Origin of the sequence: Rheinheimera sp. MM224 (assembly GCF_947090785.1) — a bacterium.
GTDB lineage: Bacteria > Pseudomonadota > Gammaproteobacteria > Enterobacterales > Alteromonadaceae > Pararheinheimera.
Genome location: NZ_OX352320.1, coordinates 4,557,941 through 4,642,311 on the forward strand (window position 1 = coordinate 4,557,941; position 84,371 = coordinate 4,642,311).

The window sequence follows — 84,371 nt, forward strand, 5'->3', positions numbered from 1 at the left end:
CTGTGACAGTGGCGCTGTAGACCAGACCACAAGTCACCAGCATCACAGCAGCTAAACCCAAAGCCGGACGCCAGACAGCGTGTTGTGTAGAAACTGCGGCATCAGAACCAGCACGGACAGCTCCAGAACGAGAAACCCCAGCACGAGAAATCGAAGTAGTGTTCATAGTTAAAACATCCAGTTCAGTAAAACATCAATCAATTTGATCGCGGCAAAAGGCAATAACACTCCGCCTAAGCCGAAGATCAACATATTGTTGCGTAACAGTTTTTCAGCACTGATGGCGCGGATTTTTACGCCTTTTAATGCCAGCGGAATTAAAGCCGGAATAATCAGCGCATTAAAAATCAGCGCAGATAACACCGCCATTTTTGGGTCCGGCAGCTGCATAAAATTCAAAGCTGCAATACCAGGCATAGCGGCCGCAAAAACGGCTGGCACTATGACAAAGTACTTAGCGACGTCATTGGCTAAAGAGAAGGTGGTTAAAGCGCCACGGGTGATCAGCAACTGTTTGCCTACTTCCACCACGGCCAGCAGCTTGGTTGGGTCTGAATCCAGATCCACCATATTGCCCGCTTCTTTGGCGGCCTGAGTACCTGAGTTCATGGCTAAGCCGACGTCGGCCTGAGCTAAAGCAGGCGCGTCGTTGGTACCATCACCGACCATAGCCACTAAACGACCTAACGCCTGCTCGCGACGAATAAGCGCCAGTTTGTCTTCAGGCCGGGCTTCAGCCACAAAGTCATCCACACCAGCAGCAGCGGCAATAGCGCCAGCCGTAATAGGGTTGTCACCTGTGACCATAATGGTGCGCACACCTAAAGCACGCAGCTCGGCAAAACGCTCAGCCACACCAGGTTTAATCACATCAGATAACTGGATCACACCCAAAATACGTTGCTGATTAGCAACCACTAATGGCGTTGCACCTTGTTGCGCCACTTTGGTGACTATAGGGTCCAGATTGTTGGGTACAGCCAGACCGCGGCTTTGTGCCCATTTTTTTACTGCATCGGCAGCGCCCTTTACCCAATGTTCACCACTATCCAGTTGCACACCGGATAAACGGGTTTGCGCGCTGAATGGAATAAATTGGGCATTGTCTGGCAGAGTTTCAGCGGCGGCACCTTGTTCCTGCGCCAGGCGCACCACAGACTTACCTTCAGGCGTTGGATCCTGTACTGAGCAAAGCACAGCACCACGCACCAGTTCAGATTGAGCCACACCAGGCAGCGCAAAAAACGCAGTCGCCTGACGGTCACCAAAAGTGATGGTGCCGGTTTTATCCAGTAATAAAGTATCGATATCACCCGCTACTTCAACAGCTTTACCCGACTTGGCAATCACATTGGCAGCCAAAGCACGGTTCATACCGGCAATACCTATGGCAGGCAATAAACCGGCAATAGTAGTTGGAATTAAACAAACCACCAAAGCTATCAGCATCAACAGGTCCAGTTCGATCCCAACAAAAGCGGCCATTGCAGGTAAGGTCGCCACAGCTATTAAGAACACTAAAGTTAAAGCAGCTAACAGCACGGTCAGCGCCAGCTCGTTGGGTGTTTTTTGTCTGTTGGTGCCTTCAACCAGGCTGATCATTTTATCAAGGAAACTATGACCAGCTTCTGCCGTCACCATCACAGTAATAGTACCGTTTAATACCTTGGTACCGGCAATAACACCTGAGTGGTCGGTACCGGCTTCACGCAGCACCGGTGCTGATTCGCCCGTTAAGGCCGATTCATTGATGGTGGCAACACCCAGGATAATTTCACCGTCTGCAGGCACAAACTGGCCAGCTTCAACCAGCACTTTGTCACCGGCTTTTAACTGACTGGCGGAAACTGCTATAGGTTCTTCGGATTCACGCAGCAACTGGGCTGTTAAATCACGACGGGTTGCTTTTAAGCTGGCAGCCTGACCACGGCCACGGGCTTCGGCTATAGCTTCGGCAAAGTTAGCAAACCATAAGGTGAAAAACAGGATCAGGCTGCTGGCCAGCTCAAAGCCGTAGTCTTTGCCATTTATTACACTATTGGCTGTCATACCAAGCGCCAGCACTGTACCCACCCATACCACCAGCATCACAGGGCTTTTAACCGCCAGTTTTGGGTGTAACTTTACAAAAGCCGCGCGACTTGCCTGAGTTAAGGTATTACTCATTTTAAATCACCTGCAATAGAGGTTAATTCCAGTGCTTCGCCAATTGGGCCCAGCACCATAGAAGGTAAAAAGGACAGGAAATTCAGGATTAAAATCACTGTGACCAAAGTGACACCAAAGGTCAGGTTATGCAGAGGTAAGGTACCGTTGCTGACTGGGATCTGACGTTTTTTCGCCAATAAACCTGCAATCACCAGCGGGATCACCAGCGGTAAATAACGACCCAGTAACAGCACAATCACACAGCTGATATTCCACCACGGCGTGTTATCACCTAAACCTTCAAAACCAGAACCGTTGTTGGCAAAAGCTGAAGTGTATTCATAAAACACCTGGGCAATACCGTGCAAACCAGGGTTGCTGTTGCCGGTAATGGCTGGGATAGCTACGGTAATAGCGGTAAAAGTTAAAATCACAGCGCTAGGTAATACCAGCAATACACCCAGCCAGCTGATTTCGGTTTTTTCCAGCTTACGGCCAAAGATTTCCGGTGTGCGGCCTATCATCAGACCGGCTATAAACACCGCTATCCAGACGTAGACAATAAAGTTCACAAAACCACAACCAATACCGCCCCAGATGGCATTGATCAGCATGCCAGAACGGGTCACCAAACCTGCCACAGGATTGAGTGAGTCGTGCATCGCATTGACTGAACCATTGGAGGTTTGAGTGGTAAGAGTTGCCCAGAGCGCTGACAGGTCAGTACCCAAACGTACTTCCTTACCTTCCATATTGCCCGCCTGCTCTGCTAAGCCACTAAAGGCGGCATTCGGCTGCTGTTCGCTGTAAATGGCTGCACCTACACAAAACAGACTTAAAAAGCCCATCACAGCCAAAGACATTCTGGCAAAACCACGTTGACGTAACAGACCACCGGCCATAAAGACGATAGCGATAGGGATCAGCACCAGCGCTATGGTTTCAATGGCATTAGCAACAGGAGTAGGGTTTTCCAGTGGGTTAGCACTATTTGGACCATACCAGCCACCACCATTGGTACCCAGTTGTTTAATAGCCACCATAGCGGCAACAGGACCTAATGGGATTTTTTGCTCAGTCAGGCTCTGACCTTGCTCAACTACTGGTACTGTTGGACTGGCCTGATAAGTCGAAGGCACGCCCTGACTGGCCAATAACAGCGCGACTAGTGCGGCTAAAGGCAACATCAAACGCAGCACCGCACGCACAGTGTCCTGATAGTAGTTACCTAAATCACGCTCTTCACCCTCATCAGCATCTTTATGCTCTTCACTAAGTTGGCGACCGCCAATCAAACCACGTAATACCGCCAGACAAACCGCCAGGCCCATAGCTGGGGTGACAAACTGCAAAGTGACAATGACAAAACCCTGGCTTAAATAACTCAGTTGAGCCTGACCAGAATAGTGTTGCTGGTTGGTGTTCGTTAAAAAGGATACGGCAGTATGCAGCGCTAAATCCCAACTTAATGGCCCAATTCCATCCGGATTCATCGGCAATACATGCTGAAACATCAACAGCAAAAAGGCGATTACGCCCAGCACCAGGTTGCTGATTAAAAAAGCTATACCATAGCTTTTCCAGTTCATGCCTTCACTGGCCTTTACGCCCAGAATTTTAAAGATCCCGTTTTCAACAGGACCAAATACCTTGTCACTCCAATGCTTCTGACCGGAAAAAATCCCGGTCATATAAGCGCCCAATGGCCATGCCAACAGCAAAGCCAAAGTTAAAATCAGCATAATTTCCATCAGTGGCTCCTCAGAACTTTTCCGGTGCCAACATGGCGTAAATCAACAAAGCGCTTAAGGCGCCAATCAACATCAATAACAACCAGCCCATCTCGGCATCCTCAGTGGTGTAAATCCGGTGCAAAGCTTAGGTGCCAGAGGCGTAAAGTCTCCAGATGGATAAAATTGAAGGGCGTAAAGAGATCGTAAAGATTGGGGGATTAGAAAATAACTAAGGGGTACACAGAAACAAGAAAGGGTAAATGCGCTTATCCCTTATCCCAACTCACATTATTGCCCCCAGCCACAGCGCTGTTAAGCAGTGCCATTAAAGGCAAAGCGCGGTGATGCAGACTAACGGAGGAGTCCGGGCTGTGGCCTGTTTTGGCCATAATGCTTTCTTCGGGCCAGTACTGCATTTTTTCCTGCAAACTAGCCAAATGTTTAGCGACATCTTCAGCATACAAAGCACCAGGCACTTTGCCGCTGTGCCCCATCATATGCAGCAGTTGCACTGCGACCTGACCAAATAAGGTAACAGGGGCTGAATCTTTGGAATGGAAAGTCACTAACATAAGCTAACTCCTGACTACGGCAACCTGACTTAAGTATATGCAACGACGTAGAAATTGCCTGTACATAAAGGCTAAGGTTTCCCCTAAGTAATTGGAGTTGCAGCGCGGCGGCAAGCGAAAGAGTCCCCTGAGCATAGATTCACTATGCGACTGGGGCGAAAGAGTCTGGCCAACAAAGCTGCGGCTTCAAGTACGACGGGGAAAGGGTTACTCCCAGCTGACACCTTTTTGTTCGCGCACTGCCGCCTGCATTAATTGAATAAGTGGCAAGGCTCTGTTACGCAGCGGAATGGCTGCCGGATTGTCTCCCTGCAGATCGGCAGAGGCCGCTATTTGTTCTGTGGATTGCGACTCCAAACCCTGTTGCAGTTGGGCCAAAGCCGCTGCTACATCTTCGGCATAAAAGGCGCCCGGAGCTTTAGGCTGACGGCCCATCAACTCTAATAACTGCAAAGCGACATGACCAAACATCTGTACTGGCGCGCTGGCGGTGGATTTAAATGTAATTAACATAACAATCTGATCTTCCGGAGAAATGAAGCCTCAGCATGCGCTGTTAAGCCTGAAACTACAAGCAAATGCCGCTGAGCTAAAGTGAGCCTATACAAAAGCCCCGTACCTCTTTAGAATTCAGTAAAATCTGCAAATTTTTACATAAGCTAACGATCTGATTACAAGGATGATGTATGACAGTGTTGCCGCGCTTTTTGACTGGTCTGTTTTTTGTTTTGCCCCTTTTACTTTTAACCGCCTGTGGTGGCTCCAATAAAACTGAAGATGCCACTGCTGTGACAGTAGGCGCCAGCACGGCCAGTCTGGATATTGGTTTTCCAGAGCGTTTTACTACTATTTCGGCCACTGTCAGAGACGCTGACGGAGCTTTGTTACCTAATGCGACAGTGCAATTCAGCACCAGCTTAGGCAGCTTTAATTCGGCAGAAGTAGTGACCCGCACAACAGCTGAAACTGGCCGTGGCGGTTCTAATGATGCAGGTAATGGTGTGGCTGCAGTGCGTTTGTATCCAGGCCAAAGTGCCGGCTCAGCCACTGTGACTGTTTATGTAAATGGAGTACAGACCACTACCTCTGTCACTATCGCTGGTACTGCTGTGGAACCTGAACGGCCTGTACCTGCAAGCATCAGTATTGCTGCCAGTGAGCGCGCCATTTATGTTGCTGGTGTAGGCCAAATGGAAAGCAGCACTATTACGGTGCGTTTACTCACTTCCACAGGGGGCGCAGCTAAAGATGCTCCTGCCGGAATAAACAATGTACGGGTTAGTTTTGTTACTCAACCCAATGGTGGTGAGTTGTTGCTGGGAACTCAGGCCTCTGGTCAGTTGGTTCAAAACACTAAAACTCTGGATGTAGCCACTTCAAATGGCGTTGCTACTTTAACCCTGAATTCAGGCCAGTTACCCGGAGTGGTAGAACTAACAGCTGAAGCTTTGGACAACACAGGAGCAAGTTATAGCCCTGCGATCCAGACAACAGCTTCAATACTGAGTATAGCCTCAGGCCCGGCTCACTCTATTGTATTTAGTTATCCGATAGAAGCTGGTATTCAGAATATGGGCAATGGCAGCTACAGACGTGAAGGTGGTTTGCTGGTCACAGATAGATACGGTAACCCTGTTGCTGATGGTACTGTTATTAATCTGGGTGTGATCGACAGCGTCTTGTTATCTAACCGCGTCCCGCAGATTAACTACGGTTTTGGCAGTAGCGTAATTGATGGCAATGCGTCCACCAATGCGAATTCGGCCGTATTTACCGACCAAAGCAACGCCTTATTCCAAAGTGCTGTGATTACCCGTAATAACACCAGCCGTTTTATCGAAGCACAGGACAGGGTGTTGATTTTTAACGCCCAGGCTGAAGATAAAAGTCGTTTTGTCGCCGCCTTACCTAATCAGGCAAATAGTGTGACAGTGAATAAAAACTATCTGAACACAGAAACTGGGCTGGAATATCTGATTGGAGCTTCACTTTTAGGTATGCAGGTTGCTGGTGTGGATCCGACAAAAGAAGGTCTGGTCAGTGGTCAGGCTGTTACACAAGACGGTGCGGCCAGCTTCTACCTGACTTATCCGGCCAATCAGGACACCATTTTAACCAGTTGTATTTCGTCCAGCTTAGATACCCGCCATTCACCTCAAGGCTCAGCTCAGGTCTTTGTTGTTGCAGAAGCCAGTGGCAGCAGCGCTACTACTATTGATGACAGAGCTTGTTTTACTTATATAGGCCCGGCTGTGATTAACTCTGGTATCACCAGCATTAGTGGTGACACTATTCTGAGCCTGGAGATACAGGATCAAGGTTCAGTGCGTTTACCCTTCCTTAGTTTTGAAGCGGGCATTAGCTATGGTGCGACAAACGGAGGAAATCTGCAGGTTGATGTTGGTGATTGTCTGGCAACGGCCAGCTTGCGCACAGATTTGTATGGCCAGTGTGAGCTGCAAATCAGCACCAGCGGAGGTATTTCGGGTGATACTGCCACTGTCACTTTAGGGGTTTCAGGCGGCACTCCATTAGCTATCAGTGTCACAGTACCTTAAACGTTCGAATCCAGCGGTAAGCTAATCACCGCCTGAAAACCACAGACTATACCTGACGCTGCATAAAGGTTATGCAGCTTCATTTCTCCGCCACAACTTTCCACTGCTCTTTTGGCAATACTTAAGCCTAAGCCGACACCGTCTTTTTTGCTTTGACCACGAAAAAAGGGCGTAAAAAGTTTGGCTAAATCAGCATGAGCTACACCAGGGCCCTGATCGGAAATACGGATTTGTACCTGCTGCGCTTGCTGCTGTAATTCAACTGCCACTACTGTGTTTGCCGGAGTAAATTTGATGGCATTGCGGATCAGGTTTTCCAGCGCACGGTAGAGTAAATCAGGGTCAGCCAGCACACGCACCTTTGCATCTGCTTTTACCAGCAGTTGTTTTTGCTGTGACAGCGCCTCGAGTCGACCGTCTTCAGCGACGGATTCCAATAACTCCAGCAGGTCCACTTGCTGCAACTTCACAGCAGCTGCACCACTTTCCAGCCGTGAATAAGTCAGAATTTCTTCGACCAGCGCATTCAGTTTCTGGGTTTCTGCTTCAACTTTATCCAACACCATAGCGCTTTCAGAAGGTGTTTGCCGTGCCAGCCCCACCAGTATTTGTAAACGGGCTAAGGGTGAGCGGAATTCGTGAGAGACATCATGTAATAAACGGCGCTGCCCACTGATAGCTTGCTCGACACTTTTGGCCATGTCGTTAAAACTGCGGGCTACTGCACCAAACTCATCGCGCCGCCCTGTGACTTTAGGACCGAGTTGAGTCAGCCAGTGATCGGACGCCAGTGACTGCAAAGCTCGTTTTAATTGCCGTACCGGTGAAGCAAAGTACCAGGCCAGCCACAAACTGACAGATAAGCTGGTGACCAGAATGGCTGCCAGTAAAAATGCCGGATGAAACCAGACCGGTGGCATAGCCATGGTGGCTCTTACCGCTATGCCACGCATTTCAGGAGGTGGGCCTTTGTCACCAAGACCAGTGGGGCCAAAAGGCTGCACAGCCTCACCAGGAGGAGGACCATGGGGTCTTGCAGCTTGTGGATGCTGAACATCAATACGTTGCGCTGGCATGGATGCAGTCGCCATCAAGCCTCTGCCACTTCGCAACCATTCCAGTAAAAACTCGTGGCGTGGCACCGCCAATAAAAACCAGCTTTGGCCAGATTTATCCTGCACCTTGTATTCAGGTTGGTCTTTCAGTAATTGTGCCCAGTCACCCGGCACATCTCGCTGTAAATAATCTTCGCCCTGGTTATTCAGCAGCAGAATTTTGTCGCGGGACATCGGATCTTCTTCCCAGCGCTGCAATACATCACCGAGCAACTTTATACCACCAGAGTCCATCATCAGTTGAGCTGAACCTAACACCAATCTGAGCTGCGGGCCTATCCAGACAGGTTTGGGTTCACCGTCCGTAGAGCGACTGACTTCGTTGACAGCCCAGACTAAAGTGCCGGCCAGAATCAACGCGCCCCAAAAGGCTAATAAGAACTTCCAGAACACCTGACCCATAATTAAGACTGTTGCATCAGTTGATAACCCTTGCCGCGCACAGCTTCAATCCAGGCTTGTTGGTCTGCTCTTTTGCCAAGCTTTTGACGGATATTGCTGATATGCACATCCAGACTGCGGTCATATTGAGTTAAGGTTTTGCCTAAAGCCTGTAGCGATAATTCTGCTTTACTGACCAATCGGCCGGCCTGACAGGCCAGCACCCAAAGCACACTGAATTCAGCCCCAGTCAGTTGAATTTGTTGGCCATTAACCCAGGCCTTACGTGAGCCGGGTTCGAGCGTTAAAGGCCCGACTTTGACTTCGGTGGGTTCGTCTTGCTGCTGTTGCACACGACGTAAGATAGCCCTGATACGCGCCACCAATTCGCGGGGTAAACAAGGCTTGGCGACATAGTCGTCCGCACCTAATTCCAGGCCCAGCACTTTATCTATGTCGTCGCCTTTAGCTGTGAGCATAATGACCGGGACTTTAGAGTGCTGACGAATTTGCCGTAACAGCGATATGCCATCTAAACCCGGCATCATCACATCCAGCACCAGGAGTTCGTAATGACCGGAAATGGCTTGCCGTAAGCCTAACTGACTATCATTGGCTACCTGCACCACAAAACCCTCGCGTTGTAAGTAAGTACTTAACATCGAGGTGAGTTCCTGGTCATCATCAATTAGCAATAAAGGGTTCAAGGGCTGGTACTCCGGATTCAATAGTCCGCAGTTTAACCTTAAGCTGCTCCATTTATGAGCAGCTTTACATTTCTATACACTGGCCTTTGCTCAGGCTGCGGTTTTTAGCTTAATCCGCAATAAATAGCTGGAAGCCGTGATATACAAATACTCTTTATTCAGACTTAAAGCTGCATTAGCCGCTGCAACTCCGGTTTGAATAGTGCCCAGATGTTCGCCTTTGGCATTAAACACCAACACACCACCTGGGCCTGTCGCCAGCAAATGGCCTGAAGGTAATACTTTTAAACCATCTGGTAACCCAGGTTTGCTGTTCACCCAAGCCGTTGCGTCAAAAAATAGCTGACCTTCGCCTACAGTGCCATCTGCAGCCAGAGCATACTTCCACCACTGCGCTGCTTGTGGGTCTGAGTTAGCAACATACAACCACTTTTCATCCGGTGATAAAGCCAAACCATTTGGGCGGGTCAGTTGATCGGTAACCAGTGTGACATCGCTACCTTTGAGCCAATATACGCCATTAAAAGCCAGCTGCTTTTGTTTCGAGTCATCGGCATCTTTTAAACCATAAGGTGGATCGGTAAATAAATAGCTGCCATTGCTGTGCTGCACTACATCATTAGGACTATTAAACAATTTGCCCTGATAGCTGGTCGTCAGGCTTTGATATTCCGGGCCTTTTGCACTGACTGACTTCAATACAGCTAAACGCCTGTCGCCATGCTGCGCCAGTACCAGTTGATCTTTTTGGTTAAAAATCAAACCATTGGAGCCTTCTTTGATGGAAGGTTCGTCGACAAAACCTGTATGGCCAGAAGGGCTTAGATACAAAGTTAAACCGTCTTTTGCATTCCAGCGCCAGATTTTATTTTTCGGCACATCGGAGAACAAAATATCTCCGGTTTTGGGTTCAGCCACAGGGCCTTCAGCCCAACGAAAACCTTCAGCCAGTATTTCCAGTTGAGCATCCGTAGCAATCACCTGACTGAGCTCAGGTTTAAGTTGTTGTACCGGATTGGCCGGAATTGGGGATGGATTGGCAAAAGCCAGAGAAGACGTTAAAAAAAGCAGCGCTACACTATGTCGCATCCTTGTCACCTTTGTTTTGTTGGAATGGCAACAATCTAGCATTGTTAGCGCAACCAAAGCACTGCCTGAGTCAGATAAACTTAGTTTCAGATTTACTTTTTTTCAAAGAGACTGCGGACATCGTCGAAAATATGCTCCGGCCATCGCCACAAGCGAAGGCGTGATATCGGCGAAATGCCAAACTGTTGGCATTTCGAAAGACCGCCATCACCCTGCATTTTCGACATACCGTCCTTCCATGGACATCGTCGAAAATATGCTCCTGCATTTTCGACATACAGTCCTTCCATGGACATAAAAAAACCGCAGAATCATCTGCGGTTTCTTTAACGCCTTGCCTTACAACAAGTTTAGAAACTCACGTTCACACTCATCCATAAGTTACGGGCTTTGTCTTTGTTATTAAAGTGGTCGACATAACTGGCCTGATAGCCATTTGCGCCATTCGCATCCAGAATACAGCTGGTGCCGCTATCACACTCGACGAAAGCTAAATCGTAAGTCGTAAAGTCCTGATCAAATAAGTTGTTGATCCGCGCAGTAAAAGTGACTGAATCGCTGGCAGCGAAGCTGGCACCTAAGTGATACACGTCGTAGGCTTTGTAGTTCAGCGGTGCATTGTTAACAGTGTCCCATGCGCGGAAACGTTTTGTGCGGATTTCTGACGTCAGGAATACTTTTAACTCATCAGTCGCATTCCAGTCTATCGTCAGGTTCGCCATATGTTTGGCTGTGTTGGTCAGAGGTTGTCCCTTGTTGGCACCACTTTTCTGTTCGCTGTCTGTATAAGTGTAGTTAGCACGGAAAGCGATAGTGTCGATAATCTGCCAGCGCCCGGCTACTTCGGCACCTTTAATAGTGACGTTATCAATATTGACGGTTTTTGTACTGGTGGCATAACCCAGATCGGCGTATTCACCCGTGCTGCTGCACACCAGTGCAGTGGCGGCACCACATGGCTGAGAAGCAATTTTATCGTCAAATTCATTATTGAAAATGGTGATATTGAAGTTGTGGTTGTCAGGGTGTTCCCAATAAGCCGCAATTTCGGTGGAGGTGCTGGTTTCAGGTTCCAGATCCGGGTTACCAAACATAGGAGAGGTACCCTGACCACCAAAGCCTACGACACCATCATACAACTGAGTTGTTTTTGGTGTTTTAAAGCCGGTACTGACACCACCTTTGATAGTCCACTGTTCTGTTAATGTATAAACACCATACAGACGTGGGCTCATTTCACTGCCAAATATTTCATGATCGTCACGACGTAAACCTGCAGTGATGGAAAATTCCTGAGTGGCGTCCCAGGTGTCTTCTGCAAATACGGACCACATATTGTGCTCCTGCACGCCACCAGGTGTGCCACTTTCCATACCAAAGACACCATCTTCCAGCTCACCACGGATCACCTGAGTACCAAACACGGCTTTGTGTTGGCCTGCCAGTTCAAATGGCATATCCATTTTGGCATCCAGAGTATATTGGTTACTGGCCATTTTACGGGCAGATCGTGGCAGGAAAGTATCTTTAGCTATGGCCTTACGCTCGTCGACGCTCAAACCAGCATAAGCTCCTGTAGCATCGATCATTGTCAGTAACTGTGCACGTTCTGCCAGAGTAAAGGGCAAAGTACGGCCATGGTTTTGTGTATCGACATAAGATAAAGACACAAAACTGTTGCCCAGATCCCATTTGCCTTCGTGACTTAATGACCAGGTATCACGGGTAAATTCCTGAGTTGGGCTATAGCCAACCTGCGGGTTAGCACGGCGTGCCCAGGTACCACCACCTGCAGTACATTTTTGCTGTTGGTTGCCACCAGTGGTTGGCACAAAGCCTTTACAGAAATTACCTGCGGCCCAGATACTGTCAATATTGTCGACTGTACCTACAGGGTATTCTCGGCTGCCATCATCATTAATTACAGGGCTGTTATCGTATTCCTGGGTCGAGGTGTCGATATCAAACCAAATGGCCTGGTTCTCAGCAGGAGTCCAGCTCAGACGAGCACCTAACACTGTGCTGTCGTTATCTACTGTTTTACCGCCAGCGCCAAAACCTAATGAACGGCTACGCACTTCACCATTTGGATACACTACATCAGCATATTCTGGAGTAGATGCCATACGGTTGTATTCGCTACCACGAATGGACATACCCAATACGCCAGGGATCAGAGGCCCCATCACGTTGAAGTCAGTGGTGATCTCTTCCCCAAAACTGTCATCCGTTTGCGCTGTGCGGCTATGGCTGACTGAGCCAGCCCACTCGTTAGTGACTTTTTTGGTGATGATATTGATCACACCACCTAAAGCGTCGGCACCATACAAAGTAGAAGCAGGGCCACGTATCACTTCGATACGTTCTATGGTATCCAGAGGTGGCATATGACCAAACTGATTACCGCCAAAGTTATTTGGGTAAATATCACCATGGTTATTCTGACGTTTACCGTCGACCAGGATCAAAGTGTAATCCGACCCCATGCCACGCATACTGATAGTACCCTGACCTGTTTTGTCACGGGTTTCACCAATATCGACGCCTTCCAGATCACGTACTGCATCGAGCAAGGTAGTGTAAGGGCGGGTACGCAATTCTTCTGCTGTAATAACGGAAATACTGGCAGGAGCGTCCACCAGCTTTTGTTCAAAACCTGAAGCCGTAACCACGATGCGCTCAATAGGCTCATCTTTAACAGCTACTGCATCTTCTGCCTGAACTGTAGCTATCAGACCTAAAGCGAGCTGGGTGGCTAACACCAGTTTGGCCGGGCGGGACTTGAACATAAACACTCCTGTTGTTCGAACAGATCATCGCAAAGCGGATAAAATCTGACCTCGATTTGTAAAGATAAGTTAATAAATTTGCATGGCCGACAATGATAGTGATTCTCATTAGAAGATCAATAGCTATTGCGAACTATTTGCACTAGCAATTGTCACGTTGCGGGCCTGAACACAAAGGCGATCAATAAACAACTAAATCAGCCAGTTGCGAAAACCTTGCAAATAAGAACAATTCTCAGTAGCATGGCAGCTGATTTTTAGGGGGTACTGTGAAGAGTTCAGCTTTAGCTCGTTGGATGCGTTGGTTACATACCTACAGCGCTATGTTGGTGTTGTTGCTGTTGTTATTTTTTGCCATCACGGGCATCACCTTAAACCACCCTGAAATCAGCAGTAGCATGGGTAAAACCAGTCAGCAGTTGCAGTTGGAACTGCCGGAACAATTGCCGGATTTATTAAACCTGCCTGATGATCAGCAACAAGCCGCTCTGGTTTTGTATGTCGACTGGTTAAAGCAGGAACATCAGTTACAGGGTGGTTACAACCTGAATTTTTCGCCTGAAGACGAACTGCTGGAAATCGATTTTAAACGCCCTGCCGGTTATGCCGCTGTGGTGATTGATTTAGCAGAGCGCACTGCAGAGTTAGATGCTGAATTTGGTGGTTATCTGGCCTTGGCCAACGACTTACATAAAGGCCGTTACGCTGGCAGCAGCTGGAAATGGTTAATCGATATTACCGCTGTATTTTGTGTGTTGTTTGCCTTGTCGGGCTTTTATTTATTGTGGCGTCAGCCGAACAGAAGAGATTTTGGCAATGCCACAGCTATAGCTGGTGTGGTGTTGGCTCTATTAGCTTATATAGCGTCGTTTCACTAATTTAGAGTCGTTTCACTAAGAGGGAATTGTATGTACAAGTATTTAGTCGCTGCATTGCTGTTTTGTTGCGGCTCTGCCATGGCACAACAGGAACTGGAAATTCAGGTCGAACTGCCAAAAATTGATACCGGCACTTATCACAGACCTTATGTGGCGGTATGGATTGAAAACGAACAACAACAACCAGTGCGTTTAGTCGAAGCCTGGTTGGAAAAACCGGATTGGATAAAAGACTTACGTCGCTTCTGGCGCAAACTGGGCCGCAGTGAACCTCAATTAGTAGATGCAAAAACAGGTGCCACCAAAGGGCCAGGCAGCTACAAAGTGCGTTGGGATGGCAAAGACGAACAAGGCAAAGCTGTTGCTGCTGGTAACTATGTGCTTTTTGTTGAAGCAGCCCGTGAACAAGGCGGCCGTAATCTGGCTAAACAAGCATTCACATGGGACGGCAGTGCCGTTCAAATAGAAATAAAGGCCAGCAAAGAGCTGGGCAAAATTCAACTTACTTCTGTACAGGGAAAATAGTCCAATGAAAAAATCTATTCTGGCTTCATTATTGGTTGCAACAGCAGTGAGCGCTCCGGTTTTGGCTCACACTTTATGGGTAGTTCCAAGTCACTTTGTTTTATCTAAAACAGGCAGCTGGGTGTCGGCTGATGTCAGCGCCGCGAACATGACCTTTGTTGCTGACAAAGGTATTCCGGTAGATAACGTGGCTTTGTATACGCCTGACGGTAAAAAGCAGGCTATTGAGCATAAATACCAGGGTAAACGTAAATCTCAGGTCGATGCACAGTTAAATGCTGAAGGTACGTACAAACTGGAATTAGGCGGTCCTGTACGTTTCGGCACTATGTACAAAGTAGGTGATGAGCGCAAGCGCCTGATGGCTGACAAAAAGACCCGGGCTAAAGAGTTACCGGCTAATGCAACTGATGTAGTGACCAGCCAAAGCCGCAGTCGTTCAGTTGCGTTTATCACAGTCAACAAACCAACGTCTGAAGTACTGGCACTGAAAAACGAAGGTTTAGAGTTTAAAAGCTCTGTGCATCCAGCTGACATAGTAGCGGGTGAGCCTGTTACTTTTACCTTTTTAGTCAATGGTAAGGCGCAAGCTGGTGTGGAGCTGGAAGTGTCATACGAAGGCGAACGTTACCGCGACGAAGCAGGCCGTATTCAACATAAAACCGATGCAACTGGCCAGTTTACTTATACGCCTGTTGAAGCTGGTGTATTCCTGATTGAAGCATCCTATTCAGCCAAAGCTGAATCTGAGTTAGCCGACCAAGTCCGTGAAGGCTTAACTTTAACTTTAGAAGCTGCTTTACCTTAAATCTCAGCCTCTGTGTTTTTAGCACAGAGGCTTTCCTTTCGAAAAACTACAGCCTGATAGCAGAGTTACGCACCACCAGTTCTGGTTCAAATACGTTTTCCACTTCAAGATCATGCTTATACAAGTTTTTCAGTAGCCACAGGGCCGCCATCTTTCCCATTTCATGAATAGGGTTATTCACTGTGGTCAGCTTAGGTGAGACATAACGGGCAAAAGGAATATTGTCGTAACCAACAAAAGATAAATCCTGTGGGATTTTCATGCCACGTTCCAGGCACACCGAAATAGCGCCGGATACCATCTGATCGTTAGCGCAAACCACAGCAGTAAATTTTTTGTGTTGGCCGAACAGGTAGTTCATACCATCCACGCCGCTGTCTTCTTTGTAATCACCTTCAAAACACAGGGCAGGATCAAAGGAAACGCCTACTTCTGCCAAAGCTCGTTTATGGCCTTCAAGACGCTCTATTGCATCGTGTTTTTTCGAAGGTCCGGAAATATAGGCAATATCCCTATGGCCTAAATCAATCAGATGCCGGGTAGCCATATATCCACCTAACTCATTGTTCAGGTAAATACAGCAGTCGCTGATTTCGGCTATGTATCTGTTGATCAGCACTATAGGAGTTGAGCTTTGGCTAAGCTTAATCAGGTAGTCATCGGAGATAGCTTCTACATCCAGGATCAGTGCGTCACAGCCTTTGCTCAACAAAAACTCAACACTGTCTATTTCCTGAGCCGCATCACTGTGACCCACGGCAATAATGACATGGCGGTTATCAGCCCGCAGCGCGGCTTCAATTTCAGCCATCATAGGACCGTAATACGGGCCATCCAACTGTGAAACCAACACACCGACACTATTGGAGCAATTCGACGCCAAAGACTGCGCAAAAGTGTTAGGCCTGTAGCCTAATTCAGCCATAGCGGCTAATACCTTTTGTTTGGTCTTTTCGCTGACATTGGTGTTTTTATTCATCACTCTGGATACCGTAGCCAGAGATACACCTGCAAGCAGTGAAACGTCGTAAATGGTCGCCATATAGTGCTGTCACTTATTGTTAAGTCTAAGAGAATCGGGAACTACAGAGTAATTCAGCAAAGACTGAAGTGCTCTGTAGTCCGTCATATTATCAGCTTTTACATCCGTCATCCTTGAAAATGCAGCTTTGTTGACTGCGCTCCCTCGCCCCAGTCACATAGTGTGTCTATGTTCCTGGGGTCTCCCTTGCTTGTCGCCTCCCTGCAACTTTCAATGCTTTTGGATTTATTCTGCGACTCTCTTCAATTCCAACGTGATTTCATCAACTTTTTGTGTGTTGAGTTTATAAGCACCCATTACAAAAGCGACAATTAAAGAACCAATGGCTGGATACAAACTAAAAGCAAGCAATAAACCTGCCTTGGTTTCTTCGGTTTGAGTAACGTCTGCCTGATAACCTATACCAGCCAATAGCCAGCCACCCAAAGCTCCACCTACAGCTATGCCCATTTTGATAAAGAAAATAATAGAGGAATACACCATGCCTGTAGTGCGGATACCTGTGCGCCATTGGCCATAGTCTACGGTATCAGCCATCTTGGCCCACAGCAACGGCGTGCCGGTGTTAAATACCAGATTCCACAGCACATACAAAGCAATGGCGAGAGTGACATTATCAGCAGCGACAAAATAGCTGCTGGCACAAAGGGCCGCAGCCAAAATCTGGATACCGATATAGAGTTTTACTTTGCAGTAACGTTTTGCCAAAGGCTGAGCAACAATGCAACCGACCATACTGCCAAGCATACCCAAAGTGATAAATAAGGTGATACTGTCCGGCATTTCCAGATAATACTTCACGTAGTAAATAGCCAGTGTAGTACGTAAAACGTAACCACTCATCAGGCATAAAGCCACCAGCGCCAGTACACGCCACTGATCGTTTTTCCACAACTGACGGAAGTTATCCATATAGCTGCGGCTAACCGCTTCTTTAGGTGGATTGATACGCTCTTTAGTACCGTAAAAACAGGCCAAAAACATCAACACACCTAATGCACTCATCGCCATAATAGTCAGCTGATAGCCTTTAGCTCTGTCGCCCTGACCAAAAAACTCAACCAGAGGCAAAGTTAAAGCAGTCACCATCAGACCACCGAGCATGGCAAAGACAAAACGGTACGACTGCACCGACACCCGCTCTTTTGGATCAGCAGTGAGTACAGCACCTAAAGCACAATACGGAATATTGATAGCGGTATACACCAGCATCAGCAGGGTATAAGTGACAAAGGCATAGATCATTTTGCCTTCTTCACCAAAGTCTGGCGTAGTAAAAGCCAGCACGCTGATCAGGCCAAATGGCAAAGCAAACCAAAGCAAATAAGGACGGAATTTGCCGTATTTGCTTTCAGTGCGGTCGGCAATAGCCCCCATAATAGGATCTGTCACTGCGTCGATAATACGCACAGCCAGGAACATGGTGCCGACAAAAGCAGGCGAAATGCCATAAATATCGGTATAAAAAAACGTCAGAAACAACATGACGGTCTGGAATACTATATTGCTTGCCGTATCCCCCAGGCCATAAGCAATTTTTTCCTTAACACTAACCATGGTGAGCGCACCCTATATAAATTGTTGATTTGAAATTATTATTTTTTATAAATTAACGATTACTAATTAAGCGCTTATAAGCCAGACCGCTGTTTTTCACAGTTCTTTGTTGGCTGTTGTAGTCGACATACACTATACCAAACCGCTTTAAGTAGCCTTCAGCCCACTCAAAGTTATCCATTAAACTCCAGGCAAAATAACCCTGAATATCTACACCTTGCTCGACCGCCTGATGTACTGCATTCAGATGCGACTGGTAGTATGACAAACGCAGTTGGTCGTCGACTTCACTATTGTGCAGTTGATCGGCTGCTGCTGCACCATTTTCGGTAATGTAAACAGGAGGCAGTTTATATTTCTGATGCAAAGACACTAACAGATCGGTAAAGGCCTGTGGATAAATTTCCCAGCCAATATCTGTTTTAGGAGCATCAACCATATCGACTTCAATAAAGTCACGGCCTTCAGCGGCTTTATAGACAGTGCGGGTGTAGAAATTGACGCCTAAAAAGTCCAGCGGCGCTTTGATAATGTCGAAGTCACCTTCTTCAATCACTGGCTTGTCTTCATCCGCCAGCAAGGCGAAAGAATCAGGATAAGCACCATCAAATACTGGTTTGATATACCACTGGTTGAAGTATTCGTCGGCCAGCTGTGCCGCTCTTTGATCGGCAACACTGTCGGTTAGCGGATAAGCAGGTGTGAAGTTCAACACTATACCATTCATGCTGTTTGGGCTGTTTTTCTGCAGTACCTGCATTGCCAGACCATGAGCTAACAATAAGTGGTGCGCTGACTGACGGCCATAGGCTTTTTTAGTCAAGCCAGGAGCGTGAATACCGGCCTCATAACCTAAATACGAACTGCAAAACGGCTCATTTAAGGTCGCGTACGAATAAACTCTGTCACCAAAGGCTTTACTTAACTTGTCGGCATAATCCTGAAATAAGTAGGCCGTATTGCGATTCAACCAGCCGCCCTGGTCTTCAATATGTTGAGGTAAATCCCAATGATACAGAGTGACAAAAGACTTAATATTTTTTGCCTTTAGCTCATCTAAAATGCCAATGTAAAAATCCACACCTTGCTGATTCAGACTGCCGTCTTTATTCATCACCCTTGCCCAGGCAATAGATAAACGATAAGCATCGACCCCTAAAGAGCTTATCAGCGCGATATCGTCACGCCATAAGTTGTAATGATCACAAGCCAAATCGCCGTTTGAGCCATCTTTTACTTTGCCCGGTGTAGCGCAAAAGGTATCCCAGATACAAGGCAGGCGATCGTCAACTCCACCTTCAATCTGGAAAGATGAAGTGGCCACACCATAAGTAAATTCTTTCTTCAGCAGTCTTGAGCCTTTTGGCAATTCATAGTTCATCGTTATCTTCTTTTCATCTTTAAAATTGGAGGGTAAAAGTGGTCTGATTAACACAACACTGGCAATGTAATCGCTTTCATTTTTAGTGCTGTCGTGACCATATTCAGTTCCTTTGTGTTATGAGTTCAGGTGGTTTGGGTTATACGAAATCTATAAATATATTGGCGGTTAAACGCCCACTGACCGGCGAACCGTCTATATCAGTAGCGACATCCACCAGTGAAGAGTGCAGCAGATTACCAGGGTAAATAATAAGTCTGTTCGCCTGATAGGGGATCTGATAGTACAGCTCATAATGCTCATTGCTTTGCACCTGATAACGCTGAGGTGGCGCACCATGAGTATCAATAAAGTTTTGTGCTGACTGGAAATAGTCCTGCCGCCTTTGATCGGCCACCCGCTCAAAACCTGTAGGTTTATGCCGGAAAAAACCTGTGCTGCCATGAGGGCCGTCATTCAGGTAATGCAACAGCGCAAAATAATAAGGCGCGCTGGTATCAAAATGTGGCATACATTGCAGCGGATGCAGGCTGTTTTCTGCTTGAGTGATCAGCGCATAAAACAGCATTTGTGGCTTTAATCTGAGCTTTTCCGGCACCTGATAGACTTTATAAATCAGCTGATACAAAGCATTTAAGCTGGCGGCCACATAATCTTTTGGCAATACTGCACGCTGGCCTGGGTAATAAGTTTGGTTCTCGCGCATAAAATCGCTGTGCTGAGCCTGCTGGCGTAAACCAGACAAGTCCAGAGCAAAGTTATCAATCATAATCAATGGCGTTTTTTCCAGCCCGAGATAGATAATTTCGGGCCGGATGGCGGTATTGACCTGATAATTCAGCGCTTCCATCCTGGTCAACTCAGACTAAAGACGACTTACAATAATGCTGAATAAACTCATGGTGAGTCGGAAACTGACTCACAGTGCGTTTCACATTCTGTTTAATGCTCATCAGGAAATCATTCAGCTCGGAGTCCGGCATTAAATCGACAATAGGATGATACTGTTCTGGCATCAAACCCTGGCCAATCAGCACCTGCAACCAGGAGCTTTCGCCAAACAATTCCTGAGCAAACTTATACACCTTGCCGGATTGTTTAAACAATTCCATCCGGTGGGCCAGCGTGTCCGGGATCTGCATATCTTTGCAGTAACGCCAGAACTTGGTATCAGTACGCTCCGTGGCTTTGTAATGCAGGATGATAAAGTCGCGGATATTATCCATTTCGATTTTAGTCTGGCGGTTAAACTCAGCTACATCCGCAGGCACAATGCCGTGGGACGGAAACATCTGCAGCAAACGAATAATACTGCGATGGATCAAATGAATACTGGTCGACTCTAAAGGCTCGAGAAAACCACTGGATAAACCAATGGCCACACAGTTTTTATTCCAATGCTGACGGCGGGTGCCGGTTTTAAACTTAATTAAGCGTGGCTCAAACATCATCTCACCTTCGACATTCTCGATCAGTGTTTGTTTGGCTTCTGCTTCTGTCATAAATTTGCTGCAGAACACCAGGCCATTACCCACCCGGCTTTGCAGTGGGATTTTCCATTGCCAGCCAGCATCCCGGGCTATAGCGCGAGTGTACGCCACTGGCTCTTGTGTGGTTTTGGTTTGCACTGCATAAGCGCTGTCACAAGGTAACCAGTGACTCCAGTCTTCAAAACCTGTATTGAGTGTTTGTTCAATCAACAAAGCTCTGAAGCCGGTGCAATCGATAAATAAATCGCCTTCAATCAGCTCGCCGGATTCCAGCAATAAAGCACTGATATTACCGTCCATATGCTGCTGAACTTCACGAATTTTACCTTCAATACGTTTAATACCATGCTGCTCAGACATGCGACGCAAAAACTTGGCATACAAGGACGCATCCATATGGTAAGCGTGGTTCAGATCCTGATTTGGCAACACTGCAAAGCGGCCCTGACGAGCGCCTAAATGCTCGACACAGTAGTCACCGATTTCAGTCGCTATGCCTTTTTGTCTGCCTTTTACCCAAAAGTGCTGAAAGCCACAGGCCCAGCAGTCTTTGCCTAAAAATCCAAAGGAGTGAATATAGTCTTCGCCTACTGTTTTCCAGTTTTCAAACTGAATACCCAGCTTAAAAGTAGCATTGGTGGCTGCCATCACTTCAGATTCTTTGATATTCAGTAAGCGATGGAAGATATGCATAGTGGGGATAGTGGCTTCGCCGACTCCCACAGTGCCAATATCGTCAGACTCCACTAAAACCACTTCAAGGTTTTTGCCCAGCAATTTGGTCAGGCCCGCTGCTGTCATCCAGCCAGCTGTGCCACCACCTGCTATCACTACTTTTTTAATTCTGTTCTGTTCGTTGTTCATCTGTTCACCCTGTTGATTGGTGTCTTTATATTTTTAGTTGGTTGTCAGCGTTTTAATTTATTTAATAAATCAGCCCGGATCTGGCGCGCATTCAGCTCATCCAGTGGCTTAGTTAACATCTTTAAGGCATCTGGTTGAATATGATCTTGTGATATTTCATCGTGCTCAAAAATGTAGTAGTCAAAAATAGCTTTCCAGGCCTGACGCTGCGCCTTAGGCAAACTGCGTAAGCTCAGCACCGCCATAGACAAAGCATTATTGGGTCGGCCTAAATAGGCTGGCGTATCGCGCCACCAGTGGCTGATCAGCACATTAAAAGCGTCCAACGCCTGCACGTGGTGCCACCACATGCTCGGAATAAATAACACATCGCCAGGTTCCAGCTCTGCCAGTTGTACATGCTGCAGAGCTTCGGCAAATTTAGGGAAACGCTCAAAATCAGGCGCGGCAAAATCCACCATGCTGACATCCTGACCGCCTGGCGCAAACTCCATAGGTCCCGGATACAAATTGGCAATTTGATCAGGTGGAAATAAGGTAAAAGTGCGATGTCCGACTGCATTACAGGCCAAATTCTGCGGAAAATCATAATGAGCAGCAATGCGGGACTGATTACCAAGCCAGACACTGGTCAGCGGGCTGATACCTTCCATTGGTAAGGTATTGTGCTCTGCCAAACCCGGAAACCAATGGTTGATCTCCGTGGAGCCCATGTAATAGGTCGGTACTTGAGTTTGGCTGTTTAACGCAAAAAGGCGGTCCAATAACTGATTAAAGTCTATTTTACCGCCCTGATAATTAAAGCCATTTTGCTCTGGGTTATAAAACACCCTGCCTTGCTGATCGGGATCAAGGTAACAGGCACTGACCGGAAGCCCCTGATAAAATTGACGAATATAATCTGCGGCAGACGAGGCTGACACAAGACCCGCTTTGACCAGCGGCCAGTCTTTACACAAGGCTTTGAATATCAAAGGTTGATGGGCATTAGCTATTAAACTCAACGCATCAGCTAAGTCGCATCCTTCCAGAGTTTTTACTTGTGCTAATGGCGTTGTGCTGTGCATGGCTATCCAGACCTTACTCAAACTGCTTATTTTTTAACTGCAGCAAATGGCGAATATTGGACTGAGATGCGATGGCCATATAAATTGCCTGCAGATAACCTTTCTGGTGCAGTTGAGCTAAAAGCTCTGGAGCTAAAGCGGCGAGGTTTTCTTCATGAATAATGTAGAAACCTGCCAGTTGCTGCTTCTGGCCATTGCTGAAGGTTAAATCCAGGGTAAAGGATTCCAGCAGTTGATGCTCAAGCAACAGATCGATAAAAGTTTTGCTGTCGAGCATGCCATGATGAATAGTTTCCAGCATCGAAGCGACTTCATCCAGATAAGGGCTGCTGCCACCAAAAGGTAAAAACAGAGCTTCGCCTTCAGTACTGCTGACACGCGGATTATTTAAGTCGATATGAATAACCCGTTGCGGCGTTTCAATACCGTCTTCACGCACCAGTTGCTGACCAATCAAAAACGGCTGACGTCTTAGCATCAGCGGCACATAACAACCACGCCAGTTATCCTGTTGTAAAAACAGGTTTTCCTGATCCTGGAAACCAAACAGGGTGACAGAAAAAAACTGATTGCTGTTGTTGTCTTTATGAAAAAAAATTGGGTAGTGGGCCTGAACTGTACGGAATTCTTTAGGAAAAGTGACAGCAAACCAGACTGCATCACCATATTGTGCGCCTCTGGTCGTAATGACTTTCAGGTCTCTGTGTTCAACGCTGTTTAATAAAACATTCTTACTCATGCTATATCCCGACCGTTACAGTGTATTTTTTAGTTATAGTTTGATTAAACCTGTCGCTTAACGCGAATGCTACTGGTTTTTTGTTTAAGTACGAAGCTATAGAAAAAATCAAGATATAGCATCTTCAGCCAGGGCTGAAGATGCTGCTTCAAAAAATGGAAACAGAGTGGGCCATATCCTTATGGCCCTTTACAGCTTAGAAGCTGTAACGAGCACCCAGACTATAACGGGCACCTGATTCAACCAGACTTAACACCTGCTCTTTGGCACGACCGTGCACACGGATATGCTCATCAGTCACGTTTAAGGCTTCAATAAAAATGGTTAAACCTTCAACTTGTGGCAGGTCATAACTGGCTGACATATCAATCTGGTGATACGCCTCAGTGTATTTAGGATGGGCGCCTGTATCCTGACCTTTAGAGTTCAGGAACTCGTCACGCCAGTTATAGGCAACACGAGCCTGGAAACCATCCATTTCATAAAACAGAATGGCGTTGGCAGTGTCACTTAAACCAATCAGAGCAGCCTGATCCTGCAACAGGAAATTGTTGTAGGACGTTTCGCTGTCGACCATGGTGTAGTTGGCAATAGTACCAAAACCAGTTTCTCCAAAGGCATGCTGTACCGCAAATTCCCAGCCATCAATCACTTCTGAGTTTGCGCCATTAGATGGTGTATTGATGTCGAAGACCAACGCATTGTCTTCACCTGTTACACCATCAATAGTGCCGGCAGCAACGTCAACACCAGGGGCATTTGGATAATTTGCAAAAATCCAGTCGCGGATATCACCAGCATCGTTGCCTACAGCAGCAACAGCTTCAGCATATTTATCACCGTCAACTGGGTTTGGAATATTGTAGATAGTCGATTCCACAATAGAGTTGCTAATAAAATTACTGGTGTCTTTACGGAAGTAACCTAAAGAAACGTAACTTGCCGGAGAGTAGTACCATTCAGCCGATAAATCGATGTTTTTAGACTCTAAAGGCAACAGACTTGGGTTACCAGCATTACCACCACCGCCAGCCCGGTTAGCTATAGTGTTCACTACTGTTCCACCCTGAATAGAAATATAGTCAGGACGACCTATAGTTTCACTATAAGCAGCACGTAACATTACATCGTCAACCACTTCAATATTGAAATTCAGGTTAGGTAATACGTAGTCGTAATCACCTGTTTTCGTCTGGAACTCACGCTCACCACTGGCTTGTAATACGATTTCAGTGTCAGCCACCCAACTGGCGCCATTGTATGCAGCGACAGCTGAAGTTGAAGTCACATCTGTTGTTTCATAACGTACACCTACATGAACATCGTACGGCATGCCGGACAGTTCATTTTCGTAGTTGTACTGCACATAAGCAGATTGTGATTCTTCTTTCGTATAGCGGTTGACGTCACTATCGTAATCGGTAGAAGGACAGAAGTTGGTACCACAATCACCGGCGCCAACAAAACCGTCCGGCGTGTATAACTCTTCAGCTCGGGCGCGTACTGTATTGAAATCCCAGAAGAAAATGGTATCAAGGATTTCAAAATCACGGTCTGGCATTAAAGAGAAATTACCTTTACCAGCGTTGAATTTGTCATGGATAGTGCCAGCTGGGAAATAGGAATCGTCGAAATCACCTGCCTGACCCACACCACCCCAGTCGTTACGCTGTACGTTGACTGATTTTGAATGGTTGTCCACGTCAGTCAGAGCAATACCGAAGTCGATGCTGCTGCCGTTTTCGAACACATATTCGCCATCAAACTGGTACTGGTCAATTTCAGACTTGTTGGTCGAGTTACCAAATACGCTACCCGTTACAATCATGTCTGAAGGTTTAACCGAGTTACCGCCACCCACTGACAATAAAGGCATTTCACCGGTAAAATCGGTCGCAGCACTGTTACGGATAAAAGCAGCAGTACTTAAGGTATTGCTTGAACCCAATACATGGTTTGGTTTGAATTCAGCGTCAGATTGGTGAGCATCAAAACTCAGTTTTAAGTTATCAGTGGCTTGCCATTCCAGGTTCAGACCTAATGAACCACTTTCGTTACGTACGCCAGAATCACCAGCGCCCATAGACAAGTCGGCTGGAGAACTGTATTCCTCAGAATAAATCAGCGGAGAAGATACCGGACCATCAGTCCAGATGCTTTGTGAAGGTACATAGGTATACCAGGCAGACACATCATTGTACTGAGTGTCGATATCATTGCGCATGTAGGTATAGTCAACGCTGGCCGTCAGATTATCAGTAGGAGCATACTGCAGCACTAACTGGCCATTGGTACGGGCACGTTGTTGTTCTTCAAATTTGTAGATGGTTGTTTGTGGCACAGAGTACACATCATCAGCGCCAGGGCGGTTCACCTGATTATCGACAGGGATACTGCCCCACTGGCCAGAAGTATTATCTACAGAACCAGCAAAACTGCGCCAGCCTGTACCTACGTTAGCCTGCTGGCTACCGCTTTCACGTTCCTGATAGCTGGCGGACACTAACACACCAAACTTATCGTCGCTAAAAGTCGTGGAATATAAACCTGCTAACTCAGGAGTAGCACTACCTTCTTCAGTCGATTTATCATCGACCATAGCAGCACTGAATACAGCTTTTTCGCCGCCAGCACTTAAAGGTTTTAAGGTTTGCACGTCAATAACCGAACCTATACCACCGGTAGGATTTTTAGCAAAACTGGTTTTATTGACTTCAACACCGCTAATGGTATCGGCAGAAATATTGGCGAAATCAAAAGAACGTGAACCTGTAGTCACAGGCATTTGACGGCCGTTCAACGTAACTAAGTTAAAGTCCGGACCAAAACCACGGACAGATACTTTACTACCTTCACCGTTTACACGGTCAATAGATACACCGCTGATACGCTGCAGCGATTCTGCCAGATTAGTATCAGGGAATTTACCTATATCTTCAGCGGAGATTGCATCCACAATACCTGTGGATGAACGTTTGGTGTCCATAGATTTAATCAGACTACCGCGAATACCGGTGACGCTGATCACTTCAATTTTTTCTTCGGCTTTTTTGGTGTTTTGCTCCTGCGCGTCATCCGCGAAGGCAGGCATAACAACGCCCACGCCAAGCACTAACGACAGACTGGTGGCGAGTCTGGTCTTTTTGAACGTTTTGGATTTCATGTGTAGTTCCCTGTCGACTGTTTTTGGTTTTTTACTTGCAACGAAATTCGATAACGCCGGACAGGTAGTTTATTTACTCCCCAAAACTAACTGTAAGCGCTTTCACAAACTTAGGTGATTTTTTTTAACTCGTCAATACAGAAAAACTAAATCTTACATTTTGGTTAAAAAACAGTTGGCAATAATCAGTTTATCAGCTAAAAATGAAACCGCTTACAATTGCATTATTGCTGAAGAAATTGCGCAATTTCAGTTTTAATGACAGAGAAAATGCAAAGTAACTAAAAACAATAATAAGCAAATCAAAGATTTGCATGCCGGAACTTGATGATAAGTCCGGAGGACACGGGGACAGAATACCAAGCATCCATCAGAGCTTTTGTATGCATTTGATCATACAAACCGCTGATTTGCCTGCCAGCCCCGCCGATAAAAACTCTGCTGACACAGTGAAAAGACCCGGCTTTCAGAAAGAAGCGGACACAAAAACAGACAGAGCTCAACAGGATACCCATTATGTTTCGATACACCCCATTGGCGTTGTTGTGCAGTGCTGCCCTTGTGACGACTTTATCTGGTTGCGGCCAACAAAATACGGCCACTGAGAAAACGACAGAAGTCAAAGCAGCTCCAGCTGAAAGTCTGAATCTGTGGCCAGAATTAAAAAGCCCTTTAGCCAACAAGGATACAGAACAAAAAGTGCAGCAACTGCTGTCCGCTATGACCATTGAGCAAAAAGTGGCTCAGTTGATCCAGCCGGATATCCGTTGGATGACAGTGGAAGATATGCGCCAGTATGGTTTTGGTTCTTATTTAAATGGCGGTGGTGCTTATCCAAATGATAATAAAAACTCTACAGCAGCAGACTGGGTGGCTTTAGCTCAGGCGTATTACGATGCCGGTGTGGATTCAACTAAAGATGGCAGCAGCATTCCACCTATTTGGGGCACTGATGCAGTGCACGGTCACAACAATGTAATTGGCGCGACAGTGTTTCCACATAATATTGGTTTGGGTGCAGCCAACAATGCACAGTTGGTGGAAGCCATAGGTAAAGCCACGGCAGCGGAAGTAGCAGCTACTGGCATTAACTGGATCTTTGCGCCTACTGTTGCAGTAGCCCGTGATGATCGCTGGGGCCGCAGTTACGAAAGTTATTCGGAAGACCCTACTGTGGTAAAAGAACTCGGTGCAGCATTAGTCAAAGGTATTCAGGGCAATGTTGGTTCTGACTTTATGCAAAGCGGCCGTTTAATTGCCACAGCCAAACATTATCTGGGTGATGGTGGCACTGAAAACGGCAAAGATCAGGGCAATACATTAACCAATGAAGCCGATTTAGTGCGCCTGCATGCTCAGGGTTATATCAGTAGCCTGGATGCTGGTGTGCAAACTGTGATGGCGTCTTTTAACAGCTGGCACGGTGAAAAAATGCATGGTAATCATTACCTGCTGACCACTGTTTTAAAAGAACGTATGGGTTTTGATGGTTTAGTGGTTGGCGACTGGAACGGTCATGGCCAGCTTCCGGGTTGTACCAACAATAGCTGTGCCGCCGCTATCAACGCTGGTGTTGATATATTAATGGCACCGGAAGATGGTAAAGCGCTCTATACCAACACTCTGGCTCAGGCCAAAGCAGGTGAAATATCAGCAGCTCGTTTAGATGACGCCGTCAGCCGCATTTTACGAGTCAAAATTCGTGCTGGTTTATTTGAACACGGCAACCCTGCTCAATCAGCACTGGCGGGTAAAGCAGAATTGATTGGTCATGCCGATCATCAGGCTATTGCAGCTCAAGCCGTGCGTGAATCTTTAGTGTTGCTGAAAAATAATGCTCAATTATTGCCATTGGCTCCAAAACAAAAAGTACTAGTGACAGGTGATGGTGCTGACAATATTGGCAAACAAAGTGGTGGCTGGACTTTAACCTGGCAAGGCACGGGCAACGTCAATGCAGACTTCCCGAATGGTCGTTCCATTTATTCAGGCATACAACAGCAAGTCGAAGCGGCCCAAGGCACAGTCGAGCTGAGTGCTGATGGCTCTTATCAGCAAAAACCTGATGTGGCTATTGTGGTGATAGGTGAAAATCCATACGCCGAATTTGATGGTGACATTCGCACTCTGGATTATCAGGCTGGTAAAAATACCGATCTGGAATTACTGAAAAAACTTAAGGCCGAGGGTATTCCGGTGGTGACAGTGTTTTTAAAGGGCCGGCCTTTATGGGTAAACCCTGAGCTGAATCAGTCCGATGCTTTTGTAGCGGCCTGGTTACCTGGTACCGCAGGTCAGGCTGTGGCAGAAGTGTTATTCAAAACTGCCGCTGGGGAAATCCAACATGACTTTAAAGGCAAACTGCCATTCTCCTGGCCAAAAACAGCAGATCAAACACCGTTAAATCAAGATGACACTAACTATGCTCCACTTTTCGCTTTGGGTTATGGCCTGACTTATCAGGACAAAACCACTGTTGCCAATGACTTATCCGAGCAAATCAACAGTGCGCAAAGTACCAACAATGACAGCTTAAGTTTATTTGAGCGCCGCCCGGCCTCAGGCTACAGCCTGATTTTGCAGGACGAGGCAGGAGTAGTCACAGTCACAGGTAACAAAGCCAAAAGTGCCGACCAAAGCCTGAATTTAGCCGCAGTGAACTGGCAAAAACAGGAAGACGCTTTACTGTTGGACTGGGCTGCAAATTCTAAAGCCAAACTGGTACTGCAAGCTGCTGTGCCGCTGGATGCCAGCGGTTATAGTCAGTTGGTGGTCGATATGAAATGGAATGCGGCACCAACAGCAGCTGTCACTTTAGCTCAGTCTTGTGGTTCGGGCTGTGGTGGTACTTTGAATTTAGCTGAACTGATCGGCAGTAAAGCTGCAGGCCAATGGCACAAAGTGGTGATTGATTTAAGTTGTTTTGCCAGCAAAGGCGCGGCGCTAAATCATCTGCAGCAACCTTTTGTGTTGCATAGTGAGGCGGCATACCAACTAAGTATTTCGAATATCCGTTTAACACCAGCCACAGCAACAGCTGATCTGAGTTGTGCGACACATTAATACATAACAATAATGGCCGTCACCAGGCGGCCTGATGGGGAATAGAATGCAAAGTGTTCAAAGCGCCGAAGTGCAGAGTTCCAGCACACCAATCAGTAGCTGGGCTTTACCTGCTCTTACTTTTTTATTTTTTATCTGGGGTTTTATTACTTGTCTGAACGACATTTTAATTCCGCATTTAAAAGCCGTGTTCGACCTGACTTACACTCAGGCTATGTTGATCCAATTCTGCTTTTTTGGTGCTTATTTTGTGGTGTCTTTACCTGCGGGTGCGCTGATCAATAAGCTGGGTTACCAGAAAGGTATAGTGATAGGTTTAGCTATTGCAGGTTTTGGCACACTGAACTTCATTCCGGCCGCCAGCTTTCATAGTTACCCATGGTTTTTGGCCGCTTTATTTGTGCTGGCCTCCGGTATTACCATTTTGCAGGTTGCGGCTAACCCTTATGTCACAGTATTGGGCAATCCAAAAACTGCCTCCAGTCGCCTGACCATGACCCAAGCCTTTAACTCTTTGGGTACCACAGTTGCCCCGCTTATTGGTGCGGCTTTGATCCTGAGTCAGCTCGACAGCACTGAAGGTGCTGATGCAGTACAACTGCCTTATCTGATACTGACAGTGGCTTTATTTGCTGTAGCTTTTGTGTTTTCGCGTCTGAAGTTACCAGAAGTTCAAAACACTACAGCAGCGGAAAAAATATCCATTAAGTCTCTATTGCCTTACACCCATTTATGGCTCGGTGCCTTGGGCATTTTTATGTATGTAGGCGCTGAAGTAGCCATAGGTTCAGTGATGGTCAACTTTATTGCTTTGCCTGAAATTACAGGACTAGCAGAAGCTGAAGCTGCGCATTACGTCGCCTGGTACTGGGGTGGCGCTATGGTGGGTCGTTTTGTGGGTGCTTTACTGATGCAACGCATAAACGCTGGCTTATTACTGGCCATTCACGCTGCTGCCGCCATGTTATTGCTGGTACTGGTGATTACAGGTCAGGGCCAACTGGCGTTATTTGCGCTACTGACCATTGGTATCGCCAACTCCATTATGTTCCCGACCATTTTTAGTCTGGCGTTACATGGTTTAGGCAAATACACCAGTCAGGGCGCGGGTTTATTGTGTTTGGCGATTGTAGGCGGCGCTTTAGTGCCTGTAGCTCAGGGCATGCTGGCCGACTCTTTTGGCCTGGCCTTGTCTTTTGTGTTGCCGGTGTTTTGTTACATCTATATCTGCTACTTCGGTTTACGCAGTCGCAAAGTGACAAGTTAAGGCGAAAGCCGGGGCAAGGCGCGTATTCCCGGTTGGCCTTGCTCATTTTATTCGCGCCATCCGTGGCCTCAACCGGCCAGTGGACAGAGCCACTGGCGCTCATCCGGACATTGCCAAACTGTTGGCAATGCTTCATCCGGCTTCGCCCTGACGGGCCAGCTAAAGCTGTTCAAAAACATTCCTGGTACTGGATGAGTATTCATCCCTTAAGGCTGAGTTAAACCTCAGCCTTTTTTTCAGCTGCCGCGCCCGATACCAACAGCTCTGCCGATCTGGTACTGCGGAATTTACTTAACACCAGATAGACGGCTGGCGTACTGTATAAAGTTAACAACTGACTGACCAACAAACCTCCCACTATGGTGATACCCAAAGGCTGGCGCAGCTCTGAGCCTTCGCCCATACCAAACAGCAATGGCACGGCACCTAACAAAGCAGCAAAGTTGGTCATTAAAATAGGACGCAAACGTTGTGCCGCCGCCAAAGCGACCGCTTCTTTCGGTGATAAACCCAGATCTCGTTCAGCATGCAAGGCAAAATCGACCAGCAAGATGGCGTTTTTCATCACTATGCCTATCAGCAAAAACAGCCCCAGCAGAGCTATCAGGTTAAAGTCGGTATTGCTGACATAAAGCGCCAGCAAAGCTCCTAAACCAGCACAAGGCAAGGTCGATAAAATGGTAATCGGCTGAATAGTGCTTTCATACAACACGCCGAGCAGCAGATACACAGTTAAAATCACACCAATAATCAGCCAGAGCTGATCGCCGCTTTTAAACATGGCATTACGCTGATCTTCACCATTGATGGTATGAATGCCAGTTGGCACCATCAGACGCGCCAGCACGTTTTCTATGGCCGCAGAGGCTTGCTGTAAAGTCACACCAGGCGCTAAACCATAACCAATACCAACGGAAGCAAACTGGTTGTCGTGGCGGATACGGTCATTCGCCAGACTGTACTGGTAGCTGGCAATGCTGGATAAAGGCACCCTATTGCCATCTGCTGTCACCAGTTGCAGTTGCTTTAATACTTCAGGCTGAGCTGTATAACCTGGTGTCAGTTCCATCACCACACGGTATTGATTCATCTCATCGTACAAAGTAGCAACCTGCCGTTGTGAGAAAGAGTTATTCAGCAAGGTAGCAATGGTGCGCATATCCACACCTAAACGCTGTGCCGCTTCCCTGTCTATGGTTAAAGAAATTTGCTGTGCATCTTCGCCGCTGGGCGTATCCACATCCACCAGCTCCGGCAATTCCTGCATTTTTTCCGCGACTTGTTTGCTCCATTTGCGCAGCAGTTGCAAATCACCGGATAACATCAGCAGCTCGTAGTCACTGCGGCCAAAAGGCGATGACAAACGGATGTCCTGATCCACATTCATAAACACCATGCCACCCGGTACTTTAGGGGCTGTAGCGCGAATACGATCCACCACCTGCTGGGCTGATATTTTACGCTCAGCCAGAGGTTTTAACCGCACACGCATCCAGCTGTTGCTGATGCCCATATCACCGCCGCTGGAGCCTGTCACATCAGCAATAGCGGGGTCTTTTAACAAATGCTGACGGAAAGCTTCAATTTTTGGCTGCATGATCTGAAAGGAGAAACCATCATCACCACGAACAAAACCATTGAGCTGGCCTGTGTCCTGATCCGGCAATAAACCTGTTGGCACTTGAGTGTACAACCAGGCATTGGCAGCAAATAGCAGCACTAATCCGGCCAAAAACCAGCGGTAATGATCTAAGCTCCAGGCCACGCTCTGATGATACTTCTGCTGAAACTTCTGAAAAGCTCCGGCTTCAGTGTCACCCGGCTTTTTGGCCTTCAGCAGTAACGCCGATAAGCTTGGCGTTAAGGTCAGCGAAATCACCAGACTGATCATCATGGCGGCAGCCAGCGTGATAGAAAACTCGCGGAATAAACGCTCGACCAAACCGCCCATAAATAAAATCGACAGGAAAATTACGACTAAAGCCAGGTTCATTGCCAGCAAGGTAAAACCAACTTCAGACGCACCTTGCCGCGCAGCTTGCAAAGGAGTTAAACCACGTTCTATATGGCGTTTAATATTTTCGACTACGACAATGGCATCATCCACCACTAAACCTGTAGCGACAATCAGCGCCATCACCGACAAGTTATTCAGCGAAAAATCACAGAGATACATCACGGTAAAAGAGCCAATCAAAGACACAGGAATAGCCAGACTTGGGATCAGCGCACTGCGCAGGCTGCCTAAAAAGGCCCAGACCACCAGCACAACCAAGACCACAGCAATCAATAAACTGATTTGCGCTTCAGTTAAGGTAGCGCGGATCACGGGGCTGCGATCCATCACCACAGCTAAATCAGCATCTGCTGGTATCAGTGCCCGCAACAACGGCATCTGTTGATAAATAGCATCTATGGTTTCAACAATATTGGCACCAGTACGACGGCTGACCAATAAAATCACCGCGTTTTTATCGTTATGAAAACCAGCGCTGTAGCGGTTTTCAGTGGAGTCTGTCACTAAAGCTACATCTGATAAACGGATAGGCGCACCGTTGACATACTTCACCACTAACGACTGATAATCTGAGGCCTGACGTAAGGTCTGACTGGTCGCTAATTGCCAACGTTGATCGCTGCTTTCCAGCACACCCAAAGGCACTGAGGCATTAGCACCACTGATCGCGCTGCGTACTTCATCCAAAGCCACACCATATTGAGTCAGCATGCCCGGATTCAGTTGCACCCGCACAGCAGGCAAGGAAGCTCCAGCCACTTCCACTTCGCCCACACCAGTGATAGCCGCCAGTTTCTGTGCTAATACAGTAGAGGCGGCATCGTATAAAGCACTGGAGGCTAAATGTTCAGAGCTTAGCGCCAGCGCCATCACAGGGGCCTGTGACGGGTTAAATTTGCGGTAACTTGGATTGCCCGGCATACCGGATGGCAACTGGCTGCGGGCGGCATTAATAGCAGCCTGTACTTCACGGGCCGCTTCATCCACATTGCGGTCCAAATCAAACTCCAGCCGTATTTGCGCTGAACCCTGATTACTGCTGGAGCTGATGCGGTTAATACCAGCAATACTACCTAAAGCCCGTTCCAGTGGCGTGGCAACAGTAGCGGCCATACTTTCAGGGCTGGCACCAGGCAAACTGGCGGTGACCACTATCATTGGAAAATCGACAGCAGGCAAAGGTGATACTGGCAATAAGCGCCAGCACAACATGCCCAGCAGCAAAATAGCAGTGGCAATTAAGCCACTGGCCACAGGGCGCTGAATAAAGGGCTGAGCTAAATTCATAGCACTTTCGCCTCAACTTCAGCTACCGCCTCTTTGCTGCTTTCTTTGCCACTGAAGTGGCGATCAAACCATAAATACACCACAGGCGTGGTAAAGAGCGTCAACACCTGACTGACTAACAAACCGCCGACCATCACTAAACCTAAAGGCTGACGCAACTCCGCACCTGAACCGCTGGCCAGTAACAATGGAATGGCACCAAAGAGCGCAGCTAAAGTCGTCATTAGAATGGGCCGGAACCGCATTAAGGCCGCCTGATAGATAGCTTCGGTTGGCGATAAGCCCTGATGCCGCTGCGCTTCCAACGCAAAGTCGACCATCATAATGCCGTTTTTCTTCACCAAACCTATTAGCAGCACTATGCCGATCACGGCAATCAGATCCAGCGGCTGGCCTGTGATGAGCAGCGCCAACAAAGCCCCCACTGTAGCTGAAGGTAAAGTCGACAATATGGTGACCGGGTGAATTAAGCTTTCATACAAAATACCCAGCACTATGTACATGGTGACTACAGCAGCCAGCACCAGCCAGAGCGTATTACTCAAGGACGCGCGGAAGGCTTCAGCTGCGCCCTGAAAGGTCAGCTCCACTTCGGCAGGCATTTGTAATTGTTGCTGCACTTCTTCAATAGCAGCCACAGCTTCACCCAAGGAATAACCGGCAGCCAGGTTAAAAGACAAAGTAACAGAAGGGAATTGGCCCTGATGGTTAATCAATAACTTGGCAGGTCGTTGTGTCACTTTAGCTACTGCAGATAAAGGCACAGGAGTACCAGAAGCCGAGCTGATATAGAGCTTATTCAGCGCATCAACACCGTTAATCTGATCAGGGTCCACTTCCAAAATCACCCGGTACTGATTGGCCTGAGTAAATAAGGTCGTGACCTGACGCTGACTATAGGCGCTTTGCAGCACAGTACTGATTTGCGACACATTAATGCCTAAACGTGCAGCTGCAGTGCGGTCGATGTCGATATAAGCCTGTAAACCCTGCTGCTGTAAATCATGCGCCACTTCGGATAATTCAGGTCGTTGTTGCAAGGCTTCAACCAAATCAGGTAACCACTGATTCAGCACCTCCTGATCGGGCGTGGTTAAGCTGAATTGATACTGAGTACGGCTGACTCTGTCTTCAATACTCAATTCCTGCACCGGCTGGAACCAGCCTTTTATACCAGGCACGGCCTGCACTTGCTGCTCCAGCTCACGGATCACCTCAACTGCAGACAAATCGCGTTCGCCATGTTGTTTCAGATTGATCTGAATACGGCCACTGTTAATGCTGGTATTGCTGCCATCCACCCCAATAAAAGACGACAAACTGCTGACATCCGGGTGCTGCAGAATATTTTCAGCCAGTTCCTGTTGGCGTGACGCCATAGCCTGAAAAGAAATATCCTGCGGTGCTTCAGTCACCACCTGAATCACACCACTGTCCTGCACAGGGAAAAAGCCTTTAGGCACAGCCAGATACAACAGAGCAGTTAATGCCACAGTCGCCAACATACTGAACATAGCTAAGGTTTGATGACGTAACACCCACTGCAAACCACGGCCATAAGCAGCAATAATGCGGTCCATTAAACCATTTTGATCATGATGCTCGGGCAGAGTTTTTAATAGACGCGCACAGAGCATAGGGGTCAGAGTTAAAGACACCACCAGGGAGATCAGAATAGCCACAGCCAAAGTGACGGCAAATTCAAAAAACAGCCGGCCGACCACATCTGCCATAAAGAGCAGAGGGATAAGCACAGCGATCAGCGAAAAGGTCAGGGATATCAGCGTAAAACCAATTTCTTTGGCGCCTTTCAGTGCAGCTTCCATTGGGGATGCACCTTGTTCACGGTGCCGCGCTACGTTTTCCAGCATGACGATGGCGTCATCCACCACAAAACCTGTGGCTATGGTCAAGGCCATTAAGGTCAGGTTGTTAACAGAGAAATCCAGCAACACCATCACAGCAAAAGTACCAATCAAGGACAAAGGCACGGCCAGACTAGGGATAATAGTGGCCGGAATACTGCGTAAAAATGCGAAGGTGACTAATACCACCAGCACTATGGCGAAGATCAGCTCTTTTTGCACATCACGCACTGAAGCACGAATACTGTGAGTCCGGTCTGTTAAGACTTCCACTTTCACAGCAGCAGGCATAGTGGCCGTCAGTTGCGGCAATAACTCCTGCACTCTGTCTGCGACATCAATCACATTGGCACCGGGCTGGCGCTGAATATTGACCAGCACAGCAGCTTTTTGGTTGGCCCAGGCCGCAAGAAAACGGTCTTCAGCGCCATTTTCAATTTTAGCCACATCTTTTAAGCGGATAGGCGCGCCTTCGCGATACGCAATAATCAGCTCTTTGTATTCGTCTGTGCTGCGAATTTGATCATTGGCTTCAAGCATGGTGGAGCGAAAAGCACCATCAAAACTGCCTTTTGGTTGATTGGTATTGGCTGCGGCTATCGCAGTACGCAGGCTTTCAACACTTAGATCCAGACTGGCTAAAGCGGCAGGATTAGCTTTGACCCGAATGGCAGGGCGTTGACCACCAGCCAGACTGACCATACCCACGCCCGTCAACTGAGCTAACTTCTGTGCCATACGGGTATCGACTAAATCATAGACTGCAGGCAATGGCAAAGTATCAGAGCTGACGGCTAAGGTCAGAATAGGCGCGTCGGCCGGATTCACTTTGCGATACACAGGTGGTGTAGGTAAATCATTAGGTAATAACGAGGAAGCCGTATTAATAGCAGCCTGCACTTCCTGTTCGGCCACACCCATATCGACCACTAAGGCAAATTGCAGCGTAATCACCGATGCACCGGCCGAGCTATTGGACGACATTTGTTTCAGGCCTGGTATCTGGCCTAAACGCCGTTCTAAGGGCGCTGTAACTGTGCGCGCCATAATGTCAGGGCTGGCACCAGGGTTAAAGCTAAACACCTGAATAATAGGGTAATCGACCTGAGGCAAGGCAGCCACAGGCAATAAACGCCAGCTCAAAATACCGGCGATTAGAATCGCCAGCATCAATAACGACGTCGCTACAGGGCGTAAAATAAAAGGCTTGGACAGGTTCATCATTTACCCCTTAGGCACGTCCTGGATCACCTCAACCTCACGGTCCGGTCTTAGACGATCCAACCCTTCAAGAACCACTTTATCACCCGCTTTTAAGCCTTCTTCGACAGCCACTAAACCGTTGTCCACAGCACCTAATTTCAACTGACGGATTTGAGCTTTGTTGTTGTCATCAACCATATAAACATAAGTGCCCTGAGCACCATATTGCACAGCGTCTTGCGGAATAGTCACAGCGCCACTTTGCACGGCCACATTTAAACGCACATTAACAAACTGGTTGGGGAATAACTCTTCGTTCTGATTGGCAAACTCGGCTTTGAGCTTCAAAGTGCCTGTGGCTATATCAATCTGGTTGTCCAGGGTGGTTAAAGTACCGCTGGTCAGCGGCATTTGTTCCGCTCTGTCCCATGCTTCCACTGACAAAGCTGCTCCGGCACGAAATGCCGTACGCACTTGCTGCAACTGAGTCTCAGGAATAGTAAAAACCACAGCTATAGGTGAACTTTGGGTAATAGTCACTAAACCTTCAGCGCTGTTGGCCTGAATTAAATTGCCAGGGTCGACAGCACGTAAGCCCAAACGACCACTGATAGGCGCTTTGATTTGGGTATAAGACAACTGCAAAGCAGCAGCATCAATAGCGGCCTGATTCGACTTAATAGCACCTTTGAGCTGGCTGACTAAAGCCTGCTGCGCATTCATTTGCTGTGCCGCTATCGTATTTTGCTCTTTGAGTTTGGCAAAACGCTCTAAATCCTGCTCTGCACTTTTCAGCAGCGCTATATTTTGCTCTTTCTGACCCTGAGCCTGCGCCAACTCTACTTTATAATCGGCCGGATCAATCTGCGCTAATAATTGGCCCGCTTCAACTTTTTGGCCTTCTTCGAAAAACACTTGCTGCAAGGGGCCAGCCACACGGCTTTGCACCAGCACAGTATTCAAAGGCGTCACTGTGCCTATGGCTTTAATCTGCACTTTTAAATCAGTAGAACCCGCTTCAATCACCCGCACTGGTACAGGCATAGCCCAGGGATTCGCAGCTGCACCAGCGCCGGCAGGTCGTGGGCCTCCGGGTCTTTGCCCAGCCGGTTTTTGTCCGGCTCCAGCTTTGCCTGCAGCAGCTTGTCCTGCTCCAGCGGCAGGTTCAGCACTTGGCCAGAACCAATACAGAGCAGCAATGGCAACAGCCAGACCAGCAGCTAACACAACAGGCTTTTTCAGCAAAGACATAACATAAATCCCTATAACAAAACTATAAATGAGTAAAACGGGCCTACTCTAATTCAGCCTGTAAAGCGCTGCAATGAAGCGAATGTCAAGATTGAGTAAAGATGGTCTGACATTCGGTCAGATAGCTTTTTACAGCGACAAAAATCGAAGTGCCGGACAAAATACAGCCATAAAAGACAAAAGGATCAGTTGAACAGGTTTCGTCTTGCTACTGACATCAGGCTTTTAGCTCACAACAGCTAATACTTTATCTGCGAACAGATTTTTCTGGATTAAAACTTCAGGCTACTGACATAAGGTTGTCAGTCTGAGTTGCTAATCTGGCAGGGTCAAGTAAAAGGAGCGCATCATGACTTTGTTAGATACTGCTATTGATCGTTATTTTTCAGCCACTAATGCCAGAAATAACCAACTGGCGGCCGAGTGTTTTGACCCGGACGCGTCAGTCTTTGATGAAGGTCAGCAACTGACAGGACTGGAGTCGATCCAGCTTTGGCTGCAGCAAAGCCAACAAAAGTACCAGCCTCTGGTTCAGGTACTGACGGCACAGCACAATTATGGCGAAGTCTGGGTGAAAGCCAAAGTATCAGGCCAGTTTCAGGGTAGCCCCATTCAGCTGAACTATGTATTTGCCTTGCAGGATGGCAAAATCAGTCGTCTGATGATCCGTTAACTGCGTCAATAACAAGAGAAGCTGATGAATCGTATTGATCGACTGCTGGCGCTGATTTTGTATTTACAAAGTCGTCGCACTTGCACAGCCGAAGCCATGGCAGAACACTTTGGTTTAAGTGTGCGCACTATTTACCGTGATATTGCGGCTTTAGGCGAGGCTGGTGTGCCTATTCTGGCCGAAGCAGGCATAGGCTATAGCCTGATGAAAGGCTATTTATTACCCCCTGTTAATTTCTCCGAACAGGAAGCTTATGCACTGTCGACCGGCGTAATGCTGGCGCAGCGCATGACCACCCACAGCTATAACGAAAAAATGCAGTCGGCTTTAGATAAAATCAAAGCTGTATTGCCCAATGAGGCCAAACACCGGCTGGAACTGCTCGCCAGAGGCATGGCCACTCCACAGACTGAACATCCACAGCAGGCGGATTTGTCGGTATTACAACAAGCCATAGCACGACAACAGCTACTGACTTTCGACTATAAGAATGCCAATCAAACTCATAGCCAACGTGAAGTAGAAGCTGCTGGTTTAGTGTTTTATCTGGGGCGCTGGCATTTGATTGCCTGGTGCAGACTGCGACAAGACTACCGTGATTTTCGCACCGACCGCATCCACAACTTACAGCTTCAGGCTGAACAGTTTCAGGCCAGAAGCGACTTTAACGCTAAAGACTTTTTGCAAAGCGGTACTCCACCAGCACAACTGACAGCACAGATCCTGTTTGCACATACAGCAGCAGACAGAGCCAGACGGGAATGGTGGCAAGGGATCACCGATGAACAACAACATGCCACAGGTGTGATGATGACGCTGAACTGCAGCGACTGGACTTCGTTGGCCTGCTGGGTATTATCGCTTGGCACTGCAGCAAAAGTGCTGGCTCCTGAAGAGTTAAAGCAAGAAATGCGCAGCCAAAGCAGCGCTGTTTTAGCGCTCTATTCCTGATGGGCTTAAGCTTTCAATTCAGCCTTTCTGCTGCTGTAATAAGTCCTGCATCTGCGTTAGTTTGAGCTGGGTTTTGATCCTGTGTTTTAAAGTGACTGCATGCACAGGTTTGATCACAAAATCAGCTCCTCCAGCTTCCCAACATAAAGCTTCATCTTCCTGACTTTGCATACCACTAACAAAGATCACCGGAATGTTGGCCAGCTCAGGTTGTTGTTTAAGTAAACGGCAGGTCGCTAATCCATCCAGTTCAGGCATTACCACATCCAGCAGGATCAAATCAGGCGGGTTGTTTTGGCACAACGTAATAGCCTGAGCGCCGGAGGTGGCCATAAAAATCTGATACTCGGCATTCAGCATCTGGTGAATGATTTGAATATTCACTGGCTGGTCGTCCACCACCAGTATTTTTATTTTGTCCGCGTTATGTAACGGGGTGACACTCATCAATAACTACCTTTTCAGTAATGTCTGGTACTGCTCTGTATACTGCAGAGCCTGAATAAAATTCAATTGGTCTAAAGCGCTTTCCAGTTTACTAACCCACTCTGGGTTCAGGCTATGTAGTGCACCTTTAAGTTCAGTAAACTGATCCAAAGCATTCATATTAAAACTTTGCAAAGAAGACTGCAGCTGGCCAAGCAGCTCTGACAGTTCAGTGTCACTGGGCATCAGAGCTATAGGCTCTTCTGCAGGTGCGGTTTCGGCCAATAATACAGGTGCAAAACTGGCAAAAGCTTCTGCATCGGCAACAAATTTAGCTAGAGCTTTAGGCAAATCTAAGGCCGTTTTTTGTTTGATCGATTGTTCAATAGCGGCGGCTGGCTCTGATAAACGCACTATGCCCAGAGAACTGGCCGATCCCTTCAATGAATGCGCCAGCAAATATAGCTCTTTTTCTGTGAAGGCCCCAGGGCCGGCTTTTAGTTTAATCAGAGCAGCATCCAGCTCAGTGACAAAAGACTTCAGGGTTTTGTGATACACAGTAACCGAGTTGCCCAGACGGTTTAATGCTGAATTCAGTTGTACACCTTGCAGTAAAGCCGCATCCACCAACGCCGGACTAAGCAATGGTTGTTGAATTACAGCAACAGGCAAACTAGGGTCAACCGGCGTTTTCGACCATTTCAATATGGTTTGCACCAGGGTGTCTATCGCAAAAGGTTTGGCTACATGGTCATTCATGCCAGAGTCCAGGCAAGCCTGCTTGTCTGACTGCATCGCATTGGCGGTCATGGCGACTATAGGCAAGGTCAACATAGCGGCTTTGCTACGAATACGTCTGGTGGTTTCATAGCCGTCCATATCCGGCATTTGAATATCCATCAGCACCAAATCGTATTTATCCGGTTCCTGCTCCAGCATGGCCAGAGCAAAAGTGCCGCCAGGCGCTATATCCACTAAAGCGCCTTCGTTACCTAATAACTCCGAAGCAACGATTTGGTTGGTTGGATTGTCTTCCACCAATAACAGCTGCAAACCGTTCAGGCGACTTTGACGTGGTGCCGCGTCTTGAAGTGCATTGGAAAACATCTGTTTACCTGCCAGCGCATCCAGTACTGCATCCAGCAACCGGCTCGGAGTGACAGGTTTGACAATAAAACCATTCAATAAATGCTGACTTTGTTCTTCCTGCTGTTTTTGCGCCAGACATTCACGACCATGAGCTGTGACCATAATCACCAGTGGCATATCAGGGCCTTGCACTAACTGACGGATTTTTTCCGCCGTCTGCCAGCCGTCCATGCCAGGCATCAGCCAGTCGAGCAAAACCAGCTTATAGCCGTTTTGTTGCTGCAACAGTTGTAGAGCTTGTTCACCACTGCTGGCTAAATCCACCTGACAACCATAATGCCGCATCACTTCAGATAAAATTTGTCTGGATTGCTGGTTATCGTCCACCACCAGCACTCTTAAATCCTGTAACAAAGACAGGTCGGCTTGAGCTGCATTCAGGCTTAAACAGTTAAACCAGAGTTCAAACTCAAAACTGCTACCAGATCCCAACTGACTATCCACAGACAATTGACCGCCCATCAGCTCGACCAAACCTTTACTAATGGCCAGACCTAAACCTGTACCGCCATAACGACGACTAATAGAAGACTCCGCCTGACTGAAACTCTGGAAAATCACTGCCAGTTGTTGCTCTGTCATGCCTATGCCAGTGTCTGTGACTTTAAACTTAATTTTGGCGGCTTCTGCAGTGCGCTCTGTCACCTCCAGGCTCAGTACTATTTCACCTTTTTCGGTGAACTTGATGGCATTACCAGTCAGGTTTAACAGTACCTGTTTTAGTCGTAAACTGTCACCCACCACCAGCTGCGGTAAATCTTCAGCAAACTGATACAGTACTTCTACATCTTTGCTGCCCAGATTGGCCGATAAAATAGTGCCCAAATCCTCCATCAGCGATGCCAGTTCAAAGCTATGACTATCCATCTCCAGTTTGCCGGCCTCTACTTTAGAGAAATCCAGAATGTCGTTCAGAATAGCCAATAAGGACTTAGCAGCCATTTCGGTCTGACGGATATAATCTTCTTGCCTGCTGGTTAAACTGGTTTGCTGCACCAGTTGTAACATGCCGAGAATAGCGTTCATTGGCGTGCGGATTTCATGGCTCATATTGGCCAAAAAGGACGACTTTGCATCATTGGCTGCGTCAGCCAGTCGCCGCGCATAGGCCAGTTCCTGCTCTCTTTTGTGTTGCTCAGAGCGATCACGGGCCACCAGATAAAAATAATCCTGCTGTTCAAAACGGATCCAGGACAAGTTCACCGACAAAGGTATAACAGCGCCTTCTGAGTCCTCAAACTGGGTTTCAAACTGCACACTGCGTTTTCTCTCTGTGCTCAGAACAAGTTGCTGTAACCTATCGCCTACTAAATGCAATGCCAGATCAGCTGGGCTTAAACTTGCAGTGCAGCAGGCCAAAGCGGCAGGATTGGCTTTAATAACATCAGCAGTGCCGTTTAACCAAAAGACTAAATCCGGGCTTTGCTCTGTGGACACTTTGGCCAGCGCCAACTCAAATTCCAGCTCTTTTTGCAGCGTTAAATCCCGGGCAATGCCTAAATAACCCACCACTTGTTTTTGCTGATCCAATAAAGCTGTGACCGCAACCTGTACAGGAAAGCGACTGCCATCTTTACGAATATAAGTCCACTCTCTGTTATCGGTTTGGCCTTGTTTGGTTTTTTCAACCAACACAGTGATATCGGCGTCAACCTGATGACCCAACTGTGTGGTCAGTTGCTGTGAGTATTCTGCCATTTCATCCGGATCATGAATGATATCAGGGCCATAACGACCAATAACTTCAGCTTCCTTATACTGCAACATAGCTTCAGCTGCAGGGTTAAAAGACGTAATCATGCCGTTTAAATCAGTGGTAATAATGGCGTAGTTGGCGTTGCGCAAAATACTACGCTGTAAGGTGGAGACTCGTTCAATCTCAACGGTACGGAGTTCAACCTGATGCTCCAGCTCTTCATTCGCTTGCTGCAGCCTTTGCTCAGCTTGTTTGATATGGCTGATATCGTTCACTGTCAGCGCAGAACCGATAAACTGGCCTTTTTCATCCAGAATAGGTGACAGATTTAACGACACCGGATACTGTTGCCCGGATTGATGCTGACGCACGCTTTGTCTGTAACGTACTTTTTGACCAGCCCGAACCTCTTGTTCCAGTTGCAGTTGTTCCGCTTGATGTGTAGCAGGCACAATCAGTTCGCTAATGGTTTTACCTATGGCCTCTGCTTCACTGTAACCAAACATTTGTACAGCAGCCGGGTTCCAGCTGTTGATCAGTCCTTGCTTGTCAGAACCAATCACCGCCTCGTTGGCATTTTCCACTATCGCAGCCAATACCGACCTATGTCTGGATAACTGCAAACGGCGTGAGAAGGTCAATTGCATAAAAACAAAAATCACGATCAGTAAGGCAATGATACTCAAGCTGATGTAAAAAACATTTGCAGGTCTTTGCAAATTCAATGCTGCAACAAAATGCTCTGTCGCCTCCAGCCTCACTTGCCAGTTGCGGCCAAAAATGGACAGCTGATGATCAGCCTTATGCCCGGTTAACGCCGAGTTTGTCACTGCTCTTTTAAAAAATGCCTGCTGTGGATTAAAGGCCATATCTATGACCTCCAATTGCACTTCTGCATCCGCAGTTTTGATACTGGATAAGATTTCATCAATGGTTAAGGGCGCATAAGCCAAGCCATAGAGTTGCTGATGACGTTCTGATTCTGATTCAGGAGCTTTGCCTTGCTGATAAATAGGCATTAACAATAAAAAACCCTGCGATTTTTTGCTTTGGGCTTGCACCAGTGTAACGGGTTCTGTCAGTACAGCTCTGTTTTCCCGCACAGCTTTTAATGCAGTCTGGTATCTGATTTGCTCTGAGGCAATATCAAAACCTATAGCTTCTTCATTGTCGGCTATGGGCTCAATATACTGGATCACAAACAAATCATGTGAATGCGTGTTCTGCTGACGAAAACTAAAGCCATCGGCATTTTCGGCTTTAGCCTTTAATAAAAATTCAGACAGATCGGCAGGAGCAACGTTGCGGATAATGCCAAAACCACGGGCGCCAGGGAATTCAGTAGTCAGGTCACGGCTTTGACTATAAGACAGCATATTCGAATGATCAAAATTCTCTGGACCAGCACTCAATACAGCCCCACGGACACCACGCAAACCATATTGATAAATAGTCAGTTTTTCGGTAATAGCATCAGCCAGCTGATCCGCTTTTGCATCTAAACTTTGTTGAATACGCTGCTGATTTTGCTCATGCTGGCGTTGCTCCAAATGAGCAGATAGATAGAACCCTACAGCCGCAAGTAGCAGCGTTGGAATCAAAATTGCCGCCATATCCTGCAGGTTACGTTTAAGCCATGCCATTAGTCTGATCCCTTTCCTTATTTACCAATACGCTGCTTTAAGCGCTCAGCCACTGCTATAAAGTTTAACGTCATGACGTCCTGCTCCATCAGCACAAAATCATCAGGCCCAAGATAAGCTATCCAGCCTGCTCTTTGTACCTGAAATAAGCTATAGGCCTGCATATCATTATTTTCAAGGTATCGAATATACAGCTGAACATCAGGCAAGGCACTGTCTGAGCTGTAGTTAAACTGACTCAACCATAGATCCAGAGCAGCTGAAGTCTGCTGCAGACATTCCAGATAACTTGCAATTTCCGTGGCTGAAGGCAATTGGCCTTGCTGCAACAGCAATTCCAGAGAACGCGACAACTCGGGTAAAGCCGTTGCTCCTAAAGTGGCATAACTGCCACGCAACTTATGCAAAGAATGCTCAAGGGCTTTATGATTTTTTTGCTGATATGACTGAGTGAGCTGCTTTATTTCATCCGGAGTGGATGCAACCAGCTGAGCTATAGCAGGAGATAGATGCAAAAACGCATCCTGAGAAAAGCCAATTAATTGCTCGAGCACACTAAAATTAAACAACATAGAAAGCTACCCGGATGATTTCTCACAGCATAATGGGCTTTAGCTGAAAAATCCCGTGCTTTGTCCAGTAAATTTTATCTGGTTAACTTTTCCGTCTACACTAAAAAGTGGGCAAAAAACAGGGAAGTACCAGATGCAGATCACTCCATCCGCCGTATCGACAGCAAAAATCTTATTGGTTGATGACCAGGCATCCTCTTTGTTGTTATTACGTGAATTACTGCAGGACTTGGCTACTTTGTATTTTGCCACCGGCGGTAACCAAGCACTGGATTTAGCACGTAAACATCACCCAGAGCTGATTGTGCTGGATATTGAAATGCCAGAAATGGACGGTTTAGCTGTATGCAGAGCATTAAAAGCAGACCCGGCCACCCGCGATATAGCTATTGTATTTATTACCTCTCATATCGATACAGAACACGAGTTGTCCTCATTATCTGAAGGTGGCATCGACTTTTTACGTAAACCTTTACATGCAGCAACCTGTCGTATCCGTATCAAAAACTTACTGGATTTAAGCCGCTATAGCCGGCAAGTGGAAGCAGAAAAAGAATGGCTGCGGGTGACACTGTGCTCTATAGGTGACGCTGTTATAGCCACAGATCTGGATGGAAAAATCAGCTTTATGAACCCTATAGCTGAACGTATGACAGGCTGGCTGGCGAAAGATGCGTTGCATCGTCCTATTGAAGAAGTGATGCAACTAAGGGATGCTCATACCTTAGAGCCACACTGGAACCCTATTTATTTCGCGTTAAAAGAACAACGTGTAGTGGCTATGGCTTTAAATTGCCAGTTGGTGTCGCGCACAGGCCAGTTGTTTCAGGTGGAGGATTCTGCCGCCCCTATTATTGATCAGTCTGGCCAGTGCCTTGGCAGCATAGTGGTGTTTCATGATGTTAGTGAAAGTATGGCTCTGGCGCTGAAGATGAGTCATCTGGCCAATCACGACCCTCTAACCAATTTACCCAACAGGGTACTGCTGTACGATCGTATCGAACAAGCCATCAAAAGAGCAGAGCAGTTGCATCATAAATCGGCTTTATTGCTGATTGATCTCGACCACTTTAAATACGTCAATGACTCCATTGGCCATAACTTCGGCGATTTATTAATCAAACAGGCTTCAGAGCGGCTGAGCACCATTTGTGATGCCGGCACAACACTGGCTCGTTTAGGCGGTGATGAGTTTGTGCTGGTGCTGCCAGAGCTGTGGTCTATTGAAGAAGTGGGCTTATTCACCAGTCAGGTGCATAGTCAGTTTCAGCAACCTTTTGTGCTGGAGAACAAAAAGTATCAAATGGCCGTCAGTATTGGCGTCAGTATTTATCCGGACGACGCCCAAACCATAGAAATGTTTATGCGCCATGCCGATGTGGCTATGTTTAAAGCCAAATCTGAAGGCCGCAACAGAACCAGTTTTTTCTCCAACGAACTGGAACAACAAATCATTCATCGCCATCAACTGGAATTGCTGTTGCGTGACACCTTAACCAATCAGCAACTACAAGTGTATTACCAGCCAAAGCTCTGTTTAGAAACAGGCAAGTTATTGGGTGCCGAAGCTTTGGCCCGAATGCAGAATCATCAGGGCCAGTGGGTCTCTCCTATGGAATTTATTCCGCTGGCAGAAGAAACAGGTTTAATTGGCGAACTGGGGCAGCAAGTGTTGCGTCAGGCCTGTATAGAATGTCTGAGCTGGCAACAATTGGGTTATCAGGTACCGGTATCTGTCAATATTGCCGCAGCTCAGTTTGCCGATCCACTGCTGGTGAAACACATCAGCAGCCTGATGACAGAGTTACAGATGCCTGCCCGGTTGTTAGAGCTGGAAGTGACTGAAAGTGCGTTAATGCTGGATGTCAGTAAAACCCAAAGCATGTTGAGTCAACTCAAAGCGGCCGGTATTTGTATTTCGATAGATGACTTTGGCACTGGCTACTCCAGCTTGTCTTATTTGAAAAAATTCCAGGTCGACGTGCTGAAAATAGATAAATCCTTTGTCCACGAAATGCTGACCGACAGAGGCGATATGGAAATAGTCAAAGCCGTGATTTCCCTGGCTCAGTCTATGAATTTGCAGTTAATAGCCGAAGGCATTGAACTAGAAGCGCAAAAAGACAAGCTACTGGAATTGGGCTGCCAGATGGGCCAAGGCTATTTTTTTAGCAAACCTTTGTCGGCCGCGGATTTTAAAGCCTACTTGCAGCAAAAGACCACATCATAGGCTTTCTAACAAGCAGATTATCTCTGATATTTTAACACCCTGAGCACTTGTCTGGTTAAAGTGAACACCAGCAAGGCTGCTAAAGTTGCAATAGGAGTCAGCCAAGCGCCAAGCAGCTCCTGATCGGTGGGATAAGGCGCAGCCAAAAAGCCTATAGCCAGACTGTTACCATTACCAGCAGACCAGGCACCAACCGAATCCGGCATAAACACTTCGGCTCCAGCAACAAAAAACAGCGCAAAAGCAATGCTGAAACCAAAGGCCGCCATGGCGTAATACAACGTAGCGGTCACCCCTTGTTTTACCTTTTGAATAGCTTTAAAACCAACAGGAGGCGGCGCACCTGTAGTGATATGAGCTATGTAGGCTAGAGCCAGCTCACGCGGCTCACCAAAGCCCTGCAAAATGGCCTTAGCATCCTCTACCAGACCTGAACCTTGTTGCTGGTCCATCGCATCAAAAATATGACTTTCAATTTCCTTTAGTACTTCCTGCGCTTCTACCTTCTCCAACCTTGCCAGATAACGCTCCAGCTCTTTCAGATACTGATGAATCACGTCACGTTGTTCCATTTTATTCTCCTTGAACTAGTAAAGCGTCAGGGCCCGGATGAGCCAATAAAAATTCAATATCAGCAACAGACTGGCGCCATAAAGTGATCAAATCGGCCAGCTTATGATGACCAGTGGCGGTCAGGCTGTAATACTTACGCGGCCTGACATCGCCTTCCTGCACCCACTGCGCATCTACAATACCTTCACGTTTCAGCCTGTCTAACAGCGGATACAAAGTGCCTTCGGTAATGGCAGCACTTTTGAAACTTTGCAGCAGCTTTAACAGCTCCAGCCCATACAAAGTACGGTGTTGCAGCGCTGCCAAAATCACCAGCTCAAGCGTGCCTTTACGCAACTGCACTTCCCACTTTTCCTGAGTTTTTTCTTCTTTCTCTTCTATTGTCATAAAGTAACCATGCGATGAACAATACCTTGCACTACATAGTAATATGTATAGCATATCACATTCTGGGTTAGCAAGCGGAATTTTTGAGCAATGTTTGATGATGTGTTAGAAAATCATCTGATGGAAACAATAGAAGCCGCATCATTGCAGCTTCTATTTATTGGGTTGGGTGGGGTGTTAAAAAGGCGATGTTAAAAATGAAATGAATGTTTAGCTTTGTCTGGCGTGAAAGTAATCAACCAGCCGAATACCCACCAGCATAAATACAATAAAAATAAGCCCTTCAACAGAACCAGTGCCCGCCAATACCAAGGCAGGGCCCGGGCATAATCCGACTAAACCCCAACCTAAGCCAAACAAAGCGCTACCTGCTAATAATGGGCGGGTAATAGCAGTGGCTTCAGGCCAGCTGAATTTGGTGTTTAACAGGCTGTGCGGCATTTTTTTGCTATACCAGAAGGCAATAAAAGCAACAGCTATAGCGCCCAGCATCACCAAAGCCAAAGACGGATCCCAAAGGCCTGTTATATCTAAAAACCCCAGTACTTTGGCCGGGTTCGCCATTCCTGCCATTAATAAACCCAAACCAAAGAGCAAGCCACAGATAAAAGCACTTAAGGATAAAAGCCGGTGTTGTTGCATTGGGAAGTCCTTACAGCAGATGACGGACGATAAAAACAGTGACCACAGCCACGCCCATAAAAGTCAGGGTGGCGACCAGAGAACGCACAGATAAACGAGCCAAACCACACACACCATGCCCGCTGGTGCAACCCGAACCTAAGCGAGCACCAATACCCACCAGCAAACCCGCAGCAGCCAATAAGCCATAGTTGCTGGTGACTTCAGCGACAGGCAAAGGCGCCAACATCAGCCAGAGCCAGGGCGAAAACAGCAAACCCAGAATAAAAGCCAGCCGCCACTGCCGCTCAGTAGTTAAGGAGGTAAAAGTTCCGGCGGTAATGCCGATCACACCAGCGATACGACCGTTGAATAACCACAACAAAGCACAAGCAAGCCCAATCATCAGCCCACCCGTTAAAGCCGACTGCGGCGTAAATTGAGTCCAGTCAATCATAAATACCCTCTATTTCTGATAAAGCTGAAATGGAACAACTGCTTATTTTGCAAACAACAAACTACGCTATGGATATAAGCATATACCATTTAGATATATTAGTAAACGCTAAAAAACAGGAGTGGGTAATAGTAAAAAGTCAGAGACAAGGAGCTTTTCGCTACAAATAAAAAAGCCTGGGAAACCCCAGGCTTTACAAAATGTGTGGTGACAAAATAGATCTTATCCTTGGGGTGACTTGTTCACCCCTACCATGTCAGACCACACAAAAAACAATGTTAAATCAATATCTTATTCGACCGTAACGCTTTTAGCTAAGTTACGGGGCTGGTCTACGTCTGTGCCTTTGATAATGGCAACGTAGTAGCTTAATAACTGCAGTGGGATGGTGTAGATAATAGGTGCGATCAGCGGATGCACGTGTGGCACGCTGATCACGCGCTGCGTTGCGTCTGATTTAAAGTGCGCATCCACATCAGCGAAGATGTACATGATGCCGCCTCGGGCGCGCACTTCTTCCACGTTTGACTGCAGTTTTTCCAGCAGTTCGTTGTTTGGCGCGACCACAATAATTGGCATATCAGCGTCAATCAGCGCTAATGGGCCGTGTTTCAGCTCGCCTGCGGCATAAGCTTCAGCGTGAATGTAAGAAATTTCTTTTAACTTCAGCGCGCCTTCCATAGCGATTGGATACTGGTCGCCACGGCCTAAGAACAATGAGTTGTGCTTGTCGGCAAACTCTGTCGCCAAAGCTTCGATTTTTGGCGCTAGCGTTAAGGTTTCTTCCAGTTTGGATGGCAGTGTTTTTAATGCCTGCACCATATCCAGTTGCTGCTCAACCGTTAAACCATTGTATTTACCAATAGCCAGCGTCAGCATAGACAAACCAACCAGCTGAGTGGTGAAGGCTTTAGTGGAAGCCACACCAATTTCAGCACCAGCACGGGTCATAAAGGCCAGATCCGATTCACGCACCAGTGAAGAACCTGCTACGTTACAAATAGTTAAGCTACCGATATAACCCGCTTCTTTGGCTAAACGTAAGGCCGCTAAAGTGTCTGCAGTTTCACCAGACTGGGAAATGCTGACCAAAAGGCTGCCTGGCTGGACAAACGACTTGCGGTAACGGAATTCAGATGCAATTTCCACGTTACAGGAAATGCCACCTAAAGATTCCAGCCAGTAACGGGCGACCATACCTGAGTGGTACGAAGTACCGCAGGCGACGATTTGCACGTGACGTACTTTTTTGAACAGTTCAGCGGCACCGTTACCAAAAGTTTCGTCCAGCACTGAGTCTGAACCTAAACGACCTTCTAAGGTGTTGTTGATGGCATGTGGCTGTTCGTAGATTTCTTTCAGCATAAAGTGACGGTACTGACCTTTGTCACCTGCGTCGTAGCTGGCGGTGGATTCAGTAATAGTGCGCTCTACTTGTTTGCCGTTTTTGTCGTACACAGTCACGCTGGTACGGGTAATTTCGGCCACATCGCCTTCTTCTAAAAACATAAAACGACGGGTTACAGGTAACAGAGCTAACTGGTCAGAAGCGATAAAGTTTTCGCCGATACCAAACCCTATCACCAATGGGCTGCCTGAACGGGCCACAACTAAATGGCTTGGGTCGTTTTGGTCCATCAATACAGTGCCGTAAGCGCCGTTAAATTGTTTTACCGCAGTTTGTACTGCAGCTAACAAAGAACCAGCGGTTTTCATTTCTTCAGCCACTAAGTGCGCAATAACCTCAGTGTCAGTGTCAGAATTAAACACATAACCTTTGGCTTTTAACATTTCACGCAGCGGGCCGTGGTTTTCGATAATGCCGTTGTGCACTACAGAAATATTGCCGGATACGTGTGGGTGAGCATTACGCTCTGAAGGTTCGCCGTGTGTAGCCCAGCGGGTGTGTGCAATACCAGTGCCGCCAACAACTGGCGTTAATTTTACTGCGTCAGACAGTTCTTTTACTTTACCTAAACGGCGGATACGTTGTAATTCGCCTGTTGGGCTGATGATCGCCACACCGGCAGAGTCATAACCACGGTATTCCAGACGGCGTAAGCCTTCCACCAGAATGTCTACTACGTCACGTTGTGCTACAGCACCTACTATTCCACACATAAAGTCTTACTCCACTGATCCAAGGGGGGCGCAAATCACCTTCACGCCTTGTTGTTCTATTTGTTGTTTTGCGCTGGCGGGTAACTTGTCGTCTGTTACCAGTATTTTGATGGACGACCAGGGCAATTCTAAGTTGTGGATTTTCCGGCCTATTTTGTCGGACTCCACCATCACCACCACTTCACGCGCCACTTCTGCCATTACCCGGCTTAAGCTGGTCAGCTCATTAAAAGTAGTAGTACCACGCTGCAGATCAATGCCATCGGCACCAATAAACAGCTGGTCAAAATCGTATGCACGTAAAACCTGTTCCGCCAGCTGGCCCTGAAAAGCCTCTGACTGCGGGTCCCAGCTGCCACCTGTCATCAACAGCGTAGGCTCGTTTTCCAGTTCACGTAAAGCATTGGCAATAGACAAGGAATTGGTCATCACCACTAAACCTTGTTTATGCGACAACTCAGGCAATAAAGCTGCCGTGGTGCTGCCGCTGTCGAGAATAATGCGGTTGTGATCACGAATAAGCTCTGCAGCAGCTTTGGCCAGAATTTGCTTTCGTTCTGAAACTTTTTCGACCGCAGCTTCCTGGATCAGTTCATGTGGCACTTGCACAGCACCACCATAACGACGCAATAACAAACCGTTATTTTCCAGTGCAGCTAAGTCTTTACGAACAGTCACTTCAGAGGTTTCAAAGTGATGAGCCAACTGCTCAACACTGACTTCGCCCTGCTGATTCAGCAGGTCAAGAATAGCGCGGCGGCGTTGTTGGGTGTTTCGTTTGTTCATCTGCCAGTCATTTAAGTTTCGTTTCGAAAGATATTTTACATAAACGAAAGATAAGTGCAAGAGTGAAAGTTAAATTTAGCTTTTGCTGGAGCGATCCGTGGAGAATGATGTATAGGGACTCTATAGGGGGTGTTAGATAAAAAACGTAGGGGCAGGTCTTGAACCCGACCGTCTAATAATACCGCGGTACGCATGGAAGGGCGGGGACAAGCCCGCGCCCCTACAACAACTTAATGTTGATGTGAAGCTTCAGGCCCTATCAGCACCAGCATTAATAGCACGCCAAGGCCCATCATCAGGCCATGTAACCAGAGAGGTTGTTCGACATTTTTGCGCAGCAGTGGCATTAAGTCGGCACTGGCTAAATAAATAAAAGCACCGGCTGTAATAGCCAATAAGATATTCAGATTCGGCGTTAACCAGTGACTGATGGTTAACGTGGCTACTGCACCTAACACACAAGCGCTGGCCGATAACAGGTTATACAGCAAAGCTTTTTTACGGCTGAATCCGGCATGCAGTAATACAGCGACATCGGCAATTTCTTGCGGAATTTCATGGATCAGAATAGCCACTGTGGTAGTGACCCCCAATAAAGGGTCGACCAGAAAACTGCCTGCTATCAATACACCATCAATAAAATTGTGAACTCCATCGGCTGCCAGATTCACTTTGCCATAGCTGGCTGTGCTTATCGCTTGATCCGGTAGTTGTGGATGACCATGTTGCAGTGCACGTTCCAGAAAGTAAAACCCTAACAAACCTGCCAGTACCCAGCCAAAAAGCTGACGATGCGACTCCTGGTGCTGCAATGCATCCGGCAATAAATGTAAAAAGGCATTTGCCAGTAATACACCCACAGCCAGGCTTAAAATCAGCGGTAAAAAACGTTGCAGTTTGCTTTGCGGCAGCAGAAATAACACGGCCCCGGACAGGGACACCAGCATCACCAAAAAGGCAGCCAGCAGGATAAACAGAGTCAACATAAAAAATCCTGTCCTATGGGAAATAACAGCGGATAAAGACGGTCAGGCTCAAACTGCAAGAGCTCAATAAAAAACTTGTGACATTATAACGTTTTTTCTCCTATGTGGTCTTTGTTTTTTAAAGAAAAAATCGTCAGGAACGATTTTTAACAGCTTCAGCTGGCCCGAAGGGTGAGCGCCAAGGATGGCTGCGAATAAAAAATCGTCAGGAACGATTTTTAACAGCTTCAGCTGGCCCAAAGGGTGAGCGCCATGGATGGCTGCGAATAAAAAATCGTCAGGACCGATTTTTAACAATGCGAAGCATTGGCCCGAAGGGTGAGCGCCAAGGATGGTGGCGAATAAAAAAACCACCTGTCTTCCCAGCAGGTGGTTGAGCATAAAATCCCCTTCGTCCTTGAAGCCGCAGTTTTGTTGACTGCGCGGTGGGCGGGGACAAGCCACCGCCCCTACATGTGGGGATTACAACACCAGGATGAAACTGGTCTCAAACAAAACTTAGAAACTGTAACTGACACTCAACTTGGCATAACGGCCCGGTTCGCTGTAACGCTGAATACCGTCGGCACTGATATTGTTTCTGCTGCTGGCGGCATAACGAATACGCTCCCAGCGGTAGTATTCTTTATCCAGCAGGTTATACACACCAACGTTCAGTAACCAATTGTCGCCAAACTCCATATTGCTGACTAAATCCACCACACTAGCGCTTTTTGGCAGATAGGTGACTAATTGGGTTTGAGTACCGTCTTCTTCCGTTTCGTACGCATCTTTAGCTTTCACTTCTGAGCTGTAACTTAAGTTAGCGGCCAGACTCCACCAGTCGGTTGCGCGGTAGCTGACACCAGCAACCAGTTTATCCGGGCTTATAGTGATCAGCGGGTCGCCATTTTCTTTTTCACCTTCATGATGGCTATAAGAGAACTGAGCACTCCAGCTTTGATTAAAGCGCCATGCCCCCTGCAACTCGACGCCTGTGACATCGACATCACCGACATTCTCGTTGATGGTATAAGGGTTGCCCTGAGTGACAGTACAGCCGAAACTGGTGCAGCTTTCATACACAGTGCCCGGGTTTTGTACTTTGGTGACATTTTCAATCATGTCGCGGTAGTTATCTTTAAACACCGCCACTTTGATTCTGCTGTTTTCACTTTGCCACTGATAAGCCAGTTCCAGATTGGTACTGTATTCAGCTTCTAAATTGGGGTTAGATAAAGAACCATATAAACCAGTCACCACAGTACCAGTGGCTTGTTCAGTGCGGCTGACGGATGAGGTCTGGAAATACATTTCTTCTGTACTTGGCGCACGGAAACCACGGCCCAGTTGTAGCGCTACACTTTGTTGCTCTGTCAGTTGATAGTTACCCACCAACTGACCTGTTACTGCGCTGAAGCTACTGTCCTGCACTGAACCAGTAACATCAGTAAAACCATCATTTAACTGAGGTTTGTACGACACATGATCGTAACGCAGGCCACTGGTTAAGCTAAAAGCACTGTTGTTAAATTTAATGTTATCGCGTATGTAAAGATGCCATAAGTCAGCGTCAGTCTCTGGCACAAAATCCGGATCTATATCTTCCCGGGCAATTTCCATGGTCTGGCCAACGTAGCTGGTATCAATGGCAGAAAAATCGACAGACTTTTGTTCCAAAGCCCCGCCGTATACCAGTTGATGGCTGCTGCCTTCGGTTTGTAGTTCTTTATCCAAGGCAAAAGCCCATTTCAGCAAATCCTGCTGGTAATCGCGATCTTCACTACGGTAACAAGGGCCAGTGGTACATAAACGGGCTGCACTGGCTGGGGCCAACATCAGAGTGAAAGCGTCGTTATTGGTTTTCTGATAATCCAGACTGGTTGAGAAGGCATCAAATAATTGATGACCTGCTAACCAATTGTATTTTAGGCCAATACGGCTGCGCTCCTGCTGGTCGTCACTGGTACGGGTCAGGTAGCTGCGGCTTAACCAGGATAAGTTGTTGGTGTCGATATCTGCTTTGAATAACTCAGCGGTCAGGCCAATATCCTGAGTATCAGTCAGTTGGTACTTTAATTTGGTTAGTATATTGTGACTGCTATTGTCCTGCGGATCCGCAACAGGGCGGCCTGAACCTGTAATGGCCTGACGTTCGGCTGAGTCAGCATAGTTTTCCATTTCGTGGCCTTCACGCTTGGTCAGCACGGCCAAAGCTTCCAGCTTGCCACTACGGTTTGCCACTGTCACAGTGCCCTGAGTTTCATCATTGGCACCACTGTAAGCCGCTTTTAACCGGACAAAAGTATCGTTGCCTTCTGGCTCTAAATAGTCTGCTGCATCTTTAGTGACAAAAAGCACGGCACCACCTAAAGAACCACTGCCAGCAGCTATGGCATCAGCACCTTTAACAATTTCAATTTGTTTCACTGCATCCGGGTCTATACCACCACGGCCGGCCGCAAAGAAATCGTAAAAGGCATAAGTTGGCGGGTTTAAGGTTTCACCTACAGACAAACCGTCGACCGTAATAGCTACCTGATTGCCTTCCAGACCACGGATATTAAAGCCGGCCGAACCAAAACGGCCCTGGTCAGTTAAGCTGACGCCTGGGATATAACGCACCATATCTTCTAAACGCTGCACCTGCTGTTGTTCCAGCTGTTTGGCTTTAATCACTGTGCTATTGGCTGTGGTCGATTTTTTATCCTCAAGCGCAGTAGCAGTAACTGTCACTGCATCCAGTTGCGACAAATCTTTTGTGGCCTCTTCAGCTGCAACTTCTGCCAACAGGGAGGTGGAAAATAAGCTGCTAATAGCAACAGCAATTAAAGTTTTAGAACAGGGCATGACGCTCTCCTTGACGAGCTTAAGAGGTGTGGTAAGTCCACAGGATGGCGTTATGCTAGATCAAATGAGAACCATTCTCAACAATAAAGTTTAATTTATTTTTATATATATCAATAACTTATAAATTTAAAACACAAAAAGCTCCCTATTCAGAGAATAGGGAGAACAACAGGAGTTGGCAGGCAACTCAACAGGAATTTGATACTAAAAACTTAGCCGTCTTTGCTCTGAAACTGCAGGCGCACCAGCCCCAGTTCAGCTTCACCTTGTAGCTCAACCGGCTTCAGATCGGCTTGCCAATTCAGCGGCAGAGTTAAATGTTCATGGCCACCATGCTCACGCGCCACTTCCAGATGCAACTGGTACTGACCCCATGGCACCACAGCACCTTGCTGATCACGACCATCCCACTGCAGCTGATAAGTGCCAGGCTTTTGGGTTGCTCCGGCAATCTGATCTATTTGTTCCGGATTTTTCCGACCAAGGCGACGCCACCAGTGATTCAGCTCCTGATACCAGCGGCTTTGCTGGCCGACCAGGCTGATTTGGCGTACAGGTTTTTTCTGCTGATCGGTCAGCCATACCGAAACATAAGGTCTTTTGTAATTGCCATCACTAAATTGGGGCAACTGATAACTGATCTCCAGCACCTGCTGCTGACTTTGGCTTTTATCCGCCAAATAGTCATACCAGGAGTTAGACGCATACCAGTTGGCCGAATCAGTTTTGATTAAAGCTGCGGCCTGCTGTTGATCGGTAAGCTGCTGGCCCTGCTTCAAGTCCAGCACCGCCAGACTTTGCGCCAGTAAATAAGCTGTGACTGCATCTTTAGCCAGCACTGTGGCTGTTGGGCCATATTCCACTGGCCAGCCTTCTGCCGGATTGAGCAGCGGGCTAAAAGTCCGGTACGACACTTTATACCCTTGCTGAGTATCAGCCGTTTCGGTCTGAGCTAAAGCTACTGAACTCAGCTGCAGTTGCTGTAATAAGGGTTGTTCAGTGCCCAGACTAAGCGGTATTGCACCCGCATCAGACCATAACAATCGGCTGACACCAGATTGCAGATCCATCTGCTTTAACTCTGGGAACCAACTTTTTAGCTGTACAGCGGTATCATCCAACAAGCGGGCATTGGCTAAGCCATCCAGCTGCCATACTTGCGTGCTGTAATTTGCTTCCGACATCACAGCTTGCTCTATGGCTCTGGTTTGACGGCGTAACTCCACTCTGTCCGGTAACACTTGGTTCTCTACCGCTTGTTGCCATTGCTGGGCTATAGCGCCTAAACGGCAGCTGTAACTTTGCTGGCTTAGCGCTCGCCATTCTTCACAGAGCTGAATTAACTCATGCTGTTTTGGTTTAGCAGCGGCTAACCAGTGCTGGAACTGGGGTAGTCTGGCCTGCCAGTCCTTTTGGCTGACGCCTTCCAGCTGCAGTTTCAGCTGCTTCCCTGCAATATCCTGCTGATAACTGACAGGCTCTGCCAGCACCAGCACAGGACTTAACGCTAACAGTGTCAAAGGCCAGACAAAATGTTTCATTACTCAGCCGTACCTTTGGTTTGTTCGTTCTTAATCACAGGCAGAGCTTCAGCCATAGTCACTTGCTGGTTTACATCTGTATCCCAGCGTTTGAACATACGTTCGCCCGAAGCATTAAACTCAGCGGCGCTGATTTGCTGGCTGTTGTCTTTATCCAAAGCTTTAAAGCGCACTGCAGCTTGCTTTAGCTGGGCGGTACGGGTTTTGGCGATTTGACGATCCAGACGATCCACAAACTCATTCAGGTATTCATCGCTGCTCAGCTCACCGTTTTTGTCCAGATCGGTACGGGCAAAAGCGGCATCACGTTGTTGTTGGTATTCAACCTTGTCGACCTTACCGTCGCCATTCTGGTCATACATATCCAACATACCAACCACACTGTGGGTCGTTGGCATCACTAAAGCCGGACGGGCACGTACTGTTTGTTTGGCATCCGGTTTACGCTCACGCTCTGGTAGCGGGTCAGCTTTGCTGATTACGCCATCTTTATTGGTATCTATATAGGCAAAAGCTTTATCACCAGAGGCGTTGTATTCGTCATGGCCTATGGTTTTGCTTTTGTTTTTATCCAGCGCATCAATACGCACCAGCGTTTGTTTGATTTGGCCTGTGCGTTCGGTATCAAGTTTTTTATCCAGACGACCCGCATATTCATTAACGTACTCGTCCACCGACACCTGACCATCTTTGTTCTCGTCCATCACGCTGTAACGCTGCTGACGTACTTCTGCAAATTCGGCTTCACTGACAGTGCCGTCCTTATTCAGATCATAATCCTGAATAAAACTGGCTTTGCCCTGAGCTGTAGGCTGATGAGCCGGTTTTTTTGGTGCTTTTTCATCGGCAGCTAAATAACAGCTGGTGATGGCTAAAAATAAAGTAAGGGCTGTGCTTCTGCGTTGCATCATAAATTCCTGTTATTCAGTGACTTCAACTACAGCGCTATAGCTGTAACTGTAGGTTGGGGCTTTGGCACCTGCTGGTGCATCGGTACGAAAACGGGTCAGCAGCAAATAGGTACCGGCTTTATCCAGCTCGAAATTCAGCTGACCTTGTTTGTCCGTAGTGAGCTCTTTTGAAGCTTTGGTTTCGGCTTCTGCCGAATTAGCTGGATACACTTGTACTTTTTGTTCGGCCAAAGCTTTGCCGTTATAAAGCACAGTGGCTTTGATTGGGCTCTGGATATACAAGTCGTTTGGATGGCTTTGGAACACCAGTTCCAGCCCTTTGTTGCTTGGTTTTAATGCGGTTTGGCTTGGTGCGCCTTTGCTGACATAAGTTTCAGCCAGCGTCACAGACTGGAAATGCGCAGTTAACTTAGCGCCAGCAGGAATTTGTTCTTTTGGATCTCTGCTGTTATGAGTTTTTCCGTCTTGCTGCCAGCTACGAAATACAGCACCGAATCGCTGGCCTGTGCTGAATTTATAAGTGCCATCCTGTTCCAGCTGGTGCGCCACTGCAGTGCGGGTTTTACCTGAAAACAGCTCTTTTGGTGTAACAGCTTTGCCATCGGGTTGCAGCACTTTAAATTCGCTTTGATCAAAAGCCACTTCGGGCACAAAAAACTTCTCAGCAAAAGCAGCGTCCAGCGTAACCCAGCCTCCTAATGGTTCAAAACTGGCAGGTGCCAGATATGGAGTGTGAGCTGTGGCAGTAAAAGCCAGTAACAAAGAGGCAGAACAAAGCAGGGGTTTGAGTTTAAACATAAAGCGCTCCAGTTAATGAGAATAGATCTCATTTAATTATTGGGCGCCACTTTAGATCAAATGAGAATCGTTTGCAACTAGATCAATTCATCTTTACATTAAACAGGTAAAAAGGCCCTGCAACTGAGAGCCTTACTACTGAAAACAGTGGTTACTGAGCAGAATAATTCGGTTTTAATAACAGCTCGCCAGGTTGCAACACTAAAGTTAAAGGCATGCCACATAAGACTTTTTCCGTTACTTTACCGCAATCTAACTTATACATAGGCTGACGATTCAGCACTTGAGTCAGAATGGCCTTGGCTTCGTTACTTAAAGGTGCCAGTTTGAGCTGCGAGCTGCCACTACCGACACTGGAATCCAGAATGGTTAAATTTTTCAGATAAATTGCGTTTTTCTCGTCGTCAAAATACGGCAGAGCCGACAAGTGTAAATTCAGATCTGTATTCAGTGGTTTAAATAACGCATCCACTTCAGCACCCAGCGCCAGCTTGAGTTCTATCTGCTGTTTGTTATCCGGCGCCAATTGTAGCTCCAACTGACGTACCGTTAGCGTCAGTGGCAGGCCCAACATTTTACCTTTGCTTTGCTGTTGCTCTAATTGATCCAGCAATAAGCTCTGCAACTCCTGCTGCTTCAGGCTGAAAATATCCAGATGATTCAGCTGAGTACAAGAAGCTAGCAGCAGCAAGCCAAGTCCCAGAATTTTGTTTTTATTGATCATTTTATTGTCCTTAGAGGGCAGTTTGGCGCGAACTTTAGCAAGTTCGAATGAACCTCACCTGATTTATTTTTAAAAGCTTCCAACTATTTCGCCACTGCGTACGACTTAGTATAAGAACTTCAGGGAGAGCGGCGATGAATACACAAGACTCAATTCAATTACCAGGCCTGCGGCAGCTTATTACTGCCTTTATTGTGCTGGTGCTGCTACTGCTGGCTTTTGATTCAGCACTGCAGTGGCTAAGTTTCAGTTTGCACCAACAGCCATTAATAGCGCCAGAGTTATTGTTTCCTATGAGCTGGTTGTCGGTTTTGTTTTAACTCGGCTAACCAGAGTCGCAACTCTGTTCCCTGCAGTTGCGACATACCGTCCTTCCATGCACATAACAAAAACCCGCCAACAAGGACGGGTCTTTGTTTGTGATCAGCCGATCATTATTTCTTAATCTTCACCGGTCTTTTCCAGCCACTGATATGACGCTGCTTCGAACGCGCTACCACCAGCTCATCCGCTGCTACATTAGCTGTCACTACAGAACCAGCACCGACAGTGGAGTTTTGGCCTAAAGTGATTGGCGCTACTAAAGAGCTGTTGGAACCAACAAAAACGCCGTCTTCAATGGTGGTGACAGACTTATTCGCACCATCGTAGTTACAGGTAATAGTGCCGGCACCAATGTTCACTTTGCTACCAATCACCGCATCACCTAAATAGCTTAAATGGTTGGCTTTAGAACCCACACCTAAAGTGGCTTTTTTCAGCTCGACAAAGTTACCGACATGGCTGTCGTCAGCCAATACGGAGTCAGGGCGAATACGGGCATAAGGGCCAACAGAGCAGCCGATACCAATAGTGGATTTTTCAATCATGCTGTTGGCTTTCACTTCAGTGTTATTGCCTATCACCGCGTCTTTGATCACACAGTTAGGGCCTATCACCACACCATTGCCTAGTACCACTTTGCCTTCAAAAATCACGTTGATGTCGATCATTACATCGTTGCCAACAGTGACGTCACCGCGTATATCAATACGGGCCGGATCGCGCAGGTTAGCACCGTTTAACATTAATTCTTCAGCTTTACGCGCCTGATAAGCCCGCTCTAACTGTGCCAGTTGTACACGGTTATTCGCGCCTTCAGTCTCTATAGCAGTCGCAGGATGAGCCGTCGTAATGTCCACCCCTTCTTTATGCGCCATAGCGATAATGTCGGTCAGGTAGAATTCGCCCTGCGCATTGTTGTTCTGTAACTGGCTTAACCATTTTTTCAGTTGTTTACCAGGTACAGCCATAATGCCACTGTTTACTTCAGTGATTTTCAGCTGTTCAGCGCTGGCATCTTTTTGCTCAACAATACCCACGACTTTGCCGTTTTCGCGCACCATACGACCGTAACCCATAGGATTGGCCAAATGCACAGTCAGTACAGCTAAACCATCGGCAGATCGAGCTGTTAATAATTGCTCTAAGGTTTCTTTTCGGGTTAAAGGCACATCTCCGTACAGCACCAGCACAGTGTCGTTATCAGCGATATGAGGCACTGCCTGCTGTACTGCATGGCCTGTACCTAATTGTTGTGCTTGTAACACCCAGTGTAAATCCTGTTCGCCTAAAGCGGATTTCAGCTGATCGGCGCCATAACCGTACACCAGATTAATAGACTCTGCGCCCAAAGAACGGGCCGTATCGATCACATGCTGCACCATAGAGCGTTCAGCCACTTTGTGTAGCACTTTAGGTAAAGCAGATTTCATCCGCGTGCCTTTACCGGCAGCCAGGATCACAACGTTTAAAGCCATATCAGCCAATCCTTTTATTACAATGCTGCGATTTTAACGGAAACCAACTGAAATTACAGTGAATGGACAAATAAAAAAGCCACCCGAAGGTGGCTTTTTAGTATGCAGTAATCCGCTTATTTTTTGCGAAGTTTCTGAATTAAACGTAACTGGGCAATAGCTTCAGCCAATTGAGCTGCGGCTTCTGCGTAGTTGAAGTCAGCGCCTGCATGTTGCATCGCTTCTTCTGCACGTTTCTGAGCAGCTAAAGCAGCTTGCTCGTCCAGATCTTCAGCTCGTACCGCTACGTCGGCAAGCACTATGACGCTGTGCGGCTGAACTTCCAGCACGCCACCAGCAACATAAATCAGGTGCTCTTCGCCAAACTGTTTGACGATACGAACCATACCAGGCTTGATTCCAGTAAGAAGCGGAATGTGACCAGGTAAAATACCTAATTCACCTTCACTACCTGTTACCTGAATGGATTCCACCAGACCAGAAAAAATCCGCTCTTCGGCGCTTACCACATCCAGTTGTACTGTCATTGCCATTTCGCTCTCCTAAAGCTGTAGTTGATTACAGCTTCTTCGCTTTTTCGATCGCTTCGTCGATAGAACCAACCATGTAGAAGGCTTGTTCTGGCATGTGATCGAATTCACCTTCCAGAATGCCTTTGAAACCACGGATAGTTTCTTTCAGCGGAACGTATTTGCCTGGAGAGCCAGTGAATACTTCGGCTACGAAGAATGGCTGAGACAGGAAACGTTGGATTTTACGTGCACGGTAAACCACAGTTCTGTCTTCATCAGACAATTCGTCCATACCTAAGATGGCGATGATGTCTTTTAATTCTTTGTAACGTTGCAGCACTGACTGCACGCCACGGGCTGTATCGTAGTGTTCTTTACCGATCACTAACGGGTCCAGCTGACGTGAAGTAGAGTCCAGTGGATCGATCGCCGGGTAAATACCCAGTGAAGCGATGTTACGAGACAATACAACTGTCGCATCTAAGTGAGAGAACGTAGTAGCTGGTGACGGGTCAGTTAAGTCGTCCGCTGGTACGTAAACCGCTTGTACAGATGTGATAGAACCAGTTTTAGTTGAAGTGATACGCTCTTGCAGTACACCCATCTCTTCGGCCAGCGTTGGCTGGTAACCTACTGCAGATGGCATACGGCCTAACAGAGCTGATACTTCAGTACCGGCCAGTGTGTAACGGTAGATGTTGTCCACGAAGAACAGAACGTCACGGCCTTCGTCACGGAACTTCTCAGCCATAGTCAGACCGGTCAGAGCTACACGTAAACGGTTGCCTGGCGGCTCGTTCATCTGGCCATACACCAGTGATACTTTGTCCAGTACGTTTGAATCGTTCATTTCGTGATAGAAGTCGTTACCTTCACGAGTACGCTCACCTACACCGGCGAATACAGAGTAACCACTGTGTTCTATCGCGATGTTACGGATCAGTTCCATCATGTTTACGGTTTTACCAACACCGGCACCACCGAACAGACCTACTTTACCGCCTTTAGCAAACGGACATACCAGGTCGATAACCTTGATGCCTGTTTCTAACAGAGCGTTTGAAGCGGCTTGATCTTCGTAGCTTGGTGCAGCACGGTGGATAGGCATACGCTCATCTTCACCGATAGGACCAGCTTCGTCGATTGGCTCGCCTAATACGTTCATGATACGACCTAAAGTCGCTTTACCTACTGGTACGTGGATGGCTTTGCCAGTGTTAGACACTTCAGCGCCACGACGTAAACCGTCGGTTGAACCTAACGCGATAGCACGTACAGTACCGCCGCCTAATTGCTGTTGTACTTCAAGTACTAAACCAGCCAGGTCGCCGCTTGTTACGTTTAACGCGTCATAGATACCAGGTACCGATTCTTGTGGAAAGTCGATATCCACAACGGCGCCAATGATTTGGACTACCTTACCTTGACTCATGTTTAATCCTCTAATTTCTGTAACCTAAGCCTTAAACGGCAGCGGCCCCACCGACGATTTCGCTCAGTTCCTGGGTAATAGCTGCTTGACGTGCTTTGTTGTAAACCAACTTCAGGTCATCCATTAAGCTACCAGCGTTGTCTGTAGCGGCTTTCATCGCCACCATACGGGCAGCTTGTTCGCTCGCCGCGTTTTCAACTACACCCTGGTACACCTGAGACTCTACGTAACGGCTCAGTAATTTATCTAAAATTACCTTTGGATCCGGTTCGTAAATGTAATCCCAGCTATGGCTTTTCGCTGTTACGTCTGCTTTTGGCAAAGGTAAGAGTTGTTCGATCACTGGCTCTTGTTTCATGGTATTTACAAACTTGTTGAACACCAGGAACAAGCGGTCGATACGGCCTTCTTCGTATGCTTTCAGCATCACCTGAACCGAACCAATCACATCAGCCAAACGTGGGTTATCACCAGGACCAGTTTGTTGTGCCAGCACTTTACCGCCAAAACGTTTGAAAAACGCTGTAGCTTTGTTGCCGATCACCGCAATATGGGCCGAAGCTCCCTGCTCTTTCCAGCTTTTCAGGTCCAGAGCAATACGTTTGAACTCATTGGTATTTAAGCCGCCGCAAAGGCCACGGTCTGTCGATATCACAATGTAGCCCACATTTTTTACCGGACGTTCCGTTAAATACGGATGACGGTATTCGATGTTGCCGTTTGCGATATTGCCGATCACTTTGCGCATACCTTCAGCGTATGGACGGCTATGTGCAACCCGCTCTTGCGCTTTGCGCATTTTGCTGACTGCTACCTTTTCCATTGCGCTGGTGATCTTACGAGTATTATTAATACTCCCGATCTTACTTTTTATCTCTTTTGCGCCGGCCATGACTAATCTCCGAAAGTTTCAACGACCGGGTGCGGTTGCCCACACCCGATATGTTTACCAAGTCTGAGTTGCTTTAAACTTCTCAATAGCGCCTTTTAATGTCGCTTCGATTTGGTCGTTGTAGTTACCGGTTTTGTTCAGATCAGCCATAAACGCTGCGTGCTCTGAGTGCATGTAAGCAATTAAAGCAGCTTCAAAATCAAGGATTTTGGCAACTTCGATGTCTTTCATGTAGCCTTTTTCGATAGCGAAAATAGACACACCCATATCAGCCACGCCCATTGGCGCGTATTGTAACTGTTTCATCAGTTCAGTAACTTTCTGGCCGTGGTCTAACTGCGCACGAGTCGCGTCATCCAGGTCAGAAGCGAACTGAGCGAATGCCGCCAGTTCAGAGTACTGAGCTAAGGCTAAACGGATACCGCCACCCAGCTTTTTGATGATTTTTGTTTGAGCAGCACCACCAACACGAGATACCGAAATACCAGCGTTTACGGCTGGACGGATACCGGCGTTGAATAAACCAGATTCTAAGAAGATCTGACCGTCAGTGATCGAAATTACGTTGGTTGGAACGAACGCAGAAACGTCGCCAGCCTGAGTTTCGATAATTGGCAGTGCAGTTAATGAACCAGTTTTGCCTTTCACTTCACCGTTCGTTAAACGCTCAACATAATGCTCGTTTACACGAGATGCGCGCTCTAACAGACGGCTGTGGAGATAGAATACGTCACCTGGGTAAGCTTCACGGCCTGGTGGACGACGTAACAGCAGAGATATTTGACGGTAAGCAACAGCTTGTTTAGACAAGTCATCGTATACGATCAGTGCATCTTCACCGCGGTCACGGAAGTATTCACCCATAGTACAACCAGAGTATGGCGCCAGGAATTGCAGTGCAGCGGCTTCAGAAGCAGAAGCTACAACAACAATAGTGTGGGCCAGAGCGCCGTGCTCTTCCAGTTTACGTACTACGTTAGCGATAGTAGAAGCTTTTTGGCCTATAGCTACATAGATACATTTCACGCCAGAAGTTTTCTGGTTGATGATTGCATCGATAGCTAAAGCCGTTTTACCTGTCTGACGGTCACCGATTAACAATTCACGCTGACCACGACCGATTGGGATCATGGAGTCAACTGACTTGTAACCAGTTTGCAGAGGTTGGTCTACTGAACGACGATCGATAACGCCCGGAGCGATTTTTTCTACTGGTGCGAAACCAGCAGCATCGATTGGACCTTTACCGTCGATTGGCTCACCTAAAGTGTTTACCACACGGCCTAACAGACCTGGGCCAACTGGTACTTCAAGGATACGGCCAGTAGATTTAACTTTTGTGCCTTCACGCAGGTCCGCATAAGGACCCATAACTACAGCACCTACTGAATTTCTTTCTAAGTTCAGTGCGATAGCGTAACGGTTGCCAGGAAGCTCAATCATTTCGCCTTGCATACAGTCAGCAAGGCCGTTGATACGGATAATACCGTCAGTAACAGCGACGATAGTACCTTCGTTGCGAGCTTCACTGACAACTTCGAACTGTTCAATACGTTTTTTGATCAGTTCAGAGATTTCAGTGGAATTCAGTTGCATGCTCTAATCCCCAATTATGACTGCAGTGCAGTAGCTAAACGGTCTAACTTGCCACGAACCGAGCCGTCAATCACCATATCACCGGCTTTGATTAACATACCGCCAACGACGGTCGGATCTACACTACAGTTCAATTTCACTTTACGTGCTAAACGTTGCGATAAAGCCGCAGCCAGTTTGTCTTGTTGTGCTGCGTTGAGTGTCGTAGCAGAAATCACTTCAACAGTGGCTTCCTTTTCGTACTCAGCTTTTAATGCAACATAACCGTCAAACACTGCAGGCAACGCCAGCAAGCGATTATTTTCCGCCATGAGCTTAATAAAGTTCTGGCCATGGGCATTTAACTGCTCACCGCACACTTTTAAAAAGAACTCAGCTTGCTTTTCAGCTGCACCGGCACTTTGCAGTTGCTCGGAGACAAAATCATTTTTTGCTACTTCAGCAGCGAAAAATAACATGCCAGTCCAGGCTTCTAATGCATTGTGCTCTACTGCAAACTCAAACGCCGCTTTGGCGTAAGGACGAGCTAAATTAGTCAGTTCAGACATGGCTCATCCTCAATTAAGTTCTGCGACCAGTTTTTCCAGGATGTCGCTGTGAGCAGCTTCATCTATTGAACGCTGAAGAATTCTTTCTGCACCGGCTACAGCTAAAGCTGCAACTTGCTTACGCAATTCTTCTTTAGCTCTGATCCGTTCAGCTTCGACTTCGGCTTTCGCCTGAGCCAGGATTTTTTCCCGCTCTGCCTGGGCTTTTACGGCAGCTTCTTCAATAATCTGCTGTTCGCGTTTTTTAGCCTGGTCAATCAAAGCAGAGGCTTGCGTCTTTGCTTCAACCAGATGCTGTTTTGCTTTCTCTTGCGCTAAACGCAGATCTTGCTCGGCGCGATCAGTCGCGGCCAAACCGTCTGCAATTTTTTGCTGGCGAGTTTCAATAGCATTGATGATTGGTGGCCATACATATTTCATACAAAAAAGTACGAACACCAGGAAAGCTATCAATTCACCAATGAGAGTGGCGTTAATATTCACAACCGCTTCTCCTTAATTTTACAAAGTAAATGGTTCTGTTCAGAAACCGAATTAAGCGAGTGCGAACAGCATGTACAGACCGATAGCAACACCGATCATAGCGATAGCATCGATTAAGCCTGCAACGATAAACATTTTACCTTGTAAAGAACCGGCCAGTTCAGGTTGACGAGCAGCTGATTCTAAGAATTTACCACCTAAAGTACCGAAACCAATTGCAGTACCTAAGGCACCGAAACCGATTAACAGGGCTACTGCGATGTATTTTAAGCCTAATACCATTTCCATGATTTTCTCCAAGTTTCTAAGTTAAAGTTAAAGTTAAAACGAAATCAGTGTTTCTCGTGCGCCATACTCAGGTATACCACGGTCAGGATAGTGAAAATAAAGGCCTGAAGTGGGATAACCAGTAAGTGGAACGCAGCCCAGACAAAATGCAGACCAAAAATCTGGTAAATGCCTGTCATAGCGATAAGGATAAAGATCAGCTCACCTGCGTATAAGTTACCGAACAGACGCAGTGCCAGTGACAATGGCTTAGCAAGCAGAGCTACAACTTCCAGAATAAAGTTGAACCAGTATAACCAAGGCGTATTAAACGGCTGAGTAGTCAGTTCTTTGATAAAGCCGCCAACACCTTTAATTTTGATTGAGTAATAAATCATCAGAATAAAGACACCCAACGCCAGAGCAATAGTCATGTTCAGGTCGGTGGTAGGTACAATTTTCATGTAGACATGGTGTGGGTCATAACCCATAGACGCGCCGATCATTTGGGCTGAATATGGAATAAAGTCCACAGGGATCAAGTCCAGCAGGTTCATCAGCAATACCCAGACAAAAATGGTTAATGCCAGTGGGGCGATAACGGCACTTTTACCATGAAAGGTATTTTTGACTGTACTGTCGATAAACTCGACCAGCATTTCGACGGCACATTGCCATTTGGTCGGAACACCGGCGTTGGCTTTTTTGGCCACAGCACGGAAAGAGAACAGGAACACAAGTCCCATTAGAATTGACCAGCCTAAAGTATCAACGTGAACGGTCCAAAAACCTTCGCCGACACTCCAGTTGGTCAAGTGGTGAGTAATATACTCGTTGCTTGTAATCTCAGCACCTGATGCCATCGTTAGTCCCAATTATCGTAGTTAATTAAAATCGGTATCAGTATTTGTAACAGCAATGCCACGCTAAAGGCCGTGATAAAAATCCAATGCACTACTGCGACAAATTTCAGCACTGCCAACACCAGCAATGCTACGACAAAAAATTTGATGGCTTCGCCACGGTAAATGGATTTCAGGATCAATTGAACCTGATCTGCACCGTGAAAACGGAACACATACCAGGCAAAGATGGAATGAGGAAGCATGCCACAGAGCAGCCCCAACAAAGCAGATTTTGCGGATCGTCCATCCATTGCCAGCCAAACTATAGTTGTCATTACGGCTGCGGCCACAAGCTGGCTCAGCAACAACTTAGAGATTAGCGATAAAGGGCCTTTTTTTTGAGTTTTCAGCACTTTTTATGGCCTGCTAATCCTGTCAATATTGAATAGTTTAAAGCCAGCGCAAGTATACTTATCTGCCTTTTTTTTGCAAGAAAAAGCGGCCTTACTCTAACTTTTGTCTGAGATAATGAAAAATTACAGCCTAGGATTCAGAATACTCTGACTGTAATTTGCTCAGTATGCCTTCCAGCTCATCTAAGCTGCTGTATGAAATCACCAGATTGCCTTTGCCCTTTTTGTTGTAATTAATCTCAACGGGGGCGGCAAAACGTTCACTTAAGCGTTGCTCCAGCGAACTTACATCCGGGTCTTTTACTTTTGGAGTGGCTTCAGGGGTAGGTTCAAGCAGTCGGCGCACCAGATTTTCAGTATCACGTACCGTCATCTGCTTTGCAGCCACAATGCGGGCTGCATCGGATTGCGCCAGGCCATCCAGAGCTAATAAAGCACGGGCATGACCCATTTCGATATCACCATGTTCCAGTAGTAACTTCACATCGTCATTCAACTGGTTCAGGCGTAATAAATTAGTCACACTAGCGCGTGATTTACCAACAGCATCAGCCACTTGCTGATGCGTCAGTTCAAATTCGGACAATAAACGCTGCAGCGCAATGGCTTCTTCCATCGCATTCAGATCTTCGCGCTGAATGTTTTCAATCAGGGCAATAGCGACAGCAGCTTCGTCTGGTACATCTTTGATAATACAAGGAATAACATCCAGTTGCGCCAACTGGCTTGCACGCCAGCGCCGCTCACCAGCGATGATTTCATAGGATTGTTCACCAATCTGACGCACAACAATAGGCTGAATAATACCTTGAGAGCGAATTGAACTGGCTAAATCTTCCAGTGCATCCTGCGACATATCTTTACGCGGCTGGTATTTACCAGGCTTGAGCCATTCAATCGGCAGTTTTTGCAATTCGCTGCGCTGGGCTGAAGAAAAGTTGGCGTCATTCTGTTGATCAGACACAGGTTTAGTAGTGAGTAAAGCGTCTAAGCCCCGGCCTAAGCCACGTTTTTTTACCGACATCTTCAGTTGTATTCCTTGTCAATTAGGCGGGAGTGGTGGTTTTTACAGTTTTTTTATCGGCGCGGCGTAAAATTTCGCCAGCGAGCGCCAGATAGGCTTTTGCCCCTGTTGAACCTTTGTCGTAATACATGACCGGAGTACCAAAACTTGGCGCTTCCGCCAGTCGTACGTTACGTGGGATCACGGCGCGGTAGACTTTATCGCCAAAATGTTGCTTCAGCTGTTCAGACACATCATTCGCCAGACGGTTCCGCGGGTCGTACATAGTACGCAAAATACCTTCGATTTTAAGGTCGGCATTCACCACAGACGTCAGCTGGTTGATGGTGTCCATCAGGGCAGTTAAACCTTCCAGCGCATAGTATTCACATTGCATAGGCACCAGCACGGAGTCGGCGGCGGCCATGGCATTCACCGTCAGCATGTTCAGTGCTGGCGGACAATCAATAAAAATAAAATCGTACTGTTGGCGGGCGTCTTTGAGCGCATTACGTAAACGCAGTTCGCGGGCAAAGACGTTAAGTAACCGTACTTCGGCGGCTGTCACATCAGAATTTGCTGCGATCAAGTGGTAACCACCGGCCGTTTCTTTCACCACCACTTCGGCAAAAGGTTTTTCTTCCACCAACAACTCATAGGCGCTGGCATGCACGGCGTATTTGTCGACACCACTGCCCATGGTGGCATTGCCTTGCGGGTCTAAATCAATCAGCAGCACCTTGCGTTTGGTTGCGGCCATAGAGGCAGCCAGATTGACCGCTGTGGTTGTTTTGCCCACACCACCTTTCTGGTTTGCAATAGCTATGACTTTTCCCACAAGGACCCCAATACGTTTTTGATTAAATTAGACTTTCTCCAACACTACCAGATAACGTTCGGCGTTCAGTGTTGGCACCTGTAACGGATGACTGCCGACAACTTTAACAAAATTCGGCAAAGCTGCAATTTCTTCTTGAGCTAAAGCACCTTTCATGGCTAAAAACTGGCCATTGGCTCCTGGCAAATGCTGACACCAATTCACCATATCGGTCATTGAAGCAAAAGCCCGACTCAGCACCGCATCATACCCTGTTTCAGGTTGATGATCTTCCACCCGACTCTGAATAGCTTCAAAGTTCTGTAGTTTCAGCTGTAATTTGACATGATTTAAAAAACGAATACGTTTGCCAAGGCTGTCCAGCAGGTAAAATTGCTTGTCAGGTAAAGCGATCGCCAGTGGTATACCAGGTAAACCAGGACCGGTACCGACGTCGATAATACGTTTTCCAGTGACAAAAGGCGCCACAACCAGGCTGTCCATAATGTGTTTCACCAGCATTTCTTCCGGATCACGCACTGAGGTCAGATTGTAAGCACTGTTCCACTTGTCCAGCAGTTGAACATAAGCCACAAGCTGTTGCAATTGGTGTTCAGATAAAACCAAGCTGGTCTGTGCGACCAGCTTTTTTAATTTTTCCAGCATGATGATCCCAATGCTTAAGCAGATTTGCGCAGTAAACCCTGTTTTTTCAGGTAGACCAGCAATAACGAAATAGCGGCAGGCGTGATGCCTGAAATACGAGAAGCCTGACCCATAGTTTCAGGTTGCACCTGATTCAGTTTCAGTATCACTTCGTTGGATAAACCTTTCACCGCTTTGTAATCAAAGCCTGCAGGTAAACGGGTGTTCTCGTTACGCTCTTGTCTGGAGATCTCATCCTGCTGGCGATTGATATAACCTTCGTACTTGATTTGAATTTCAACCTGTTCAGCAGCTGCAGGGTCGGCTAACCCAGGGCCTACCAGATCAATTTTCATCAGATCCTGATAATTCACTTCAGGACGACGGATCAATTCTTCCAGACTGGCTTCTTTGCTCAGCGGAGTTTTCACCAACAGGTTCACTTCAGCCAAAGCCGCGTGTTGTGGGTGGATCCACTGCTGTTTTAAGCGCTGACGTTCCAGTTCAATTTGTTCGATTTTCAGGTTAAATGCTGCCCAGCGAACATCGTCAACCAAACCTAACTCACGACCTTTGGCGGTTAAACGAATATCAGCATTGTCTTCACGTAACATCAGACGGTATTCAGCACGGCTGGTGAACATACGGTAGGGCTCTTTCGTACCCATAGTGGTCAGATCGTCAATCAATACACCGACATAGGCCTGATCACGGCTTGGTGTCCAGGACTCTTTGTCCTGAGCAGAAAGCGCAGCGTTCATGCCAGCCATTAAGCCCTGAGCACCAGCTTCTTCGTAGCCTGTAGTGCCGTTGATTTGTCCTGCAAAAAACAAACCTTTAATGAATTTAGTTTCCAATGAAGTTTTTAAATCACGTGGATCAAAAAAGTCATATTCAATGGCATAACCAGGGCGGGTAATATGGGCATTTTCCAGACCTATGATCGAACGAACCAGGTTTAACTGCACGTCAAAAGGCAAGCTGGTAGATATCCCGTTTGGATACAGCTCGTGTGTGGTTAAACCTTCAGGTTCAATAAAGATCTGATGTTTATCTTTGTCAGCAAAACGGGTGATCTTATCTTCAATCGAAGGGCAATAACGTGGGCCTATGCCTTCAATCACACCAGTGTACATAGGGGATCTGTCTAAACCATTACGAATAATATCGTGAGTTTGCTCGTTGGTGTAGGTGATATGACAAGGTATCTGCGTTGGTTGATCCCTGTGGGATCCCATAAACGAAAACACCGGAGTAGGGTTATCACCAGGCTGAGCCTGCATCACTGAAAAATCAACAGTTCTGGCATCAATTCGGGGTGGAGTACCGGTTTTTAAGCGACCCACACGGAAAGGCAATTCACGTAAACGTCTGGCAAGCGCTATGGACGGCGGATCACCTGCACGGCCACCGCTGTAATTTTGTAAACCAATATGGATCTGGCCACCGAGGAAAGTACCTACAGTCAGCACCACTGATTTGGCTTTAAATTTCAAACCCATTTGGGTCACTACACCATAAACCTGATGGTTTTCTACGATCAAGTCATCACAGGCTTGTTGAAAGATCTTCAGGTTTGGCTGGTTTTCAAGAACTAAACGTACAGCTGCACGATAGAGCTGACGGTCAGCCTGAGCACGGGTTGCACGGACAGCCGGGCCCTTCGAACTGTTTAGAGTTCTGAATTGGATCCCTGCACGATCCGTAGCTTTCGCCATGACACCACCCAGGGCATCAATTTCTTTCACCAGATGGCCTTTACCAATGCCACCAATGGCCGGATTACAGGACATCTGACCTAAAGTCTCAACGTTGTGAGTCAGCAATAAAGTTTGCATTCCCATGCGGGCCGCAGCAAGCGCAGCCTCTGTGCCGGCGTGACCACCACCAACAACGATGACATCAAATGTTTCCTGAAAAAGCATATAGGCCTCGAACTCAAACCAGTTCTGTAAAAAGGGCGCGTATTGTAACTGGATCTGAGGCTTTGGGAAATGATTAAAACTCGATCACGATCCTCGAAAGATCACTAATAATATATAAGGATCTTTAAAGAGATCTTTTTATTATGTTTACTACTATACAGAGCCTTTTCTGTGGGTAACCCTTGATCTGTTTTGAAGATCAATCAGTTAGAAAGGATCGGATCCTGTGATCAACACAAGATCCTGAGTCGAACAAGCGGTGTTTAACTAGCACTTTTATACACAGGGCATAAAACCTGATTTGTTACACAGAGGATAACTTCAGCTTTTACATAAGTTATAACTACACTTATACACATTCGACATAAAAATAAGTGAAAACTGTGGATATCTATGTGTAACTGGATCATAAGTATGATCCTCTTTATATAGAAGTGGATCATTATCGGGTTATAAAGAGTAAAGGCCCTTTGTTTATGGGCCTTTGGGTGATGAAGCGCAAAAGATCCTGTTCTGTATAACTAAGCAGGATTTAAGGCAGAGTTTTGATAAATTCAGGTAGCCAGACCAAAGCTTGATCTTCAGGCAGTTCAGCCGTTAAAACATCTATATCTAATCCTGGTAACAATAATCGGCCACCTAAAGAACCAAAAAGGTCAGAGATTTTTTTACCGGCCAGACAAAAAGTATCGTAACTGGAATCACCTAAAGTGATCACTGCGTAGGAAACTGTGGTAAGATCTGTTCGATCTTGTGCTAATTGATCCACAAAAGGTTGGATATTATCGGGCAGATCCCCTGCGCCATACGTCGAAGTGACGACTAACCAGATACTATTTCTGGTTATCAGTGTTAAATCAGGGGTGAGATGAAGTTTTACTTCATAACCCGCTTTTTCCAAAGTTTCAGCTACTTGTTCTGCTGCATATTCCGCAGCGCCCATTTGGCTGCCCACAAGGATCTCAATCATACTGCATCCTATTGTCAGTGAAATGATTGGCTATACTACTGGAATTAAAACGTGCAAAGCGAATGCTTCTTGCACCTTTTTGGGTATTTTTACTGCAAAGCAGGCTCAGTAAATCTACGATAGCACAAACCGTTCGCCTGCGTGTTATTGAGGTTTATACAATATATGTCCGAGTCCATGTCTTTTTCCCAGCTAGCGCTGCCGGAACCTATTCTTCGTGCAGTTTTAGAACTTGGTTATGAACATCCGTCTCCAATTCAGGAAGCGGCTATTCCTAAGTTACTAGCTGGTGAAGACTTGCTAGGCCAAGCCCAAACAGGTACTGGTAAAACAGCTGCGTTTGCACTGCCTTTATTAGCCCGTTTAGATCCGGCCCAAAATGATCCACAAATTTTAGTGTTGGCTCCTACTCGCGAACTGGCTATCCAGGTTGCAGAAGCATTCCAGGCTTATGCCCGTTATATGCCAGCTTTCCATGTACTGCCTTTATATGGCGGTCAAAACTACACCACTCAGTTAAAAGCACTGAAACGTGGTTCTCAAGTTATTGTTGGTACGCCAGGTCGTATCATGGACCACCTGGATCGCGGCACTTTAGTGCTGGATAAACTGCGTGCCATAGTACTGGACGAAGCCGACGAAATGTTGCGTATGGGTTTTATCGATGATGTTCAAACTATCATGGATGCTACTCCGCCAGGCCGTCAGGTTGCGATGTTCTCCGCGACTATGCCAAACCAGATCCGTGCTATTGCTCAGAAGCATTTAAAAAATGCTCATGAAGTAAAAATCGAATCAAAAACGTCCACTGTTGAGCGTATTCAACAGCGTTACGTGATGCTGGACAATAATCAGAAGCTGGATGCGTTAACCCGTATTCTGGAAGGCGAAGAATATGATGCAAGCATCATTTTCGTTCGTACCAAAAGTGCGACTGAAGAAATTGCTGAAAAGCTGGGCGCCCGTGGTTATGCAGTAGCTTGCTTAAACGGTGATATGAACCAGGCTCACCGCGAGCAAACCATCCGTCGTTTAAAAGCTGATCAGCTGGACGTGATAGTTGCAACAGACGTTGCTGCCCGTGGTCTGGACGTAGAACGTATCAGTCTGGTTATCAACTATGACATTCCATACGATAGCGAAGCTTATGTACACCGTATCGGTCGTACTGGCCGTGCTGGTCGTGATGGTAAAGCCATTCTGTTTGTATCGCCACGTGAACGTCGTTTACTGCGTACTATCGAACATGCGACTCGTCAGCCGATTGAAAAAATGTCGCTGCCAACAGGTCAGGTGATTGAACAACGTCGTATCGAGTCTTTCCGTGCTCAGTTAGCCCAGACCATTGAAGCGAAAAACTTAAGCTTCTTCCAGGATCTGGTGAACGATTGGCGTGAAAAGTTAGAAACCACTGATGTAGATATGGCTGCAGCCCTGTTGTATCTGGCGCAGAAAGATTCTCCGTTAAACGTAGCTAACCAGTTCCCGGAAATCCGTGAACCACATAGCCGTGACCGTGATGATCGTGCTCCATCTTCAGGCCGTGATAAATTTGCCCGTGGCGACAGACCAGAACGTTCAGGTGACCGTCCTGAGCGCGGTGCAGATCGTCCACCACGTCAACGTCGTGAGTTAAAAGGTGATTACACCAATTATCGCATTGAAGTGGGTAAAGAACATGGTGTGCGCGCTGGTGACATCGTTGGCGCTATCGCAAACGAAGCCAACATCGACAGCCAGTTCATCGGTAACATCAAGCTGTTTGATCATTTCAGTACTGTAGAATTACCAGCCAATATCCCGGCTGAAACTATGCAGCACCTGAAAAAGGTCTATGTGCGTAAGCAGAAACTGAATATCAGTGTGGATACCGGCTCAACAGCTGGTGGTTCAACCTCTGGTTCAGCTCCAAGCTCAGCACCACGTCGTGAACGCACGGAAACAGGCTCAGGCCCGCGTCCAGGTGCAGCTCCACGTGCACCACGTAAGCCAAGAGATTAATCTCTGACTTATAAAAAGACCGGCGAAAGCCGGTTTTTTTATGCTTACTACCCTATAAAAACCCTGTTGGGGGCCATATCTTGCTTCCATAGCCCAATCTGGAGCCAGTTATGATTATTGCCTGTCCTCACTGTTCAACCTTAAACCGGGTTCAGCCGGAAAAGTTTGCCGATCATCCTAAATGTGGTCAGTGCAAAGACGCGCTTTTTGCCGGAAAACCTATAGAGTTAACCCAGCAGAATTTTGTCAATCAGATCCAAAAGTCAGAATTACCTGTGGTGGTGGATTTTTGGGCCAGCTGGTGTGGGCCTTGTCTGAACTTTGCGCCGGTATTTAATCAGGCCGCGGCAGAGTTAGAGCCACAATTTCGGTTTGCCAAAGTAAATACTGAACAGCAACAACAACTGGCAGCACAGTTTCAAATTCGCTCTATTCCCACTCTGATGTTGTTTAAAGCAGGTAAGCTGGTTGCCCAACAATCTGGTGCTATGCCAAAACAGATGTTTTATCAGTGGTTACAGCAACATAGTTAAAGACCGCACTCTTAAAGAGCAGTGACCTGAATTGGTCGCAAAAGTCTGGATTTGCTTAGCGGCAAAGTCCAGACTCAATTTTTATACCTCTTAATTCTGAATTCAATCTAAGGAAAAGCATGACATCCAGCGTATTTCAACTGACAAGCCCGGATATCCGTGAAGGCCATTTTATGGCAAAGACCTTTGAATTTAATGGTTTTGGTTGTGATGGTCCGAATCTGTCGCCTGCATTAAACTGGCAGAATGCGCCAGCCGGTACTCAAAGTTTTGCTATTACTGTGTTCGATCCGGATGCACCTACAGGTTCAGGTTTCTGGCATTGGCTGGTTCTGGATATTCCAGCTACTGTCACTTCATTCGCTCAGGGCGCTGGTAATGGTCAGCTACCAGTAGGCTGCCGCTGTTTTAACAACGACTATGGCATCAAAGAATTTGGTGGCGCCTGCCCACCTGAAGGCCATGGTATGCACCGCTATCAGTTTACGGTTTGGGCTTTACCGGAAGCGACTTTAGGCGTACCTGATGGTGCCAGCGCTGCTGTAGTAGGTTTTATGCTGAATGCGACCGCCATTGGCAAAGCGACTTTAACCGCCACCTATGCGCGGTAACTAAAATATTCTACCAGGCCAGCATCTGCTGGCCTTTTTGATGAAAGCGGGAAATTATGGATCTGTGGGTACTGACGTTATTTATTCTGGCGGGTCTTGCTGGTGGCTTGTTGTTGGGCCTGATTGGCGTCGGCATGGCTTTGGTGACAGTGCCCTTTTTAACTTTTATGCTGCCATCTTTAGGTTTTAGTGCAGAAGTTTCACCTCTGATTGCGCTTGCCAGTTCTATGGTGATTGCCGCTATAGGTTCTGTTTCTTCACTGCGGGTGCATCATCAAAAGGGTACTATTAACTGGGGGTTGATCAGGTTGATGTTACCAGCCAGTTTATTTGGCGTTGTGCTCGGCTCCTTGCTGGTGACACGTTTGCCAGCTTTGTGGCTGCAGTGTATTTTCGCCGCTTTTTTGCTTTATGTGGCTTTTTCTATGTTAAAGCCGTCGAAGGAAAAACCTTCAGCAGTGGATCAAACGCAACTGCAAGATCCTCCCTCAAATCAACTATTACGCTGGTTTCCGGCTTTAGTCGGAGCCACCGGCAGTTTTATCGGCGCTGGTGGAGGTGTCTTGATGGTGCCTTTTTTAAGTCGTTTTATGGCCATGCCCAAAGCCGTAGCCAGTTCAGTGGCGGTGGGTTTTCCGGTGACTGTGTTTGGCGCAATCTCCTATATGCTGCAAACAACTCCTGTTGCTCATCCGGATCTGATAGGTGCTGTGTATTGGCCTGCTGTGCTGGGAATGAGTATAGGTTCTGTGGTGGCTGCTCCGCTTGGTGTGCAGCTCGCCACTAAAGTGCCTGCGGCCTTGTTGAAGAAGTTATTTGCCTTCGTATTACTTTTGATAGCGCTAAAGATGCTGCTGTCTTTTTAAATTGTGCGGGCGAACTGCCCATCTCTGCGACTATTCGCCTATAGCTTTGCGTTGTGTTGGCTGTCAATCTGACTAAAAAGTGCGAGTGCTAAAAGAAGGGAATGTATGTCTGATCCAGTGGCCCGCCGCATCCTGTTGGCTGGTTTTTTTAGTCAGCTGTTGTGTTTAGGCATAGCGCGTTTTGCCTACACTCCGCTTATTCCTTTGATGTCCGGTGCAGGTCTTACTGAAGCTCTGGCTGGTTATTTAGCTGCAGTAAATTATCTGGGCTATTTTGCCGGCGCTTTATTGGCTGTGCGGTTAAAAGACTGGCAGTGGAAGTTTTATGCCTATCGTATTGGTTTGGTTTTTGCGGTGCTAAGCACACTGGCCACAGCTTATAGTTCAGACCCGCTGTTTTGGGGCTTGTGGCGCTTTCTGGCAGGTTTAAGTTCGGCTGCTTCGATGTTATTGGCCTCAGGTCTTATTTTGCAGCAGCTGGCCGCGCGTGGCGCGAAAGCTGAACTGGGTTTACATTTTGCAGGCCTCGGCTTGGGCATAGCTTTAGTGGCTTTATTAGTCGAGCTGTTTAGCGTTGCAGCTTTGAGTTGGGATCAGCAATGGCTGGCGCTTAGTGTACTCGGATTGGTGCTGATAGTTCCGGCCTGGCGCTGGTTGCCTGCACCACATCTGGCGTTATCCAGCAACAACACAGACGCAACTCCTTTGGCCTTGCCCCGTAGTTTCCTCTGGCCGTTATTTTTGATGTATTTCTGCGCCGGTTATGGCTATGTGGTCACTATCACTTTTATTGTCGCTATGGCGAGCTTGAATGCAGAACTGACTGGTTTTGGTAACTGGGCATTTTTTGCTTTAGGTGTAGGTGCAGCACCAGCAGCGCTACTCTGGGATCGGGTCGCACGACTATCAGGTTATTTAGTCAGTTTACGTTGGGCTTTACTGCTGAACGCTTTGGCTATTGTGTTACCTGTGCTCTGGAGCCAGGCGCTGGCGTTATTGTTCAGCGCCTTTTTATTTGGCATCAGTTTTGTTGGTTGCGTCAGCTTAATGCTGACAATGGCAGGGCGCTTATTACCAGCAAAACCAGCTCAGCTGATGGGTAAGATGACGCTTTGTTATGGCACTGCGCAAGTTATAGCACCGGCCATCAGTGGTTACTTAGCCAAACAAAGCGGAAGTTTTGATTCAGGATTATTAACGGCAAGCGTGATTACTTTATCTGGGGCGGCAGTACTGACGTTGCTGATCCGCCGCACCGCCAGCGATCATCTGGCAATGCGGGGTGGGAGTTAGAATTTTGTTATTTGCCAATACAGAACGAGCTGAAAATCCTGCCCAATAAATCATCCGAACTAAATTCGCCGGTGATTTCATTCAGGTGTTGCTGAGTAAGCCGTAATTCTTCTGCTAACAGCTCGCCAGCTAGGTGGTTATGCAACTGAGCATCGCCTATGGCTAAATGCTCTGCAGCGCGTTCCAGCGCGTCTAAATGGCGGCGGCGGGCGATAAAGCTGCCTTCGGTATTGGCGTCAAAGCCCATACAGGCTTTTAAGTGATCCCGTAGCTGTTCTATGCCGGAATTGGTTTTGGCCGAGATATGAAATACCGGATAGTCACCGGCCTGGCTGGCACCCGTAGTTTCACCTGTTAAGTCGGCTTTATTGCGAATGACAGTTAAGCCCAGGTCTTTGGGTAAGCGTGACATAAAGTCTGGCCAGATGTCGGCCGGGCTGGTGGCATTGGTGGTGGTGCCATCAACCATAAAAAGGACGCGGTCTGCTTGTTCTATTTCCTGCCAGGCACGTTCTATCCCTATTTGTTCCACTTTGTCTGTGGCTTCACGTAAACCTGCGGTGTCGATGATATGCAAAGGCATACCGTCGATATGAATATGCTCACGCAGTACATCACGGGTGGTGCCTGCTATTTCTGTCACTATGGCGGCTTCGCGGCCTGCTAAAGCATTTAATAAGCTGGATTTGCCGGCATTAGGCCGGCCGGCAATCACCACACGCATGCCTTCACGCAATATGCTGCCTTGTGTGGCTTGCTTCTGGATCCCGGCTAAATCGGAGATGATTTCGGCTAAATCACCAGCCACTTTGCCGTCTGATAAAAAGTCGATTTCTTCATCCGGAAAGTCGATAGCAGCTTCTACGTAAATCCGCAGATAAATCACTTTTTCTACCAGGTCATGAATTTTGCGCGAAAACTCACCCTGTAACGAATGCATAGCGGAACGAGCTGCCTGTTCAGAGCTTGCGTCAATCAAGTCGGCTATGGCTTCGGCCTGAGTTAAATCTAATTTATCGTTTAAAAAGGCCCGTTCGGAAAACTCGCCTGGCCGTGCTATCCGTACGTCTTTAATATCCAGCACGCGGCGCAGCAGCATATCCAGAAGTACTGGGCCGCCGTGGCCTTGTAATTCCAGTACATCTTCACCGGTAAAGGAATTGGGGCCAGGGAAATACAAGGCGATACCCTGATCCAGAGTTTGTTTTTGTTCGTCTAAAAACGGCAGGTATTCAGCAGTACGGGGTTTTGGCACTTTGCCCAGAATAGCCGAAGCCACTGCGGATACGGCAGGGCCTGATACCCGTATTATTCCTACACCGGCACGACCTGTGGCTGTGGCCTGAGCGGCAATAGTGTCTGTGCTGTACATACGTCAAACCTCAACTTTATAAACTGTGTTTTTAAACTCAAAAAAACAAAAAGGCCTGAAAACAGGCCTTTAAAGTGTATACCTTAAGCCTTAGCTTTTGGTGTATAGACCTTTCTTCTCCATGCCGCGGTAGATATACAGCATCTGGGCTAAAGAAATCAGGTTGCTGACCAACCAGTACAGTACCAGACCACTTGGGAACCACAGGAAGAATACTGAGAACACCACTGGCATCCACAGCATAATTTTTTGCTGCATAGGATCAGTCACTGTCATAGGCGTCAGTTTTTGCATCACAAACATACTGATACCAAACAGCACTGGTAATACGTAGTACGGGTCTTGGGTGGACAAATCCTGGATCCATAACATAAACGGAGCCTGGCGTAATTCCACGCTCTCTACGAACACCCAATACAAAGCCAGGAAGATTGGCATTTGCACCAGCATAGGTAAGCAACCACCCATAGGGTTTACTTTTTCTTTGCGGTACAGCTCCATCATAGCCGGGCCCATTTTTGAGCGGTCGTCTTTATAACGGGCCTGCAGTTCGTCAATTTTTGGCTTCAGATTACGCATCTTGGCCATAGATTCGTACTGCACTTTGGTCAGAGGGTACATCACACCTTTCACCAGTAGGGTGATCATAATAATGGCGACACCCCAGTTGCTGACAAAGCTTTGAATAGTGGTTAACAACCAGAATAAAGGCTGAGAAATAAACCATAAGAAGCCGTAGTCAACCGTCAGATCCAGACCATCAGCAATAGCGGCTAAGTTATCCTGATCCTTCGGACCGGCATAAAAAGTAGAAGCTATAGTCAGGCTTTCACCAGCAGGAATCGTCAGTTCAGGGCCTTTAGCGCCTACAATACCGTTGCCGTTATTCACTAAGCTATACAGCTGATTATCTGCAGTTTTCTCAGGAACCCAAGCCGCTACAAAGTAGTGCTCCAGCATAGCCACCCAACCACCTTTGGTGGATTGAGCCAGGTTAGTTTCCTGCATATCTTCAAAATCGTACTTTTCATAACGTTTTTCAGAAGTAGAGAAAGCCGCACCACGGTAGATAGGCATCATCATGCTGCTGCTTTCACCATTGTTAATGGTTTGCACCAGATGCTGATAAGGCTGAACTAACTTAGTTTCAGCAGTGGTATTTTTCAGTAAATATTCTACCCGGACATCATATTTTCCAGCGGTAAAGGTGTAGCGTTTTTCAATCTCTAAACCGTTATGGTTAAAGGTTAAAGGCACCACTACTTGCTGTTCGCCATTGGCAAGCGCGTAACTGGTTTTGGCTGCAGAATACACAGGACGACCGCTGTTGCGTTTATCATCCGGGCCATCTGCTAATAAGCCAGACTGAGCTACGTATTCAAAACCGTTTAACTTACGCATCAGCTGATAAGGCTGGTCGCTGTCTTTGCTTAAAGTAAAAGCAGGTAAAGTTAAATCAACAATATCGCCACCTTTAGTGTCGATCTGTACTTTTAATACATCAGTACTGACGGTGATCACTTGTTGAGTAGCAACTGGCGCAGCAGGTTGAGCTGAAGTGCCTGAACTGCTTAATTGTAAGTCGGCTGAACCAGTTGAACTGGTTGTGCTTTGTTCAGTGACCGGAGTTACTGGTTTAGGCGCGTGATCGGTTTGCCATGCCTGCCATAACAATAAGCTAACGAAGGCGAGGGCTATCACTAATAAACTGCGTTGAGAATCCATCTGTTAGTTAGTCTCTTTCTGCTTTTGTGGAACCGGGTCTTCACCACCGGGATGTAAGGGGTGACATTTTAATAAACGTTTTGTAGTTAACCAACCACCTTTTACGGCACCAAAGCGTTCTATGGCTTCAATAGCGTAATGAGAACAGGTGGGATAAAACCGGCAACTGGGTCCAAATAACGGACTGATCAACTTCTGATAACCACGCACAGTGGAAATTAGCAGTCTTGCACCAGTGTTTTGTATTGGCGAGCTATTTTGCCCCATAACTTATCCAGTTGCTTGTGCAATTCTTCATTGGGCGTGTTGCTGATATCACCTTTTACCATCAAAACTAAATCAACAGGCGGAAGTTCATGTTGGTGTAGCCTGAAGCTATCCCGTGAACATCTTTTGATGCGGTTTCGATGCGTGGCTAATTTAACACGTTTTTTGGCAATAGTCAGACCAAGTCTTGGATGAGTAGACTGAGTAGGTTTACACAATATGGTAAAGAGAGGAGAAGAAACCCTGAAAGGATTTTGGAAGACATTGTCGAATTCGCGGGGAGTTAACAGACGTAACTCCCTGCTGAATGTATAGCTGACCACGCAGCGCTTACGAATCTGACTAGACTGTTAAGCGCTTGCGGCCTTTAGCACGACGACGTGCAATCACTTGACGGCCATTTTTGGTAGCCATGCGAGCACGGAAGCCGTGGACGCGAGCACGTTTTAAAACGCTAGGTTGAAATGTTCTTTTCATAACTTCGTCCGTCCGGTCGATATTTACTAAGGGTCTGTGTTTTAGTAAAAACCAAAACGCAGCGATTAAAAAAGAGCGCGAATTCTAAGCGGGTCGGCAGCTGTTGTCAATGCAGATCCTTGTGTTTCTGCTGATCTGATCATTATTTTTTATCGATCTTTAAAAGTTGTCCACAAGGCAGGTTGTTCAGCTGGGATAAAATGTGAGTTGTTTTAAAAAACAGCGGTTTTTGGACCGCTTTGGTCTGATCTTTTGCTTACATATCAGTAAATAGAATAAGAGGTTTATTGTTATATAAAACAAGTGGTTACATATTGTTTTTGTCGCTCGTCGCATTTTTGCAAAAGTCAATATTGAACTTGTGGATAAGATCGTATGATAATGCTGCTCTTTTCACTTACGCCTGCCTAACTAAATAATAATTATTAGGGGCTTTTGGAGATATG

General features: G+C 47.1%; 71 protein-coding genes (1 of these 71 cut by a window edge). 15 read left to right on the top strand and 56 right to left on the bottom strand.

Annotation, left to right across the window (positions count from 1 at the left end; translation table 11 throughout):
- From kdpC to OM978_RS21115, 5 genes are all read right to left on the bottom strand, one after another.
- On the bottom strand, positions 1 to 166 hold the start of the coding sequence (gene kdpC / locus OM978_RS21095; RefSeq protein WP_264344388.1) for a potassium-transporting ATPase subunit KdpC. Its footprint begins 488 nt before the window's first position; 166 of the gene's 654 nt are visible here — the first part of the coding sequence; the start codon lies at positions 164 to 166; the stop codon falls past the left edge of the window.
- A gap of 2 nt (positions 167 to 168) precedes the next feature.
- The gene (gene kdpB, locus OM978_RS21100; RefSeq protein ID WP_264344389.1) at positions 169 to 2,166 is read right to left on the bottom strand and encodes a potassium-transporting ATPase subunit KdpB; all 1,998 of its coding nucleotides are present in this window, start codon (positions 2,164 to 2,166) and stop codon (positions 169 to 171) included.
- Positions 2,163 to 3,899, bottom strand: coding sequence for a potassium-transporting ATPase subunit KdpA (gene kdpA, locus OM978_RS21105; protein WP_264344390.1), 1,737 nt, complete (start codon positions 3,897 to 3,899; stop codon positions 2,163 to 2,165). Before kdpA ends, kdpB begins: the two co-directional genes overlap by 4 nt.
- Positions 3,900 to 4,147: 248 nt before the next feature.
- Complete coding sequence (locus OM978_RS21110; RefSeq protein WP_264344391.1) at positions 4,148 to 4,453, bottom strand: DUF1840 domain-containing protein; 306 nt, start codon at positions 4,451 to 4,453, stop codon at positions 4,148 to 4,150.
- Between the two features lie 207 nt (positions 4,454 to 4,660).
- Positions 4,661 to 4,966, bottom strand: coding sequence for a DUF1840 domain-containing protein (locus OM978_RS21115; protein ID WP_264344392.1), 306 nt, complete (start codon positions 4,964 to 4,966; stop codon positions 4,661 to 4,663).
- A gap of 173 nt (positions 4,967 to 5,139) precedes the next feature.
- Here OM978_RS21115 and OM978_RS21120 point away from each other — a divergent pair, with 173 nt between their 5' ends.
- Positions 5,140 to 7,011 carry an Ig-like domain-containing protein gene (locus OM978_RS21120; RefSeq protein ID WP_264344393.1) on the top strand — a complete coding sequence of 624 codons (1,872 nt, stop codon included), beginning with the start codon at positions 5,140 to 5,142 and terminating at the stop codon, positions 7,009 to 7,011.
- On the opposite strand, the gene OM978_RS21125 is transcribed toward OM978_RS21120, so the two are convergent.
- The 4 genes from OM978_RS21125 to OM978_RS21140 all read right to left on the bottom strand — a co-directional run bounded on the left by OM978_RS21125 (position 7,008) and on the right by OM978_RS21140 (position 13,092).
- Positions 7,008 to 8,528, bottom strand: a complete 1,521-nt coding sequence (locus tag OM978_RS21125; RefSeq protein ID WP_264344394.1) for a sensor histidine kinase — start codon at positions 8,526 to 8,528, stop codon at positions 7,008 to 7,010. The two genes, OM978_RS21120 and OM978_RS21125, sit on opposite strands and share 4 nt — an antisense overlap.
- Positions 8,529 to 8,530: 2 nt before the next feature.
- Entirely contained in the window at positions 8,531 to 9,169 is a 639-nt protein-coding gene (locus OM978_RS21130) for a response regulator (RefSeq protein ID WP_413690748.1), read from the bottom strand.
- 135 nt (positions 9,170 to 9,304) lie between these two features.
- Positions 9,305 to 10,303, bottom strand: coding sequence for an SMP-30/gluconolactonase/LRE family protein (locus tag OM978_RS21135; RefSeq protein WP_264344396.1), 999 nt, complete (start codon positions 10,301 to 10,303; stop codon positions 9,305 to 9,307).
- Between the two features lie 350 nt (positions 10,304 to 10,653).
- Complete coding sequence (locus OM978_RS21140; protein ID WP_264344397.1) at positions 10,654 to 13,092, bottom strand: TonB-dependent receptor domain-containing protein; 2,439 nt, start codon at positions 13,090 to 13,092, stop codon at positions 10,654 to 10,656.
- A gap of 269 nt (positions 13,093 to 13,361) precedes the next feature.
- On the opposite strand from OM978_RS21140, the gene OM978_RS21145 reads away from it, so the two are divergent.
- Genes OM978_RS21145 through OM978_RS21155 form a run of 3 tightly spaced genes read left to right on the top strand, consistent with a single transcriptional unit; the run spans position 13,362 to position 15,303 of the window.
- Positions 13,362 to 13,970, top strand: a complete 609-nt coding sequence (locus OM978_RS21145; protein WP_264344398.1) for a PepSY-associated TM helix domain-containing protein — start codon at positions 13,362 to 13,364, stop codon at positions 13,968 to 13,970.
- Positions 13,971 to 14,000: 30 nt separating this feature from the next.
- Entirely contained in the window at positions 14,001 to 14,495 is a 495-nt protein-coding gene (locus OM978_RS21150; protein WP_233010100.1) for a DUF2271 domain-containing protein, read from the top strand.
- Positions 14,496 to 14,499: 4 nt separating this feature from the next.
- Positions 14,500 to 15,303 carry a DUF4198 domain-containing protein gene (locus OM978_RS21155; protein ID WP_264344399.1) on the top strand — a complete coding sequence of 268 codons (804 nt, stop codon included), beginning with the start codon at positions 14,500 to 14,502 and terminating at the stop codon, positions 15,301 to 15,303.
- 46 nt (positions 15,304 to 15,349) lie between these two features.
- Here the strand turns inward: OM978_RS21155 and OM978_RS21160 are convergent, their stop codons facing one another.
- From OM978_RS21160 to OM978_RS21195, 8 genes are all read right to left on the bottom strand, one after another.
- Positions 15,350 to 16,345, bottom strand: a complete 996-nt coding sequence (locus tag OM978_RS21160) for a LacI family DNA-binding transcriptional regulator (RefSeq protein ID WP_264344400.1) — start codon at positions 16,343 to 16,345, stop codon at positions 15,350 to 15,352.
- Between the two features lie 225 nt (positions 16,346 to 16,570).
- A complete protein-coding gene (locus OM978_RS21165; RefSeq protein WP_264344401.1) occupies positions 16,571 to 17,902 on the bottom strand; it encodes a glycoside-pentoside-hexuronide (GPH):cation symporter in 1,332 nt (443 codons plus the stop codon).
- A 52-nt stretch (positions 17,903 to 17,954) separates the two neighbouring features.
- Positions 17,955 to 19,283 carry a GH1 family beta-glucosidase gene (locus tag OM978_RS21170; RefSeq protein ID WP_264344402.1) on the bottom strand — a complete coding sequence of 443 codons (1,329 nt, stop codon included), beginning with the start codon at positions 19,281 to 19,283 and terminating at the stop codon, positions 17,955 to 17,957.
- A gap of 139 nt (positions 19,284 to 19,422) precedes the next feature.
- Positions 19,423 to 20,133 carry a DUF6445 family protein gene (locus OM978_RS21175; RefSeq protein WP_264344403.1) on the bottom strand — a complete coding sequence of 237 codons (711 nt, stop codon included), beginning with the start codon at positions 20,131 to 20,133 and terminating at the stop codon, positions 19,423 to 19,425.
- A gap of 10 nt (positions 20,134 to 20,143) precedes the next feature.
- A complete protein-coding gene (locus OM978_RS21180; protein ID WP_264344404.1) occupies positions 20,144 to 21,637 on the bottom strand; it encodes a tryptophan halogenase family protein in 1,494 nt (497 codons plus the stop codon).
- 44 nt (positions 21,638 to 21,681) lie between these two features.
- On the bottom strand, positions 21,682 to 22,704 hold the full coding sequence (locus tag OM978_RS21185; protein ID WP_264344405.1) for a cupin-like domain-containing protein: 1,023 nt from the start codon (positions 22,702 to 22,704) through the stop codon (positions 21,682 to 21,684).
- 13 nt (positions 22,705 to 22,717) lie between these two features.
- Positions 22,718 to 23,443 (bottom strand): SapC family protein, encoded by a 726-nt coding sequence (locus OM978_RS21190; RefSeq protein ID WP_264344406.1) that lies wholly within the window; start codon positions 23,441 to 23,443, stop codon positions 22,718 to 22,720.
- A gap of 196 nt (positions 23,444 to 23,639) precedes the next feature.
- Positions 23,640 to 26,606 (bottom strand): TonB-dependent receptor, encoded by a 2,967-nt coding sequence (locus OM978_RS21195; protein ID WP_264344407.1) that lies wholly within the window; start codon positions 26,604 to 26,606, stop codon positions 23,640 to 23,642.
- Positions 26,607 to 27,122: 516 nt separating this feature from the next.
- Here OM978_RS21195 and OM978_RS21200 point away from each other — a divergent pair.
- Both OM978_RS21200 and OM978_RS21205 read left to right on the top strand, forming a co-directional pair.
- A complete protein-coding gene (locus OM978_RS21200; protein ID WP_264344408.1) occupies positions 27,123 to 29,669 on the top strand; it encodes a glycoside hydrolase family 3 protein in 2,547 nt (848 codons plus the stop codon).
- Between the two features lie 46 nt (positions 29,670 to 29,715).
- Complete coding sequence (locus OM978_RS21205; protein ID WP_264344409.1) at positions 29,716 to 30,936, top strand: sugar MFS transporter; 1,221 nt, start codon at positions 29,716 to 29,718, stop codon at positions 30,934 to 30,936.
- 217 nt (positions 30,937 to 31,153) lie between these two features.
- Here the strand turns inward: OM978_RS21205 and OM978_RS21210 are convergent, their stop codons facing one another.
- From OM978_RS21210 to OM978_RS21220, 3 genes are read right to left on the bottom strand one after another with little or no spacing between them, the layout of a single operon-like run.
- On the bottom strand, positions 31,154 to 34,240 hold the full coding sequence (locus tag OM978_RS21210; protein WP_264344410.1) for an efflux RND transporter permease subunit: 3,087 nt from the start codon (positions 34,238 to 34,240) through the stop codon (positions 31,154 to 31,156).
- A complete protein-coding gene (locus OM978_RS21215) occupies positions 34,237 to 37,329 on the bottom strand; it encodes a multidrug efflux RND transporter permease subunit (protein WP_319633889.1) in 3,093 nt (1,030 codons plus the stop codon). The genes OM978_RS21210 and OM978_RS21215 overlap by 4 nt, the downstream gene beginning before the upstream one ends.
- Positions 37,330 to 38,559 (bottom strand): efflux RND transporter periplasmic adaptor subunit, encoded by a 1,230-nt coding sequence (locus OM978_RS21220; RefSeq protein ID WP_264344411.1) that lies wholly within the window; start codon positions 38,557 to 38,559, stop codon positions 37,330 to 37,332. It abuts the gene before it with no gap.
- A 349-nt stretch (positions 38,560 to 38,908) separates the two neighbouring features.
- Between OM978_RS21220 and OM978_RS21225 the strand changes: the two genes are divergently transcribed.
- On the top strand, positions 38,909 to 39,232 hold the full coding sequence (locus OM978_RS21225) for a nuclear transport factor 2 family protein (protein WP_264344412.1): 324 nt from the start codon (positions 38,909 to 38,911) through the stop codon (positions 39,230 to 39,232).
- A gap of 24 nt (positions 39,233 to 39,256) precedes the next feature.
- Positions 39,257 to 40,183 carry a helix-turn-helix transcriptional regulator gene (locus OM978_RS21230; RefSeq protein ID WP_264344413.1) on the top strand — a complete coding sequence of 309 codons (927 nt, stop codon included), beginning with the start codon at positions 39,257 to 39,259 and terminating at the stop codon, positions 40,181 to 40,183.
- 18 nt (positions 40,184 to 40,201) lie between these two features.
- On the opposite strand, the gene OM978_RS21235 is transcribed toward OM978_RS21230, so the two are convergent.
- Genes OM978_RS21235 through OM978_RS21245 form a run of 3 tightly spaced genes read right to left on the bottom strand, consistent with a single transcriptional unit; the run spans position 40,202 to position 45,669 of the window.
- Positions 40,202 to 40,630 (bottom strand): response regulator, encoded by a 429-nt coding sequence (locus OM978_RS21235; protein WP_264344414.1) that lies wholly within the window; start codon positions 40,628 to 40,630, stop codon positions 40,202 to 40,204.
- Between the two features lie 6 nt (positions 40,631 to 40,636).
- Positions 40,637 to 45,097, bottom strand: a complete 4,461-nt coding sequence (locus OM978_RS21240; protein ID WP_264344415.1) for a PAS domain S-box protein — start codon at positions 45,095 to 45,097, stop codon at positions 40,637 to 40,639.
- Between the two features lie 17 nt (positions 45,098 to 45,114).
- The gene (locus tag OM978_RS21245; protein ID WP_264344416.1) at positions 45,115 to 45,669 is read right to left on the bottom strand and encodes an Hpt domain-containing protein; all 555 of its coding nucleotides are present in this window, start codon (positions 45,667 to 45,669) and stop codon (positions 45,115 to 45,117) included.
- 133 nt (positions 45,670 to 45,802) lie between these two features.
- On the opposite strand from OM978_RS21245, the gene OM978_RS21250 reads away from it, so the two are divergent.
- Positions 45,803 to 47,899 (top strand): putative bifunctional diguanylate cyclase/phosphodiesterase, encoded by a 2,097-nt coding sequence (locus tag OM978_RS21250; protein ID WP_264344417.1) that lies wholly within the window; start codon positions 45,803 to 45,805, stop codon positions 47,897 to 47,899.
- A 17-nt stretch (positions 47,900 to 47,916) separates the two neighbouring features.
- Here OM978_RS21250 and OM978_RS21255 read toward each other — a convergent pair whose 3' ends face one another.
- The 13 genes from OM978_RS21255 to OM978_RS21315 form a co-directional block, all read right to left on the bottom strand.
- Positions 47,917 to 48,471, bottom strand: a complete 555-nt coding sequence (locus tag OM978_RS21255) for an HAAS signaling domain-containing protein (protein WP_264344418.1) — start codon at positions 48,469 to 48,471, stop codon at positions 47,917 to 47,919.
- A gap of 1 nt (position 48,472) precedes the next feature.
- A complete protein-coding gene (locus OM978_RS21260; protein WP_264344419.1) occupies positions 48,473 to 48,859 on the bottom strand; it encodes a PadR family transcriptional regulator in 387 nt (128 codons plus the stop codon).
- 210 nt (positions 48,860 to 49,069) lie between these two features.
- The gene (locus OM978_RS21265) at positions 49,070 to 49,501 is read right to left on the bottom strand and encodes a DUF6691 family protein (RefSeq protein ID WP_264344420.1); all 432 of its coding nucleotides are present in this window, start codon (positions 49,499 to 49,501) and stop codon (positions 49,070 to 49,072) included.
- 10 nt (positions 49,502 to 49,511) lie between these two features.
- The gene (locus OM978_RS21270; RefSeq protein ID WP_264344421.1) at positions 49,512 to 49,937 is read right to left on the bottom strand and encodes a YeeE/YedE family protein; all 426 of its coding nucleotides are present in this window, start codon (positions 49,935 to 49,937) and stop codon (positions 49,512 to 49,514) included.
- A 291-nt stretch (positions 49,938 to 50,228) separates the two neighbouring features.
- Positions 50,229 to 52,058, bottom strand: coding sequence for a glutamine--fructose-6-phosphate transaminase (isomerizing) (glmS, locus tag OM978_RS21275; protein ID WP_264344422.1), 1,830 nt, complete (start codon positions 52,056 to 52,058; stop codon positions 50,229 to 50,231).
- A gap of 6 nt (positions 52,059 to 52,064) precedes the next feature.
- Positions 52,065 to 52,844, bottom strand: coding sequence for a DeoR/GlpR family DNA-binding transcription regulator (locus OM978_RS21280; protein ID WP_264344423.1), 780 nt, complete (start codon positions 52,842 to 52,844; stop codon positions 52,065 to 52,067).
- A 230-nt stretch (positions 52,845 to 53,074) separates the two neighbouring features.
- The gene (locus OM978_RS21285) at positions 53,075 to 53,830 is read right to left on the bottom strand and encodes a ZIP family metal transporter (RefSeq protein ID WP_264344424.1); all 756 of its coding nucleotides are present in this window, start codon (positions 53,828 to 53,830) and stop codon (positions 53,075 to 53,077) included.
- A 63-nt stretch (positions 53,831 to 53,893) separates the two neighbouring features.
- On the bottom strand, positions 53,894 to 54,211 hold the full coding sequence (locus OM978_RS21290; RefSeq protein ID WP_264344425.1) for a hypothetical protein: 318 nt from the start codon (positions 54,209 to 54,211) through the stop codon (positions 53,894 to 53,896).
- Positions 54,212 to 54,328: 117 nt separating this feature from the next.
- The gene (locus OM978_RS21295; RefSeq protein WP_264344426.1) at positions 54,329 to 56,659 is read right to left on the bottom strand and encodes a TonB-dependent hemoglobin/transferrin/lactoferrin family receptor; all 2,331 of its coding nucleotides are present in this window, start codon (positions 56,657 to 56,659) and stop codon (positions 54,329 to 54,331) included.
- A 212-nt stretch (positions 56,660 to 56,871) separates the two neighbouring features.
- Positions 56,872 to 58,200 carry a DUF2271 domain-containing protein gene (locus OM978_RS21300; RefSeq protein WP_264344427.1) on the bottom strand — a complete coding sequence of 443 codons (1,329 nt, stop codon included), beginning with the start codon at positions 58,198 to 58,200 and terminating at the stop codon, positions 56,872 to 56,874.
- The gene (locus tag OM978_RS21305) at positions 58,200 to 59,111 is read right to left on the bottom strand and encodes a hypothetical protein (RefSeq protein ID WP_264344428.1); all 912 of its coding nucleotides are present in this window, start codon (positions 59,109 to 59,111) and stop codon (positions 58,200 to 58,202) included. The genes OM978_RS21300 and OM978_RS21305 overlap by 1 nt, the downstream gene beginning before the upstream one ends.
- A gap of 9 nt (positions 59,112 to 59,120) precedes the next feature.
- A complete protein-coding gene (locus tag OM978_RS21310) occupies positions 59,121 to 59,909 on the bottom strand; it encodes a DUF4198 domain-containing protein (RefSeq protein ID WP_264344429.1) in 789 nt (262 codons plus the stop codon).
- Between the two features lie 151 nt (positions 59,910 to 60,060).
- Positions 60,061 to 60,633, bottom strand: coding sequence for a DUF1439 domain-containing protein (locus OM978_RS21315; protein ID WP_264344430.1), 573 nt, complete (start codon positions 60,631 to 60,633; stop codon positions 60,061 to 60,063).
- A gap of 134 nt (positions 60,634 to 60,767) precedes the next feature.
- Between OM978_RS21315 and OM978_RS21320 the strand changes: the two genes are divergently transcribed.
- Complete coding sequence (locus OM978_RS21320) at positions 60,768 to 60,953, top strand: hypothetical protein (RefSeq protein ID WP_233010063.1); 186 nt, start codon at positions 60,768 to 60,770, stop codon at positions 60,951 to 60,953.
- A 114-nt stretch (positions 60,954 to 61,067) separates the two neighbouring features.
- Here the strand turns inward: OM978_RS21320 and glmU are convergent, their stop codons facing one another.
- The 15 genes from glmU to mioC form a co-directional block, all read right to left on the bottom strand.
- Positions 61,068 to 62,432: a bifunctional UDP-N-acetylglucosamine diphosphorylase/glucosamine-1-phosphate N-acetyltransferase GlmU gene (gene glmU, locus OM978_RS21325; RefSeq protein WP_264344431.1), complete on the bottom strand. Its 1,365-nt coding sequence runs from the start codon at positions 62,430 to 62,432 to the stop codon at positions 61,068 to 61,070.
- A 116-nt stretch (positions 62,433 to 62,548) separates the two neighbouring features.
- Positions 62,549 to 62,965 (bottom strand): F0F1 ATP synthase subunit epsilon, encoded by a 417-nt coding sequence (locus tag OM978_RS21330; protein ID WP_233010058.1) that lies wholly within the window; start codon positions 62,963 to 62,965, stop codon positions 62,549 to 62,551.
- A 25-nt stretch (positions 62,966 to 62,990) separates the two neighbouring features.
- The gene (gene atpD / locus OM978_RS21335) at positions 62,991 to 64,376 is read right to left on the bottom strand and encodes a F0F1 ATP synthase subunit beta (protein ID WP_233010057.1); all 1,386 of its coding nucleotides are present in this window, start codon (positions 64,374 to 64,376) and stop codon (positions 62,991 to 62,993) included.
- 31 nt (positions 64,377 to 64,407) lie between these two features.
- Positions 64,408 to 65,268, bottom strand: coding sequence for a F0F1 ATP synthase subunit gamma (gene atpG / locus OM978_RS21340; RefSeq protein WP_264344432.1), 861 nt, complete (start codon positions 65,266 to 65,268; stop codon positions 64,408 to 64,410).
- Positions 65,269 to 65,322: 54 nt separating this feature from the next.
- On the bottom strand, positions 65,323 to 66,864 hold the full coding sequence (gene atpA / locus OM978_RS21345; RefSeq protein WP_233010055.1) for a F0F1 ATP synthase subunit alpha: 1,542 nt from the start codon (positions 66,862 to 66,864) through the stop codon (positions 65,323 to 65,325).
- A 14-nt stretch (positions 66,865 to 66,878) separates the two neighbouring features.
- On the bottom strand, positions 66,879 to 67,412 hold the full coding sequence (gene atpH, locus OM978_RS21350) for a F0F1 ATP synthase subunit delta (RefSeq protein ID WP_233010054.1): 534 nt from the start codon (positions 67,410 to 67,412) through the stop codon (positions 66,879 to 66,881).
- A gap of 9 nt (positions 67,413 to 67,421) precedes the next feature.
- Positions 67,422 to 67,895, bottom strand: coding sequence for a F0F1 ATP synthase subunit B (atpF, locus tag OM978_RS21355; RefSeq protein WP_127026380.1), 474 nt, complete (start codon positions 67,893 to 67,895; stop codon positions 67,422 to 67,424).
- Between the two features lie 51 nt (positions 67,896 to 67,946).
- Positions 67,947 to 68,183 carry a F0F1 ATP synthase subunit C gene (atpE, locus tag OM978_RS21360; RefSeq protein WP_127026381.1) on the bottom strand — a complete coding sequence of 79 codons (237 nt, stop codon included), beginning with the start codon at positions 68,181 to 68,183 and terminating at the stop codon, positions 67,947 to 67,949.
- Between the two features lie 44 nt (positions 68,184 to 68,227).
- On the bottom strand, positions 68,228 to 69,025 hold the full coding sequence (gene atpB / locus OM978_RS21365) for a F0F1 ATP synthase subunit A (protein WP_264344433.1): 798 nt from the start codon (positions 69,023 to 69,025) through the stop codon (positions 68,228 to 68,230).
- Between the two features lie 2 nt (positions 69,026 to 69,027).
- A complete protein-coding gene (locus tag OM978_RS21370) occupies positions 69,028 to 69,342 on the bottom strand; it encodes an ATP synthase subunit I (protein WP_413690757.1) in 315 nt (104 codons plus the stop codon).
- A gap of 208 nt (positions 69,343 to 69,550) precedes the next feature.
- On the bottom strand, positions 69,551 to 70,444 hold the full coding sequence (locus OM978_RS21375) for a ParB/RepB/Spo0J family partition protein (protein WP_264344435.1): 894 nt from the start codon (positions 70,442 to 70,444) through the stop codon (positions 69,551 to 69,553).
- 22 nt (positions 70,445 to 70,466) lie between these two features.
- Positions 70,467 to 71,261: a ParA family protein gene (locus OM978_RS21380; protein WP_233010050.1), complete on the bottom strand. Its 795-nt coding sequence runs from the start codon at positions 71,259 to 71,261 to the stop codon at positions 70,467 to 70,469.
- A gap of 27 nt (positions 71,262 to 71,288) precedes the next feature.
- On the bottom strand, positions 71,289 to 71,906 hold the full coding sequence (rsmG, locus tag OM978_RS21385) for a 16S rRNA (guanine(527)-N(7))-methyltransferase RsmG (RefSeq protein WP_264344436.1): 618 nt from the start codon (positions 71,904 to 71,906) through the stop codon (positions 71,289 to 71,291).
- A gap of 14 nt (positions 71,907 to 71,920) precedes the next feature.
- Positions 71,921 to 73,810 (bottom strand): tRNA uridine-5-carboxymethylaminomethyl(34) synthesis enzyme MnmG, encoded by a 1,890-nt coding sequence (gene mnmG, locus OM978_RS21390; RefSeq protein ID WP_264344437.1) that lies wholly within the window; start codon positions 73,808 to 73,810, stop codon positions 71,921 to 71,923.
- Between the two features lie 532 nt (positions 73,811 to 74,342).
- Positions 74,343 to 74,780: an FMN-binding protein MioC gene (gene mioC / locus OM978_RS21395; protein WP_233010047.1), complete on the bottom strand. Its 438-nt coding sequence runs from the start codon at positions 74,778 to 74,780 to the stop codon at positions 74,343 to 74,345.
- A 165-nt stretch (positions 74,781 to 74,945) separates the two neighbouring features.
- Here mioC and OM978_RS21400 point away from each other — a divergent pair, with 165 nt between their 5' ends.
- The 5 genes from OM978_RS21400 (at position 74,946) to OM978_RS21420 (ending at position 80,084) form a co-directional block, all read left to right on the top strand.
- Positions 74,946 to 76,781 carry a DEAD/DEAH box helicase gene (locus OM978_RS21400; protein ID WP_264344438.1) on the top strand — a complete coding sequence of 612 codons (1,836 nt, stop codon included), beginning with the start codon at positions 74,946 to 74,948 and terminating at the stop codon, positions 76,779 to 76,781.
- Between the two features lie 110 nt (positions 76,782 to 76,891).
- Positions 76,892 to 77,314, top strand: a complete 423-nt coding sequence (gene trxC / locus OM978_RS21405; RefSeq protein ID WP_408636174.1) for a thioredoxin TrxC — start codon at positions 76,892 to 76,894, stop codon at positions 77,312 to 77,314.
- A 119-nt stretch (positions 77,315 to 77,433) separates the two neighbouring features.
- Positions 77,434 to 77,925: a YbhB/YbcL family Raf kinase inhibitor-like protein gene (locus tag OM978_RS21410; protein WP_264344439.1), complete on the top strand. Its 492-nt coding sequence runs from the start codon at positions 77,434 to 77,436 to the stop codon at positions 77,923 to 77,925.
- Positions 77,926 to 77,981: 56 nt separating this feature from the next.
- Entirely contained in the window at positions 77,982 to 78,791 is an 810-nt protein-coding gene (locus tag OM978_RS21415) for a sulfite exporter TauE/SafE family protein (protein ID WP_264344440.1), read from the top strand.
- Between the two features lie 105 nt (positions 78,792 to 78,896).
- Positions 78,897 to 80,084: a YbfB/YjiJ family MFS transporter gene (locus OM978_RS21420; protein WP_264344441.1), complete on the top strand. Its 1,188-nt coding sequence runs from the start codon at positions 78,897 to 78,899 to the stop codon at positions 80,082 to 80,084.
- Positions 80,085 to 80,091: 7 nt separating this feature from the next.
- Here the strand turns inward: OM978_RS21420 and mnmE are convergent, their stop codons facing one another.
- The 5 genes from mnmE to rpmH all read right to left on the bottom strand — a co-directional run bounded on the left by mnmE (position 80,092) and on the right by rpmH (position 83,925).
- A complete protein-coding gene (gene mnmE / locus OM978_RS21425) occupies positions 80,092 to 81,456 on the bottom strand; it encodes a tRNA uridine-5-carboxymethylaminomethyl(34) synthesis GTPase MnmE (RefSeq protein ID WP_264344442.1) in 1,365 nt (454 codons plus the stop codon).
- Between the two features lie 90 nt (positions 81,457 to 81,546).
- Complete coding sequence (gene yidC, locus OM978_RS21430) at positions 81,547 to 83,181, bottom strand: membrane protein insertase YidC (RefSeq protein ID WP_264344443.1); 1,635 nt, start codon at positions 83,179 to 83,181, stop codon at positions 81,547 to 81,549.
- Between the two features lie 3 nt (positions 83,182 to 83,184).
- Positions 83,185 to 83,448: a membrane protein insertion efficiency factor YidD gene (gene yidD / locus OM978_RS21435; protein WP_008897166.1), complete on the bottom strand. Its 264-nt coding sequence runs from the start codon at positions 83,446 to 83,448 to the stop codon at positions 83,185 to 83,187.
- Positions 83,400 to 83,771, bottom strand: a complete 372-nt coding sequence (gene rnpA, locus OM978_RS21440; RefSeq protein ID WP_127026396.1) for a ribonuclease P protein component — start codon at positions 83,769 to 83,771, stop codon at positions 83,400 to 83,402. Before rnpA ends, yidD begins: the two co-directional genes overlap by 49 nt.
- A gap of 19 nt (positions 83,772 to 83,790) precedes the next feature.
- On the bottom strand, positions 83,791 to 83,925 hold the full coding sequence (gene rpmH / locus OM978_RS21445) for a 50S ribosomal protein L34 (RefSeq protein WP_008897167.1): 135 nt from the start codon (positions 83,923 to 83,925) through the stop codon (positions 83,791 to 83,793).
- Positions 83,926 to 84,371: the final 446 nt, after the last annotated feature.

What these genes read in the sequence shown, in the direction of transcription:
- OM978_RS21220 (WP_264344411.1), bottom strand. Translation starts at nt 38,559, where the DNA reads ATGTCTTTGCTGAAAAAGCCTGTTGTGTTAGCTGCTGGTCTGGCTGTT.
- atpH (WP_233010054.1), bottom strand. Translation starts at nt 67,412, where the DNA reads ATGTCTGAACTGACTAATTTAGCTCGTCCTTACGCCAAAGCGGCGTTT.
- mioC (WP_233010047.1), bottom strand. Translation starts at nt 74,780, where the DNA reads ATGATTGAGATCCTTGTGGGCAGCCAAATGGGCGCTGCGGAATATGCA.
- OM978_RS21370 (WP_413690757.1), bottom strand. Translation starts at nt 69,342, where the DNA reads ATGACAACTATAGTTTGGCTGGCAATGGATGGACGATCCGCAAAATCT.
- OM978_RS21330 (WP_233010058.1), bottom strand. Translation starts at nt 62,965, where the DNA reads ATGGCAATGACAGTACAACTGGATGTGGTAAGCGCCGAAGAGCGGATT.
- mnmE (WP_264344442.1), bottom strand. Translation starts at nt 81,456, where the DNA reads ATGTACAGCACAGACACTATTGCCGCTCAGGCCACAGCCACAGGTCGT.
- OM978_RS21215 (WP_319633889.1), bottom strand. Translation starts at nt 37,329, where the DNA reads ATGATGAACCTGTCCAAGCCTTTTATTTTACGCCCTGTAGCGACGTCG.
- OM978_RS21115 (WP_264344392.1), bottom strand. Translation starts at nt 4,966, where the DNA reads ATGTTAATTACATTTAAATCCACCGCCAGCGCGCCAGTACAGATGTTT.
- OM978_RS21190 (WP_264344406.1), bottom strand. Translation starts at nt 23,443, where the DNA reads ATGAGTAAGAATGTTTTATTAAACAGCGTTGAACACAGAGACCTGAAA.
- OM978_RS21210 (WP_264344410.1), bottom strand. Translation starts at nt 34,240, where the DNA reads ATGAATTTAGCTCAGCCCTTTATTCAGCGCCCTGTGGCCAGTGGCTTA.
- OM978_RS21270 (WP_264344421.1), bottom strand. Translation starts at nt 49,937, where the DNA reads ATGATTGACTGGACTCAATTTACGCCGCAGTCGGCTTTAACGGGTGGG.
- OM978_RS21285 (WP_264344424.1), bottom strand. Translation starts at nt 53,830, where the DNA reads ATGTTGACTCTGTTTATCCTGCTGGCTGCCTTTTTGGTGATGCTGGTG.
- kdpB (WP_264344389.1), bottom strand. Translation starts at nt 2,166, where the DNA reads ATGAGTAATACCTTAACTCAGGCAAGTCGCGCGGCTTTTGTAAAGTTA.
- OM978_RS21250 (WP_264344417.1), top strand. Translation starts at nt 45,803, where the DNA reads ATGCAGATCACTCCATCCGCCGTATCGACAGCAAAAATCTTATTGGTT.
- yidC (WP_264344443.1), bottom strand. Translation starts at nt 83,181, where the DNA reads ATGGATTCTCAACGCAGTTTATTAGTGATAGCCCTCGCCTTCGTTAGC.
- OM978_RS21240 (WP_264344415.1), bottom strand. Translation starts at nt 45,097, where the DNA reads ATGGCATGGCTTAAACGTAACCTGCAGGATATGGCGGCAATTTTGATT.
- OM978_RS21310 (WP_264344429.1), bottom strand. Translation starts at nt 59,909, where the DNA reads ATGTTTAAACTCAAACCCCTGCTTTGTTCTGCCTCTTTGTTACTGGCT.
- atpG (WP_264344432.1), bottom strand. Translation starts at nt 65,268, where the DNA reads ATGGCCGGCGCAAAAGAGATAAAAAGTAAGATCGGGAGTATTAATAAT.
- OM978_RS21140 (WP_264344397.1), bottom strand. Translation starts at nt 13,092, where the DNA reads ATGTTCAAGTCCCGCCCGGCCAAACTGGTGTTAGCCACCCAGCTCGCT.
- OM978_RS21165 (WP_264344401.1), bottom strand. Translation starts at nt 17,902, where the DNA reads ATGGTTAGTGTTAAGGAAAAAATTGCTTATGGCCTGGGGGATACGGCA.
- trxC (WP_408636174.1), top strand. Translation starts at nt 76,892, where the DNA reads ATGATTATTGCCTGTCCTCACTGTTCAACCTTAAACCGGGTTCAGCCG.
- OM978_RS21315 (WP_264344430.1), bottom strand. Translation starts at nt 60,633, where the DNA reads ATGATCAATAAAAACAAAATTCTGGGACTTGGCTTGCTGCTGCTAGCT.
- OM978_RS21290 (WP_264344425.1), bottom strand. Translation starts at nt 54,211, where the DNA reads ATGCTCAACCACCTGCTGGGAAGACAGGTGGTTTTTTTATTCGCCACC.
- OM978_RS21225 (WP_264344412.1), top strand. Translation starts at nt 38,909, where the DNA reads ATGACTTTGTTAGATACTGCTATTGATCGTTATTTTTCAGCCACTAAT.
- atpA (WP_233010055.1), bottom strand. Translation starts at nt 66,864, where the DNA reads ATGCAACTGAATTCCACTGAAATCTCTGAACTGATCAAAAAACGTATT.
- OM978_RS21280 (WP_264344423.1), bottom strand. Translation starts at nt 52,844, where the DNA reads ATGAACAAACGAAACACCCAACAACGCCGCCGCGCTATTCTTGACCTG.
- OM978_RS21300 (WP_264344427.1), bottom strand. Translation starts at nt 58,200, where the DNA reads ATGAAACATTTTGTCTGGCCTTTGACACTGTTAGCGTTAAGTCCTGTG.
- OM978_RS21260 (WP_264344419.1), bottom strand. Translation starts at nt 48,859, where the DNA reads ATGACAATAGAAGAGAAAGAAGAAAAAACTCAGGAAAAGTGGGAAGTG.
- OM978_RS21185 (WP_264344405.1), bottom strand. Translation starts at nt 22,704, where the DNA reads ATGCACAGCACAACGCCATTAGCACAAGTAAAAACTCTGGAAGGATGC.
- kdpA (WP_264344390.1), bottom strand. Translation starts at nt 3,899, where the DNA reads ATGGAAATTATGCTGATTTTAACTTTGGCTTTGCTGTTGGCATGGCCA.
- OM978_RS21230 (WP_264344413.1), top strand. Translation starts at nt 39,257, where the DNA reads ATGAATCGTATTGATCGACTGCTGGCGCTGATTTTGTATTTACAAAGT.
- glmS (WP_264344422.1), bottom strand. Translation starts at nt 52,058, where the DNA reads ATGTGTGGAATAGTAGGTGCTGTAGCACAACGTGACGTAGTAGACATT.
- rsmG (WP_264344436.1), bottom strand. Translation starts at nt 71,906, where the DNA reads ATGCTGGAAAAATTAAAAAAGCTGGTCGCACAGACCAGCTTGGTTTTA.
- OM978_RS21155 (WP_264344399.1), top strand. Translation starts at nt 14,500, where the DNA reads ATGAAAAAATCTATTCTGGCTTCATTATTGGTTGCAACAGCAGTGAGC.
- OM978_RS21415 (WP_264344440.1), top strand. Translation starts at nt 77,982, where the DNA reads ATGGATCTGTGGGTACTGACGTTATTTATTCTGGCGGGTCTTGCTGGT.
- OM978_RS21125 (WP_264344394.1), bottom strand. Translation starts at nt 8,528, where the DNA reads ATGGGTCAGGTGTTCTGGAAGTTCTTATTAGCCTTTTGGGGCGCGTTG.
- OM978_RS21175 (WP_264344403.1), bottom strand. Translation starts at nt 20,133, where the DNA reads ATGGAAGCGCTGAATTATCAGGTCAATACCGCCATCCGGCCCGAAATT.
- OM978_RS21235 (WP_264344414.1), bottom strand. Translation starts at nt 40,630, where the DNA reads ATGAGTGTCACCCCGTTACATAACGCGGACAAAATAAAAATACTGGTG.
- glmU (WP_264344431.1), bottom strand. Translation starts at nt 62,432, where the DNA reads ATGGCTTTAAACGTTGTGATCCTGGCTGCCGGTAAAGGCACGCGGATG.
- OM978_RS21200 (WP_264344408.1), top strand. Translation starts at nt 27,123, where the DNA reads ATGTTTCGATACACCCCATTGGCGTTGTTGTGCAGTGCTGCCCTTGTG.
- OM978_RS21120 (WP_264344393.1), top strand. Translation starts at nt 5,140, where the DNA reads ATGACAGTGTTGCCGCGCTTTTTGACTGGTCTGTTTTTTGTTTTGCCC.
- OM978_RS21410 (WP_264344439.1), top strand. Translation starts at nt 77,434, where the DNA reads ATGACATCCAGCGTATTTCAACTGACAAGCCCGGATATCCGTGAAGGC.
- OM978_RS21195 (WP_264344407.1), bottom strand. Translation starts at nt 26,606, where the DNA reads ATGAAATCCAAAACGTTCAAAAAGACCAGACTCGCCACCAGTCTGTCG.
- OM978_RS21420 (WP_264344441.1), top strand. Translation starts at nt 78,897, where the DNA reads ATGTCTGATCCAGTGGCCCGCCGCATCCTGTTGGCTGGTTTTTTTAGT.
- OM978_RS21375 (WP_264344435.1), bottom strand. Translation starts at nt 70,444, where the DNA reads ATGTCGGTAAAAAAACGTGGCTTAGGCCGGGGCTTAGACGCTTTACTC.
- OM978_RS21160 (WP_264344400.1), bottom strand. Translation starts at nt 16,345, where the DNA reads ATGGCGACCATTTACGACGTTTCACTGCTTGCAGGTGTATCTCTGGCT.
- OM978_RS21110 (WP_264344391.1), bottom strand. Translation starts at nt 4,453, where the DNA reads ATGTTAGTGACTTTCCATTCCAAAGATTCAGCCCCTGTTACCTTATTT.
- OM978_RS21265 (WP_264344420.1), bottom strand. Translation starts at nt 49,501, where the DNA reads ATGCAACAACACCGGCTTTTATCCTTAAGTGCTTTTATCTGTGGCTTG.
- OM978_RS21305 (WP_264344428.1), bottom strand. Translation starts at nt 59,111, where the DNA reads ATGATGCAACGCAGAAGCACAGCCCTTACTTTATTTTTAGCCATCACC.
- OM978_RS21245 (WP_264344416.1), bottom strand. Translation starts at nt 45,669, where the DNA reads ATGTTGTTTAATTTTAGTGTGCTCGAGCAATTAATTGGCTTTTCTCAG.
- atpD (WP_233010057.1), bottom strand. Translation starts at nt 64,376, where the DNA reads ATGAGTCAAGGTAAGGTAGTCCAAATCATTGGCGCCGTTGTGGATATC.
- OM978_RS21130 (WP_413690748.1), bottom strand. Translation starts at nt 9,169, where the DNA reads ATGTTAAGTACTTACTTACAACGCGAGGGTTTTGTGGTGCAGGTAGCC.
- OM978_RS21150 (WP_233010100.1), top strand. Translation starts at nt 14,001, where the DNA reads ATGTACAAGTATTTAGTCGCTGCATTGCTGTTTTGTTGCGGCTCTGCC.
- atpB (WP_264344433.1), bottom strand. Translation starts at nt 69,025, where the DNA reads ATGGCATCAGGTGCTGAGATTACAAGCAACGAGTATATTACTCACCAC.
- OM978_RS21170 (WP_264344402.1), bottom strand. Translation starts at nt 19,283, where the DNA reads ATGAACTATGAATTGCCAAAAGGCTCAAGACTGCTGAAGAAAGAATTT.
- yidD (WP_008897166.1), bottom strand. Translation starts at nt 83,448, where the DNA reads ATGGGGCAAAATAGCTCGCCAATACAAAACACTGGTGCAAGACTGCTA.
- OM978_RS21295 (WP_264344426.1), bottom strand. Translation starts at nt 56,659, where the DNA reads ATGCCCTGTTCTAAAACTTTAATTGCTGTTGCTATTAGCAGCTTATTT.
- rpmH (WP_008897167.1), bottom strand. Translation starts at nt 83,925, where the DNA reads ATGAAAAGAACATTTCAACCTAGCGTTTTAAAACGTGCTCGCGTCCAC.
- OM978_RS21400 (WP_264344438.1), top strand. Translation starts at nt 74,946, where the DNA reads ATGTCCGAGTCCATGTCTTTTTCCCAGCTAGCGCTGCCGGAACCTATT.
- mnmG (WP_264344437.1), bottom strand. Translation starts at nt 73,810, where the DNA reads ATGCTTTTTCAGGAAACATTTGATGTCATCGTTGTTGGTGGTGGTCAC.
- atpE (WP_127026381.1), bottom strand. Translation starts at nt 68,183, where the DNA reads ATGGAAATGGTATTAGGCTTAAAATACATCGCAGTAGCCCTGTTAATC.
- OM978_RS21135 (WP_264344396.1), bottom strand. Translation starts at nt 10,303, where the DNA reads ATGCGACATAGTGTAGCGCTGCTTTTTTTAACGTCTTCTCTGGCTTTT.
- OM978_RS21205 (WP_264344409.1), top strand. Translation starts at nt 29,716, where the DNA reads ATGCAAAGTGTTCAAAGCGCCGAAGTGCAGAGTTCCAGCACACCAATC.
- OM978_RS21180 (WP_264344404.1), bottom strand. Translation starts at nt 21,637, where the DNA reads ATGAACAACGAACAGAACAGAATTAAAAAAGTAGTGATAGCAGGTGGT.
- OM978_RS21255 (WP_264344418.1), bottom strand. Translation starts at nt 48,471, where the DNA reads ATGGAACAACGTGACGTGATTCATCAGTATCTGAAAGAGCTGGAGCGT.
- OM978_RS21320 (WP_233010063.1), top strand. Translation starts at nt 60,768, where the DNA reads ATGAATACACAAGACTCAATTCAATTACCAGGCCTGCGGCAGCTTATT.